Consider the following 111,679-nt stretch of genomic DNA (forward strand, 5'->3'; position numbering starts at 1 on the left):
CGCGCGCCGCCATCCTCTGGCTCTGCGCGTCACTGGCCGCGGGGCTGCTGCTCGGCCTGTCGCAGCAATTGCGCGGCGCGCACTACATGAGCCACACGCTCTGGACCGGCTGGATCTGCTGGGTGGTGGGCTTTGCCATCGACCTGGCCGCCGCACCCCGCGCCTCCCGGCTGCCCGCAGCCGAAACCACCGTGTTGCATGCAGGCCCTTGATACCGCCCTGTTCGCGCTGATCAACGCCAGTGCCGCGGCACCGGCGTGGAGCATCTATTTCGCGCGCTTTGCCTCCGACGTGCTGCCCGCCTTGCTGGCCACCGCGATCATCGGCGCGGCGGCGCTGGACCGCCGCCTGCGCTATGCCTGCTTCACCGCGCTGGTCAGCGTGCTGACGGTCTGGGTCTTCGTGAACGTGTTCCGCTCGGCCATGCCGTTCCAGCGGCCGGCCTTCTACGGCCTTGGCATCCAGTGGGCGCCACAGGGGCTTCGTCCGGGTTTTCCGAGCCTGCATGCCGCCTGCACCTTCGCGGCCGCGTTTTCGCTGTGGTGCCTGCCGTGGCGCACGCCCATGCTTGCCGCGCTGGCGGTGGCCGCGGTGGTCGGATGGAGCCGCGTGTTCCTCGGACTGCACTTTCCGCTCGACGTGGTCGTGGGGGCGATGCTCGCCGCCCTGGTGTCGATCGTGGTGGAGCGCGGCGTGAGCCGGCCGCTGAACCTGGCGCTCAGGGCCTTCATGCGGCCCCGGCTGAGGGCGAGAAGGGCGCGAATCTGAACACCGGCTGAACGCGCAATTCAGGCTGCCTTCAGTTGCGCTTCCTACAGTCGGTGCATGTCATTTTCAAGAATCGAGCCCGCACCCGTGCGGGGCATCGGGCTGCCGGCAGCCGGCGCGCCGCAGCTGGCGTCCGCGCGAGCGCTCTGGGCGCGCATCGACCTGTGGCTCGCGCGGCCTCGCTCGGCGCAGCGCGTGGTCGTGTGGCTCGCCATCTACCTTGCCGTGGCCGCCAACTGGCCGCTCTGGAACGAGCTCGCGCGCATCGGAGGCGCACCCAGCACCTACTTGCCCACGAGTGCTGCCATGGCGGTGCTCATGGTGTGCGCCACGGTGGCGCTGCTGTCCTTCACGGCCTGGTCGCGCTGGATGAAGCCCTTGTGGTTCGCGGTGGTGCTGCTTGCAGCCTTCGTGCAGCACTACATGCTCGAGTACCGCGTGGTGATGGACCCGACCATGATCGCCAACGTGCTGCAGACCGACCCGAACGAGGCGCGCGACCTCATGAGCTGGCGCATGGCGTTCCACGTGCTGCTGGTGGTGCTGCTGCCGGCGCTGGCGCTCTGGCGCGCGCGCATCGTGCCGATGCGCTTCGTCTCCAAGCTCTGGCGCAACGCGGCGCTGCTGCTGCTGGCGGTGGCTGTGGCCCTGGTGGCTGCGGTGTCGATGAACCGGCAGCTTGCGCCGCTGATGCGCAACAACGTTCACCTGCGCTACATGATGAACCCGGTCGCGAGCCTCTATTCGGCCGGCTCGGTGGTCCTCAGGCCGATGTTCAAGCGCAGCCGCAAGCTGATACCGATCACCGCCGGAACGGCGCTGGGCGCGAGCTATGCGGGCCAGGCGCGGCCGCCGATGTTCGTGCTGGTGGTGGGCGAGACGGCGCGGGCCGACCACTTCGGCCTCAACGGCTATGCGCGCAACACCACGCCCGAGCTGGCGGCGCGCGGCGTGCTGAGCTGGCACGACGTGCATTCGTGCGGCACCAACACGCTCGCTTCGGTGCCGTGCATGTTCTCGCCGCTGGGCAAGCAGGGCTACGAGTCGCGCAGCGACGACTACGAGAACCTGGTCGACGTGCTGCAGGCCGCCGGCCTGGCGGTGCTGTGGCTCGACAATCAGGCCGGCTGCAAGGACGTGTGCACGCGCATTCCCAACGCCTCCGCCTTCGACAGCCTCACGCCCGCGCAGAAGAGCGCGCTGTGCGACGGCGAGGAATGCCTGGACGACGTCATGCTCAAGGGGCTGGACGCGCGCATTGCCGCGCTGCCCGCCGAGCGCCGAGCGAAGGGCGTGGTGCTGGTCATGCACCAGATGGGGAGCCACGGGCCGGCCTACTACAAGCGCTCGGCGCCGGAGATGAAGCGCTTCCTGCCCGAGTGCAGGACCAACTCGCTGGCCGAATGCGGCCATGCGGAGCTGCAGAACGTCTACGACAACTCGATTGCGCAGACCGATCATTTCCTGGGCCAGACCATCGACTGGCTCAACGCGCAGTCCAGCCGGTACGACCCGGCCCTGCTCTACATGAGCGACCATGGCGAATCGCTCGGCGAATACGGCCTGTTCCTGCATGGCGTACCCTACAGCTTCGCACCCGAGGCGCAGAAGCACGTGCCGATGGTCACTTGGTTCAGCCCCGGCATGAGCGAGCGCCGCGGGCTGTCGCGCCCGTGCATGGAAGCGGAGCTCGATGCGCCGCTCACGCACGACAACCTCTATCACACGGTGCTGGGGCTGATGGACGTGAGCAACCCCACCTACAAGCCTGCGCTGGACGCGCTCGCGTCCTGCAGAAGCAGGGCCTGAGCGGGCGCGCTACTTCTTCTCGCGCGGCAGCCGCCCCATTAGGAAGAACTCGGTGTTCGGCTGCATGCCGCTGAAGCTGGCGAGGCGGTTGCTCAGGCCGAAGAAGGCGGTGATGGAGGCGATGTCCCAGATGTCCTCGTCGTCGAAGCCGTGGGCATGCAGCGCGGTGAAATCCGCGTCCTCGACTTCGTGCGAGCGTTCGCAGACCTTCATCGCGAAGTCGAGCATGGCGCGCTGGCGCGGCGTGATGTCGGCCTTGCGGTAGTTCACCGCCACCTGATCGGCCACCAGCGGCTTCTTCTCGTAGATGCGCAGCAGCGCGCCGTGCGCCACCACGCAGTAGAGGCACCGGTTGGCCGCGCTGGTGGTGGTGACGATCATCTCGCGGTCACCCTTGGTGAGCGAGCCTTCCTCCTTCAGCATCAGCGCGTCGTGGTAGGCGAAGAAGGCGCGCCACTCGGCCGGACGGCGCGCCAGCGCGAGGAACACGTTGGGCACGAAGCCGGCCTTTTCCTGGACCGCGAGGATGGCGGTGCGGATGTCTTCCGGCAGGTCCTTGAGCTCGGCGAGGGGGTAGCGGTCGGCCATGTTCTGTCTCCTGGGTGGCAATGCCAGGATCATAGGCAACTGCCCGCCGCCGGGCCTGCTGACTACTTGAGTGCCTTGCCCTGGGTTGCGCCTAGAGGCGTGTGCAGCTGCGAAGCCACCCACTGGCCGCTGTTGTCGTCGCGGCCCTGCAGCAGGTAGCGCGTGTCGGGCTTGCCGTGGTTCTGCACCGCCATGGCCGAGAACTTGCCGATGTCGGTCTTCGGGTCGCGCAGGCGGTTCACGATCAGCACCTTCTTCGTGTCGGCGAAGTCGGCCATCATGTTCTGGTCGCCCTCGCTGTCGCCGGCAATGAAGCAGGGCCCGTAGCCATACTTGCTGACCAGGAAGCGCTGGATGTTCTTCGTCTTGCCGGGACCCTGCGTCTGGTCGTAGCCGCGGCGGAACTCGGGCTGGATCACACCGTTGGCGTCGCGCTCCAGCTCCATCGCCAGCACCCGTTCGGGCGGGTTGTTGTAGCCGAAGGCGGGGTTCGAGGAAATCTCCTTGATCACGTCGACGAAGGACGCCGAGCACACCCACACATCGAAGCCCGCGTTGCGGAACCGGGCGTAGAGCGCCTGCATCTCGGGCTGCAGCCGCAGGCCGTTCTTCCAGCTGACCGAGACCACGCCGGCCTGTCCCGGCAGCGCGGCCGGCGAGGTCCATTTCACCTTGGCCACGGGCTCCTTCAGCTGCCAGGCCACGGTGGCGGCCGTGAGTTTGCGCACCTGGGCTTCGGTCATGCCGGCGAAGAGGTAGGTCACCCAGGGGTAGGCGGTGTCGTGGTCGAAGGTGTCGCCGATGGCTTCGTAAAGGTAGCGCACCTTGGTGGTGAACGCGATGTAGTGCGGGCTCAGCTTGACCGCGGCGAGCGGCTGGCTGCCCTTGAGGCCGCTGTAGTTCTGGTAGAGCCAGGTGTAGCTGGCCACGATGTCGGGCACCACGCGGTCGATGTTGACCGGCTGGCCGGCCGCATTGTTGTGCGCCGGCAGGAAGTCCTTCTTCGGGATGTTCCTGCGCAGCGCCACTTCGAGCTGCGCCGGCGTGGCGCCGAACACCAGGTTCTCGAGCTGGTAGATCAGCGCGGCTTCCTCGATGTCCAGAAAGATGCTGGTGTTGTCCCAGTCGAACACCACGTACGGCGGCTTGGCCGCGTTGTAGCCCGCGCTGCCCTTGCCCGTGCTGGCGATCAGGCCGTCGACCTGCGCCCGGTTGAACGCCTCCCAGTTGCCGGCGGCAATGCCTTGCGGCGAGAGGTTGGCGCAACCGGCAGCGACCAGCGCGGCGGCCATCGGGGTCAGGAGGACGAGGCGGCGTTTCATGGATTTCCTTGGATTGAAGGGACAACGGAGGTTGGGGACTCGAGCACGGCCAGGTCGCTCTCGTCCTTGAGCGCGATGCCGGTAGCGCCGCGCCGCAGCGCCTCGCGCATGAGCCAGGCCAGCTTGAAGGCGGCCGTGTCGTAGGAGAGGCCTTCGGGCCGCACGTTCGAGATGCAGTTGCGCTCGGCGTCGTGCCGGCCACGCTTCGGCGAATGGGTGAGATAGATGCCGAGGCTGTCGGGCGAGCTGAGCCCGGGCCGCTCGCCGATCAGCATCACCGCCAGCGTGGCGCCGAAGGCCTCGGCCACCTCGTCGGCCAGCGCGACGCGCGCCTGCGACGCGATGACCACCGGCGCGAAGCGGGTGCCCGGCGGCAGGTGCGGGCGCAGGGCGGCGAGCAGCGGCGCGGCGTGGCGCTCGACCGCCAGCGACGAGAGCCCGTCGCCGATGACGATGCAGACATCGCAGTGCGCACCGCCCGGCGCGGCGGCCGCGGCGGCGCGCAGCCGTGCATCGTCGCCGGCATCGAGCTGGCGTCCGAGGTCGGGGCGGCGCAGGTAGGTGGTGCGGTCCGCGGCGCGGCTGTGCACGCACTCGACGGTCCAGCCTTGCGTGCGCAGTGCGTCCTCGAGCTTCGCGACGTCGAGCGCCGCATGGATCGCGTCGCGCGCCATCGCATGGGCCCAGCCGAAGCGCAGTGTTTCGTCGGTCGGCATGCCGGCGCCGGCGCGGCCCAGCGCCACGCGTGCCGGCGTGGCGGCACGCCAATCGCGCCAGGGGTTCTCCGTGACCGGCGACGGGGAAGGTTCCGAAGGGGGCTTGCCCATGGCTTTCAGCGCCCCAGCGCAGTCAGTTCGCCCATGCCCGCCAGCAGCCGATTGGCAGCGGGCGGCGCGAGCCGGCCGGCGGCGTCGGTGATCTGCATGCGCTGCAGCCAGGCCTCGAACTCGGGCGCGCGCTTCAGGCCCAGTGTTTCGCGCAGGAACAGCGCGTCGTGGAACGAGGTGCTCTGGTAGTTGAGCATCACGTCGTCGGCGCCCGGAATGCCCATGATGAAGTTGATGCCGGCCGTGCCGAGCAGCACCAGCAGCGTGTCCATGTCGTCCTGGTCGGCCTCGGCATGGTTGGTGTAGCAGATGTCGCAGCCGATCGGCAGGCCCAGCAGCTTGCCGCAGAAGTGGTCTTCGAGCCCGGCGCGGATGATCTGCTTGCCGTCGTACAGGTACTCCGGCCCGATGAAGCCGACCACCGTGTTGACGAGGAAAGGCTGGTAACGCCGTGCCAGCGCATAGGCGCGCACCTCGCAGGTCTGCTGGTCGACGCCGAAGCTGGCGTTGGCCGAGAGCGCGCTGCCCTGGCCGGTTTCGAAGTACATCACGTTGTCGCCGATGGTGCCGCGCTTCAATGACAGCGCCGCGTCATGGGCCTCGGCCAGCAGCTCGGGCGTGACGCCGAACGACAGGTTCGCCTTCTCGGTGCCGGCGATCGACTGGAACACCAGGTCGACCGGCGCACCGGCTTCGGCGAGCTTGAGCGTGTTGGTCACATGCGTGAGCACACAGCTCTGCGTCGGAATCTCGAAGCGCTGGATCACCTCGTCGAGCATGTGCAGCAGCTTGCCCAGCACCGGCATGCTGTCGGAGGCGGGGTTCAGGCCGATCACCGCATCACCGGCGCCATAGAGCAGGCCGTCGAGCGTCGAGGCGGCCACGCCGCGCAGGTCGTCGGTCGGGTGGTTGGGCTGCAGCCGCACCGCCAGGTGGCCGGGCAGGCCGATGGTGTCGCGGAAGCGCGTGACCACGCTGCACTTCTTCGCGACCGCCACCAGATCCTGGTTGCGCATGAGCTTGGACACAGCCGCGACCATTTCCGGCGTGAGGCCGGGCGCCAGCGCGCTGAGCGTGGCGGTGGTGGCGTTGTCGGACAGCAGCCAGTTGCGGAAGTCGCCGACCGTGAGGTGCGCGACCGGCGCGAAGGCGGCCGCGTCATGGCCATCGATGATGAGGCGTGTGATGTTGTCGCTCTCGTACGGAATCAGCGCTTCCGTCAGGAACTGCTTGAGCGGCGTCTCGGCCAGCACATGGCGCGCGGCCATGCGCTGCTGCGCGGTGGCTGCGCCGACGCCCGCGAGGTAGTCGCCCGAACGCGCCGGGCTGGCAACGGCCATGACCTGTTTCAGGTCGTCGAAGGCGAAGACCTGGCCGGCAATGGTGGTGCGGTAGCGCATCGTGTGTTCAGGCGGTGGTGGTCGCAGACAGCATGTCATCCGGCGCGGCCGCCTTGCGCTGGGCCGAGGTCAGCAGGAAATAGCCATAGGCCGCTGCCATCAGCACCCCGAACAGCACGGTCAGCATGCCGTTGAACCAGATCATCGCACCGAGGCAAACCACGCCCAGCACCAGGGCGATCGCGGGGAACACCGGGTAGAACGGCGCGCGGTACGTGCGCTCCAGCCCCGGCTCGCTGCGGCGCAGCTTGAAGAGGGCCGCCATCGAGATCAGGTACATCACGATCGCGCCCAGCACCGCCATGGTCACGATGTTGGCGGTGAGCGTCTGGCCGCCGAAGCTGACCCATTCATCGCTGAAGATCGCCACCACGCCGATCACGCCGCCGGCCAGCAGTGCGCGGTGCGGTGTGCCGAAGCGCGGGCTCAGGCCGGCGAACCAGGCCGGCAGGTAGCCGGCGCGCGCCAGCGCGAAGATTTGGCGCGAGTAGCCCATGATGATCCCGTGGAACGAGGCGATCAGGCCGAACAACCCGATCCACACCAGCATGTGCAGCCAGCCGCTGTTGTCGCCGACCACGGCCTTCATGGCTTGGGGCAGCGGGTCGTTGATGTTGGCAATCTTGCGCCAGTCGCCCACGCCGCCTGCCATGATCATCACGCCGAAAGCGAGCACCACCAGCGTGACGATGCCGGTCGTGTAGGCGACCGGAATGGTCTTGTGCGGATCGCGTGCCTCTTCGGCTGCCATGGCCGCGCCCTCGATGGCGAGGAAGAACCAGATGGCGAACGGGATCGACGCGAAGATGCCGGACAGCGCCGCGCCGTTCAGCACCGTGCCGCCGGCCCAGCCGTTGGCCGTGAAGTTGGCCCACGACCAGCCCGGCGCGACCACCCCCATGAACATCAGCAACTCGAAGATGGCAAGCAGGGTGACGAACAGCTCGAAGGCCGCCGCGATGCCGACGCCCACCCAGTTGAGCGCGATAAAGATCACGTAGGCGCCCAGCGCCAGCCACTTCGGGTTGATCGCGGGAAACTGCACGTTGAGGTAGGCGCCGATGGCCAGCGCAATGGCCGGCGGTGCAAAGACGAACTCGACCAGCGTGGCGAAGCCGGCAACGAAGCCGCCGGTCGGCCCGAAGGCGCGCCGCGCGTAGGCGAAGGGGCCGCCCGCGTGCGGGATCGCGGTCGACAGCTCGGTGAAGCTGAAGATGAAGGTGGTGTACATCGTCGCGACCAGTACCGTGGCCACCAGGAAGCCCAGCGTGCCCGCAGTGTTCCAGCCGTAGCTCCATCCGAAGTACTCGCCCGAGATCACCAGGCCCACCGCGATGCCCCACAACTGGAACGGGCCGAGCACCTTCTTGAGATGGCCTGACGACGGCGACGGGGGGACAGCTGAACTCATGGGCGTTGCTCCAGATGGGTCAAAGTGTGACAACCGGATTCGACCAAAGGCAGGGCTTTCCCTCTATCCGGATTCGGAAAAAGAAGCAGGCTGGGGGCTGCACACATGGCGCCTGCCATGGCATTCGTCTTGCATGCGCCCAGGCTTTCACATCCCTGCGTTCGACGTGACCACCAGCCTCCACTACGCCGCCCGCGCCAGTTGCGACGTGGACGAGCATGCCACCCACATCTCGGCCTGGCACCAGGAATACGACCAGCTTTCGCGCGGCTGCTTCACCGGCATGGTGCGCGAGTTGTGGATCGATGCGCCGCGGCTGCAGGTGTTCCACGAGCACACCGGCCAGCGGACCAGCCAGCATTGCCTGCCCTGGCGTGGTGCGGTGTGGTTCGGTATACCCGACGGACAGAACGGCGAGCCGCTGCATTTCTCCGGGCGGCTGCAGCCCGTCGACCGCGAGCGCATCGTCATGGCCGCGCGCGCCGACGATGGCTTTGCGCTGTGCACGCCTCAGAACTTCGGCATCTACGGGGTGGTGGTCGACGAGGCCTGGTTGTGCACCGAACTGGATCGGCTGGGGCTGCGGCCGTTTCTGCCGCCGGCCGGCGGGTCGGGCGCTTCGTTGCGCGCGGCATCGCTGTCGCCGCACCTGCACGTGGCGCTATGCCAGACCATCGAGTCGATGCTGTCGCTCGGCGCCAGCGGCGAGGCCATGCAGGGCTGGGGCCGCCGCACGCTGGGCTACCTGACCGACCAGCTGCTCAGGCTGCTGGCCGGAACCGCGCCGGACGCCGGTTTCAGCGCGCAGCGGCAGAGCAGTCAGCGCCGCCTTGCATCGGTACTGACGGCGCGCTCGCTGGTGGCGCATCCGCTCAATCACACGCTGTCGGTCGAAGACCTGTGCATGCAGTTGCACCTGACGCCGCGCACCCTGCAGAACCACTTCCGCAGTGTCGTCGGCGAGTCGCCGGCGGAGTTCTTGCGCGCGGTGCGGCTCAACGCCTGCCGCCGCCGGCTGCGCGCCTCCGCGCGCGGAACCACTGTGCAGGACGTGGCTGCGCAATGGGGCTTCTTCCACATGGGCCGCTTCTCGCACGAATACAAGGCGATGTTCGACGAGCTGCCGTCGCAGACGCTGCGTCTGGCGCGCGCCGCGCATTGAGCGCGTCACGACGGCCCGCCATAATGGGCGGCTGTCCCATCCCGAAAGACACCGCCTCATGCGTTCCCTTGTTTGCATCACCGCGGCCCTGGCCGCCTCGCTGTCCACGCTGGCATCGGCGCAGGCGCAGAGCGCGCCCGTCACCACGCCAAGCGGCCTGGTCTACCAGTCGCTGAAGGAAGGCACCGGCGCATCGCCCGCCGCAACCGACGTGGTCAAGGTGCACTACCGCGGCACCTTTCCGGACAGCGGCAAGGAATTCGACAGCTCCTACAGCCGCGGCGAGCCGACCGAGTTTCCGCTCAACGGCGTGATCCCCTGCTGGACCGAGGGCGTGCAGAAGATGAAGCCCGGCGGCAAGGCCAAGCTGACCTGCCCGCCGGCCATTGCCTACGGCTCGCGCGGCGCGGGCGGCGTGATTCCGCCGAACGCCACGCTCAACTTCGAAGTCGAGCTGGTCTCCGTCAAGAAGCGCTGACCGCCGGCCTTTGAAAAGAACTCAACCTGGCTGGAACTGGAACAGCCAGGTTTCGGTCAGCGTCTTGTCGCCGGTCTTCAGGTAGAGCCGCATGTCGATCGGCTCGTTGCCTTCGGGCGTGAAGTCGAACTGCGCGCGCCAGTGGCCCGGCACGCCGTTGGGAACGGCCTCGGCAAAGACGTAGGAGAACTTGCCGCGCGGCGCCGTCAGCACCAGCTCGGGCTTCACGCCGAAGGGCACGGTGGTGAGCGGCTGCCCTACAAATTCCACCATGAACTTGCGCACGCCCGGCGGGCGCGGCTGGCCGGGCTGTCCACCGCGCCCGATGCGCGTGGCCACGCAGCGTGCGAGCGGCGAGGGAAAGGGCTCCTGGTCGGTCCAGTGCAGCCGGTACTGCAGGCTGTAGCTCGCGCCCGCCTTGGCATCGGCCTTGGGCACCCAGAAGGCGACGATGTTGTCGTGGATCTCGTCGTCGGTCGGGATCTCGATCAGCTGCACCGAGCCTTCGCCCCAGTCGCCCAGCGGCTCGATCCAGAGGCTCGGGCGCTTCTCGTAGTTGACGCCGTCCTGGTAGTTGTCGAACGCGCGGTCGCGCTGCAGCAGCCCGAAGCCGCGCGGGCGGGTGTCGGCAAAGGCCGAGGCGCGCGTCTGCGTCGGGTTGTTGAGCGGGCGCCAGATGCGTTCGCCCGCGCCGTTCCAGATGGCCAGGCCGTCGGAGTCGTGCACCTCGGGGCGCCAGTCGATGGCGGTGGGCTTGATGGTTTCCGAGTACCAGTACATCGAGGTGAGCGGCACCAGGCCCAGGCGCGACACATCGCGGCGCAGGAACAGGCGCGAGTCGATGTCCATGATCACGGCCTTGCCGCGCTGCATCACGAACTTGAACACGCCCGTAACGCTCGGCCCTTCGAGCAGCGCGTAGACGGTCATCGAGGTGGTGTTGTTCGCGGCCGGCGTCTCGAAATAGAAGCGCGTGAAGGTGGGGAATTCTTCGGGCTTGTCGGGTACCGCCACGTCGAGTGCGAGGCCGCGGGCCGACAGGCCGTACTGGTAGAGCTCGCCGATCGCGCGGAAGTAGGAGGCGCCCAGGAAAGCCACCCAGTCGTTCTTCTGCCAGTCGAGCTTGCTCTGGTCGCCCAGGCGGCTTTCCTGCAGCCGAAAGCCCGCGAAGCCCGCGCCGGCCGGCAGCGCGCGCGCCGGGCTGTCGGGCGGCATCGAGAAGTACGAAGGGCTGTAGAGCACCTCGCGCGCGAAGGCATCGCCATCGGAATTCTCGAGCACGTGCATGCGCACCGGTGTCTGGAAGAAGCGGCCGAGGTGGAAGAAGGTGACGGGAAAGGCGCCGGGGCCGTCGCGGAAGAGGGCATTGGCCGGGTCGAACTTGATCTTGCCGTGCGCGTCGTAGTCGATTTTCTCGAGCACCTCGGGCGCGAGCGGCGCGGCGGCGGCATAGGGCTGCCCGGCCAGGCGCCTGGCCTGCGCCACGAGGCGGTCGAACGAGAAGGGCGAAGGCTGGCTCAGCTTCAGGCCGTTGGCGGCCAGTGCCTCTTCGGGCAGTCCAAGGGCGGCGAGTGCGGCGGCGGCACCACCAGCGGCAAGGAAGGATCGGCGATCAAGCATGTGTTTCTTGAGGGTTGCGGTCTTGGGAGTACGTCGTGGAGTACGAAAAAGGATGAGCGGAAGGCGAGGCGGCCGGGGAAACCATCCTAATGCAGCCGGCGCCGGGAATTTTCCGCGCACAAGAGCGGCGAGCATGCCGCGGCCGCGGGGTTTGCCGCGTCGGCCAAGCTGCGCAGCGTGAGCCGGACAAGGCCGGGATTTGAGAAATTTGTGCGTTTATGTATCGGCGCTGTCATCGGCACCGTCGGCCACGCCCATGGCGTAGACGGCATAGAGCGGCACGCCGAGCAGCATCAGCGCCAGCGGCGCGAACAGGGTGTAGGCGAGGCCGATGCCTTCGAGCACCCGGAAGGTGGCCTCGAGGCGCAGGCGCGGATGGGGCTGGGTCAGCTCGGCGGTCTTGCGCAGCCCCCAATGAAACTCCGCCCCGGTGGCGCGCAGCGATGGATGCTGCGCGGCGCGGCCCACGGCGAGCCAGCAGACGGCATCGAAGGCCAGCACCGAGCCCGCGGGCGCGCGCTCGCCGAAGGTCGCGAGCACGGCCTGCGCCTGCTGCGGCTGCAGGTACATCAGGACGCCCTCGGTGAAGAGGAAGACCGGCTGCGCCTGGCGCCTGCGCGGCAGCTCGAGCTCGTTCCACCAGCGCGGCGATGTGAGGTCGAGGTCGCGCGCGTCGTGGCGCGGGTGGGCCTCGGGAATCAGCTCGCGGCGCAGCGCCATCACTTCGGGCAGGTCGGCATCCGTCATGCGCGACCTTCCGTCGTCCAGCCACTGGAAGTAGTGGCTCAGGCCGCAGCCCATGTTCACCACGCGGCCGCCCGGATGCTGCTTGAGGAACTCCTGCGCGAGGCTGCGGAAGCGCCGGGTGCGGCTCAGGATGCTGTAGATGGTGGTCCGGTCCTCGGGCAGCGGATGGCCTTCGTCGCGGATCTTCTCGAGAATCGACGCGGCGTAGGCGTCGCGCACGGCCATCTGCGGAAACATCGCGTCGCCGGAAGCGCGCGCGGCGAGCGGAATCCGCAGGGTCGACGGCACGGCCGACAGGCTTCGCGCGGCTCTTTTGCTTGTTGTCATGGGCGCAGGCACCGGGTCATGCGCAAGTCTGGCTGCTCCCATGCGGCGGAGCAAGTCAGCCTTTCGTTAGCCCCGGGGGTAGTCCGGCATGCCCCCCGGGCCGGCCGCCGCTGCCTCTTTTACTTGGCGGTGGGCATCACGAACTCGGCGCCCTTGCCAATGCTCTCGGGCCAGCGCTGCATGATCGACTTCTGCTTGGTGTAGAAGCGCACGCCTTCCTCGCCATAGGCATGCATGTCGCCGAACAGGCTGCGCTTCCAGCCGCCGAAGCCGTGCCATGCCATCGGCACCGGAATCGGCACGTTGATGCCGACCATGCCCACCTGGATGCGGCGGCTGAATTCGCGCGCCACGTTGCCGTCGCGCGTGAAGCAGCTCACGCCATTGCCGAATTCATGGTCGTTGACCAGGTCGACCGCATCCTTGAAATTGGCCACGCGCACGCACGAGAGCACCGGGCCGAAGATCTCTTCCTTGTAGATGCGCATCTCGGGCGTCACGTGGTCGAACAGCGTGCCGCCCATCCAGAAGCCGTCGCCGCAATCAGCGCCTGCCTGGCTGCCGTCGAACTGGCGGCCGTCGACCAGCAGCTTCGCGCCTTCCTTCTCGCCCTGGGCGATGTAGCCGGTGATGCGTTCGTGCGCCGCGCGCGTGACGATCGGGCCCATCTCGGCCGCGAGGTTCTCGCCGTCGAGCACCTTGAGCGTCTTCGTGCGCTCCACGAGCTTGGGAATGATCTTGTCGGCCACGTCGCCCACCAGCACCGCCACGCTGATCGCCATGCAGCGCTCGCCGGCCGAGCCGTAGCCCGCGCCGATCAGCGCATCCACCGTCTGGTCGATGTCGGCGTCGGGCATCACCACCATGTGGTTCTTCGCGCCGCCCAGGGCCTGCACGCGCTTGCCGTTGCGGGCGCCGGTTTCATAGATGTAGTTGGCAATGGGCGTGGAGCCCACGAAGCTCACGGCCTTGACGTCGGGGTGCTCGAGCAGCGCGTCGACCGCCACCTTGTCGCCCTGCACCACGTTGAACACGCCGTCGGGCAGGCCCGCTTCCTTCAGCAGCTCGGCCATGCGCAGCGACGGGGTCGGGTCGGTCGGGCTGGGCTTGAGAATGAAGGTGTTGCCCGCGGCAATCGCCACCGGGAACATCCACATCGGCACCATCACGGGAAAGTTGAAGGGCGTGATGCCGGCCACCACGCCGAGCGGCTGGCGCAGCGTCCAGTTGTCGATGCCGGTGGAGACCTGGTCGGTGAAGTCGCCCTTGAGCAGCTGCGGAATGCCGCAGGCGAACTCGACGATGTCGATGCCGCGCGAGACCTCGCCCTGCGCGTCGGTGAACACCTTGCCGTGCTCGGCGGTGATCATGTGCGCGAGCTCGTCCTTGTGCAGGTTGAGCAGCTCCAGGAACTTGAACATCACGCGGGCGCGGCGGATCGGCGGCGTGTCGGCCCACTTGGGGAACGCGGCCTGCGCGGCGGCCACCGCGGCATCGACGTCGGCCTGGACGGCCAGCGCCACCTTGCCCGTGACCTTGCCGGTCGCCGGGTTGGTGACGTCCTGCGTGCGGGTGGAGCTGCCGGCGGCGTGCTGGCCGCCGATGAAATGCGCGATCTGTGTGGTCATGGAGAGTCCCAGGTCAAGTGATTGCGCCAGTCTAGGAAAGGCAAGGGTCTCTGCCTAGGCGCCAGGGTTGAACTGTTTGTTCGCTATAGTGAACAATCCCATCATGGATCTGCAAAAAGCCGAATCGCTCTGGATGCACCTTCACTGGCTGATCGTGCTCGGCCAGCAGGGCAGCTATACCGCCGCCGCCGCGCGCCTGGGCGTGAGCAAGGCCGCCATGAGCCAGCGCATCGCCGAGCTGGAGCGGGCCGTGGGCGTGACCCTCGTGCGCCGCACCACCCGCAGCATGCGGCTGACCGAGGCCGGGCAGCAGCTGGTCGACCAGATGCGCGAGCCCTTCGAGCGGATCGCCCACAGCTTCCTGCAGGCGCGGGACCATGCGGGCGAACCGCGCGGCCTGGTGCGGATCACCGCGCCGGTGGCGCTGGGGCGCCAGCAGCTGCTGCCCAGGCTCGCCGACTTTCTTCTGGCGCATCCGTCGATCCGTGTCGAAATGGAACTCTCCGACCGGCTGAGCTCGCTGGCCACCGAAGGCTTCGACCTGGCGGTGCGGCACGCGGCCTCACCGCCCGACACGCACGTGGCCTGGCGGCTGTGCGACACGCGCTCGGTGCTGGTGGCGAGCCGCGCCTACCTGCGCCGCAAGGGAACGCCGCTGGCGCCGCCCATGCTGACCGAGCACGACTGCCTGCACTATCCCCGCGGGCAGGAAACCAACGTGTGGTCGTTCGAGCGGCGAGGCGGCCGCGCGCGCCAGGCCGAGCGCGTGACCGTGCCCATCGCCGGTCCGCTGGCGGCCAACAACAGTGAGGCGCTGCGCGACGCGGCCCAGGCGGGGCTCGGCATTGCGCTCTTGCCCGACTTCAGCGCGCAATCCGGCTTGCAGGCGGGCAAGCTGGTCGAGGTGCTCCCCGACTGGCAGCCCACGGGCGCCTTCGCCGACCAGATCTACGCCATACGGCCTTATTCGCTGCACATTCCGCGTGCGGTCAACCTGTTCGTGAGCCATCTGCGCGAGACGCTGAAGGCGGGGTTTCAGCTGCCCGAGGCCTGATGGCCAGCGGGCTTCCGGCCTCGCTTTGAGAATTCAGTTGGACGACACCATCAGCTGCCGAACCAGCAACTGCGCCGCCGGTGACAAGGTCTCGCCGGTCTTGGTGGCCATCAGCAGGCGGCGCACGGCCCAGGCATCCTTGAGCCGCACCACCTTGAGGCCGAGCGCGCTCACCTGCGCCTTGCAGGCCGCGAGCGGCACCACGCCGATGCCGAGGTTGGCCGCGATCATGTGGCACATCGCATCGAAGCTGCGCACCTGCACGCGCAGGCGCATCGGAATGCCGGCCTGCTCGGCCGCGCGCGAGGTGAGCTCGAGCAGCGAGCTGCTGCGGTTCAGGCCCACGAACTCGTGCGCGAGGCAGGTCTTGAAATCGGTCCGGCGCGTGCGCGCGAGCGGATGCTGCCGGGCGCACAGCACCACCAGCTCGTCGGTCTGGAACGGCGCGACGTCGAGCCCGTAGGCCGGCGTGTTCTCGGCAAACACGCCCACATCGGCCAGGCCGTCGACCAGCGCGCGCACGATGTCGCCGCTCAGCTGCTCCTCCACTTCGACGCGGATGTCGGGATGCTGGCCGAGGAAGGCGGCCAGCGTGGCCGGCAGGAACTCCGTGAGCGCCGACATGTTGGCCCACAGCCGGACATGGCCGCGCACCCCGCTCGAATAGTCGCCGAGTTCGTTGCTGAACTGCTCGAAGCCCTGGAACAACCGCATTGCATGCTGCATGGCCACGTGGCCGGCGGGGGTCAGCGCAATGCCCTGCGAGCTGCGCTCCAGCAGCTTCGACCCGGTGGCGGCCTCGAAGTCCGAAAGCCGCCGGCTGGCCGCCGAGAGCGCCAGGTGGCAGGCCTCGGCGCCCTTGGTGATGCTGCCCGACTGCGCCACGGCGCAGAACAGGCGCAGCGTGACGAAGTCGACGCGGGCGGGGTTGATGGGGCTGGCCATCGCCGGATTCTAGAGAGCACGCCAGTGCCGCAAGCCATGGGGCATAGGCCAAAAGATTCTTTGACATGTTATGTCGAGCCGCCTATAGTGGTCCCATCAAAGCACCGTTCGCTTCCGTCGGCACCCAACCACAAGGAGAGGTATGCAATCACTGCTCGATCAACTGAAGGGACTCGACGTCCTGGCCGGCGCCGCGATGGGCGGCCTGACGGTGCAGTTGCAGCCCATTCCGGGCCATACGCCCGTGATCCAGGTGAGCATCGAGGGGCGCGACGAGCTGCCCATTTTCATCACCAGTTCGGACGTGCAGGTCATTTGCATCTGCTATCTCTGGACAGAGGAAGAAGTGAAGGCCGAACGCCGCACCGAGCTGCTCGAATCGCTGCTCGACCTCAACCCTTCGGTGCCGCTGTCGTCCTTCGGGCGTGTCGACGGCCGCTACGTGCTCACCGGCGCGCTCGGACGCCATGCGAACGTGGAAGACATCGCGCGCGAAGTGGCGGTGCTCAGCGACAACGCGATCGATGCGCTGGATGCCCTGTCCGAATTCCTGAACTAAGCGGAGATCATCATGACAGTCATCAAGAAGCTGGTCACCTTGCTGCGCGGCAGTGCCCGCGAAATCGGCGAAAGCGTGGTCGACAGCAACGCCACCCGCATCTACGAGCAGGAAATCGTCGACGCCAAGCACAGCATCGAGAAGGCCAAGGGCGATCTCACCGGCGTCATGGCCAAGGAGATGCAATCGGCCCGCGAGATCGAGCGCCTGAAGAACGAGGTCGCGCGCTACGAGGGCCTGGCTCTCGAGGCGCTCAACAAGACGCAGGAAGGCCTGGCGCTCGACGTCGCGGCCAAGGTCGGCACGCTCGAGAAGGAGCTCGAGGAGCAGGCCAAGGCGCATGCCTCCTATGCGCTGCAGGTGTCCAAGCTCAAGGACCTGATCAAGACGGCCGAAGTGCGCATTCGCGAGCACGAGCGCGAGATCGGCATCGCCAAGACCACCGAGAGCGTCTACCGCGCCACGCAGTCGATTTCCGAGAACATCGGCGCGGGCGGTTCCCGCCTGTCTAATGCGCGTGAATCGCTCGAGCGGATCCGCCAGCGCCACGAAGATCTGGCCGACCGGATGGCTGCGAGCCAGGCGCTCGAGAACGAACTTGGCCACACGGCGCTCGAGAAGAAGCTGGCGGCCGCGGGCATCGGCAGCGATGTCGACCGCACCGGCAAGGTGATGGAGCGCATCCGCGCCCGCCAGGCCAAGCCAGCGGAGCCCGGCGCGCAATGACCGTGCGGGTCAAGCCGGTTCGCTGGCAAGGCTCGGACGAGGCGATACGCGCCGTTCAGGTGGCGTTCGACGTGGAAGAGGCCGTGCTGGAGGCGGTGCGCACGGCCGCCTTCGAGCAGCACGTGTCCACTTCCGACCAGATCCGGCAGGTGCTGGGGCTTGCGACGACGTCCAAGCCCAAACGGCCCCGGCTGACCGTGTCGTTGAATGCGGCAGACTACGAGTTTCTTGCGGCGAAATATGGGCTCGCCCCGGACGACCGCCTGGCTATCAAGGAGAGGGCCACGCGGGATCTGATTGCTTTTGCAAGTGGTGGAAAGAAAGGCACCGGCACAGGGAAGCCGGGCCGCAAATAAAAACACAACCCGTACGCGGGAGGGTCAATGGGAAATTTCATGGATGCGGTGACGGGGTACCCCACCGCGATCTACACGGTGCTGCTGGGCGTCGTGGTGATCTACTGGGTGCTGGCGGTGGCCGGCATGGTCGACATCGAGCACAGCGGCATCGATGTCGATGTGCAGACCCATGCCGACGGCGACACCAGCGACGTGGGGCAGCTCGCGAGCTACGTCGTGGCGTTCGGCCTGAACGGCGTGCCGTTCTCGGTGGCGGTGAGCCTGCTGGTGCTGGTGTCGTGGACGCTGTCCTGCCTTGGCGGGGAGTGGCTGATGCCGCTGGTGCCCACGCTGCCGCTCAAGCTGCTGGCCGGCACGGTGCTGCTGGTGGCGAGCGCCGCCATCGCCATACCCGTGACGGCCGTGGCCATCCGCCCCCTGCGCGGCTTGTTCGTGAGCCACACCGCCGTGAGCAATGCGGCACTGGTCGGCCAGGCCTGCCGCGTCGTCACCGGCGTGGTGAACGAGAAAGACGGCCGCGCCGAAGTGGCCCGCCGCGGCGCCAGCCTGAACATCCGGGTCTGGGCGCCCACGCCCAACACGCTCAAGCGCGGATCGCAGGCGCTGATCCTCGAATACGACGAAGTGGCCGGCCGCTACCTCATCGCGACGCACGACGACGCCGCCTGAGCGCGGCCCACCCGATCAAGATCAACTGTTTCGCTCTCAAAGCATCTCTGGAGAAAAAATGGAGCCCATCCTCTTTGCCGTGGTCATACTGGCCGTGGTCATCCTCGGCTTGTTCGCGATGTTCGCCAAGTTCTATCGCAAGATCGAACAGGGGCACGCGCTCATCGTGAACACGCTGCGCGCCGAACCCGACGTCACCTTCACGGGGCGGATGGTCTATCCGATCATCCACAAGGCCGAGCTGATGGATATCTCGGTCAAGACCATCGAGATCGACCGCTCCGGCAACGAGGGCCTCATCTGCCGCGACAACATCCGCGCGGACATCAAGGTGAAGTTCTTCGTGCGCGTCAACAAGACCGCGGACGACGTGCTCAAGGTGGCGCAAGGCATCGGCTGCGCGCGGGCTTCGAACCACGAAACGCTCGAAGAGCTGTTCTCGGCCAAGTTTTCCGAGGCGCTCAAGACCGTCGGCAAGTCGATGGATTTCGTCGACCTGTACCAGGCGCGCGACGGCTTCCGCGACCAGATCATCAGCCAGATCGGCAACGACCTTTCGGGCTACGTGCTCGAAGACGCCGCCATCGACTACCTCGAGCAGACGCCGCTGTCGGAACTCGACACCAACAACATCCTCGATGCGCAGGGCATCAAGAAGATCACCGAGCTGACGGCGGTCGAGCACGTGCGCACCAACGAGCTGCGCCGCAACGAGGAAATGCAGATCAAGAAGAAGAACGTCGAGACGCAGGAAGCCCTGCTCGAACTCGAGCGCCAGCAGGCGGACGCCACGGCGCGCCAGCAGCGCGAAATCGCCAGCGTGCGCGCCCGCGAGGAGGCCGAGACCGCCAAGATCCAGGCCGAAGAGCGCACCAAGTCGGAAACCGCGCGCCTCGTCGCCGAGCAATCCATCTCGGTGCAGCACGAGAACGTGCAGCGCGAGAAGGAAGTGGCCGAGAACAACCGCAAGCGCGCGGTGGCCATCGAGGAAGAAAAAGTCACGCGCGCCCGCGATCTCGAGATTGTCGACCGCGAGAAGGAAGTGACGCTGCAGCGCATCGAGAAGGACAAGGCCGTCGAAGTGCAGAAGAAGGCCATTGCCGACGTGATCCGCGAGCGCATCGTGGTCGAGCGCACCGTGGCCGAGCAGGAAGAAGCCATCAAGGAACTGCGCGTGGTGGCCGAGGCGGAGCGCACCAAGAAGTCCGTCGTGATCATGGCCGAAGGCCAGGCCGACGAAAAGATGGTGATCGACCTGAAGGCGGCCGAAACGCAGGAAAAGCGCGCGCGCCACAAGGCGGCCGAAGAACTCACGCTGGCCGATGCCAAGCTGAAGGTGGCCGAGCGCGATGCCGAATCGAAGAAGCGCGAGGCCGAGGGCATGGAGGCCCTCTCCGCCGCACCGGGCCTGGCCGCCGCCAAGGTCGAGATCGCCACCGCGCAAGCCCGGCTCGCCACCTTCGAGGCCGAAGCCTCGGGCAAGGAGAAGCTGGGCCTCGCGGACGTGCATGTGCGCCAGGCCGATGCGGACGCCATCCTCAAGGCCGGGCAGGCCGATGCGCAAGTGATCGAGGCGCGCTCGCAGGCCGAAGCCGCCGGCATGCGCGCCAAGTTCGACGCCGAGGCCTCGGGCAAGGAAAAGCTCGGCCTCGCCGAAGTGAACGTGCGCACGGCCGATGCTGAAGCCACCCTGAAGTCCGGCCAGGCCGATGCGCAGGTGATCGAAGCTCGCTTCAGCGCCGAGGCCAAGGGCCTGCATGAAAAGTTCGAAGCCATGAAGGCGATGAGCCCCGACACCCGCGACCACGAGGAATTCCGCATGCGCCTCGAGAAGTCGCACGTCGAAACCATGAAGGGCATCGACGCGCAGACCGCCATCGCCAAGGAACAGGCCGAGGTGCTGGGCACCGCGCTGGCCAATGCCAAGATCGACATCGTGGGCGGGCAGGGCGACTACTTCGACAGCTTCGTGCGCTCGCTCTCCGTGGGCAAGGGCATCGATGGCGTCATCTCCAAGAGCAACACCCTGAAGGTGGCTTTCAAGGACCAGCTGTCCGGCGACCGCGACGTGGTGAAGGACTTGCGCGACCTTGTCGGCGCGCTCGGCACATCGTCCGGCGAGATGCAGAACCTCAGCGTGGCCGCGTTGATGAGTCGCATCAGCAGCGACGGCAGCGAAAGCCAGAAGACCGCGCTCCACAACCTGCTCTCCACCTTCCGCAACTGAGTGGGCGCGCGATGAATTCGAACCTGAAATGCAGCTGCTCCGCGCACGCGTCGATGCAGCCCGTCGCGTTGGCCGAGGCGCTGCTGGCGGTGCATTGCACCGACTGCGGCGGCATGGTGATGGCCATGGACGACTGGCGTGCCTGGAAGGCCGTCGACCCTGCGCGGGAACCCCACGCCATCGACGACGACGTCATCGAGGTGTTCGATGCCACGTCGGTGCGGCACTGCCCCGAGTGCGACCGGCTCATGCAGCGCCTGCGCGTGAGCGCCGGGCCCGACTTCCGCATCGACCGTTGCATTGCTTGCCAGAACCTGTGGTTCGACCAGGGCGAGTGGCGTGCCCTGGTGAGCCGCGGCCTGGCCGGCCGGCTCGACGAGCTGCTGTCGGACGGATGGCAGCGCCGGCTGCAGACCGAGGAGGTGCGCGAGGTGCGGCTTGCCGCGCTGCGCCGCCGCTACGGCAACGACTGCATCGACGAGCTGGACCGCATTCGCGCCTGGCTCGACACCCAGCCCCACCGCGACGAACTGCTCGCATTGCTGCGCGCGGACTGACCGCGCCGATCTATGCAACGAACGGAAGAAACGGGGGCGCCGCCCGGCGCCCAGGCCCAGACTGACCAGACCGAGGCGCTGGTGTCCGGCAGCGGCAGCTACGACCTGCTGAAAAAACGGCTGGAAACCCAGGGCGAGGGCTTGCTGAAGAAGACGCAGGCACTCAACGAACAGCGCCTGGCCGAGTTCGGCCGCTCCGAGCAGGCCCTGGTGCTGCGCACCCGCGCGCGCACCGAGAACAATGCCGTGGCGCGCGACATCGTGCGCATCGGCGACCTGCTGCTGTTCGGCTACAACGTCTTCATCGGCCTGCGCAAGGAAACCGCGGTGGGCGACGTGTTCGGCCTGTACCGGCTGGCAGTGCCAGGCGAAGCCGCCACCGAGAACGACGAGCTGCAGGCGGTGCCCCTGGCCGGCACCTTTCTCGAAGACACGCGCTTCGTCTCCGACTTTCGCGAGCTCTACGCCTACTACAAGCAGGCCACGCTGCTGCAGCTGCGCGTCATGCAAGACAAGCTGCTGGCGTCCTTCAAGATCGGCCAGCAGCTGCACGACGTGCGCGTGTTCCGCTGGGCCATCGAGCGCGACGGCGGCATCCACTACATCGACAACCGCGGCGAGCGCGACATCGCGCTGCCCGCGAGCCACGACTTCGAGTGGACCGTTGCCACGCGCGAAGACCATGTGGGAGGCAAGCATCCCCACGTGAACGTGCTCGACACGGTGTTCGTCGAAACCCTCGGCGGCGACCTCACGGTCAAGATCGAGAACAACACCGAAACCGGGCTCGGCATCTACAGCGAGCCGGTGGAGGACAAGAGCCAGTCGCTCACCGACGCCGAGATCGCGTGGGCCAAGCTCGGCATGCTGATACTGCTGCGCGTGAAGCCCTACCGCGAGCAGGCCACGCGCTACTTGGTCTTCAACATCCGCACGCAGCAGGTCGAGCGCATCGACGCCATCGGCGGCTCCTGCGTGCAGCTGCCCGAAGACCACGGCATCATCTTTCCCGGCGGCTACTACCTGCAGTCGGGCGAATACAAGCGCTTCGACCTGCCGGGCGAGGTGGTGGAAAGCCTGCGCTTCAAGCGCATGCTGCGCTCGCCCAACGGCGAGGACGTGGCCTATGTCTTCTACGACCCGAAGCCGGGGCGCTACGCGCTCTTCAACTACAACCTGATCGACAAGAAGCTCGCCACGCCGATCATCGCCAACGGCTACGCCCGCTTTGCCGACGGCCGCATCCTGGTGTTCAACGGCGACGACGGCGAGCCGACGCGCGTGCACCCGATGCAGCTGTGGCGGACGCCGTTCGCCAGCGAGGAGCACATGAGCGCGCAGCCGCCCGCCACCGGCTTCTTCGGCAAGATCGGCAACGCCGAGCTGGTGCGGGGCGTGAGCGACCTGATGGGCATCGCCCGCGCGGTGCGCGAGCAGGCGCCCACGCGCGCCGCCTACGAAGACCTCATCCGCCAGTGCACCCGCGTGAGCGACGCCTACTTCTGGCTCGAAGCGGCCGAGGCCGCCGGCCTGATGGGCGAGCTGCGCAGCATTGCCGACGTGGCGCGCAGCACGCTGGCCGAGTTCGAGAAGGTCGACACCATCCGGCGCGAAACCGCACGCGCGCTGGCCCGCGCGGAAGACGAACAGCACGCGCTGATGGTCGACATCGCCAGCACCCTCTGGCGCGCGCCCGACGACTTCGTGAAGGCCCTGGGCCGCCTGCGCGAACGGCGCGGCGCGCTGCAGATGCTCAAGGAACTGCGCTACGCCGATCTGCCGCGCATCGCCGCCATGGACGCGGCGCTGGAGGCCGAGCAGCAGCGCATCGGCGAGCGCGCGATGCAGTTCCTGGCGGCCGACACGGCCTTCAACGGCCAGCGCCAGGCGCTCGACAAGCTGGCGCTCGACCTGCCCAACCTTTCCACCTCGCCCGCGCTCGGCCAGATGCTGGCGACGCTCGACGAGCAGGCCGCCGGCCTCGATCTGCTCACCGAACAGCTCGGCAGCCTGCCGGGCGGCGACGCGGTGATCCGCACCTCCATCCTCGACCGCATCTCGCTGATCTACGCCGACATCAACCGCATGCGCGCTGATGCGCGCGCGCGGCGAAAGTCGCTGGGCGCCACCGAGGCGCGCGCGGAGTTCGGGGCGCAGTTCAAGCTCTTCAGCCAGGCGGTGGAAAACGCGCTGGAGTTCGCCGACACGCCCGAGAAGTGCGACGACGCGCTCACGCGCCTCCTGGCCCAGCTGGAAGAAATCGAAGGCCGATTCGCCGAGCAGGAAGACTTCCTGGCCGACATCGCCGAGAAGCGAGAGACCGTGTACGAGGCGCTGTCGGCGCGCCGCCAGAGCCTGGTGGAAGCCCGCCAGCGCCGCGCGCAGGGCGTGGTCGATGCGGCGGGCCGCATCCTCGACGGCATTCCGCGCCGCATTGCGCAGTTCGGCGAGCTGCAGCAGGTTCACAGCTATTTCGCGGCCGACCCGATGATCGGCAAGCTGCACACGCTGATTGCCGACCTGCGCACGCTGGGCGCCGCCGTGCCGGCCGACGAGCTCGACACGCGGCTGAAGACCGCCCGCGACCAGGCCCTGCGTTCGATTCGCGACAAGCGCGAGCTGGTAAGCGAAGGCGGCGACACCTTGCGCCTGGGCCGCCACGCCTTCACCGTGCACCGCCAGCCGGTCGACCTCACGCTGGTCGCCCGCGACGAAGGCATGGCCTACCAGGTGACCGGCACGGACTATCAAAGCCCGGTGGACGAACCCCGGCTGCTGCCGTTGCAGCGCTACTGGAGCCAGTCGCTGGTGTCGGAAACGCCCGAACTGTCGCGTGCCGAGTACCTTGCGGGCCGCCTGCTGGAAGCGCTGCTCGACGGCAAGTCCGAGCGCAGCTGGCTCGACGTGCTCACGCTGCTGGCCGAAGACCCGCTGCACCCGCAGCTGCTCGACATGGTCCGCCGCTTTGCCGCCGCGCGCTACCAGGAGGGCTACCAGAAGGGCATCCATGACGACGACGCGATGCGCCTGCTGGGCGCGCTCGTCGCCATGCAGGACCAGGCCGGCCTGCTGGCCTGGGGGCCGACCGAGCGCGCGCTGGCCTTGCTCTACTGGCAGCACGGCCACCTGATCGCGCACCGCGAATCGCTGCTGCGGCGCGCGCGGGCCGCCATGCAGATGCAGGCCCTGTTCGGCCGGCGCGATGCGCTGGAACAGCTCGAAGCCGACACCGCCCGTGCGCTGAACCATTTTGCGCGCGAGGTGGCGCCCGACCTGCTGCCGCTGGTGGAGACCGCCAGCCAGGAAGAGCGCGACGCCCACCAGGGCCGCGTGTCCACGCTGTGCGACCAAGCGGCCGCGTACCTCGCGCGCGAACTCGCGGGCGAGCACGGCGGCGAAACCTGGGCTGTGTCGGGCGCGGGCGAAGACCTTGCGGCGGCGCTGCTGCGCGAGCTGGAGCGCAGCGGCCGGCGCGACGCCTGGCAGCACGACCTCGACGCCGCGCCGCCGGCCGAGCGCTGGCGCCTCGCGCGCGACTGGGTGCGTGCCTACACGACGCACCAGGCGCCGCAGTCGGCCGACTGGATCGACGACGCCGCCAGCGTGCTGGCCATGCCGCTGCAGCGCACCCGCGTCAACGCGGCGCTCGACCGCACGGTCGAAGGCCTGCGCGGCGAACACCCGCGCGTGGCCGAAGGCCGCATGACGCTGAACCTCAACGACTTCTGGCGCCGCTTCCTGTTCCACACCACGTACGCGGTGCCGGGCTACGAGGCGCTGCACAGCCTGCGCCACGAACTGCTCGAACGCGAGAAGGCCCGCCTCAAGCTGGGCCAGTTCCAGGCCAAGCCGCTCTCGACCTTCGTGCGCAACCAGCTGATCGACGAGCTCTACCTGCCCATCATCGGCGACAACCTGGCCAAGCAGATAGGCTCCGCGGGCGAGGGCAGCCGCACCGACCGCATGGGCCTCTTGCTGCTGATCTCGCCGCCCGGCTACGGCAAGACCACGCTGATGGAGTACGTGGCAGACCGGCTCGGCCTGATCTTCGTGCGCATCAACTGCCCGGCGCTGGGCCACGGCGTCACCGCCATCGACCCGGCCAACGCGCCCAACAGCGCGGCGCGGCAGGAGCTCGAAAAGCTCAACCTCGGCCTTGCGATGGGCAGCAACGTGATGCTGTACCTGGACGACATCCAGCACACCAGCCCCGAGTTCCTGCAGAAGTTCATCGCGCTGGCCGACGGCACGCGCCGCATCGAGGGCGTGTGGAACGGCGAGCCGCGCAGCTACGACATGCGAGGCAAGCGCTTCGCGATCGTGATGGCGGGCAACCCCTACACCGAGTCGGGCGACGTGTTCAAGATCCCGGACATGCTGGCCAACCGGGCCGACATCTACAACCTGGGCGACGTGCTCTCGGGCCGCGAGGCGGCGTTCGCGCTCTCGTACATCGAGAACAGCCTGACCTCCAACCCCACGCTGATGCCGCTGGCTTCGCGCGACCCCAAGGACGTGCAGCTGCTGGTGAAGATGGCGCAGGGACACGAGGCGCCGAGCAGCGCGCTGTCGCATGCCTACAGCGCGGTCGAGCTGGAGGAAATCAAGGCGCTGCTGCAGCGCCTGTTCCGCGCGCGCGACCTGCTGCTGAAGGTCAACCTCGCGTACATCGAATCGGCCGCGCAGCAGGAGGCGTACCGCACCGCGCCGCCCTTCAAGCTGCAGGGCAGCTACCGCAACATGACCAAGCTCGCGGGCAAGATCACCGCGCTGATGCGCGACGACGAACTCGATGCGCTGCTGCGCGACCACTACCGCGGCGAGGCCCAGACGCTGACCACCGGCGCCGAGGAAAACCTCTTGCGGCTCGCACAGCTGCTGGGCAGTCCGACGCCCGAGGAAAGCGCGCGCTGGACGGCCATCTGCGAAGAGTTCGTGCGCAAGCGCAAGCTCGGCGGCGACGACGTCGATGGCAGCCAGCGCATCGCGAGCAGCATGCTCGACGTGGCGCGCGCGGTCGATGCGCTCAAGCCGCCCGCCGAAGGGCCGAACGAAGGCCAGCGGCTGGCCGATGCCATGCTGCAGATTGCCGTGACCTACCGCGAGCTGATCCTGCCGCTGGTGACCGCCACCGAACGGCGGCTCGAACTCGACCGTTCGATCCGGCAGGACATGGAGCGGCTCGCCGCCGAAGTGCAGGCCTCGCGGACCGTCCCCAGGCGCGCGACCAAACCCGACCAGGACCACTGACACATGCAGGCACCTTCCTCTCCAGTTATCGAGCCGCAGGCAGCGCTGCCCGAGCTGCTCGCCCAGCTCGATGCCACCATGGCCGACCAGCGCCTGAGCGACGACGAGCGCCGCGTGCTGGTGCACACCCTGCGCGAGGCCTCTCCGCCCGAGGACGGCCTGCGCCAGCTGCGCAACCGTGCGTTCGACCTGGTGCGCTCGCGCACCGCCGATCCGGAACAGCTGGCCCTGCTCAAATGGCTCGAAGGCGTGGTCCGCGCCATCGACACCGGCCGTTCGCCCGATGCCGTCGCGGTGCGCTCGCAGGCCTTCTTCAGCCCGGGAACGGGTTGCCTGCAGGCGATCAACCAGCAGCTGAAGGCCGCGAAGCGTTCGGTCGACCTGTGCGTCTTCACGCTATCGGACGACCGCATCACCGCCGAAGTGCTGGCCGTACACCGGCGCGGCGTGGCGGTGCGCTTCATTACCGACAACGACAAGGAATTCGACCGCGGCAGCGACGTCGGGCAGCTGCGCGCGGCCGGCATCCCGGTCGCGGTGGACCGCACCGAAGCCCACATGCACCACAAGTTCGCCATCTTCGACGGCGCGCGGCTGCTCAACGGTAGCTACAACTGGACCCGCAGCGCCTGCGAGCACAACGAGGAGAACGTGGTGCTGAGCAACGACCCATCGCTCGTTCGCCGCTTCGCGGACGAATTCGACACCTTGTGGAAAGAACTGCAGGCCGCCTGATGCCGAGACGAATCGACTACGACTGGGAGCTGCCGCCCGAGATACAGCAACGGCTGGGCGGTGCCAGCTATGGTGCGCAGCGCATCATTCACGAGCAGGGCCACCTGATGGTCATCCTGCACGAGGCGCCCACCGGCGCCGGTGCGGAGCGCAAGCCCGCCGTGTTCCTGCGCAAGCCCGACGGTGCGTGGCTCCACAAGGGCAACAACCCCGGCGAGCGCGCCTTCGCCAAGCTGCTCGAAAGCTATCGCGCGGCGCTGGGCACCTTCGAGATCCGGCACCAATCGGCCGAGACGGCGGAGGAGCTGTTCCAGATCCTCGGCCCGCTGATTCCGCTGACCCGCGCCGCCATGAACATGCAGGCCACCCTGCAGGCGGCCCGCGAGGCCGTCAAGGACGATCTGATGCTGATCGACCTGCGCGATCTCGCGGTCGAGATCACGCGCGGCATGGAGCTGCTGCTGGCCGACACCCGCATGTCACTCGACTACCGCCTCGCGCACGCGGCCGAGGCGCAGGCGCGCTCGACCCGGGAGGTCAGCCGTGCGCAGCACAAGCTCAACACCATCGCGGCGCTGACCTTTCCGCTCATGGCCGTGGGCGCCGCCTTCGGCATGAACCTGCACAGCGGCATGGAGAACATGCCGGTCTGGATGTACTGGGCGATTTTCGCGAGCGGTCTCTTCCTGGGCATCTTGCTGCGCGGCTGGGTCAAGGCGCCGGAGGCGCCGCTGCCCGCTGCCAAGCCTGCGCCGGCCAGGAAGAAGTAAAGCGGCAAGACGCCGGCCTTCGCGTTTTGCGAAGGAGTGCTGCTGCCAGAGCAATTCCGGCGGACGCGATCTGTTCTTAGAGTGGGGGCATTCCCACAGGAGACAGACGCAGATGAACGCACTCGAAGGCCTCAAGGTGCTGGAGCTCGGCCAGCTCATCGCCGGCCCGTTCGCCGGCAAGACGCTGGCGGAGTTCGGCGCCGACGTGATCAAGGTCGAGCCTGCCGGCGTCGGCGACCCGCTGCGCAAGTGGCGGCTGCTGCGCGAGGGCACTTCGGTGTGGTGGGAGGTGCAGTCGCGCAACAAGCGATCGGTGTGCCTGGACCTGCGCAGCGCCGAAGGCCAGCAGGCCGTGCGCGCGCTGGCGCTGGAGGCCGACGTGCTGATCGAGAACTTCAAGCCCGGCACGCTCGAAGGCTGGGGCCTGGGCTGGGAGCAACTGCACGCGCTCAACCCGCGGCTCATCATGCTGCGCATCTCGGGCTACGGGCAGACCGGCCCCTACCGCGACAAGCCGGGCTTCGGCGTGCTCGGCGAATCGATGGGCGGGCTGCGCTACCTGAGCGGCGAGCCGGGCCGGGTGCCGGTGCGCGTGGGCGTGTCGCTGGGCGACACGCTGGCGGCGCTGCATGGCGTGATCGGCGTGCTCACCGCGCTGCACCACCGCACGGCCCATGGCGGCGAGGGGCAGTTCATCGACGTGGCGCTCTACGAGTCGGTTTTCAACGTGATGGAAAGCCTGCTGCCCGAATACGACGCGTTCGGCGCGGTGCGCGAGCGCGCCGGCAGCGCCTTGCCGGGTATTGCGCCGACCAATGCCTACAAGTGCAGCGACGGCCACTACGTGCTGGTGGCGGGCAACGGCGACAGCATCTTCCGCCGGCTGATGCGCGCCATCGGCCGCGCGGACCTGGAGAGCGATCCGCAACTCGTGCACAACGATGGCCGCGTGCAGCGGGTGGAGGAGATCGACGCCGCCATCGAGGCCTGGACGCTGCAGCGCAACCGCGACGAGGTGCTGGCGGTGCTCGATGCGGCCGGCGTGCCGGTCGGGCGCATCTACACGGTGGCCGACATCGCCACCGACCCGCAGTACCTGGCGCGCCAGATGATCGTCGAGGCGACCACCGCCGACGGCGAGATGCTCAAGGTGCCGGGCGTCGTGCCCAAGCTCAGCGCCACACCGGGGCGCATTGCGCACCCCGCGCCGCGGCTCGGTGAACACACCGATCAGCTGCAAGGCGCAGGCTGGCCGGCGCGCCGCACCGAAGAAAGCGAGGCCGTATGAAAGAAGGCAATGGCAAGCGGCTCTTCATCAATGAAGTGGCCACGCGCGACGGCTTCCAGATGGAGGACCGCTTCATTCCCACCGACGACAAGATCGCGCTCATCGACCGCCTGGGCACGCTGGGCTACGCCAAGATCGAGGTGACCTCGTTCACTTCCGCCAAGGCGATTCCGGCGCTGCGCGACGGCGAGGAAGTGATGCAGCGCATCGTGCGCCAGCCGGGCGTGGTCTATACCGCGCTGGTGCCGAACCTGCGCGGGGCCGAGCGCGCGCTGGAGAGCCGCATCGGCGAATTCAACATCGTCATGTCGGTGAGCGAGACCCACAACCTCGGCAACCTGCGCATGACGCGCGAGCAGTCCTTCGCGCAGCTGGCCGAGGTCATCGCGCTGGCCAGGCAGGCCGGCGTGCCCGTGAACGTGTCGCTTTCCTGCGTGTTCGGCTGCCCGATGGAAGGCGAGGTGCCGCAAGCCGCGGTGCTGGAATGGATCGGCCGCTTCGCGGCGCTGCGGGTGCAGGGCGTGACGCTGTGCGACACCACGGGCATGGCTTTTCCCACACAGGTGCAGGCCCTCTGCGAAGCCGTGATGGCAAGGCACCCCGGCCTGCAATGGACGGCGCACTTCCACAACACGCGCGGCATGGGGCTCGCGAACACGTTGGCGGCGGTCGAGGCGGGCGTCGAGCGTCTCGACATGTCGCTGGGCGGCATCGGCGGCTGCCCGTATGCCCCCGGCGCCACCGGCAACGTGGCCACCGAGGACGTGGTGCACATGCTGCAATGCATGGGCTACGACACCGGCATGGATCTGAACGGACTGATCGATGCCGCCTCGGAACTCGAAGCGCTGGTGCAGCACGACTTGCCGAGCCAGGTGTCGCGCGCCGGCCACCGGCTCACGCGGCATGCGCCGCCGGCGGATTTCAACGACATCGCGGCGCGTGCGCATGCGCGCCGCGCCAAGGAGCTGCACCCATGATCGACCATCTGGACCACCTGGTGCTCACCACTGCCCATGAGCAGGCCTGCATCCGTTTCTACGTCGACGCGATGGGCATGGCGCTGGAGACCTTCGGCGCCAACCGCAAGGCCTTTCGTTTCGGCAACCAGAAGATCAACCTGCATGTGAAAGGCCACGAGTTCGAGCCCAAGGCGCAGGTGCCGACGCCGGGCTCGCTGGACCTGTGCTTCATCGCGAGCGTGCCGCTGGAGGACGTGATCGCGCGGCTGAAAGACAAGGGCGTGCCGATCCTCGAAGGCCCGGTGATGCGAACCGGCGCCACCGCGCGCATCCGATCGGTCTATGTGCGCGACCCCGACCTGAATCTCATCGAGATATCCGAGCTGGCGCCCTGACACGCCGGCTTCGAATGCAAGCTTAAAAACACCGGAGACAAAACCATGAAACCCATTCACCGCCTTCTGATGGCCACAGGCCTCGCGCTGGCGGCCGCTGCGGCCAGCGCCGATACCTGGCCCTCGAAACCGATCACCTTCATCGTGCCCACCGCGCCTGCCGGGTCCACCGACATCATGGCGCGCATGGTGGCCGACCCGCTGCAGCGCGCGCTGGGCCAGCCCATCGTGGTCGACAACAGGCCCGGCGCCAGCGGCAACATCGGCACCGAGGCCGTGGCGCGCGCCGCGCCCGACGGCTACACGCTGCTGATGCAGTACTCGGGCTACCACGTCGGCAACCCCGCGCTCTTTCCGCAGATCAAGTGGAGCCCGACCAAGGACTTCGTGCCGGTGGCGCTGGTGATGCGCGCGCCGCACGTGGTCGCGGTGAGCGGCAAGCTGCCCGTGAACTCGATGAAGGAGCTGATCGAGTACGGCAAGAAGAAGAAAGAGGGCGGCCTGTTCTACGCCTCGTCGGGCAACGGCTCGATCCAGCACATCGCGGGCGAGCTGCTGTCGCGGCAGGCCAAGCAGCCGATGACGCACGTGCCCTACAAGGGCTCGGGCCCGGCCATCAACGACCTGATCGCGGGCAACGTCGACATGTTCATCACCACACCGCCCTCGGTCATCGGCCATTTCGCGGGCGGGCGCATCAAGCCGCTCGCCTACACGGGCAGCAAGCGCCATCCGTCGATGCCCGACGTGCCGACCTCGGCCGAGGCGGGGCTGCCGGGCTACGAGGTGGAGTCGTGGTTCGCGGTGTTCGCACCGGCCAAGACGCCGCCCGAGATCGTCAACAAGCTCAGCGCCGAGATCAGGAAGATCGTCGAGAGCGAGTCGTTCCGCAAGAAGGTGGACGAGCAGGGCGCCTTTGCCACCTACATGGACCCGGCGGCCCTGGGCAAGTTCGTCGACCAGGAACTCGCGGCCTGGGCGAAGGTGATCAAGGCGGCGGACATCAAGCCGGACTGAGCCCGGCCGATGCCTCCCTCGGTGCTCAGGGCTTGACGCCGAGCATCGACAGGATGATTGCCGCGAGGGTCAGCGTCACCGGCAGCCGGTGCGTGGCGATGGCGTGGGCCTGCGCCACCGACAGCCTGGTTTGCTGAAGGAGGTTCTTTTCGGAATGAAGGGCTGTGGACATGGCATTTGCTCCTGGATGAACGCGAACGATCTGTTCGCATGGCCTCCAAGATAGACCTCTGCAGGGGCAGCGGCACGGGGCTTCCGAAGACACCGCGTTTCCGTTTTTGCAACGATCAGCCCGCGATGAGCTTCTGCACCAGCTCCGCCGTGGTCGCCGCCGCATACTTGCGCATCAGCCGTGCCCGGTGCAGCTCCACCGTGCGATGGCTGATGCCGAGCGCCTTGCCGATCTCCTTGGACGTGAGCCCGCGCATCACCTGCGCCGCCACCTCGCGCTCGCGCGGCGTGAGCTCGGCCTTCACGGCGCGGCGCGATCCCAGGTCCTCGAAGGTCCAGATGCCGGCCTCGTGCGGCGCGGCGCGGTTCATGGCATGGCCTGTGACGTGGCACCAGAAGGTCTCGCCGGCGATGGCGCCGTGCAGACCGCCCAGGCGCTTCATCATGCGGTTGTCGGCATAGTGGCCACTGGCGTTCAGGAAGGGCTCCATGCGCTTGCCGATGCGCTCGAATTCGGCCACGCTCGGGTACAGGATGCTGAACGAATGCCCGACCAGGGCGGAGGGCGTTGCACCGAAGATCTCGCACACCCGCTCGTTGCAGGCCACGATGGTGCGGTTGCTCGACACCACCATGCCGACGGGCGCATGTTCAAAAGCCAGCCGGTAATCGATCTCGGGCATCGGGGGTCACCATTACGAAATACTACGTATGCGACTACGTAGTATCGTTCAAGCCTTCCAAAGGCTTTCGCCAACTCTCCACCATCCATCAAGGAGCCCGAGTGAACAAGATTTATCCCTCCGCAGACGCGGCACTCAAGGGGGTCGTGGCCGACGGGCAGATGCTCGCGGTCGGCGGCTTCGGCCTGTGCGGCATTCCCGAGGCGCTGATCGACGCGCTGCACGACTCCGGCGTCAAGGATCTCACCTGCATCTCCAACAACGCGGGCGTCGACGGCTTCGGCCTCGGCAAGCTGCTCGAGACGCGCCAGATCAAGAAGATGATCGCGTCCTACGTGGGCGAGAACAAGGAATTCGAGCGCCAGTACCTCGCGGGCGAACTGCAGCTCGAATTCACGCCCCAGGGCACGCTGGCCGAGAAGCTGCGCGCGGGCGGCGCGGGCATTCCGGCCTTCTTCACCAAGACCGGCGTCGGAACGCAGGTGGCCGAAGGCAAGGAACTGCGCGAGTTCGACGGCGAGACCTACGTGATGGAACGCTCGCTGGTGCCCGACGTGGCGCTGGTCAAGGCCGACGTGGCCGACAAGTCGGGCAATCTGCGCTTCCGTCTCACGGCGCGCAACTTCAACCCGGCCGCCGCCATGGCCGGCAAGATCTGCATCGTCGAGGTCGAGAAGATCGTCGAGGTGGGCGAGCTGGCGCCCGACGACATCCACCTGCCGGGCATCTACGTGCACCGCATCGTGCTCAATGCCAATCCGGAGAAGCGCATCGAGAAGCGCACCGTGAGCGCAGCCGCGCCGGCCGATGCGGCCGCCGCCAAGGTCGAAGCCCAGGCTGCCATTGCACAGGCCGCCGCCGGCAGCGAAGTGCCCGCCCCCGTCAAGAACAACAAAGGAGCCTGAGATGCCCTGGACCCAAGACCAAATGGCCGCGCGTGCGGCGCAAGAACTCGAAGACGGCTTCTACGTGAACCTGGGCATCGGCATTCCCACGCTGGTGGCCAACTTCGTCGGCGACAAGGAAGTGTGGCTGCAAAGCGAGAACGGCATGCTCGGCATCGGCCCGTTCCCGACCGAGGACCAGGTCGACGCCGACCTGATCAACGCCGGCAAGCAGACCGTGACCACCATTCCCGGTTCGGCCATCTTCGGCAGCCACGAGAGCTTCGCGATGATCCGCGGCGGCAAGATCAACCTGTCGATCCTCGGCGCCATGCAGGTCAGCGTGGAGGGCGACCTCGCCAACTGGATGATCCCCGGCAAGATGGTCAAGGGCATGGGCGGCGCGATGGACCTGGTGGCCGGCGTGAAGCGCGTCATCGTGCTGATGGAGCACGTCGCGAAGAAGAAGGACGGCACCGAGGACCTCAAGATCCTCGAGAAGTGCACGCTGCCGCTGACCGGCGTGGGCGTGGTCGACCGCATCATCACCGACCTGGCCGTGATGGACGTGGTGCCCGAAGGCCTCAAGGTGGTCGAGCTCGCGCCGGGCGTGAGCTTCGATGCGCTGCAGGCCAAGACCGGCGCCAAGCTGATCCAGTAAGGCGGCGGCGCAACGGCGACGAAGGGCAGGGCCGCGAGAGCGGACCCTGCCTTTTTGCTTTGGACGTGCTGGAGAGATGAAATGAATGCGAGCGAAGCCCTGGGCAGCATCTGGCTGCGGGCGGGCCTGCCGCCCGAGGCCTTGCAACATGCGCGGCTCACGGGCGAAGACCCGGTGCTGCCGTCGTCCTTCGCGGTGGGCGCGGCCGCGCAGAGCACCATCGCGGCGGCGGCGCTCGCGGCCTGCGAACTGGGGCATCGGCGCGGCGCCGGGCGCCAGCAGGTGGCGGTCGACATGCGGCACGCGGCGCTCGACTGCACCGGCTGGTTCAGCCTCGACGGCCGCGTGCCCGACCTGTGGGACAGCTTTTCGGGGCTGTACCGCTGCGCCGACGGCTGGGTGCGCATCCACGCGAACTTCGCGCATCACAGGGAGGGCGCGCTGCGGCTGATGAAGCTGGACCCGGCCGCCGCCACGCGTGCCGATGCCGAGGCGGCCATGGCGACATGGCGCGCGCTCGACTTCGAAGACGCAGCCGCCGCGCAAGGCCTGGTGGCGACCGCGCTGCGCCGCTTCGACGAATGGGACGCCTCGCCGCAAGGCCGGGCCATCGCGACACAGCCGCTCTTCACCATCGAGCGCATCGGCGACGCGCCGCCGCTCGCGCTGCCAACGCTGCGAGAAGACCAGCGGCCGCTCGAGGGCGTGCGCGTGCTCGACCTGACGCGCATCCTCGCGGGCCCCGTGGGAGGCCGCGCGCTGGCGGCCTATGGCGCCGACGTGATGCTCGTCAATTCACCGCACCTGCCGAACATCGAATCCATCGCCGAAACCAGCCGCGGCAAGCTGTCGGCGCATGTGGACCTGCGCACCGAGGCGGGCCGCGCCACGCTGCGGCAGCTCGCCGCCGAGGCCCATGTCTTCGTGCAGGGCTACCGGCCCGGCGGCATCGCGGCGCTGGGCTTCGGGCCGGCGGAACTCGCGCGGCTCGCGCCCGGCATCGTTTGCGCGTCGCTCACGGCCTATGGCACGCAGGGCCCCTGGGCGCAGCGCCGCGGCTTCGATTCGCTGGTGCAGACCGCCATGGGTTTCAACCATGCCGAAGGCGAAGGGGCCGGCGACGGCAAGCCCAGGCCGCTGCCGATGCAGATCCTCGACGAGGCCACGGGCTACCTGATCGCCTTCGGCGCCGCCGCGGCGCTCTGGCGGCAGCAGCAGGAGGGCGGCAGCTGGCATGTGCAGGTGTCGCTGGCGCAGACCGGCCAATGGCTGCGCGGGCTCGGCCGCGTGCCCGGCGGGCTGTCGATCGCCAGGCCCGACCTGAAGCCCTATCTGGAGACTTCGGCCTCGGGCTTCGGCGAACTGGCCGCGCTGCGCCACGGCGCGCAGCTGTCGCGCACGCCGGCCGCATGGCCGCGCCCGTCGATGCCGCCGGGCAGCCACGCGCCGGCCTGGCCCGGCGGCCCCGGGCAGTGAGAAACTTGGCACATGCAGACGACGAACAGATACGAAGGAAGGCCGTTGCTGCGGCTGGTGGATTGCCTGGTGCTGGATGCCATCGACCAGCTCGACGACGCCAAGCGCGCCAAGCTCGAGGCGCTGGAACCCACGCTCGCCCAGACCTTCAATGCGAGCGGCACCTGGCAGGAGATGGTCGGTACCCAGATGGGCTTTGCCGATGACGTGCAGGACCAGATCCGGCAGTTCTGGCGCAGCTACCTCGACCGTGCAGAGGAGCAGCAGCAGCGCGCGGATCCGCAGGAGTTCGTGATCGAGTTCGTGGCGCTGAACTTTCCGGACCTGGCTCCGCCGCAGCGCTGATCCTTGGGCGTCACTCGCGCACCGGCAGCAGCAGTTGTCGCTGTGCCTGCACCGTCTCGCGCAGGAACTCCCACACCGCCTGCATGCGCACCAGGTGCTTCGTCTCCGCGGGCATCGACATCCAGAACGTGCGCGTGAAATTCGCCTGCCCCGGCAGCACGGGCTTGAGCGCGCCGTCGTTCTCCGCGATGAAGGCCGGCAGCACGGCAATGCCCGCGCCCGCCGCCACCGCGCGGTGCTGCGCGAGCACGCTGGTGCTGCGCAGCGCAAAGGCATCGGGGCGGTGCAGTTCGTCGAGGTACTGCAGCTCCTTGCTGAAGAGCAGGTCGTCCACATAGCTGATGAAGGTGTGGCCGCGCAGGTCTTCGCGCGTCTTGATCGGCTTGTGCGCGGCCAGGTACTTCTTCGACGCGTAGAGCCTGAGCGTGTAGTCGGTGAGCTTGGTCACGACCACCGGCCCGCGCGCCGGGCGTTCGAGCGAGATCACGATGTCGGCCTCGCGCCGCGACAGGTGCACCAGCCGCGGCATCGCGAGCAGGTCGATGGTGAGCTTGGGATGCTGCTGCGCGAACAGGGCAAGCTGCGGCGCCAGCACCACGGTGCCGAAACCCTCGGTCGCGCCGATGCGGATCAGCCCCGACAGGCCTTCCTGCGAGGCCGGCGCGGTGCTTTCCACCGCCTGGAACGCGCTTTCCATGGCCTCGACCTGCGGCTGCAGCTTGCGGCCCGCCTCGGTGAGCCGGTGGCCGCCCGACTCGCGCGAGAAAAGCGGCGCGCCCACTTCCTTTTCGAGCGCCTGGATGCGCCGCGCCACCGTGGTGTGGTCCACCTCGAGCCGGCGCGCGGCGCTCATCAGCGTGCCCGAGCGGGCCAGCTCCAGAAAGTAGCGAAGGTTGTCCCAGTCCATGTGCTCGCGTTCCCTTGGGTTGGCTCTGCATTTTTGCAAAGCGATAGCGCATATTTGTCTATTGTCATGGCAAATCTGCAAAGCTAGGATGCGTGCTGAACCTGCCATCCAGGCCCCTATTCACAGGAGACAAAACCCCATGGACGCCACCACCACCCCCAAGACCCAGGTCGCCACCGTCAAGCTCTTGATCGGCGGCAAGTTCGTCGAATCCAAGACCACCGAATGGCGCGACATCGTCAACCCGGCCACGCAGGAAGTGCTGGCCCGCGTGCCGTTTGCGACGCAGGCCGAACTCGACGCCGCCGTCGCCTCCGCCAAGGACGCCTTCAAGACCTGGCGCAAGACGCCCATCGGCGCCCGCGCCCGCATCTTCCTGAAGTACCAGCAGCTCATCCGCGAGAACATGGGCGAGCTGGCCGCCATCCTCACGGCCGAGCAGGGCAAGACGCTGCCCGACGCCGAAGGCGACGTGTTCCGCGGCCTCGAGGTGGTCGAGCACGCCTCGAACATCGGCAACCTGCAGCTCGGCGAACTGGCCAACAACGTGGCCAACGGCGTCGACACCTACACGCTGCTGCAGCCGCTGGGCGTGTGCGCCGGCATCACGCCGTTCAACTTCCCGGCCATGATCCCGCTGTGGATGTTCCCGATGGCCATCGTTACCGGCAACACCTTCGTGCTCAAGCCCTCGGAGCAAGACCCGATGGTCACGATGCGTCTCGCCGAACTCGCGCTCGAAGCCGGCATTCCGCCCGGCGTGCTGAACGTGGTGCATGGCGGCGAAGCCGTGGTCAACGGCATCTGCGACCACAAGGACATCAAGGCCATCAGCTTCGTCGGTTCGACCAAGGTCGGCACGCACGTCTACAACCGCGCCACGCTGGCCGGCAAGCGCGTGCAATGCATGATGGGCGCGAAGAACCACGCCATCGTGATGCCCGACGCCAACAAGGAGCAGACGCTCAATGCGCTCGCCGGCGCCAGCTTCGGCGCGGCCGGCCAGCGCTGCATGGCGGTGTCGGTGGCGGTGCTGGTGGGCGAGGCGCGCAACTGGGTGCCCGAACTGATCGAGAAGGCCAGGACGCTCAAGATCGGCGCCGGCACCGAGAAGGGCGTGGACGTGGGTCCGCTGGTCTCGTGCGCCGCCTACGAGCGCGTCAACGGCCTCATCGAGCGCGGCGTGGCCGACGGTGCCAAGCTCGAACTCGACGGCCGCAAGCCCACGGTGCCGGGCTACGAGAAGGGCAACTTCGTGGGCCCGACGATCTTCTCGGGCGTGAAGCCCGGCATGACGATCTATGACCAGGAAGTGTTCGGCCCGGTGCTGTGCGTGGCCGATGCCGAGAACATCGACGAGGCCATCGAGCTGATCAACAGCAACCCGAACGGCAACGGCACGGCCATCTTCACGCAGTCGGGCGCCGCGGCGCGCCGCTTCCAGGAAGACATCGACGTGGGCCAGGTCGGCATCAACGTGCCGATCCCCGTGCCGGTGCCGATGTTCTCGTTCACCGGTTCGCGCGCGTCCAAGCTCGGCGACCTGGGGCCGTACGGCAAGCAGGTCATCATGTTCTACACGCAGACCAAGACCGTGACGGCGCGCTGGTTCGACGACAGCACCGTCTCGCACGGCGTCAACACCACGATCAGCCTCAAGTGAGCCGGGCGTTCCGCGCTGTCGCGGCATCGGCCGCGATTCTCCTGCTCGCCGCCGGCGCGCACGCGGCCGATGATGCCAACCCGCTGGACTGCAGGCCCGACGGCAACCAGCAGCAGATGAACGCCTGCGCGGTGCGCGACTTTCGCGCCGCCGATGCCGCGCTCAACATCCGCTATGGCGAGGTGATGAAGACGCTCTCGCCGCAGATGCGCGTCGCGCTGCGCACCGAGCAGCGCGCCTGGCTCAAGGGCCGCGACCCCTCTTGCAAGAGGGCCTCGAAAGCGAACGAAGGCGGCTCCATCTGGCCGCTGGTGTTCAATTCATGTCTGGAGAAATCGACCCGGCAACGGACGGCCGAACTGGATCGCTGGAAGGGTCGCGAACAATGAACTTCGAATTGTCCGAAGAGCAGAACGCTTTTGCGCAGACCGCACGCGATTTTGCGCAGGCCGAGTTCGCGCCGCATGCGGCGCGGTGGGATGCCGAGGCCATCTTCCCGAAGGAGGCCATCGCCAAGGCCGGCGAGCTGGGCTTCTGCGGGCTCTATGCGCCCGAGCGCATCGGCGGCCTCGGCCTGCCGCGGCTCGACTCGGCGCTGGTGTTCGAGGAGATGGCAGCGGTCGACCCCTCGACCACGGCCTTCATCACGATCCACAACATGGCAACCTGGATGCTCGGCACCTGGGCGACCGATGCGGTGGCGCAGCAATGGGGCGAAGATCTCACGAGCGGGCGCAAGCTGGCTTCCTACTGCCTCACCGAGCCGGGCGCCGGGTCGGACGCGGGCTCGCTCAAGACGCGCGCCGAACTGCAGGGTGCCGAGTACGTGATCAACGGCGGCAAGGCCTTCATCTCGGGCGCCGGGTCGACCGACGTGCTGGTGCTCATGGCGCGCACGGGCGGCGGCGGCGCGGGCGGCATCTCGGCCTTTGCGGTGCCGGCCGACGCGCCGGGCGTGAGCTACGGCAAGAAGGAGCACAAGATGGGCTGGAACAGCCAGCCCACGCGCACCATCAACTTCGACAACGTGCGCGTGCCGGCCGAGAACCTGCTGGGCAAGGAAGGCGAGGGCTTCCGCATCGCGATGAAGGGGCTCGATGGCGGGCGCATCAACATCGCGACCTGCTCGGTGGGCGCGGCGCAGGGCGCGCTCGATGCGGCGCGCCGCTACCTGCACGAGCGCCAGCAGTTCGGCAAGCCGATCGCGAGCTTCCAGGCGCTGCAGTTCAAGCTGGCCGACATGGCAACGGAACTGGTCGCGGCGCGGCAGATGGTGCGGCTCGCGGCAAGCAAGCTCGACGCGGGCCATGCCGATGCCAGCACCTATTGCGCGATGGCCAAGCGCTTTGCGACCGATGCGGGCTTCAATGTCTGCAACGACGCGCTGCAGCTGCACGGCGGCTACGGCTACCTGAGCGAATTCCCGCTCGAGCGGCTGGTGCGCGATACCCGCGTGCACCAGATCCTCGAGGGCACCAACGAGATCATGCGCGTGATCGTTGCGCGAAAATTGCTGGAAGGGGACAGCGACATCCGCTGAAGCCCCGCACCCAGAACCTCTCAAGACAATGACCGACTCCGTAGTTCTCTTCGACGAAATCAAGACCGCCGGCGGCAAGCGCTTTGCCACCGCCACGCTCAATGCACCCGCTTCGCTCAACGCGCTGTCGGTGGACATGGTGCGCCTGCTCACGCCCAAGCTGCGCGAATGGGCGGCCGACGACGGCATCGTCGGCGTGCTGCTGCAGGCCGCCGGCGAAAAGGCCTTCTGCGCCGGCGGCGACCTGCGCCAGCTGTACCAGACGCTGCTCGAATGCGGCCCCGCGCGCAACACCTACGCCGAAGACTTCTTCCGCGAGGAGTACGAGCTCGACTACCTGATCCACACCTTTCCCAAGCCCTTCCTCTGCTGGGGCCACGGCATCGTGATGGGCGGCGGCGTGGGGCTCATGTCGGGCTGCTCGCACCGCGTGGTCACGGCGCAGAGCCGTGTTGCCATGCCCGAGATCAGCATCGGGCTCTATCCCGACGTGGGCGGCAGCTGGTTCCTGCGCCGCACGCCGGGCCGCACGGGCCTGTTCCTGGCGCTCACGGCCGCCAACCTCAATGCGGCCGACGCCATCTTCTGCGGCCTGGCCGACGTGCTGGTGCCGCACGAACGCAAGGGCCAGGTGCTCGAAGCGATTGCCGCGGCGCCATGGCGCGGCGAGCAGAAGGCCGACCGCGCCGAGCTCTCGCGCATCCTCGCGCGCGCCGGCGAGGGCGCCGAGATGCCGCCCTCCAAGGTGCGCGAACACTACGACACCATCAACGCGCTGATGGCCGGCGACGACCTGCTCGACATCGCCAGGCGACTGCGCAGCCTGCAGAGCGACGATGCCTGGCTGCAGTCCGCGTCCAAGACTTTCATCAAGGGCGCCCCGAGCTCGGCCGCGCTGAGCTTCGAGCTCTGGCAGCGCGTGCACCGCATGTCGCTGGCCGAGGTGTTCCGGCTCGAATACTGGGCCTCGCTCGGCTTCTGCGCGCACAAGGACTTTGCCGAAGGCATCCGCGCGGTGCTGATCGACAAGGACCGCAATCCGCGCTGGAACCCTGCCACCATCGAAGAGATCACGCCCGCCTTCGTCGAGGACCACCTGCGCCCGCGCGGCCAGATGCCCGCGGAGCTGGCTGCGCTGGCCTGAGCCTCTTCCACGAATACAACGGAGACAAGCAAATGAAAATCGCATTCATCGGCCTCGGCCACATGGGCGGCCCCATGGCCCTGAACCTGCGCAAGGCAGGCTTTGCGGTCAAGGCCTTCGACCTGTCGGACGAGGCCTGCAAGAAATACGCGGCCGAAGGCCTGGCCATTGCCGCATCGGCCGCCGAATCGGTGGCCGATGCCGACGTGGTCATCAGCATGCTGCCGGCCAGTGCGCACGTGGAGGGCCTGTTCCTCGGCAGCGGCGGCAGCAAGCCCGGCCTGCTCGACAGCATCCGCGCCGGCACGCTCGTGATCGACAGCAGCACCATCGCCGCCGCCACCTCGCGCAAGGTGGCCGAGGCGGCCGCTGCCAAGGGCATCGCGATGATCGACGCGCCGGTTTCCGGCGGCACGGGCGGCGCGATTGCCGGCACGCTGACCTTCATGGTCGGCGGCGAGGCCGACGATCTCGAACGCGCGCGCCCCGTGCTCGAGAAGATGGGCGCCAACATCTTCCACGCGGGCGGCATCGGCGCGGGCCAGACCGCCAAGATCTGCAACAACATGCTGCTCGGCATCCTGATGATCGGCACCTCGGAGGCGCTGGCGCTGGGCGTGGCCAACGGGCTCGATCCCAAGGTGCTGTCCGAAATCATGCGGCGCAGCTCGGGCGGCAACTGGGCGCTCGAAAAGTACAACCCGATGCCCGGCGTGATGGAAACGGCGCCCGCGTCGAAGAACTACGCGGGTGGCTTCGGCACCGACCTGATGCTCAAGGACCTGGGCCTCGCGCAGGAAAATGCCACGGCCGTGCGCGCCGCCACGCCGCTGGGCGGGCTGGCGCGCAGCCTCTATGCCGCGCACAGCCTGGCGGGCCATGGCGCGCTCGATTTCTCGAGCGTGCTGAAGCTGGTGCAGAAGGCTTCGTCCTAGCCTTCAGATTGCTAGCCGAACAGGGCGTCGCTGGCCCACAGAAGGCCCAGCACACCCACGAACAGCAGCAGGAACACGGCCCATGCGCGGGTGAATGCCTGCGTCTCCGTGATCTCGACGGGAGCTGTTTCGGGCGGCTTAGGAGCGCTGGGCGTGTGTGGGTTCATTCCCGACTGTACCCCGCGGGCCAGGCCGCGCCCCTGGGCGTGCCTTCGACATGGCAACCAGGACCCCGGCCGCAACAAGATTGGCACCGATGCTGGCCAGGATCGGCAACATGTAGCTGCGGCTGATGTCGAACGCGAAACCGGCCGCGCTCGGGCCGACCAGGGTGCCGAAGGCCACGCTGGTGTACAGCACGCCGAGGATCGCGCCGATGCTGCGGCCGCCGAAGTAATCCATGACCAGCGCGGGCAGCAGCGCGACGAAGCCGCCGTAGAACACGCCGTAGGCAAACGCGAAGACGGCCAGCCCCCAGAACCCGCTGGACACCGCCCACACCACCAGCGACAGCGCCATGCCGGCCGACATCAGCGGCAGCGCCAGTTGCCGGCCCAGCCGATCGGCCAGTCCGCCAAGAAAAAATCGCCCCGCTGTGCTGCCGATGCCGATCGCTCCGAGCAGCAGCACGGCCGAGCCGGCCGGCAGGCCGTGGTCGAGCGCGTAGGGCACCAGGTGGACAAAGGGAACGAACAGCCCGAACGAACTGATCAGGCACGCCGCATAGAGCCCGGCGAAGCGGCGCGAGCTGATCGCGTCCCGCACCGTGAAGCCCGCGGGCACGGCCGACGGTGCCTGCGGCTGCGGTGGATCGCCGTCCGGCCCGAGCCCGCGATGGCGCGGATCGTCCTCGATCAGCAGCGCCATGCCGGCACCCACCACCACGGCCAGCACGCCCAGCGCCCCGTAGGCATGGCGCCATCCCAGCGCCTCGATGAGGAGCGACGCCAGCGGCGGCATCGCCAGCGTGCCCACGCCGATGCCGCTCACCGCCAGACCCGAGGCGAATCCGCGGCGCCTGACGAACCAGCGCTGCACCGCGCCCAGCACCGGCACATAGGAGGCGCCGACGCCGAGCCCGACGCCCAGGCCGTAGGCCAGGCAGGCCTCGGCCAGGCTGCGCGCCTGTCCCGCGGCGGCCAGGCCCAGGCCGACCAGCACCATGCCCGCGACCGCCAGCCGCCGCGCACCCCACCGGTCTGCGAGCGGGCCGCTGACCATACCCAGTCCGAAGTAGAGAAAGCCCGCGAGCGAGAACACCAGCGACACCGAGCCGCGCGATGCGCCGAAGTCGCGCTGCAGCGATTCGAGGAAGGTGCTGAAGGTGTAGGCGCTGCCGAAGCCCACGAGCGTGACGGCGAAGGCGCCGGCCACCACGAACCAGCCGCGGAAGAGGCGCGTGCGGGGCGTTGAATGGGAGAAGGAGGTCAATGGCGGGTCTCCGGGTTTGCTGAGAATATCTATTGGTTGGAGAATGGGCTCCGGCGCAGAAGAGTGGTCTTTCCTTGCATGCCAGTGTGTGGATGATCCTTCTTCCCGCACAGCCTCTCAAACCAGATTTTCTGAGGCGATCGGATCAGATTACCTAAACCATGGAACACCAGCTTCCACCGCTCAATGCGCTGCGCGCCTTCGAGGCGACCGCGCGCCACCTCTCGGTGAAGAACGCGGCCGACGAGCTCTGCGTCACGGCCGGCGCCGTGAGCCAGCTGATCAAGTCGCTGGAGCTGCACCTGGGCATTGCGCTGTTCCGGCGCGCAAACCGGGGCATCTTTCTGACCGATGCGGGCCAGGCCTACCTGCCGCCGGTGCGCAATGCCTTCCGGCAAATCAGCGACGCCACGCGCCGCATCGCCGTGCCCGCGGAAACCGGCATCCTCACGGTGAGCGCCACGCCATTCTTCGCGTCAGCGTGGCTGGTGCCGCGGCTGAAAAGCTTTCACGACGCGCATCCGGACATCGACCTGCAGGTGGTGAGCAGTACCGCGCTCGCCGATTTTTCGCGCGACGGCGTGGATGTCGCGATTCGCCATGGCCTCGGCCGCTACCCAGGCTTGAGCAGCCAGCGCGTGCTGACGGTGGAGATCATTCCCGTTGCAGCGCCGGCCCTGGTCAGGCAGCTCGGAATGCCTGCATCGCCGTCCGATCTCATGCGCTGGCCGCGCGTGAACGATGCCGAGCGCAAGGCCTGGCAGCTGTGGTTCCAGGCGCAGGGCATCGACGATGCGAAGCCGGCGCGTGGCCCGTCGTTCGACGATTCGGGCCTGCTGTTGAAAGCGGTGCTCGCAGGGCAGGGCGCCGCCCTGCTGCCCGCCGCGGTGGTGGCCGACGACCTGGCAGAGGGCCGGCTCGTCCAGCTCTCGGACCTGGGATGGCTCGAAGACTTTGCCTACTACCTCGTCTGTCCGGAAGGCAGCCGCGACCGGCCCAAGATCGCGGCCTTCCGCGAATGGATCGCTGCCGAGTCCGGCAGAAAAGCCGCCAGGCCGCGCAGGAAGACCCCGGTCAAAGCAACTCGATCCCGGGCAGGCTCTTGAAGCAGCTCTCGCGCGTGATGCGCACGAAGTCCGCCAGCCACGGCTGGCCGGACGTGCCCTGCGTGCAGGCCATGTACAGCCGCCCCGTGAGGCCCCGGGCGCCCACGCGCCGCGCCGTGACATAGCCGCGGTCCAGGTAGTTCTGCACCGCCCACAGCGGCAGAGTGGCCACGCCGCGGCCGCTGGCCACCAGCTGCAGCATCGCCACCGTGAGCTCCGTCGTGCGACGGTGCGCGGGTTCCACGCCGGCCGGCGCCAGCACCTGGCGCACGATGTCGAGCATCTCGTCGGGCACGGGGTAGGTGATCAGCGTCTGGTCGGCAAAGTGGCGCGCCGTGAGGTGCGGCTTGGCGACGAGCGCATGGTCGTTGGCGAGCAGCGCCACGATCTCGAAGCGGAACAGCGCGTGGTAGTCCACGGTCTCGTCGGGATCCTGTTCGGAGACGATCGCCACCTCGGCGCGGTTCTGCATCACCAGCGCGATCGGGTCGGGATGAAAGCCCGAGACGATGTCCAGCTCGATCTCGGGCCAGCGCTGGCGGAAGGCATCCATGGCCGGCATCAGCCAGTCGAAGCAGGTGTGGCACTCGACCACGATGCGCAGCTGCCCGCTGCGGCCCAGCGCCAGCCGCGCCACGTCGCGCTCGGCTTCCTCCACCAGCGGCAGCGCGGCATCGGCCAGCTGCAACAGCCGCAGCCCGGTGGTGCTGAACTGCGGCGGCACCGACTTGCGCTCGAAGAGCTGCGCGCCATAGCGGTCTTCGAGCAGCTTGATCTGGTGCGACAGCGCCGACTGCGTGAGGTTCAGCAACTGCGCCGCGCGCACCAGGCTGCCGGTGTCGCGCAGCGCAACGAGCGTGCGAAGGTGGCGTATCTCGAGGATCGACTGCAACATGAATGAATTTCAAGTGAATGGGCAAAATGTTTCGTTTGAATCATATGAGCCAAAGCCCGACCATTGCGGATTCTCAAGATTCAGCGACCGGAATTCCTGCAATGACCACCCGTACCCACATCCTCGGCTTTCCGCGCATGGGCGCCCACCGGGAACTCAAGTTCGCCCTCGAAAAGCACTGGCGCGGCGAGATCGACCGCGCTGCGCTGGAAGAAGTTGGCGGCCAGCTGCGTGCGCGCCACTGGCAGGCCCAGCGCGACGCGGGACTCGACTACGTGACGGTGGGCGACTTCGCCTGCTACGACCACGTGGCCAACCACATCCAGCTTTTCGGCTGCGAGCCGGCGCGCTTCGGCTTCAAGGGCGACGAGCCCGAGCTGGCGCGCTATTTCAAGATGGCGCGCGGCGTGGAAGACGAAGCCGGCCATGCGCACGATGCCGGCTGCAAGCACGGCGCAGAAGGTACCTTCGCGCTGGAGATGACCAAGTGGTTCGACACCAACTACCACTACCTCGTGCCCGAATTCACCGCGGCCACGCAGTTCAAGCTGGCCTCGACGCGGCTCTTCGACGAGGTGGCACAGGCGCAGCAGGCCGGCCATGCGGTCAAGGCCGTGCTGCTGGGGCCGCTGAGCTTCCTGTACCTCGGCAAGGAGAAGCAGGAGGGCTTCGACCGCTTCTCATTGCTCGATGCGCTGCTGCCCGCCTATGAACAGGTGCTGAACCGCCTCAAGCAGCAGGGCGTGGAATGGGTGCAGATCGACGAACCCATCCTCGGGCTCGACCTGCCCGATGCCTGGCGCAACGCCTTCGAGCGCGCCTACTGGCAGCTGGCGCGCAGCGCGCCAAAGCTGCTGCTGGCCACGTACTTCTCGCCGCTGTCCGACAACCTGCGGCTGGCCTGCCAGCTGCCGGTCGCAGGCCTGCACGTGGACGCCGTGCGCGCGCCGCAGGACCTGACCGGCGTGGCCGACTGGCTCGCGGCGCACAAGGTGCTGTCCGTCGGCATCGTCGATGGCCGCAACATCTGGCGCACAGACCTGGACGCCGCGCTCGCCACACTGCGCCCGGTGGTCGACAAGAAGCGCGGCGAGCTCTGGATCGCGCCATCGTGCTCGCTGCTGCACGTACCGTTCAGCCTGGCCGCGGAAGACAGGCTCGATGCGGAACTCAAGTCGTGGCTCGCCTTTGCCGTCGAAAAGCTCGGCGAGCTGGGCGTACTGCGCGCCGTGCTCGACGGCCGCGAGGGCTCGGTTGCCCAGGAGCTCGCGGCCGCCCGTGCCGCGGTGGCCGCACGGCGCAGCAGCCCGCGCGTGCACCGTGCCGATGTGGCGCTGCGGCTCGCGCGCAGCGTGGCCGGCGACGACCGGCGCGCATCGTCGTTCGGCCAGCGGCAGCAGGTGCAGCGCGCGCGCTTTGCATTTCCCGCGCTGCCCACCACCACCATCGGCTCGTTCCCGCAGACCACGGAAATCCGCGCCGCGCGTGCCGCCTTCAAGCGCGGCGAGCTCGATGCGGCAGGCTACCGCGAGAAGATGCGCGCCGAAATCGCACTGGCCGTGCGCAAGCAGGAAGAACTGGGCATCGACGTGCTGGTGCACGGCGAGGCCGAGCGCAACGACATGGTCGAGTACTTCGGCGAACAGCTCGACGGCTTTGCCTTCACCGCCAACGGCTGGGTGCAGTCGTACGGCTCGCGCTGCGTCAAGCCGCCGGTCATCTTCGGTGACGTGGCGCGCCCCGCGCCGATGACGGTCGAGTGGACCGCCTATGCGCAGAGCCTCACGACGCTGCCGATGAAGGGCATGCTGACCGGCCCGGTCACCATCCTGCAATGGTCCTTCGTGCGCGACGACCAGCCGCGCAGCGTCACCTGCGAGCAGATCGCCTGGGCGATCCGCGACGAGGTGGCGGACCTCGAGGGCGCCGGCATCGGCATCATCCAGATCGACGAGCCCGCGATCCGCGAAGGCCTGCCGCTGCGCCGCGCCGGCTGGCCGGCCTACCTGAAGTCGGCCACGCGCGCCTTCCGCATCAGCGCCTCGGGCGTGCGCGACCAGACGCAGATCCACACCCACATGTGCTACTCGGAGTTCAACGACATCCTGCCCGAGATCGCGGCCATGGATGCCGACGTCATCACCATCGAGACCAGCCGCTCCGACATGGAGCTCCTGCGAGGCTTCGGCGGCGAGAACAGCGCGGGCGGCTTCCGCTACCCGAACGAGATCGGCCCCGGCGTGTACGACATCCATTCGCCGCGCGTGCCCTCGGTGGACGAGATCGTGCGCCTGATGCGCAAGGCCGCCGGCGTGGTGCCGCCCGAGAACCTGTGGATCAACCCCGACTGCGGCCTGAAGACCCGCGGCTGGCCGGAGACCGAGGCGGCGCTGTCGAACATGGTGGCGGCCGCGAAGCTGCTGCGCAGGGAACTCGCGGCGGCCTGAAGTAGAGGGGCGATCGGGGAGGGCGCCAATAATGGCGCCATGCCTGCCTCTTCAGTTGCTTCGCGGCGCTTCTTTCGCGCGCTCTTTCTTCTCCTGCTGCCGCTGCTGATCGCACCGGCCGTCGCCTCTGCGCAAGACCGCGCCCAGGCGCTGCTGGAGTTAGAGGGCGTGCAGGCGCGCTACCACGCGGCCTATGCGCCGGGGGCGGTCTCGCGCGATGCGCACCAGCTGCTCGAGCCTGCCGACGAGGCCGTTGCCGGCAAGGCGCTCCAGGCGCTGGACGCGGCCGCTGCGCGGTCCTTCGACGTGGCCGCATCCGTGGCTGCCATCCAGCAGGAAGTGGCCGCGGCCGGCAAGGGTGGCGCGGCGCCGGGTGCGCAGGTGCAGGCCGCAGTGGCCCGGTTCTCGAAGCTGCGTGCCGACTACGCCGCCATGGACGATGCAGGCAAGCAGGCGTTCTTCAACCGCGAACGCGCGAAGCCGGCCGATCCCGCGCGCACCGAACTGCTCGAACGCATGGCCGTGGCCGACCTGCGCGAGGTCGATTTCTCGAGCCAGCTGCTGCTGAGCTCGGTCGTCAAGCAACTGGCGCGCGGCAACGCCGGGCAGTTCACCTCGCTGCCGGACCGCACGCTCGACATGGCCGTCGACACGCTGTGGTCGCGCGGCATCACCTCGCCGCGCCCGCGCAACCTGCTGACGGTGGCGCGCGAGTTCGAGAGGCAGGTCACGCAGGCGCTGCTTGCGGCGCTGCCCGATGCGGACGTGGCCGCCTTGCTCGCCTGGCGCAACGACCCGCAGGCCGCGGCCGAGCGCGAAGCGCTGGTGGGCAGCTACCGCGCCGAGGTCAAGGGAAGCGGCGCCGTGGCGATCCGGACGCTGGTGCGCAGCTGGCCGCGTTTCTGAGCCCGCAGTGGCTGGCATGCAACATGCGAGGGCTATCTTGCGCGATACTCGCCGCCCGACGGAGCTAGAGAAAAAATACGCCGATGGGGCCGAATTTCTCAAGCAAAGTGTGCACTTTGGCGCTCACGTCAAAAAGTTCCCCGTCATTGTTTCAGTTTCATGAACACTGCGATTCGATTGGCTAGGGTTTTCCCTTGTCATCGTGGTGCAAACTTCAGGGCATCCAAAGCCCAATCAAGAAGGAAATTGAAATGAAGACCTCGAACATCCTCGCCGCCGCCGCTCTGTCCCTGCTCGCCGCTGCCGGCGCCCATGCAGAAACCTATGAAGGCGTGCAGCCCCTGACCTCCGGCTACAGCCGCGCCGACGTGGCTCCCCAGGCTGCTGCCGCTGCCCGCGAAGGCAACGTCTACAGCGACGCCGCTTCGGCCACCGTCGCTCCCGTGCTGGCTGCCTCGGCCGACCGCGCCGCGGTTCGCAGCGAAGCTGTTGCCGCCGCTCACGCGCCCGGCCAGAACCTGCGCCGCGAAGCTTTCGCCGGCAGCGTGGTTCCTTCGCAAGCACGCAGCTTCACGCGCCAAGCCGGCCTGTAAGAAGGCGGGCAAAAGAGAAGAGACCGCGGCATCGGGCCGCGCATCTTTGCTCTGCAGGAAAAAAGCCGGACGGCGCCCCAGGTGCCGTCCGGCTTTTTGCGCTTTCAGCGCTTGCGCGGCGCGGCGTGGTGGCAGAAGCACTCGGGCGCATGGTCGTCGACGATGCCGGTGGCCTGCATCCATGCATAGACGATCACCGGCCCCACGAACTTGAAGCCGCGCTTCTTCAGGGCCGCCGACATCTGTTCCGAAAGCGGCGTCTTCGTCGGCACCGCGCCGGTCCTGTTGATGATGGGCTTGCCGCCGGCCATGCCCCAGACGAATTCCGAAAAATCCTCGCCCGCGGCTTGCATCGCCAAGTAGGCGCGGGCGTTGCCGATGGTGGCCTCGATCTTGGCGCGCGAGCGCACGATGCCCGCGTCCAGCATCAGTCGGTCGACGTCCGCCGCGGTGAACCGTGCCACCTTTTCGGGCACGAAGCCCTCGAATGAAGCACGGAACGCATCGCGCTTGCGCAGGATCGTGAGCCACGACAGGCCCGCCTGGAAGCCGTCGAGCATGAGCTTTTCCCACAGCGCGCGGCTGTCGCGCTCGGGCACGCCCCATTCGGCGTCGTGGTAGGAGGCCAGCAGCGTATCGCTCTGGGCCCAGGTGCAGCGGGGCTTGGTTTCGGGGGGCATCGGGTGGTGGGTTGGGTTCATCTGCTACGAGGGGTGGTTCGGACTTTAACCACCGATACTCGAGCCCTCATGATCTCAGTCCATCTCCACGGCCAGCGCTTTCAGGTGCGGGCCGCCGCGGTCATCCTTCATGCGGGCTGCGCGCTGCTTCACCGGGCGCCGGGCGACGGCTACTGGGCCTTGCCGGGCGGCAGGGTCGAAGTGGGCGAAGAGGCCTCGGCCACCATCGTGCGGGAGATGCGGGAGGAGCTTGGCGAAGAAGTCGAATGCGGCCGGCTTCTTCATGTGGCGGAGAACTTCTTCGACCTCGCAGGCCGGCGCAACCACGAGATCGGGTTCTATTTTCTCGTCTCGCTGCCCGAGGATTCGCCCCATCTCGACAAGGCGCGGAGCTACCGGGGCATCGAGAGTCACCTGGATCTGGAATTTCGCTGGTTTCCCATCACGGAACTGGCGGCCGTCAACCTGCGCCCGACCTTTCTTCCGGCCTCGCTCGCGGCCGATCCGCTGGTCTTCTCGCACGCGATCCAGCGTGAATACCCATGAGCGGCGAGCGCTACCTGTTCAATGTGTTCGGCCGGATCGTGGCCATCGAAAGGGTGGAAGACTGCTGGATCAGCTACTTGAAGGGGGCGGATGGGAAGCGCTGCAGGATCCAGCTGGCAATTCCGTCCGACCTCAGCCGCGCCGAGCTTTCGCAGTATCTCTACGACATCTATCACGAGCAGGCGACGCCGACCAACGGCGATGTCTTCGAGATCTTCCAATGACAAACCACCATCGATTGCACAAGTCCCGCCGCGAGGCACTGCCCTCGGGCGCGCGCGTGGCTGGCCTCTATCGCGGCGCCTTCCTGGCCGACGCCTTTGCCATCGACCTGCCGCCGGGCGCCACCCGCGACGTGATGGCGCTTGTGCGCTTTGCGTTCGAGCGTCCCGCCCCCTGGGTCAACGCGCTGTTGGCGCTGCGCGACCGCCTGGTCGGCGGCTTCGGCCTCAAGACGGCCAGCGCGCTGCGTGCCGGCACGCCGGGCGATGCGCCGCGCGTCGGCTTTTTTCGCATCTATGAAACGCATGCCAACGAGGTGGTGCTGGGCGAGGACGACCGGCACCTGGATTTCCGCGTTTCGGTGATGCGCTCCGTGGCGGGGGATTCGCTCACTGCCGTCACGGTGGTGCACTGCCACAACCTCTTCGGCCGCAACTACATCCGGCTGATCGCGCCGTTCCATCGGCGGGTGGTGCGTTCTGCGCTCGAGCGCGCGGCGCGCTCGGGGTGGCCCGCGGAGGTGGGGGCCTGAACTCGGCGGAACGCCTGGTTACCGCCTGGAACGTTTGCTTGAACTTTCCGTTCTGGCAAGCGCAGCGGAGCGGGGAGGCCGAGGGGAGATGCCGGTGTAGACTGCCAGGTTTTTCGTTCTGGCGGGTATGGCGCAAGTTTCACAGCGCACAGTTTTCAACGGCTCGGCGCTTGTTCGCTTGCTTTCTCGGCTGACCGACGCCGACGTCCGCGAACCCCGGCAGGCCACCGCGGATCGATTGAGCCAATGGTTCGGCTGGACCGACGCCATCTCGCTGTCGGCGGCGCTCGATGGCGCCGTGGCGGCGGCGGCGCCTTCGCGCGCGCGGGCTTCCGCGAGCGCCGAGGAGCGCGAATGCGTCCGTGCGCGAGCCGCTTTGGCAAAAGCCGTGGCCGAAGACGGCGCTGTCGCGGCAGCCGTCGACTTCACGCCGTTTCGCCGCCGCCATCTCACGCTGCAACAGGCCATGGAAGCGGGCATCGGCCCGTTGCGCGGCCGTTTGCGGGCGCTGCTGGCGGCCAGGTCGCCAGCCATGGCCCGGCTCGCGGCCGTGGACGTGGTGATGGAGCAGGTGCTGGCGGCGCGCGAGCACAGCCTGCTCGCGTCCGTACCCGCGCTGCTCGAAAAGCATTTCACGCGCCTGCGCCAGGCCAGCCCGGAGACGATGGGCGAACCCGACGGCGAGGCGGGGGCCGGCGAGTGGCTGCATGTGTTCCGCAAGGACATGAAGAACGTGCTGCTCGCCGAACTCGATTTCCGATTTCAACCGGTCGAAGGGCTGCTCGAAGCCCTTCGCATGAGGCAACCAGAGTGCCATGAATAGATTTCTTCACTACGCTGTTTTTGTCGCGGGCCTGGCCGCCGTCTGCTGGGTCGGGGCTGGATACATCGGCTCGCACACGCTGGCGCTCGCCGTCACGATGCTGGTCGGCGCGTTCTACCTGATGGGAGCGCTGGAGCTGCATCGCTTCCAGCAGGCCACCGCCACCTTGTCGCGTGCCGTGGCGGATCTTTCCGATCCGCCCGCGAGCCTGGGCGCCTGGCTCGACCGGCTGCATCCCACGCTGCGCAACGCGGTGCGCCTTCGCATCGAGGGCGAGCGCGTCGGCCTGCCGGGCCCGGCGCTCACGCCGTACCTGGCCGGACTGCTGGTGCTGCTGGGCATGCTGGGCACCTTCCTCGGCATGGTGGTCACGCTGAATGGCACCGGCATGGCGCTGGAAAGCGCGACGGACCTGTCGGCCATCCGCGCCTCGCTGTCGGCGCCCGTGAAGGGACTGGGGCTGGCGTTCGGCACCTCGGTGGCTGGCGTGGCCGCTTCCGCGATGCTGGGGCTGGCCTCGGCGCTGTGCCGGCGCGAGCGGCTGCAGGCCGGTCAGATGCTCGACAGCAGGATCGCCACCACGCTGCGCGCCTACTCGCTGGCGCACCGGCGCGAGGCCTCGTTCCAGCTGCTCGAGCAGCAGGCCCACCAGATGCCGCGGCTGGTCGACCAGCTGCAGGCCATGATGGCGGCGATGGAGCGGCAGAGCCAGGCCCTGAACGAGCGCCTTGTCGCCGGCCAGGATCAGTTCCACACCAAGGCCGAGGCCGTGTATGCCGGGCTGGCTTCCTCGGTCGACCAGTCGCTCAAGCAGAGCCTGAGCGAAAGCGCGCGCCTCGCCGGCGCGACGATCCAGCCGGTGGTCGAGGCCACCATGGCGGGCATCGCGCGCGAGACGGCCTCGCTGCACGACACCGTGGCGCGCACCGTGCAGCAGCAGCTCGACGGCCTTTCGAGCCGCTTCGAGGCCACCACCGCCAGCGTGGCGGGCACCTGGCAGGCGGCGCTCGCCGAGCACCAGCGCAGCTCCGAGGCGCTGTCGAGCGACCTGCGCGCTTCGCATGACCGCTTTGCCGAAACCTTCGAGCAGCGTTCGGCCTCGCTGGTGGAGGGCGTCTCGGCCCGGCTGGAAAGAACGGCGGCCGGCGTGTCGGACACCTGGGGCAGCGCGCTCGCGCAGCACCAGCGCGTCAGCGAAAAGCTGTCGCAGGAGGCGCAGCAGTCGCTCGTCGCGGCGGCGGCCGGCTTCGAGCAGCACTCGGCATCGCTGCTGCGCACCGTGGAAGAGGCGCATGCCACGCTGCAGGCCGACATCGCAGCGCGCGACGAGCAGCGTCTGTCGGCCTGGACGCAGGCGCTGGCCACGGTGTCGGCATCGCTGCAGCAGGAGTGGCAGCAGGCCGGCGCACACACGGCGGACCAGCAGCAGCAGCTCTTCGACGCGCTCGCGCAGACCGCGCGCGACATGTCCACCCAGGCCGAGGCACACGCGAAGAACACGGTCGGCGAGATCGCCCGGCTGCTGCAGGCCGCATCGGAAGCGCCGCGGGTGGCGGCCGAAGTGGTGGCCGAGCTGCGCCAGAAGCTGTCCGACAGCATGGCGCGCGACAACGCGATGCTGGAAGAACGCAGCCGCATCATGGAAACGCTCGGAACCCTGCTCGATGCCGTGAACCACGCCTCCACCGAGCAGCGCTCGGCGGTCGATGCGCTGGTCGGTGCATCGGCGGACGTGCTGGACCGCGTGGGCAGCCGCTTCACCGACAAGGTCGACGAGGAAACCGGAAAGATGGCCGCGGTCGCCGCGCAGATCACCGGCAGTGCCGTCGAAGTGGCAAGCCTTGGCGAGGCCTTCGGCTTTGCCGTGCAGCTGTTCAGCGAATCGAACGACAAGCTGGTGGCCCACCTGCAGCGCGTCGAGGGCGCGCTGGGCAAGTCCATCGCGCGCAGCGACGAGCAGCTGGCCTACTACGTCGCGCAGGCGAGGGAAGTCATCGACCTGAGCATCATGTCGCAGAAGCAGATCGTCGAAGACCTGCAGCAGATCGCGAGCCGGCAGGCCGCCGTGGGCAGCGAAGCGTGATGCGCGACGATCTCGACGCCGGCCTGGAGCCGAGCGTGCCGGTGTGGGCGGTCTTCGGCGACCTGATGTCGGGGCTGGTCGGTGCCTTCGTGCTGATCCTCGTGGGCGCGCTCGGCATGCAGCTGGACCTGGCGGCCAGGCTGCAGGCCGAAGTGCAGCAGCGCCAGGCGGAGACGCAGCGCCGCGAGGCGCTCGAGCAGGCGCTGGCCGGGCCGCTCGCGGCGGGCCGCGTCACGCTGAACAACGGGCGCATCGGCATCAGCGGCAGCGTGCTGTTCGCCTTCAACTCGGCCGACCTGCAGCCCGAAGGCCGGCAAGTGCTCAAGAGCCTGGCCGCGCCCGTGGGCGCCTACCTGCGGGCGCGCGACGAGGTCCTGATGGTGAGCGGCTTCACCGACGACCGGCAGATGCGGCAGTCGAAGGACGGCAACCGGCCGTTCGCCGACAACTGGGAGCTCTCGGCCCAGCGCGCATTGACCGTGACGCGGGCCTTGATCGAGGAGGGCGTTCCCTCGTCATCGGTGTTTGCCGCGGCCTTCGGCTCCGAGCAGGCGGTGGCGTCCAATGCCGATGCCGAAGGGCGCGCGAAGAACCGGCGCGTAGAGATGGCGCCCACGCCCAGGCAGGCTGGCGCCGGCACCAAGTCCCGTGAGTAGCGGCAGTCGCATGGACCCGGCGGCGGTGCTCGATGCATGGCGCGCGCAAGGCGGGCATCGCCGTGATCCCGTGCGCTTTCGCTTCATCGAGGCGCTTGCGAGGCGCGCGGCTGTCCATGAAGGCGATGCGCGGCGCATGCTCGACGAGCGGCTGGCCGCGCTGCTGGCGGCGTATCGCGAGAAGCTTGAAAAGGCCCAGTGCGTTGACAGTGCTTCGGCCGTTCCAGATGGCAGCGCGAAACAGGCGGCCCGTCTTGCCCGCGGGCCGCTCGCGGAACTCGTGGAGCACATGGCGCGGCAGGCGCCGCTGCAAGGCGATGGCGCGGCGGCCGACGACGCTGCACCCGCCACCCCCGAGCTCAAGACGCTGCGCTACTTCAGGAGCACGTGGTCGCGGCTCAGTGCCGACCGGCGGTTGACGCAGTCGCTGGCCAAGGTGCCGGAGAACGCGGGCCCGCTCAACTCGCACCACCTGGTGCACCGGTCCCTCATGCTGATGCACGAGCTGTCGCCCGAATACCTCAACCGGTTCATGTCGTACGTCGACACCTTGATGTGGGTCGATCAGCTGAACGCCAGCAACGGCCCGGCGGCGGCCGCGAATGCGCCGCGCGCCGAAGGCCAGAAGAAAACAACGCGCGGCAAGCCGGGCTGATCTGCGCCTGCTTTCGCTCCTGCTTTGCAGCGGCTAGCGAAGCCCGTGCGCCCGGATCACGGCCTTGAGCCGCCGCACCTCGTGCTGCAGGTCGAGGATCAGCGCAGCGGCATCGAGGCCCACGCCAAAGTCGCGCTCCAGGCGGCGCGCCTCGAGCGCGCATTGCAGGTCGGTGCTCGAGAACCGCCAGTGCTCGGGCGGCGCCTCGGCCGTGGATATCTGCACGATGCCCACCTCGACGAGCTGCACCACCCACTCGGTATCGGCGCCGCAGGCATGGGCCAGCTCGCTGGCGGCGAGCGGCTGCGAAGCACTGATGGCTGTTGTCACGGAAACGGTCGCCATGCTCACACTCCCAGATGCTGGCGTGGGTTGAACGAAGCGGACGCCTGCGCCAGCTGCTCGTAAGCCTTGCGCGCGGCTTCGCTGTCGGCCGGCGGCAGCGCGATCTCGAGCAGCAGGTACAGGTCGCCGGTCTGCTTGCCGGCCAGGCCGCGGCCCTTGAGCCGCAGCTTGAGGCCGCTGCGCGCGTTGCGCGGCACGGTCACCTCGACGACGCCGCCGGTGGGCACGGGCACCTTGACCTGCGCACCGAGCGCGGCTTCGGTCGGCGTGACGGGCAAGGTCATGTAGAGGTCGCGTTCCTCGATGCGATAGAGCCTGTGCGGTGCGATGCGCACCTCCAGGTACAGATCGCCCGCGGGTTCGCCGCCATGGCCGGGCATGCCCTGGCCAGCGAGCCGGATGAACTGCCCCGGATGCACGCCCGGCGGAATCTTGACGCTGAGCGTGCGCGTCTTGAAGGTGGGCCGGCCCTGCGCGTCGAGCTCCTGCGCGCGCAGCGTGATCTCGCGCTCGGCGCCGTTGAGCGCATCCTCGAGCGCGATCTCGATGGCCGCATGATGGTCTTCGCCGCGTGCACGGTAGTTGCGCCTTGCCGCGCCGCGCCGCTCGGCCTCGCCGAAGAGCGACGAAAAGAATTCGCTGAATTCGGCGTGGTCGGCCGGGCCCTGGTTCGGCCCGCGGTGGAATTCGAAGCCGGCGTCCCAGCCCGGCGGCGGCTGGAAGTCGCCCTCGGGACGGCCGCCGCGCGCCACGCGGTCGGCCAGCGCGTCGTAGGCGGCACGCTTTTCCTTGTCGCGCAGCACGTCGTTGGCTTCGTTGATGTCGCGCATGCGCTTCTCGGCGTCGGGCTCCTTGCTGACGTCGGGGTGGTACTTGCGCGCGAGCTTGCGGTAGGCCTTGCGCACCTCGTCGTCGGACGCGGTGCGGTCGATGCCCAGGGCGCTGTAGTAGTCCTTGAATTCCATGTTTTTCGGTGGTGTGGATGCCGAACGGTACGCCTGCCGGCCGCTTCAGGCCAGGCTCGAATCGCCGTCGGCATGCCGCAGCAGCGGCGTCACGGCCCATGTGGGGCCGCTGCGCGAAAAACGCAATGGCTGCGCATTGCCGAGCAGGGCCAGGTCGATGGGCAGGCCGATCAGCGCCGCCAGTGCGTAGAGCGTGCCCCCGTGGGCCACCACCAGCACCGGCGCGGGCTGCGCCAGCGCAGCGTCCAGCGCGAGCCGCTTGCGGGCCACGAACTGGGCCAGGGTTTCGCCGCCTTCGGGCTCGCAGGCCCAGTCGATCTCGGCCGACGAGGTGCCGATGAGCGCGCCGAAGTTGCGCTCGCGCAGGGCCGCCTGCGGCGTGGGCACGAGGCGAAGCACGGTGGCCACGGCATGCGCCGTGTCGTGCGCGCGGCGGGCGTCGCTGCAGACGATGGTGCGGATCGGCTCGCCCGCCAGCAGCTGGGCGGCGCGCGCGGCCTGCTGCAGGCCGAGCTCGCTCAGCGGCTCGTCCACGGCCTGGAAGATGCGCTGCGCATTGCGGCCGGTCTGGCCGTGGCGCAGGAAGTAGAAGTGGTCGCAGGCCGGTGCCAGCGGCTGCTCGGCGGCAATGCGGACCAGCTGGTCGAGGCCGGTGGCCGCGCCGTGGGGGAAAGGTGCCTTTGACATGGGTGGAGTGTGGCTCAGCCGAACTTCATGCCCTTGGGGCGCGCCTGCAGGCGATTGATGTAGGCATCGATCTTGGGCCGGTTCGAGCGCCCGCCGAAGGCGCGGTGCCAGATGAACATCGAACCGATCATCACGTCGACCGCGGTGAACTGCGCACCGAAGAGATACGGGCCATCGCCCAGTTCGCGCTCCACCGCATCCTTGGCCTCCTCGAAATTGGTCCAGCCGCGCGCGCTGTTGTCGCTGTGCAGCCCGAGCAGGCTGTCGCCCATCGAGGGTTCGAGCTGCGCCGTCGAATAGACCATCAGCGACAGGTAGCGGCCCCGGTCGGGCGAGCCCACCGGCGGGGCCAGTCCGGCCTCGGGAAACTTCTCGGCCACGTACATGCAGATGGCCGCGTTCTCGAACACGCGGGTGCCGCCGTCGACCAGTGCCGGCAGCTTGCCCGAGGGGTTGATCTTCAGGTACTCGGGCTTCTTGTGCGCCTTCTCCTTGATGAGGGTCGGCACGATCTCGTAGTCCACGCCGGCTTCGTCGAGCATCCATTTCGCAACCTGCGAGCGGCTTTGCGGATCGAAATACAGCTTCATCATTGGAAGGGGCTCCTTGGAATGGATGGACAGACGGTCAGAACTTGGGAATTCGCAGCGTCTTGCTGATCATCAGCGTGCCCGACAGCGCGAAGAGCAGCGTGAGCGGATGCAGCTGCCAGGGCCCGAGCATCCAGGCGCCGCCCCACACCGCATCGCCGATGCGGCCCTGCCAGGCGGCCCAGGCCAGCACGCCGACCAGCACCACGCTGGTGGGAATGGGCGTGCCTTCGAAATACTTGACCTTGTCGGCGCCCGCGGAAAGCGCCTCGGCCGTGACGTTGTAGCGCGCGAGCCGGCTCACGCCGCAACACACGAAATAAATCAGCAGCACGCAGTCCCAGCCGCCGTCCAGGCCCGCGGCAAAGGCCAGAGCGGCCGGCGCCACGCCAAAGGAGATCACGTCGGCCAGCGAATCGAGTTCGCGTCCCAGCGCGGAATGCGTTTGCCGCCAGCGCGCGATGCGCCCGTCGAACACGTCGAACACGAAGGCCGCGGGCGCGAGCGCCGCGGCCCAGAGGAATTGCGCGAGCGACTGGCTCGCCATGAAGGCCATCGAAAGGAACACCGCGCCCACCCCGCACGCCGCGTTGCCGAGCGTGAATGCGTCGGCCAGGTGAAAGCCGCGGATCATCGAGAAATGCTTGCGGACCGGGACGGGGGAAGGGGTGGTGGCCATGGGGGTGCTTCGGAGTCGGCGAATGCTCCGCACCTTAACGCAAGCGCGGGCGCTTGCCTGTAGTCGCCATCCGACTCCGGAGGGGGCCGGCCGCGCCGGATGGGGCGGCGCGGCCTTTCGCCCGCTCAGGCCGCAAGCCGTTCGTCGTAGGCCTTTTCGAGTGCCGCATGGTTGGTCCAGAACCCCCGCGGCTTGCGGCCGTGCAGCAGGTCGTCGAGCACGTCGAGGTGGGCGTGCCAGCCGCTGGAGACGCTGAGGGTTTCCTTGCGATCGGGCAGGCGCCGGTGCGTGAGCACGAGGTGGGTGGCGTCGCCCTCTTGCGTGAATTCGAAGCTGACCTGCGAGGCGGTGGCGCTTTCGCTGCCCCAGCTGATGGTCAGGCGCTTCAGCGGCTCGAATTCGACGACCCGCGATTTCTGGAGGATGGGGCTGCGGCAGGCGCTGAAGCGCTCGGGGGCCACTTCGCCGGAGAGCCGGGTGTGGTCGAAGCGCAGCTCGAACACGCTGCCGGGCTCCTCGGCCATGGTGCCGCCGGCCAGCCAGGCGGCGCGCTTGTCGGGGTCGACGAAATAGGCCCACACGCGCTCGACGGAGGCGGGCAGGGTGCGCTCCATGCGCAGGGTACCGGGTTCGAGCAGGGTTCCGAGTTGGCTCTTGGTCATGGCTTGCTCCTTGAAAAAGAATGGGGACTTCACTTGCCGCGGGATGCTTTGCGCCGCAGTTCCTTCTCCAGCGCGTCCAGATGGTTGTTCCAGAAGCCTTCGTAGTAGCGCAGCCATGCGTTGGCCGATGCGAGCGCCGCCGGCTCCAGCCGGCAGACGTGCGCGCGGCCCTGCACCGTGCGGGAAACCAGGCCCGCGCGCTCCAGCGCCTTGACGTGCTTGGATGCGCCCGCGAACGACATGCGAAACGGCGCGCCGAGCTCGCCCACGCTGCATTCGCCCTGGGCCAGCAGCTGCAGCATGGTGCGGCGCGTGCTGTCGGCCAGGGCATGGAACACGGCGTCGAGCCGTTCGTCATCTAGTTCAACCATGAGGTTGAATATAGTCATGCCTCAAAAATAATTCAACCGATAAGTTGAATGATTTTTGCGGTTACACCCGATACAGGCGAGACGCGGCTGCGCCGCCCGGCGCTGGAGCCTGCGCGATGGCGCTCCTACGATGGCCGTCGTTCCATCCACTCGCAGAAAAAATCAATGACATCCTTCGCCAATCGCCGCACCTTCCTGCTCGCCGCCTCCGCCTTGCCGTTGGCCAGCGCCTGTACCGCATGGTCCGCCAAGGGGCCGCAGGCCGCCACGTTTTCGAAGGCCGAGGCGCAGCTCGCGGCCCTCGAACGCTCCGTGGGCGGGCGGCTCGGCCTGGTGGCCTTCGACACCGCCACCGGCGCGCGCGTGCAGCACCGTGCCACCGAGCGCTTTCCGATGTGCAGCACCTTCAAGATGATGGCGTCCGCCGCCATCCTCGCGCGCAGCAGCCGCGAGCCCGGCCTGCTGGAGCGGCGCGTGAGCTACGCGAGGAGCGACATTCTTCCCAACTCGCCCATCACCGAGAAGCACCTGGGGCAGGGCATGACGGTTTCCGCGCTGTGCGCCGCCACCATCCAGTACAGCGACAACGCCGCGGCCAACCTGCTGATGAAGATCCTCGGCGGCCCGTCCGCCGTGACCGAATTCGCGCGCTCCATCGGCGACCCGGTCTTCAGGCTCGACCGCTGGGAGACCGAGCTCAACAGCGCCATTCCGGGCGATCCGCGCGACACCACGTCGCCCGAGGCCATGGCCGCGAGCCTGCAGCGGCTGGTGCTGGGCGACGGGCTCGGTGCGGCGCAGCGCAGCCAGCTCGAGGCCTGGCTCCTGGGCAACACCACCGGCGCCACGCGCATCCGCGCGGGCGTGCCGGCCGACTGGAAGGTGGGCGACAAGACCGGCGCCGGCTCCTACGGCACGGTGAACGACATCGCCGTGCTGTGGCCGCCGGCCGGCGCCCCGCTGGTGATGGCGGTCTACCTGACCTTTCCCACGCCCGATGCGCAGGGCCGCAACGACGTCATCGCGTCGGCGGCGCGCATCGCGGCGGATGCGCTGCGGGGCTGAACCGGCCCGCGTTCGCCTGGCTCACTCCTCGCTCGTCCACTCCACCTGCGCGCCCAGGCTGCGCAGGTTCTCGGCGAAGCGCGGGTGGGCCCGGCGGATCGGCGCGGCGTTGCGGATTTCGGAGCGGCCTTCGATGCTTGCCGCCACCATGAAGAGCGCAATCGCCACGCGGATGATGTAGGGGCTCTCGACCACGGCCGGCGTCAGCGGGCTGCCGCCGAAGCTGATGAGCCGGTGCGGGTCCGACGAGAAGACGTGGGCGCCGAACTTCGACAGTTCGCCGGTCCATCCCAGCGCGCCGTCGTAGACCTTGTTCCAGAACATCGCATTGCCCTGGGCACGCACGCCCAGCGCAATGAAGATCGGAAGCAGGTCGACCGGAAAGTACGGCCACGGCGCCGCTTCCACCTTGGTGAGCACGTTGCTGGTGAAAGGCGTCTGCACCTTGAGCGGGCCGTTGCTGATGGCGCGCGACCAGCCGTCTGCGTGCGTGACCGTCACGCCGAACTTTGCGAAGGTGCGGTCGATCAGCGGAAAGTTCTCGGGCGCGCTGTTGCGCACGACCACGTCGCCGCCCGTGATGGCGCCCAGCGCAAGGAAGGTGGTGATCTCGTGGAAGTCCTCGTCGAAGCGGAATTCCCCGCCGCCCAGTGCGCCGCCGCCGTGCACCGTGAGCCGCGAGGTGCCGATGCCCTCGATGCGCACGCCAAGCATCGCCATGAAGCGGCAGAACTCCTGCACGTGCGGCTCGGAGGCGGCATTGGTGAGCGTGGAGCTGCCGTTGGCCGCCGCCGCGCACAGCACGAAGTTTTCGGTGGTGGTGACGGAGGCGTAGTCGAGCCAATGCTGCGCGGGCACGAGCGGCCCGGCGCAGCGCACCAGCAGCGAGCCGCTGGCGCGTTCGACCTCGCCGCCGAAACGCCGGAACACATCGACGTGCGGATCGATCTCGCGCACGCCCAGCGTGCAGCCCTTGACGTTGTCTTCGAGCCGCGCAATGCCGAAGCGCGCGAGCAGCGGCGGCACCAGCATGATCGAGGAGCGCATTTCCTCGGGCAGCCGGTCGCGTGCGGCATCGAACGCCGTGTCGCGGTGGTGCAGCTCCAGCGTGCCGGTGGCGTGGTCCATGCGCGCCTCGCTGCCCAGGCTGCGGAAGATGTCGAGGATCTTGCGCACGTCGGTGATGTCGGGCACGCCGTGCAGGCGCAGCGGCTCGCGCGTGAGCAGCGTGGCGCACAGCACGGGCAGCACGGCATTCTTGTTGGCGGAAGGCGCGATGCGGCCACGAAGCGGCGTGCCGCCGTGCACGATGAGGCTGGACATGGAAGAGCGCGGCCGCTTTATCCGTTCAGCTGCTCGGCCACTTCGCGCCGGCCGAGGCCCCGCACGGCGGCCAGTCCTTCGAGCTGGGCCTTGCGCGGCCTGGCCTTGCCTTGCTCCCACTTGTAGATGGTCTGGCCGGTCACGCCCACCAGCTTGCCGTAGGCGGCCGCCGAGAGGCCGAGCTTGCCGCGGTGCGCGGCCAGCCGGCTCGCGCTGAATCGCCGGTGCGGGCCCGACTCGGCGGCTTCGTCGGCATCGCCCGCGGGAGCAGCGCGCGCCACGGTCTTGGTGGCGCGGCGCAATTCCTTCTCCAGCTTTTCGACCTGCCGGCGCAATGCGGCGATCGAGGCACGGTGGAGCGTGGAGGCTTTTCTGAGCGTTTCGATCTCCGCGCGAACTTCCTTGCGGGCGACACGGGAAATCTCGGATTTCAGGATGGAGGCGATATTTGGCATGGGGCGCATTGTGCACATCTCACGACGCGAAACCCCGCGAGAGGTGGTAACAGGCGCTTACGGCAGGGGCTGCTCGCCCGCGGCTGCGCATCAGAGCACGAACCAGCCGACGGCCACGAAGTGGCTCGCGGTGCCCGCGAGCACGAACAGGTGCCAGGTGCCGTGCGCATGCCGGAAGCCCCGCCGGTTGCGATAGAACACCGTGCCCACGGTGTAGAGCACGCCGCCGGCCAGCAGCCACGCAAGTCCGCCGCTGTCGAGCCGCGCGGCCAGCGGCACCGCCGCCAGCACGCCGAGCCAGCCCATGGCGATGTAGAGCGCCAGCGGCGGCTTCGAGGCCTCGCTGCTGGCCTGCAGCAGCTCGCGCCCGATGCCGAAGAAGGCCGAGCCCCACACGGCGGCCATCAGCAGCCAGCCCCAGAGCCCGTGCAGCGTGACCAGCGCGAACGGCGTGTAGGTGCCCGCGATCAGCAAGTAGATGGCGCAGTGGTCCACGCGCTCCCAGAAGCGCTTGCGCCGTCCGCGCGTGCTGTGGAACAGGGTGGAGGCCGCATACAGCAACACCGCCGAGAGCGAGAACACCAGCGCACCGGCAATCCGCGCGGCGTCGCCGGTGGGCAAGGTCTTGGCAAGCAGCAGCGCTGTGGCCGCGAGTGCGAGCACCAGGCCCAGCAGATGGCTGTATCCGTTGAGCCGTTCGCCGGGGTACATCGCGTGGGGTGGGGTGCAGTCTGGGTGGATGGCGGCAAGGGCCTGCGGATGCTAGGTGCGCCCCGTGACTGCGCGGTGACCACCTCGTCGGTGCCTATGCGGCCGCACTGCCGAAGCGCTCCGCATAGAGCTGCGCGATCCAGTCGATGAACACCCGCACGCGCGGCGAGAGCTGGCGGTGGTGCGGGTACAGCACCGAATAGACCATCGGCGGGCAGGGCGTGTGCGGGAGGATCTCGACCAGCGAGCCCTCGCGCAACTGGTTTTCCACGTTGAAGCGCGGCACCTGGATGATGCCGCAGCCCTGTTCGGCGCAGCTCTTGTAGATATCGGCGTTGTTGACGCTGATCCAGTCCTTCAGCATGAAGGTCTCGAGCTTGCCGTCCACCATGAACTCGTACGGGAACACCTCGGGCCGCGAGGCCGAGAAGAAATTGACCGCCAGGTGCCGGGTGAGGTCGGACGGCCGCGTGGGCGTGCCGTACGCGGCCAGGTAGCCCGGGCTCGCGCAGGTCACTTGCGGCAGCAGTGCCAGGCGGCGCGTGACCAGCGACGAATCCTTGGGCTCGCCCGCGCGCACCACGCAATCGACGCCTTCGCGCACCAGGTCCACCAGCCGGTCGCCGCTGCCCATGGCCAGTTCGATGTGCGGATAGCGCTCATGGAACTCCTGGATGCGCGGCAGCACGATCGCCTGCGCGGGCGCGCCGTGGATGTCGATGCGCAGGCGCCCGCGCGGGTTGATCGCGAGCTCCGCCAGCGAAGACTCGGCCTCCTCGAGCTCGCGCAGCAGATGGCGGCAGCGCTCGTAGAAGGCCTGGCCGTCGACGGTTGTGCGCACCTGGCGCGTCGTGCGCTCCAGCAGCCGCACATGCAGCCTGGCCTCCAGCTCCTTGATGGCATGCGTGGCCGTGGCACGCGGAATGTCGAGTGCGGCCGCGGCCTGGGTGAAGCTGCCCAGGTCGACGATGCGGGTGAACAGCTGCATGGCGTCGAAGCGGTCCATGGTTCTTCTTGATTGTTGAGTCTCATTGAATTGTATTGGCGAGATTCGTGTATTTATTCGTACAGGAAGAACAGAGAGACTTTCTCCCGCGCCATCTTCGAGGCGCTTCCCCGCAACCCCTTCGACCCAGGAGCGCTCTCCATGCAACTGATCTTTCCACGGCTGCGCAGCCTCTATGACCGGCTGGAGCCGTTGAGCTATGCGCTGCTGCGCATCGCGTTCGGCCTGATGCTCATGACCCACGGCATCCCCAAGCTGCTGGGCCGCAGCCACGGCAGCATGGCCGATCCGATGGCCGGCTCGGTCAACCTGATCGCCAACGTGCTGCACCTGCCCTTCGCACCGCTGATCGGCTGGTTCATCGCGCTGCTCGAAGGCGTCGGCGGGCTGATGCTGGCACTGGGTTTCCTGACACGCATCGTCGCGCCGATGGTGGTGGTGCAGATGCTGGTCATCAGCTACCTGCTGGCACCCACCTTCCCCTGGATCGACCGCGGCTACGAATACCCGCTGATGCTGGTCTTCGTCGCGCTCGGCATCGCGGCGCGCGGCAGCGGCCCTGTGTCGGTCGATGCACGCCTCGGCCGCGAATTCTGAAGAGGCAGGAAAAAGGAAAGCCCCATGAGCCATCCCTCCCTGCAGAACGCAACAGGCCCGTTGCCTGCCGTCAACCGCCGCATGTTCATGATGACCACGGCAGCCGGCGCGGGCGCCGCGGCTTCGGCCGGCGCCAGTGCGGCCGCGGAAGCCGGCAGCGCGGCACCCGGCCCCGGCACGGGCGCCCGGGAGACCCGCGTCACCATCAACGGCAGGCCCCATGAACTGAAGCTGGAGCCGCGCGCCTCGCTGCTCGACGTGCTGCGCGAACAGATAGGCCTGACCGGCGCCAAGAAGGGCTGCGACCACGGCCAGTGCGGTGCCTGCACGGTGCACGTGGACGGCCGCCGCGTGGCCTCGTGCCTCACGCTGGCCGTGAAGACCGACGGCTGCGCCGTGACCACCATCGAGGGCATCGAGTCGCCCGAAGGCCTGCTGCATCCGATGCAGCAGGCCTTTGTCGACCATGACGCGCTGCAGTGCGGCTATTGCACGCCCGGCCAGATCATGGCGGCCATTGCCTGCGTGCGCGAAGGCCATGCCACCAGCGACGCGCAGATCCGCGAATACATGAGCGGCAACATCTGCCGATGCGGCGCGTACGCTGGCATCCTCGAAGCGATCCGCGAGGCCGCGCCGCATGTGCGCCGCATGGACAGCCGCATGGAGGGCAGCCGCCATGCATGACTTCGCCTACCTGCGTCCGCGCAGCACCGGCGAAGCCGTGCAGCTGCTCGCACGGAACCAGCCCGGCGCGCGCTACTTCGCGGGCGGCACCACGCTGTTCGACCTGATGAAGCTCGGCGTGGAAGCGCCGGCTACGGTGATCGACATCACCCGCATCGAAGGCCTGCGCGACGTCGACACCGCGAGCCGCGGCGAGCTGCGCATCGGCGCGCTCGCGGCCATGAGCGACGTGGCGGACAACGCCGTGGTGCAGCGCGAATTTCCGGCCCTGTCGGAGTCGCTCTGGAAGGCCGCCTCGCAGCAGCTGCGCAACATGGCAACGGTGGGCGGCAACCTGCTGCAGCGCACGCGCTGCGCCTACTTTCGCGGCGGACCCGAATTCGCCTGCAACAAGCGCGTACCTGGCAGTGGCTGCTCGGCGGTGGGCGGCCAGAACCGCGGCCATGCGGTGCTTGGCGGCAGCGACGCCTGCGTGGCCGTCTATCCCGGCGACTGGGCCGTTGCGCTGGTGGCCTTCGATGCGCTGGTCGATACCGTCAGCCCGCGCGGCGAACGCACGCTGCCGGTGCGCGAACTGCACCGCGCGCCGGGCGCCACGCCGCACCTGGAAACGGTGCTCGCGGCCGACGAGCTGATCGTGCGCATCCGCGTGCCGCGCCGGTCGATCGGGCGGGGCTCCACGTACCACAAGATCCGCGACCGCGAGTCCTACGCCTTTGCGCTCGCCTCGGCGGCTGTGGCCCTGGAGCTCAGGAGCAACCGCGTGGCCGATGCGCGCATCGCGCTCGGCGGCGTGGCAACGCATCCGTGGCGCGCGGCAGAGGCCGAGCGCAGCCTGGTCGGCCAGCCGTTCACGCGCGCGGCCGCGCGGCGCGCCGCCGAGCTTGCCTTCGAGGGCGCGAAGCCGCTCGAGCACAACGCGTTCAAGGTGGCGCTCGGCATCGAAACGGTGACCGATGCGCTGATGCTGGCCAGGGAAAGGAGCTGAAGATGGCAACGAGCCTCAAGACAGTGATGGCGAAGCGCACGCCTCGCGCGGGTGCCGAGCGCGTCGACGCGCGCGACAAGGTGCGCGGTGCCACGCGCTATGCGGCGGACGATGCGCGCGCGGGGCTGCTGCATGCCGCGCTGGTGCCGTCGCGCATTGCGCGCGGCAGCGTCACCGCCATCGACACCGCGGCGGCGCAGCGCGTGCGCGGCGTTCGCACGGTGTTCACGCACCAGAACATCGGCAGCTTCGACACCGGCGGCTTCCTGATGGGCGGCGGCTTCGGCTTCCAGAGCTTTCATCCGCTGCGCTCGCCGCAGATTGCCTACCGCGGACAGACCGTGGCCATGGTGGTCGCCGACACGCCCGAGGCAGCGCGCGAGGCCGCGGCGCTGGTGGCTGTGACCTGCGCCGCCATTCCTTTCGTGGCGACCATCGATGCGCCCGAAGCCCAGCCGCAGGCGCAATCGGCATTGCTGCCGCAGCCCATGTTCGCCGACCGGCGCGCGGGCGATGCCGAGGCCGCGCTCCAGGGCGCGGCCTTCACGGTGGATGCGGCGTACGAGCTGCCGGTGCAGCACCAGAACCCGATGGAGATCATCGCGACCGTGGCCGAGTGGAGCGCCGACGGCGTGCTCACCATCCATGAGCCGACCCAGAATGCCGAAAGCGTGCGCCATGGCCTGGCGAAGCAGCTCGGCATCGAACCCGCCAGGGTCCGCGTGCTGTCGCCCACGGTGGGTGGCGGTTTCGGCCAGAAGAATTCGCTGCAGTCGCACACCGCGCTGGTGGCGATTGCGGCGCGCGCGCTGGGCCGGCCGGTCAAGCTCGTGCTGTCGCGCAGCCAGCTGTTCCACAACGCGAGCTTCAGACCGGCGAGCCGCCACCGTGTGCGGCTGGGCGCCGACCGCGGCGGCAAGCTGGTCGCCGCCATCCACGAGATCGACCAGCAGACCTCGCGCCACGACCTGTTTCCTTCGAACGGCACCGAGATCACTGCGCGGCTCTACGGCATCGGCAATTTCCTCGGCCGAGAGCGGCTCGTGCGCACCGACGTGCAGACGCCCGGCTACATGCGCGCGCCGTTCGAGCATCCGGCCGCCTTCGCATTCGAAAGCGCGGTGGACGAGATGGCCTACGCGCTCGGCCGCGATCCGGTCGCGTTCCGCCTGGCGAACGACACGGCCGTCGACCCGATCAGCGGCAAGCCCTTTTCGTCGCGCCACCTGGCCGAGTGCCTTGCCAAGGGAAGCAGTGCCTTCGGCTGGGCGCGCCGCACGATGGTGCCGCGCTCGATGCGCGCGCCCGACGGCAGCCTCATCGGATGGGGCGTGGCGGCCGGTGCCTACAAGGCGGCCATTGCCCCGGCCATTGCCAAGGTGCGGCTCGACGCGAACGGCACGGTGCGGGTGGCGGTCGGCGGCCACGAGATGGGGCAGGGCATCCGCACCGCCATTGCCTTGACGGTGGCGCGCGTGCTCGGCGCGCCTGTGGCCGCGGTGGAGATCCTGGTCGGCGACACCACCGCCGCGCCGCAGCACCTGACCGCCGGCTCCTGGGGCACGGCCACCGCGTTGCCGCCGGTGAAGGAAGCCGCGCAGCGGCTCATGGACGACCTGCGGCAGAACGCCGGTGCGCAAGCTGGGGCGAACGGGGCCACGGCCGTCGCGCTGCTGCGGGCTTCCGGCCGTCCCTTTGCCGAGGCCGAGAGCCGGATGCGCGCGCCGGGCCAGCCCGAGCAGGTCTTCGGCCGGCTCACCGGCGGCCTGCCCGCCGCGGCGGGGCCGGTGTATCCCGACTTCGTCGCCTTCAGCTTCATTGCGCACTTCGTCGAGGTGCGCATCGAACCCACCACGCGGCGCATCCGCGTGCCGCGCGTGCTCAGCGTGGCCGACTGCGGCACGGTGGCCAGCCTGCGCACCGCGCGCAGCCAGGTCGAAGGCGGCGTGGTGTGGGGCATTGGCGCCGCCTTGCGCGAGGCGAGCGAGGTGGATGCGCGCTACGGCGGCTTTCTCAACGCGGACCTTGCGGAATACGTGCTGCCCGTGGCGGCGGACATCGGCCGCATCGATGTCGACTTTGTCGGCAAGCCCGATACGCGGCTCAACGCCATGGGCGTGAAAGGCCTGGGCGAAGTGGCCATGGTCGGCGTGGCGCCCGCCATCGTGAATGCGGTGTTCCATGCCACCGGCAAGCGCCTGCGCCGGCTGCCGCTGCGGCTGGAGGACCTGCTCGAAAGCTAGGGCCGGAGGCTACCTGCCGGTGCCGAACGAGTTGACGTGCACCTCGACGATGTCCACGAATTCCGGCAGCTCGAGCAGGAACTCGGCATCGCGCGGCAGCGGCGCCACGCGCAGCGGATCGCCGCGCTGCGCATGCATCGCATGCATGTGCTCGATCGATTGCCAGTAGGAGACGGTCCTGAACTCGGCGGTGCCGCCGTTCAGCTTGCGAAAGTACTGCACGCCCAGGCATTCGGGCTTCTTCGCGATCTCCTGGATGCCATGCTCGAAGCTGTAGCGCAGGTATTCGTCGGCCCGCGCGATTGGCGTGCGGCCTTGCCACACGCGTCCGATCAAGGGGGTGGCGAGCAGTTTGCATTCGACGGCCATGGGTGCTCCTTTTTCGATGAGGACAAAAAGACGAACGGCACCCTGCGTGCCGTCGATGTCTTCAGAAAAAGAGTGGGGCGGGCGCCAGGGCCGGCGCGTAGGAATCCATCGCCTCCGCCTGCAAGCGAAGGCTGGAGCGGCGCTCAGGATTCGAAGGCGCTCTGCAGCGTGCGCGCGAGATCGGCCGCGAGCGCATCGCGCTGCGGCGCGGGGCGCCAGAAGCTGCGCGTGGCCACGCCCGTCGATTCCCATTCGGGATGGCTGCGCGCGGGCCGCACCGCGCGCACGGCGGCGGCCGTGGCGCGCGTCGGCGCGTCCTGCGTCGCGCTCGTTTCGGCCGCGATGCGCCCGGTGGCCGCATGCCCGCGCTGCTCCAGTGCGCGCGTGAGCTTCAGCTGCCATGCCACCACTGCAAACAGCACGCCGTCTTCGACCGTGAGTTCGTGCATGTTGCGCAGCCGGTTCGCCAGCTTGCGCCCGAACGGGCCCCAGCCCTGCGACACCGCGCCGCCGATGGCGCCGCCCACTGCCGCGCCCGTGCCCAGCGAAATGCCGGCCACGGCCAGGTCCGCGACCACGCCCACGGCCGCGCCGATGGCTGCGCCCTTGCCGAGCCGCAGGCCTGCGTCCTTCATGGCTTCGGGGCTGAAGAAGTCCAGCGTCCAGCGGCCCTCGATGAGCGGCAGCGGCGCCTCGCCCGCATCGTCCTGGCGAAAGCCATGGAGCGCGAGCAGGTCGTCGGTGCAGCGCTGCGCCTTGTCGAACACGTCCTTCCGCAAGGCCGCGACGAAGGCCTTGCGGCGCGCCGTGTCGGCGAATTCCTCGGCCGGCACCGTGCGGCGCAGCGCCGCGGCATCGACCAGCAGTTCGGCGATGCGTGCGCAGGCCGCGCGACGTCGCTCCGCGGCTTCGGCGGCGAGCGAATCCACCACGGCGCGCAGCTGTTCGCGCCGGTCGCGCAGCAATGTCGAGAGGTCGCTGTAGAGCTCGCGCTCGGCCCCCACGAAGGGCGCGGCGGCATCGAAGCGCACCTGCACGTGCAGGCCGTAGGCCGAGAGCAGTTCCTTCCAGTCGGGCTCGCGGCTGGCCGCATCGCGCACGAAGTTGAGCACCGGCAGCACGGGCCGGGCGCAGGAGTTGAGCAGTTCGATCTCGTCGCGGAACTTGGGCAGCACCGGCTCGCGCACATCGATCACGAGAAAGGCCGCATCGATGCCCTGCATGATGCGCAGCACCTTGGCCTCCTGCTCGAACACGCCGTGCGCCTCGGGGCCTTGCAGGAACAGGCGGATGCGCTCGGGCGGCGTGGCCTGCGCATCGAGCCCGGACAGGTGCTCGCGCAGCGCCACCGCATCCTCCAGGCCCGGCGTGTCGAAGAAGCGCACCGCGGCCTCGCCGTTCACGTCCAGATCGACCGATTCGACATGGCGCGTGGTGCCGGGCCGCTGCGACACCTCGCCGAAGTTGGCGCGCCGTGTCAGCGTGCGCAGCAGCGAGGTCTTGCCCGCGTTGGTGTGGCCGACCACGGCGATGCGGATGGCTGGATGCTGCTGCGTCATGGGTTGGCTCCGAGGCCTTGCAATGCGTCTTCGAGCCGGGGCGTGGCAGCGACGCGCGCAAGGCCGGTGCCCTGCAGCCAGTCGATCCAGCGCTGCGGTGCGTCCGCGCCGGCTGCGTCCCTGGCGGCCGGTGCCAGCCAGAGCCGGCATTCGCCGCAATGGGCCAGCACTTCGCGCAGGAAGCGTTCGGTGCCGCGGTCGGGGCTCGATGCGGCGTGGCACACCAGCAGCACGGCACGCGGACGGGCCTGTGCCAGCCGGTCGAGCAGCGCGCGGCGCGCGGGGGCGCTTCCGTCGATGCGCTGCACCTGGGCCGGAGTGATGGCGGCGGGCAGGCCCTCTGGCGGCCACGGCGTATCCGGGGGCAGCTCGAAGCCGATGACGAACAGTTCGTCCCGCAACTGCGAAGGCGCCAGGCCCGCCGGCGCCGCGCCCGGCGCGCGCCCCGGATCGGCATCGACGATGGCGGGCGGCGCGAGCGCGGCGAAGCGAGCCGCGAGCTTGCGGTAGTAGGGCTCGCTCCAGTCGGGCTGCAGCGCGGTGCGGCGCCGCCGCCACACCGCCGCGCTCAGCAGCACCAGCGCCAGGCGCGGCAGCAGCCCGTACACCACGATGCAGCCCGTCAGCCACAGCGCCCAGCTGCGCTGGCCCGCGGCGCCGGGCGAAGCAGAGAGCACGGTCGCGGCATCGGGAACCGGAAAGCCGATCTGCGACGGCGCCCAGCCCAGCATCTGCACCGCGCGCACGAAAAAGGTTGGGTCCAGGATCGTCGTCTCCCAGCTCAGCGTGTAGCTGCGGAACGCCAGCGCGAACAGCAGCGCGGCCAGCACCACCGCGAACGAGAGCGACCAGATGCCGTGGCTCACCAGCCCCAGCGCCCAGGGCAGCAGCCTGGCGCGCGCGAGCATGCCGGTGGCCGCCCGCACCAGCACTGGCGCCTGGCCGCGCTTGCCGCCGGCCACGCGCGCGGTGAGCGAGAGCCAGATCCAGCCGAGCGAACTGGTGGAGAACGCGCCGAGCGGCAGCCACAGGCCGGCCAGCCAGAGCAGCAGCGTGAGCGCGTGCAGGCCGAGCAGGCTCGCGAGCGCGACGATCACGTTGATATGCCGCTCGCCGCCGCCGACCACGTTGCCCGCGAGACCCAGGCCGGCCATGACGATGAGCGCCACCAGCCCGAGCAGCACCCATGGCGCCCAGTGGCGGGCGCGTGCCAGTTCGGATTGCAGCCCGATGCGTTCACCGAGCAGGAGCGCGCGTGCGGTGATCCGTGCCGGTGCATCGGAAGCGCGATGGAGGGCGGCGCGCAGGACCTCTGCATCATCGAGCGGACCGTTCTCCTCGGTCCATCGGATCGCTTCGGTGACGACCGCGTCCGGAAAGGCAGGTTCGCGCAACGCGGTGTTGGTCAACAGGGTCCCTTCGCAGCAAGTGGTGCCCCGCAACTTGCCGGGGCGCGCGAATTATGCCCGGCGCATTCCAGCGGACCCATGAGAAACGGGGCCGCGGACGGCCCCGTTCTTGTTCAGCAGGCGAGTCGAAAACGCGTGCCCGGTTTCAGCGCAGGCCGAAGAACGAAAGCACGGCCACGACCACGACGACCAGACCGACGATGTAGATGATGGAATTCACGCGAGGACTCCTCGTTGTTGACGACAGCTTCAGCATTGCGCCCGGGGTGTCTGGTTGCTGTCGGCGAGTGGCGGCCCGTGCTGTAGGACTTGCCAAGGCCCGATCGACCGCATGCGCCGTGCCGGCGCGCCTCAGGCGGCCGGCTTGCGGCGGGGCTCGGGGCCCAGCGCCTGCTCGAGCAGCCAGAGCATCGCCGCGCGGACGTCGTCCGCGTTGGCGCCGGCATCGATCTCGAGCGCGGCCCGGTCGAACGCGGCCGAGAGCAGCCGGGCGAGCGCATCGAGCGGCACCTCTTCCTTGCCCGCCCTGGCCCTTTCCAGCCCCTGGCGCAGCGAGTTCGCCGAGGTGGCCTCGTCGATGGCCATGATTTCCGCCAGGCCCAGCACGGCCGGGCCCTCGATCAGCAGCAGCCGCGTGCGGCCCGGCACGGTCATGGCGTCCAGGTAGGCCTTGCTGCCCTCGGCCAGCGCCTCGCGCGGCGTCAGCTGCCCGGGTGTGGCCGCCTCGATGCCGGCCGCCACGGACTCGGCCTCGCGCACCAGCACCTGCCGGAACAGGTCGCGCTTGTCCACGAAGTGGTGGTACAGCGCGCCGCGCGTGATTCCGGCGGCCACGGCAATCTCGGGGGTCGACGTGTCGCCGTAGCCCTTGCTGACAAAGAGGCCTCGCGCCGCCTCGACCAAGGCGAGCCGGGTGGTTTCCGTGCGTTCACGGTTGGTTCTGGACGGGGGCGTGGCGCTTGTTTTGGGCATTTGCATACAGGCTGTCTGTAGGTTAATATGGAAACTTACATGCAGTCTGTATGCTAATTGAAAGGACCGATGCCATGAAGGTGACAAGCTACTACCCGGTGATCATGACCAACGACGTGGCCGCTACGGCCCGCTTCTACCAGTCGCACTTCGGCTTTGTGCCGCTGTTCGCGAGCGACTGGTATGTGCATCTGCAGCTCGAAGGCGAGCCCTCGGTCAACCTGGCGGTGCTGGATGGCCGGCACGAGACGATTCCCGCCGCTGCGCGCGGACAGGTGGCGGGCGGCCTGCTGCTCAATTTCGAGGTGGACGACCCCGACGCGGTGCACGACCGTCTCGCGGCCGCGGGCCTGCCGATCCTGCTGCCGCTGCGCGACGAAGATTTCGGCCAGCGCCACTTCATCACCAGCGATCCGAACGGCGTGCTGATCGACATCGTCAAGCCGATCCCGCCGAGCGCGGAGTTCGCCAGGCTCTACGAGGCCGGCGCGCTTCCGGCCTGAGGCGGCCCTGCGCTGATCAGGCGCGCAGGGCTTGGTCGTCCTCTTCTTCGAGCGAGTCGCCCAGGAAGCCGCCGCTCTGGTGCGCCCACAGCCGCGCATAGAGCCCGCCTCGGGCCATCAGCGTGCGGTGGTCGCCTTCTTCCACCACGCGGCCTTCGTCGAGCACGATGAGCCGGTCCATGGCCGCGATGGTCGACAGCCGGTGCGCGATCGCGATCACGGTCTTGCCTTCCATCAGCCGGTAGAGGCTCTGCTGGATGGCGGCCTCCACCTCGGAGTCGAGCGCGCTGGTGGCCTCGTCGAGCAGCAGGATCGGCGCGTCCTTGAGCATCACGCGCGCAATGGCCACGCGCTGGCGCTGGCCGCCCGACAGCTTCACGCCGCGCTCGCCCACATGCGCCTCGTAGCCGCGCCGGCCGCTGGCATCGCCCAGGGTCTGGATGAAGTCGTGCGCCTCGGCGCGCCGCGCGGCGGCTTCGATCTGGGCCGGCGTGGCATCGGGCCGGCCGTAGGCGATGTTGTCGGCCACCGAGCGGTGCATCAGCGAAGTGTCCTGCGTGACCATGCCGATGTGGCTGCGCAGCGAATCCTGCGTCACCTGCGCGATGTCGCGCCCGTCGATCAGGATGCGGCCGCTCTCCAGGTCATGGAAGCGCAGCAGCAGGTTGACCAGCGTCGACTTGCCCGCGCCCGATCGGCCGACCAGGCCGATCTTCTCGCCCGGGCGCACCACCAGGTTCAGGTCGTCGATGACGCGGCGGCCCGCATCCGCATAGCGGAAGCTCGCGTGCTCGAAGCGCACCTCGCCGCGCGGCACCTCGAGCACGCCGGCATCGGGCGCGTCGAGCACGGTGCGCGGGCGCGACAGCGTCTTCATGCCGTCCTGCACGGTGCCGATGTTCTCGAACAGGCTGGTCATCTCCCACATGATCCAGTGCGACATGCCTTGCAGGCGCAGCGCCATCGCGGTGGCCGCCGCCACCGCGCCCACGCCCACCGTGCCGTTCGACCAGAGCCACAGCGCGGTGCCGGCCATGCCCGCGGTCAGGCCCATGCTGAGCGTGTGGTTGACGATCTCGAAGGCGCTCACCAGCCGCATCTGGCCGTAGCCCGTGTACATGAATTCGCGCATCGCCTCGCGCGCGAAGCCGGCCTCGCGCTGGGTGTGCGAGAACAGCTTGACGGTGGCGATATTGGTGTAGGCATCGGTCACGCGCCCCGTCATCAGCGCCCGCGCATCGGCCTGCGCCTTGCCCACCTTGCCCAGGCGCGGCACGAAGTACATCAGCGCACCCGCATAGAGCACCAGCCAGACGATGAAGGGCAGCACCAGCTGCACGTCGAGCACGGTCACGAGCACGATGATGGTCACCACGTACACGCCCATCGCCACCACCACGTCGGCCAGCACGAACAGGGTGTCGCGCACCGCCAGCGCGGTCTGCATGACCTTGGCCGTGATGCGGCCCGCGAACTCGTCCTGGTAGAAGGCCATGCTCTGGCCCAGCATCACCCGGTGGAAGTTCCAGCGCAGGCGCATCGGCAGGTTCACCGCCAGCGTCTGGTGCTTGACGATGGTCTGCAGCGCGACCACGCCGATGCTGATCACCAGCAGCGCGGCCAGCCACGCCAGCGTGTCGCCGCGCTCGGCCCACAGCCGCGACGGCACCTGGCCGCCGAGCCAGTCGACGATGCGCCCGAGGATCGCGAACAGCAGCGCCTCGAAGCCCGAGATGACCGCGGTGAGCGCCGCCATGACGGCCATCTTGAGGCGCAGGCCCTGGGTGCAGGCCCACAGGAAGGCGAAGAAGCCCGTCGGCGGAGGCGCCGGTTCGGCCGCGGGATAGGGATGGAGGAGTTTTTCGAAGAAACGGAACAAGGCGTGCGGTCTCCAGGGGAAGCCGCGACTTTAGCCCGGGGTGGCATGTCCTTGCCCCGAAAGGGTGCGTTCCGGCGTCATTCGCCCAGAATGCAGAACCAGTGCCAGCGCACCACGCGGTGCCCGCAGTAGCGGTCGATGACGCGTGCAGCCAGTTCCTGGTTGCCGTACATGTCCGAACGCCTGTCGACCCAGACCATGGCCTCGTAGAGGTCATCCGAGTCGCCAGTCAGGTCGAACTTGTCCAGCAAGGCATTGGAGAGTGCCCAGTTTGAAAATTCGTCGCCGCTCGCCGCCTGGTTGCGCAGCAGATCGAGCCTGGACTGCGCCACGGCAATGAACGGCTCTGCCGCGGCTGCCCGTGCAGGCTTGCCCGGTGGCGTGACGCTGACGGCCGGACTGTTCATCGCGAAGGTCAAGAGAACGCCGGAGACAACCGCCCCTGTAGCGAAGGACGCGATGAGCTGCGTCCGCTTGGAGAGGCGACGCATGATGGCGGCTCCTGCTGCGGACAGGCATCGAACGGTACGATCGAACATGGCAAACCCTCTTCTTTTCAATATTGGTGCGCGAGCGTAGGCGGTCACCGCAGCCGCCGCGTCATCGGAAGCGATGACGGGGGCATGCGACCGCTCAATCCGCCAGGCGCGTCTGGTGCCGCGTCGGAGGTGTCGAGTGGTGCAGCAGGCGCAGCAGATCCCCCTGCCTGGAGGTGCCGGTCTTGGAGTAGATCCTCTGCAGGTGGGTGCGAATGGTCGGCTCGCCCACGCCCAGCATGCCGGCGGCCTCGATGCCGCCGAGGCCTTGCGACAGCGCCATCAGCACGCGCAGTTCACCGCCGGTGAGCCCATGCAGCCGTCCAAATGCCTCCCCAGGCATCAGCGGCGGCTGAACAGGGTCCTGGATGAACACGGCAACACTCGCCGCGAATGGTGCGAGGATTCCGGCGCGCCGGCCATCGGCAATCGGCAGCACGGTGGCGACGTAGCCTCCGCCGGTTCCATCGGGGATTCCGATCGCATGATCCTTGGCGCGCATGTCGGCACCCTCACGGCCTGAATCCTGGATCGCCTGCGCCAACGCGGCACGAGCGGCCGGATAGGCCGGGAACAACCGGTTGTTGACCAGGCGCATCGCCGTGCCCGACTTGACCTGCCGCTCGGCCGCAGTGTTCATATACACGACGTGGCCGTCGCGCGCCGCCAGGAACACGCCGGCCGCCAGTCCATCGAGGGTCCTCTTCAGCACCTCGGAATTCAGCACCTGGATGTCGAGCGCATCGGAAATCGCCAGGGCGCGGCAGACATGCGGCGCAAGGAGCTTGAACAGGCCAAGGTCGCTTTGCTGGTAGTGCGGCGACTTGCCGCTGCGCGACGCGTGCAGGGACGCCATGCGCCCGCCGGTGCGCAAGGCCGGAAACCAGATGATGTCGAGCACGCCGTATGGCTGCAGGACTTCGCGGTAGAAAAGGCTGTCATGCAGATGGAAACGCTCCATCGACAGCGCGCTCACGTCTCCGATGTTCGAGAGGACATCGGCCGCGGCCATCGGGCTCTCGGCGTACCGGGCGCCGAGTTTCTGCAGAAACTCCGGCTCATAGCCGAAGACGTACAGCTGGTCGTTCCGGATCTGCTTCAGGTCGTGCACGCAGATGCCGCCCGCGGCGCTGTCGCAACGCTGCGCAATCTTTGCGCATGTTGCGGCCCACCGCTGCGGGTCGAGGGAGCAGTCGTAGATCGCACCGATCAGCTCCGACAGCTCGGCGGCGGGAATCTGTTCCGGGGCCGTCATCGCACACGGTCCCGAAGCGATGCCCGGACCGGGGGCACAAGGTCCGCCGAATGCCATACGATGCGGGGCTGATTCATCGACGGATCGTAGGCAGGCGGGCTGCGTCGCGTAATAACCTAAACAGGTGACCCATTGAATGCAGGAGTTGCGTCCCCCGCCCAGCCTTCAATGAACGATGGCACCGAGCAAATCTACGCCCTGTGGGACAAGCTCGCGAACTACCCCATCGGCGATGGCGATGAAGCGCTCGAGCATCTGCTGTGCAGCCTCTGTTCGATCTTCGGCGCGCACAACGCACTCTGGTCGGTGGTCGTGCGGCTGCCAAGCCCCGCGTTGGGCGACGCATTGAACGGCTGGCGTCCTCTCTTCGTCCGGCTCCTGCGGCCTTTGCCGCCGATTGCCGCTTCGGTCCAGGAGCAGTTCGACACCTTGTGGTCGCCGTCCGTCGACCTCTCGCAGATCCTTGCCGTAGCCGGCGAGGAACCGTTCCGCATCCAGCGCCTGTTCGAAGCGCTGCCTCCCGAGTGGTTCAGCGGTCCGCACTACCAGCGCCACTACCTTGCCATCGGACACGCGGACAGCATGTCGATGCGTTGCGCCATCAACGACGATGTGCGGGTGCACCTTTTCATTTTCCGAAGCACGGAAGCTCCCCGGTTCTCATCAGCGGACAAGAATCCTTTCGGCCTGGCGCTTCGCGGGCTGCGCTGGTTCTATCGCCAGCAATTGCTCAGCCACGGACTCCTCATCGCGAATGCGCCGCTCACCGCAATGGAGCGAAGGGTCTTGCTGGGATTGCTCGAGGGAAAGGCGGAGAAAGTGATTGCAGGCATCCTGGGCCAAAGCCCGAATACGACGCACATCCACGTGAAGTCGATCTATGCCAAGTTCGGCGTCCACAACCGGGCGGCGCTGACCTCGCTCTGGCTCGGGCGCCTGCCCGAAGCCCGCTGATCGAACATCGATCGATAGTGCGGCGATCTCCCGCGTCATTGTTTCCGATGACTCCTTGAGCGTGCGATCTCCCTAGGCTCGGGACCTCGCCGTTCCGCGTGGGAAGACGTCACACGCGATTCCAACCCAGGAGTTGACCATGAACATGAGCCGAATCTTCCCGCTCCCGCTGTCGACCGACCCAGCCAAGGTGCCCAGCCCGTCCATGCGCGGCACTTTCACGCGTGCTGCCTGCGCTCTTGTGCGGCGCTGCGGTGCCGAAACAGCCGACCCGCGAGAACGCTACCTCGCGCAATCGGTCAATCCTGAAGACCTCGAGAACCGCATGCGTGAATGGGAAGCGTACGAAGCCCGCCTGCGATGCCTTCCCCCCGCACTGTGAGGGTTTCCTGTCTTTCGATTCCCTGAGGGGAAATGTCTGCAGCTACAGTCGATGCAACGCCTTCAAGGAGCATCGGCTTGACCCACGACACCACCCCCTCGCGCATGCCCACGTACTTCATCTCGCACGGCGGCGGCCCCTGGCCCTGGATGAAGAAGGAAATGGGTCCCACCTACGACCAGCTGGCCGCGGCGCTGGCCGACATGCCGCGCCAGATCGGCCGCACGCCGGACGCCATCCTCATGGTGTCGGCCCATTGGGAGGCGCCGGTCTTCACGGTGCAGGGCAACCCTCGGCCGCCGATGATCTACGACTACGGCGGCTTTCCCGCCCACACCTACGAAGTGCGCTACGACGCACCGGGCTCGCCCGAACTGGCGCGGCGCGTGCAATCGCTGCTCGAGGCGGCGGGGCTGCCCGCGGCCATCGACCCCGAGCGCGGCTTCGACCACGGCATGTTCTCGCCCATGAAGGCGATGTACCCCGATGCCGGCGTGCCGGTGGTGCAGCTGTCGCTGCGCCGCGGACTCGATCCGGCGGAGCACCTGGCGCTCGGCCGCGCGCTCGCGCCGCTGCGCGACGAGAACGTGCTCATCGTGGGCAGCGGCCTGAGCTATCACAACCTGCGCAACTTCGGCCCGCAGGCGCACGGCGCGTCCAAGGCCTTCGGCGACTGGCTCGACCACGCCGTGCAGTCTGCGCCGCAGGAGCGCGTGCAGCGGCTGCAGGATTGGGCGGCGGCCCCATCGGCCCGCATGGCGCATCCGCGCGAGGAGCACCTGATCCCGCTGATGGTGGCGGTCGGCGCGGCCGAGCAGGAGCCGGGCGAATGCGTCTATCACGAAGAGGCCTTCATGGGCGGACTGGTGGTGTCGAGCTACCGCTTCGGCGCTGGCGCCAGCTGAAAAGGCCGCGCCTTGGCAGAATCGGGCGATGCCTTCCATTCCCGATCCAGATCTCAATACAGAAGCCCGCCTCCTGATCGAACGCATCGCCGCGAGCGGCACGCGCCATGACGTGGTGCACGGCGGCGTCCGCGTCTCTTGGCGCCGCTTCGGCGGTGCAAGCGCCCATGCGCCGCTGGTGCTGCTGCATGGCGGCCACGGCAGCTGGATGCACTGGCTGCGCAACGTCGAGGCGCTCTCGGCCGGGCGCACGCTGTGGCTGCCCGACATGCCCGGCTTCAACGATTCCGATGCGCCGCCGCGCGCAGCGCCCGGCGAAGATCCGCTCGGCCCGCTGCTCGATGCGCTGGGCGGATCGCTGGACCAGCTGATCGGCGCGGGCACGCCCATCGACCTGGGCGGCTTCTCCTTCGGCGGGCTCACTGCCGCGCGCTTCGCGGTGCGGCGCGGCGCCATCCGGCGCCTTGCGCTCGTGGGCAGCGGCGGCCACGGCACGATGCGGCGCATGGCGGTGGAGATGATCAACTGGCGCGCCGCGCCCGACCGCGGGCAGGAACGCGCCGCGCTGCTGCACAACCTGGCCGCGCTCATGCTGCACGACAAGGCCGCGATCGACCCGGTGGCCTTCGAGATCCACGACATCTCCTGCCACGGCACGCGCTTTCGCAGCAAGGAGGTGTCGCAGGCGGGCGGCCTGCAGGCCGCGCTCGACACGCTGGGCGGGCCGCAATTGCTGCTCTGGGGCGAGTACGACGTCACCGCCGATCCGCGGCCGCTGGTGGCGCAGCTCACGGCCGGCCATCCGCAGCGCGAAGGCGTGGTGATCGCAGGGGCAGGGCATTGGGCGCAGTACGAGCGCGCCGATGAATTCAACCGGCTGCTGCTGCGCTTCCTGGGCTGAGCTCCGGGGCCATTCATCGAATCTTAAAAAGCCTAAAGAGTTATTAAAGCCTCAGGGTCAGCATCCGGCGGCGAGGCGGCGATGCCGCTTCGAACCTTCGACCTTTCACCCTGAGGATCCTGATGAAGAAGCAAACCCGCCTTGCCGCCCGAGGCCCCCGTTTCCATGGCCGCTCGGCCTTCGCGGCAATCGCCGTAGGCGCCATCTCCGCCACCTGCATGCCCCTCGCCTGGGCACAGTCGGGCGACGAGAAATTCCAGGCCGGGGGCTCGCAATGGGGCCTCGGTATCGCGGCGGGCATGGACCGCAAGCCCTACCGTGAATTCGACGACAAGGCGGTCGTCATCCCCATGGTCACCTACGAGAACCGCTGGGTCAGCGTTGCGGGCCCGAGCCTCGACCTGAAGCTCCCTTCCGCCGGCCCGGTGTCGTTCCGGCTGCGTGCGCGCTACGCGTCCGACGGCTACGAGGCCGAAGACTCCCCCTACCTGGCCGGCATGGACGAGCGCAAGGCCAGCATCTGGCTTGGGGGCGCTGCGATCTGGCGCAACGAGTTCGCCAACTTGTCGGCCGAGCTGCTGGCCGATGCCTCCGGGCACAGCAAGGGCACCCGGTTCAAGCTGCAGGTCGACCGCCGCTTCACCTCGGGTGCCTTCAGCTTCACGCCGCGGCTCGCGGTGCATTGGGCCGATCGCAAGTACGTCGACTACTACTATGGCGTGCGCGCAGCGGAGTCCCGCCCGGACCGCGCCCGCTACGAAGGCGACGCCGCCGCGAACGTCGAACTGGGACTGCGCGTGGACTACGCCGTGGCGCCGAAGCAGACCCTCTTCCTGGATCTCAGCGGCACCAGCCTCGGCAGCGGCATCAAGAACAGCCCGCTGGTCGGCCGATCGAGCCAGACCGGCGTGCGCGTCGGCTACCTCTACAGGTTCTGAAGCGGAAGAGCCCCGGCGGAGCCCAGCGCCGGAAACACCACGCGAATGCCGAGGCCGCGGCCGTCGAGCCCGGCGCCGGTCTCGATCGCTGCGCGATGCACCTCGGCGATGCCCGCCACCAGCGACAGCCCGATGCCGCTGCCGCGCGACGGCGTGCCCGCCACGCGGTGAAAGCGCTTGAAGATCGCGGCGCGCTCCGCGGCCGGCACGCCCGGGCCGTCGTCGGCCACCTCGAGGTAGACGCGCCGGGCCTCGTCGGCTTCGGTGCCCGCCGCGTGGCCGCAGCTCACGCGCACGCGGCCGCCCTTGGGCGTGTAGCGCAGCGCGTTGTCCACCAGGTTGCGCAACAGGATGCCGATCTCGTCGATGTCGCAGCGGATGGTGCAGGGCCGCGCGTCGAGCAGGATGGTGCGCGCGTGCTGGAGCGCATGCACGTCGAACTCGTTCGCCACGTGCATCACGAGCGCACCCAGGTCGGCCGGCGCATGCTGCGGCGCGTTGGCGCCCGCATTGAGGCGCGCCAGGTCGAGCAGCTGCTCCGACAGGCGCGTGCTGCGCTCGGCCACGGCGAGCAGCTTGGCGAGCGCCACGTCCTTCTCGGCCGCGGTGGGGGCGCGCAGTGCGATCTGGGCCTGCGCCTGCAGCGCCGAGAGCGGCGTGCGCAGCTCGTGGGCCGCGTCGCCGATGAAGCGGCGCTCGCCCTCGACCGCCTCGTCGAGCTGCCGCAACGCATGGTTGAACGACGCGACCAGCGGATGCAGTTCGCGCGGCAGCGGCGCCGGAGAGAGCGGCGTGAGGTCGAAGCTGCGCCGCTGGCGCATCTGCTCGCCCAGCGCCAGCACCGGCTTGAGCGAACGCCGCACCACGAACCACATCAGCGCGCCCACGAGCAGCAGCAACAGCGTGTTGATGACCAGTGCGGTCATCGCGTCCCCGCGCAGTTCGGCGTCCACCACGCTGTGCAGGTTGCCCACCTGCACGTGCACGCGGCCGGTCTTGTCCGAGACGGAGTAGACGCGCCATCGCGCGCCGGCGATCACGCTGGTGGCCGCGCCGCCCGCGAAGCCGGGCCGCAGTGGGGTATCGGGCGCGCCGGGCGAGCGCACGAGCAGGCGGTCGTCATCGAGCCAGATCTGGAACGCGAGCGCGTCGCTCTCGGGCAGCGCCTCATCGCGCAGCTGAAGGCCGTTGGGGCGCGGCCGCAGCCCCTTGAGCTTGTCTTCGCCGGGAATGGTCAGCAGGATGCGCGTGGCGATGGTCTGGAGCTTGTCGTCCCAGATGCTGTTCCTGTTGTGCGTGAGATAGACGAACAGCACCGCGAGCGCCACCGCCCAGCACAGCGCGATGGTCGCGGCGATCACCATGATCATCCGCGCCTGCAGCGAGTTCAGCCTCATGGACGCGGCTGGCCCACCACGTAGCCGTGCCCGTGCACGGTCCGGATCAGGTCGTCGCCGAGCTTGCGGCGCAGCTGGTGAATAAACACCGCGATGGTGTTGCTCTCGACCGCGCTCGCGCTGCCGTAGACGGCGTCCTGCAGATGGTCGCGCGTGACCACGTGGCCGGGCCGCTCGAGCAGTGCCAGCAGCGTGCGGTATTCGTGCGCGCTCAGCGTCACCTCGACGCCGGCCTTCGACACCACGCGGCGGCTGCGGTCGACCTCGATGTCGCCGTGCGAGAACACCGGGATCACGCGGCCCTGGCTGCGCCGGATCACCGAGCGCACGCGCGCCCAGAGCTCGTCGAACTGGAAGGGCTTGACGATGTAGTCGTCGGCGCCCGCGTCGAGCCCGTGGATGCGCTCGCTGAGCTGGCCGCGCGCGGTCAGCATCAGCACGGGCGTCGGGTCGTAGCGGCCGCGCATCGCGCGCAATACCGAAAGCCCCGACTCGCCGGGCAGCCCGATGTCGAGCAGCACAGCGGCATAGGCATGGTCGATCAGCGCGAGCCGGGCCGCGGGCGCATCGCAGACATGGTCAATGGTCCAGCCACCCTGGCGCGCGCCGTCGCACACCGCCTCTCCCAGCATGGCATCGTCTTCGACCAGGAGCAGGTGCATGGGGTGATGTGGGTGTGGCGGCGGGAAGCAGTGCGGATGATGCCCCAGAGTTTTTAATATCTTTTTAAGTTCGAGCTTCGCTATTGCTTCGCCAGCCCCAGCTTGCGGATGATGTCGCCCCACTGCTCGTAGGTCGCGCGCGTGAGCTCGGCCAGTTGCGCGGGGCTCGACGACTCGGCCTCGTAGGCGCCCTGGCGGAAGAAGTCGCGCGTGGCGGGCATCGCGAGCACCTGCGCGAGCGCGGCGTTGAGCCGGGCGACCACGGGCGCCGGCATGCGCGCGGGGCCGTAGAAGCCGAGCCAGCTCGGCATGTCGACCCCGCTCACGCCCTGCTCGGTCATCGTGGGCACGTCGGGCAGCATCGCGCTGCGCCTGGGCGCTGCCACCGCGAGCATGCGGACCTTGCCGGTGGCGGTGTTCTGGATCGCGTTGGGCGCCGCGTCGAAGTAGTACTGCACGCGGCCCGCGAGAAAGTCCTTCGCGGCATCGGCGCCGCCCTTGTAGGGCACGTGCACCACGTCCAGCCCCGCCTGCTTCGCAAAGGCCTCGCCGTAGATGTGCGACGAGGTGCCGGTGCCGAAGGAGGCATAGCTCATCTTGCCCGGGTTGGCCTTGATATGGGCCACCAGCTCCTGCACCGTGCGCGCGGGCACGCTGGCGTGCACCGTGAGCACCAGCGGACCGCGCGCGCCGAGCGAGATGGGCGTCAGATCCTTGAACGGATCGTAGCGCACCTGCGCGAGGGTCTGCGGGTTCTGCGCCACCACCGAAGAGGGCGCGTACATCATCGTGTAGCCGTCGGGCGCGGCGCGAATCACTTCCTCGGTGGCCAGGATGAAGCTCGCGCCCGGCCGGTTCTCCACGATGACCGGCGTCTGCAGCACCTCGCCGAGCTTGTTGGCGACGAAGCGCGCCTGCGCATCCGAGGCGCCGCCTGCCGCAAGGCCGAGCACGATGCGGATGCTGCGGCCCTTCTCGGGGAAGGCCGCGGGCCCGGCAGCGAGCGCGGCGCACGGCAGCGCGGCCGCGCCGAGTGCGAACCCGAGCCACGCGGCAACGCGCCGGCGGCCGATGGAGGAATGCGGCGAGGCGTTCATTGCTTCGCCAGCCCGACCTGCTGCACCATCGCGCCCCAGCGCTCGTAGGTCGAGCGCGTGACGCCGGCGAACTCCTCGGGCGTGCTTGCCCCGGCTTCGTAGCCGCCGCTGCGGTAGAACTCGCGCACCTGCGGCATCGCCAGCACCTGCGTGAGCGCGGCGTTGAGCTTCGCGACCACCGGCGCGGGCATGTGGGCCGGCCCGTAGAAGCCGAGCCAGCTCGGCAGGTCGAGGCCCGCCAGGCCTTGCTCCGCGAAGGTCGGCACCTCGGGCAGCGCGGCGATGCGCGCGTTCGCGGCAATCGCCAGGATCTTCACCTTGCCGGTGCCCGAGGTGATGATGGCCGAGGAGGCCGAATCGAACATGTACTGCACGCGGCCGCCGATCAGGTCCTTGGCCGCGTCCGAGCCGCCCTTGTAGGGAATGTGCACCGCGTCGATGCCGGCCTTCTTCACGAAGGCCTCGCCGTAGATGTGCGACGAGGTGCCCGCGCCGAACGAGGCATAGCTCACCTTGCCGGGGTTGGCCTTCACGTAGGCGATGAGCTCCTTCACGTTGTGGGCCGGCACGGTGGTGCTCACCGACAGCACCAGCGGACCGCGGCCGCCCATCGAGATGGCGGTGAAGTCCTTGAACGGGTCGTAGGGCACCTGCGAGAAGGTGTGCGGGTTCTGCGCCATGGTCGAGGAGGGCGCATAGAGCAGGGTGTAGCCGTCCGGCAGCGCGCGCGCCACCTCGCTCGCTGCCAGCATGGTGCTGGCGCCGGGCTTGTTGTCGACGATCACGCCGGTGCCCAGCACCTCGCCGAGCTTCTGCGCCACGATGCGCGCCTGCGCATCGGTGCCGCCGCCGGCCGTGAAGCCCACCACGATGCGGATCGGCTTGCCGCCGCGCACGGGAAAGTCTTGCGCCAGCGCCAGGGGCGCCACGCCCAGGAGGGCCGCCACGCCGAGCGCAGCGCCGAATGCGCGGCGGGTGCCGCAGGGTTTCTTCATTGGTGTCTCCGTTGGAATGTTCTTCTTATATTGATTTAGAAAACCATAAAAATCCACATTGACTAGGGAATACCCCGAAGAAATGCCTTTTTCAGACTTTTATGTTTGACAAAATGAACATTGAAATCAAAATACGACGAAACAGCCCATCCAAGACACTCATCCATGAAAACTGTCGTCCGCACCGACGAGCGCATCCTGTCCTCCGACATCTTCGACCGCGACAGCCGCGTCAAGCGTCCTGACCACGGCACCTGGGCCGAGCCCGGCAAGGACATTCCGGTCTACCACCGCTGCGGCGTGCTGGTGGTGGGCGGCGGGCCGTCGGGCACCGCGGCCGCCGCAGCCGCCGCGCGCGCTGGGGCCGACGTGGCGCTGCTCGAGCGCTACAACCACCTGGGCGGCCTTTCCACCGGCGGCCTCGTGATCTGGATCGACCGCATGACCGACTGGGAAGGCCAGCTCGTGATCCGCGGCTTTGCCGAAGAGCTGTTCGACCGCCTGCCGGCCGATGCCATCGCCGGACCCGCGCGCGAGGACTGGGGCTCGCAGGACGCGGCCAAGGCCGCGCACTGGTCGCAGCGCACGGCCGCCTACCACGGCGTGGTCACATGGTCGCCCACCATCGACCCGGAGCGCCTCAAGCTGCTGTCGCAGGAGATCGTGCTGGAGCGCAAGGTCAAGCTCATCTACCACTCGTGGGCCGCGATTCCGATCGTGCAGGACGGCGCGGTAAAGGGCGTGGTGTTCGAGAGCAAGGAAGGCCGCATGGCGATCATGGCCGACGTGGTGGTCGACGCCACCGGCGACGGCGACCTGTTCGCGCGCGCCGGCGCGGCTTTCGTGAACGACATTGAGGAGGCCGACGTGCACCACTGCATGAACACCTCGTGGCTGTTCGGCGGCGTGGACATGAACCGCTGGATCGAGTTCAAGGCCGGCCAGCCCGAGGCGTTCAGCGCCTTCATGGCGCGCGGGCGCGAAGCGTGCGGCCTGTTCGAGCGGCCCTTCGTCTCGTGGCGCAACGACGTGGCGCTGTTCATGGGGCCGCGGCAGTCGGGCTACTCTGCGCTCGACGTGGACGACCTCACGGCCGTCGAAGTGCGCTCGCACCGCGCCATGGCCGCGCACCTGGACTACTTCAAGGCGCATGCGCCGGGCTTCGAGGATGCGTACCTCATGCTGAGCGCGCCGCAGATCGGCGTGCGCCATGCGCGGCGCCTCTGCGGCGTGGGCGCGGTGCTGCGCAGCCAGTGGCCCGACGGCGTGGCGCTGGCCGACGAGGTGGGCGTGACGCCCGCGGTGTCGCCGAAGTTTCCGAACATCTCCATTCCCTACGGCGCGCTGGTGCCGCAGCAGCTCGATGGCCTGCTGGCCTGCGGGCGCCACATTTCGTGCGACCGCAACTCGCACGGCTTCATGCGCGAGATTCCGCAATGCTGGATCACCGGCCAGGCCGCGGGCGTGGCGGCGGCGCTGGCCTCGCGGGGCGGCATCGAACCGCGCTTCGTCGACGTGGGCGCGCTGCAGTCGGCGCTGCTCGCGCAGGGCGTGTACCTGCGCGCCGGCGCCGGGCAGGGCGCGCAGGCGTGGGCCGCGGCCGAAGCCGGTACCTGAAACGCATGAACCCGGCCGACGCGCTTTCGCCAGCCTCTACATTGCAGAGTCTTGCAAAGGGTTCCTCCATGTCCACTGACAAAAACGACACCTCTTTTTCCGCGGCCGATGCCGCCGACGCGCGCGGCGACCGCGCCGACACCGTGAGCGCGCTGGAACGCGGCATCTCGGTGCTGCGCTGCTTCAGCGAGGCGCGTCCCGTGCTGGGCCATGCCGACATCGCGCGCATGACCGGCATCCCGCGGCCGACCGTCAACCGGCTCGTCGCCACGCTGCTCTCGCTGGGCATGCTCAAGGCCGCGCAGGTGGCCGACCGCTTCATGCTCGGGCCGGGCGTGGTGTCGCTGTCGCGCGTGTTCCTCGGCAGCCTCGACGTGCGCGCCGCCGCGCGGCCCAGCATGCAGGCGATGGCCGAAGAGGTGGGCGCCTCGGTCTACCTCGCGATACGCGACGGCATGGAGATGGTGCTGATCGAGGCCTGCCGGCCGCGTTCGTCGATGCTCTCGGCGCGGCTCGATGTGGGCTCGCGCGCGCCGCTGGCCAACTCGGCCCTGGGCCGCGCCTACCTTTCGGCGCTGCCCGAGGCGCAGCGCAACCAGCTGGTCGATTCGATGCGCCTCCTGCGCGGCCCCGAGTGGGACAGCATTGCGCCCGGCATGACGCGCGCCATCGGCGAAGCCAGGCGGCTGGGCTACTGCCTTTCGCTTGGCGAGTTCCACCGCGAGATCAACTCGGTGTCGGTGCCGCTCATCGGGCCCGACGGCGAGGTGATGGCGCTCAACGGCGGCGGCGCGGCCTTCGTGTTCACCGAGGAGCGCCTGCGCAACGAGCTCGCACCGCGCCTGCACGACATCGCGCTCACCATCGCGCGCGACATCGGCGGCCACGTGCCCACGCCCTTGCCGGGTTAGCCCGGCCAATCCTCACGACCCCACGACACATAAAAACGGAGACACAGGGCCATGCACCTGAGCGATGAAGAAAAAGCCATGATGGACGGCCGGGACGGACCGGCCGTGCAGAAGGCGATGGACCTGCTGATGCGCTACGGTGAAGCGCTGGGCGCCGAGCGGCTGGTGGAAACGCGCAACGTCTGCGCCACCATCACCTCGACCACGCCGTTCCAGCGCGATTTTGCCCTGGCCAAGGGCGGCGGCATGGATGCGGTGTTCTCCGAGTTCAGCCTCGACAGCCAGGAGACCGTGGAGATTCCGAAGTTCAAGGTCTTCACCAGCCACCTGCAGTTGGGCTTCGACCCCGGCCAGCCCGAGCGCATGGGCGTGAGCGAGGAGATCGTGCAGTTCTACAACAAGAGCGAGCGCCATGCGGCGGGCCTGGGCGCGCAGATCATGAACACCTGCACGCCCTACCAGGTCGGCAACATTCCGACGCGCGGCGAGCACTGCGCGTGGATGGAGTCGTCGGCCGTGGTGTATTGCAACTCGGTGCTCGGCGCGCGCACGAACACCGAAGGGCGCGAGAGCACGGGCGCCGCCATGCTCACGGGCCGCATTCCCTACTGGGGCTACCACCTCGACGAGAACCGCCATGCCACGCACGTGGTCGAGCTCGACGTCGAAGTCGAGTCGGTGCAGGACTGGGGCCTGCTGGGCTACTACATCGGCGAGCATGTGCAGGAGCGCGTGCCGGTGGTGCACAGCCGGCGCGGCATCGGCCGCGTGCCCAACCTGCCGCGGCTCAAGCATTTCGGTGCGGCGGCTTCGTCTTCGGGCGGCGTGGAGATGTACCACATCGCCGGCATCACGCCCGAGGCGCTGACGCTCGAGCAGGCGCTGGGCGGCCGCGCGCCGGTGGAGGTGCTGCGCTTTGGCGAAACCGAGCGCCGCGCCACCTACGAGAAGATCAACGCGACCGGCAAGGACGCCGAGGTGCAGTACGTGATGCTCGGCTGCCCGCACTACACCATCGAGCAGATCTGGGAGGCCGCGCAGCTCATCGAGGGCCGCCGCGTGCACCCCGATTGCGAGCTGTGGATCTTCACGCCGCGCGCCATCAAGTCGCTGGCCGACCGCAACGGCTACACGAAGATCATCGAGGACGCGGGCGGCATCCTCATGACCGACAGCTGCTCCGCCATGAGCCGCGCCGTGCCCAAGGGCACGAAGACCGTGGCGCTCGATTCGGCCAAGCAGGCGCACTACCTGCCCGCGATCCTCGGCGTGCAGGCGTGGTTCGGCAGCACGGCGGAGTGCATCGATGCGGCGTGTACGGGGCGGTGGAATGGAGGTATGCAATGAGGCTCGCTTTCCGGACTTTCTCCCTCCCCTTCCGGGGGAGGGCAGGGGTGGGGGCATGCGGCGCATCCGTCGAGCGCTCTGCCAGCCCCCATCCCAACCTTCCCCCAGAGGGGGAAGGAGCAAAACCATGAGCGTGATCGCAGACAACACATCCACGCTCGTGATCCGCGGCCGCAAGGTGGTCGGCGGCGTGGCCGAAGGCGAGGCACTCGTCACGCGCGACCGCATCTCGGGCTGGGGCGGCATCGATCCGCGCACCGGCACCGTCATCGAGACGCGGCACGAACTGCGCGGCCAGAGCTTCGCGGGCAAGGTGCTGGTGTTTCCAGGGGCGAAGGGCTCGTCGGGCTGGTCCGCGATGTTCCACATGACGCGGCTCATGAACTCGGCGCCCGCGGCGTTCCTGTTCAACGAGATGACCACCAAGATGGCGCTGGGCGCCGTGGTCACGCATTCGCCCTCGATGACCGATTTCGAGCGCGACCCGCTCGAGTGCATCGCGACCGGCGACTGGGTGCGCGTCGACGCCGACCGCGGCGTGATCGAGATCACCAAAAAGAACAAACCTGGAGACCGTCCATGACCACCCGTCCCCTGCGCAGCAATTTCCCGCGCGGTTCGTACCTCTGGTCGGTGCGCAACGCCCACTGGCGCGCGCTCGGAATTCCGGAAGAGGATTGCGAGAAGCCGAAGATCGCCATCGTCAACAGCTCGTCGGAACTGGCGGCGTGCTTCAGCCACCTCGACAAGGTGGCGGCGGAAATCAAGACCGCGATCCGCGCCGCCGGCGGCGTGCCCTTCGAGATCCGCACGGCCGCGCCCAGCGACTTCATCACCGGCGCGGGCGCGCGCGGCGCCTACATGCTCGGCGCGCGCGACCTCGTGACCAACGACATCGAGGTGGCCGTCGAGGGTGCGCAGCTCGACGGCATGGTCTGCCTCACCTCGTGCGACAAGACCGTGCCGGGCCAGCTCATGGCGGCCGCGCGGCTCAACATTCCGACCCTGCTCGTGCCCTGCGGCTACCAGCCCAGCGGTGAATATCGTGGCAAGCACATGGACATCGAGGAAGTGTTCATCGGCGCGATGCATGCGGTCACGGGCCACTTGCCGGTGGAAGAACTCGTGGGCATGAGCCGCGAGGCGATCCGCGGTCCGGGCGTGTGCTCGGGCCTGGGCACGGCCAACTCGATGCACATCGTGTGCGAGGCGCTCGGCATGGCCTTGCCGGGCAGTGCGCCGGTGGCCGCGCTGAGCCAAAAGATGATGGCCGACGTGCGCGCCGCCGGCACGCGCATCGTGCAGATGGTGTGGGACGACCTCAAGCCGCGCGACATCCTCACGCCCGGCGCCTTTGCCAACGCGGTGCGCGCGGTGCTGGCCATCGGCGCTTCGCTCAACACGGCCAAGCACCTGCAGGCCGTGTCGACCGAAGGGGAGTGCGGCGTCGACGTGTACGGCCTGTTCGAAAGCCTCGGCCCGAAGACGCCGGTGCTGGCCGGCGTGCGGCCGATCGGCGAGCACAGCATCGAGGCCTTCGAGGCAGCGGGCGGTTGCCGCGCGCTGATGAAGCAACTCGCGCCCTTGCTCGACACCGGCGCGCTGACCGTCACGGGCGGCACGGTCGCCGACAACCTGCGCGGTGCCGAAGTCGCCAGCGCCGAGGTGATCCGCCCCATCGACCGCCCGGTCGCGCCGCATCCCGCGATCGTGCTGCTGCGCGGCAACCTCGCGCCCGAGTCGGGCCTGATCAAGACCGGCATCGTGGAGCGCAAGGTGCGCAGCTTCACCGGGCCGGCCGTGTGCTTCTGGACATCCGATGCCGCCATCGCGGCGCTCAAGAAGGGCGAGATCGCACCGGGCCAGGTGGTGGTGATGCGCGGCGCCGGCGCCTGCGGCGGCCCGGCGATGGGCGGCGGCGCCTCGCGCGTGGTCTTCGCGATCGATGGCGCGGGCCTGGGCGACCAGGTCGCGATCCTGACCGACGGGCATCTCTCGGGCCTGGTCTGCAAGGGGCTGGTGGTGGCCGAGGTGTCGCCCGAAGCCGCGCTCGGCGGGCCGCTCGGGCTGGTGCGCGATGGCGACGTGATCACCATCGATCTCGATGCGCGCCGCCTCGACATCGCATTGACCGATGCGGAACTCGCCGCACGCCGCGCCGACTGGCAGGCGCCCCCGCCGGCCTTCGACACCGGCTGGCTGCAGCAGTACCGGCGCAACGTGAGCCCGCTCTCGAAGGGCGCCGTGCTCGTGCGCACCGAACGCCCCGAGCCCTAGGCCTTTTTCACCCGGCTTCGCCAACCGGCGCGCACCCCCGCGCGCACCCGGTGGCGCAGCCCTGCGCGCGTTCCCGAGTTTTTCAACCAAGAGAAGAAGCAGGAGACAAAAAACCATGAAGAGATTTCTGATGGGATCGGCACTGGCGCTGGCCGGCAGCGGCGCGGCGCACGCGCAATCCAGCGTCACCGTGTTCGGCGTGATGGACCTCGGCGTGCAGTACACGAAAGGCGAGGGCGGCGGCTCGGTCAAGGCGCTGTCGAACGGCGGCCTTTCGACCAGCCGGCTCGGATTCCGCGGCACCGAAGACCTGGGCGGCGGGCTGCGCGCGGGCTTCTGGCTCGAAGGCAGCCTGAACCCCGACACCGGCACCGGCCGGCCGAGCAACAGCAACAACCAGGCGAGCGGCGCGGGCACGGCGGGGCCGATCGCCTTCGACCGCATGTCCTTCGTGAGCCTGTCGCACCAGAAGTTCGGCGAACTGCGCCTGGGCCGCGACTTCATTCCCACGCACTACAACAGCATCTACTTCGATCCCTTCAACGCCAACGGCGTGGCGCGCGCAGGCAACCTCACGTTCGCGGGCGCGGGCACCGGGCCGCTGCCCACCGGCATCACGGGCAGCAACACCGTGAGCTACTGGCTGCCGGCCGGGCTCGGCGGCTTCTACGGCATGGCGATGATCGGCACCGGCGAGAACGACTCCACCGCACCCAACCGCGACGACGGCAACTTTGCCGGTGCGCGCTTCGGCTTTGCCGCGGGCGCGTTCGACATTGCGGCGGCCGTCACGCGCTCGCACTTCAACGCCACCGCCGCCATCGGCAACTACACGCATGCCAACATCGGCGGCACCTGGGACGCGGGCTTTGCGAAATTCTTCGCGCTCTACAACAAGGTGACGGTGAGACTCGCGGCCGGCACGGTGCGCAAGAACACGGCCGAGATCGGCGCGCACATTCCGGCCTTCGAGGTCGGCCGCATCCGCCTGAGCTACGCCTACCTGGACGACCGCAGCGACGAGAGCCTGCGCAACGTCAACGGCATGCCGCGCAACCGCGACGACGCGCGCCAGTTCGGCATCGGCTACGTGCACAACCTCTCCAAGCGCACCGCGCTTTACGGCACCTATGCGCGGCTCATGAACGGCGGCCAGGCGCGCTACGTGGTGAGCGGCGGCGTGGCGCCGGCGGGCGGGCGCCGCTCGTCGGGCTGGGAGTTCGGCGTGCGGCATCTCTTTTGACTGAAGAAGGAGCAACGACATGCGACGCAGAAACCTGACGCTGGCGGCCCTTGCGGCCGGCGGCACGCTGGCCATGCTGCCGGGCGCGGCGGCATGGAGTGCCGAGGGCAGCTATCCGGACAAGCCGCTGCGCCTGATCGTCGGCTTTGCGCCCGGCGGCGGCGCCGACGCGCTCACGCGCATCATTGCGGAGGGGCTGTCGAAACAGCTCGGCCAGCAGGTGATCGTGGAGAACCGGCCGGGCGCCGACGGCGTGCTCGCGGCGCAGGCCACCTCGTCGGCCAAGCCCGACGGCTACACCTTGCTGATGGGCACCAACACCGCGATGGTGGCGGCGCCCACGCTGCGGCCCACGCCACCCTACGACCCGTTCAAGGCCTTCACGCCGATCAGCTCGGCCGGCCAGTTCTCGATGTTCCTGGTGGTGCCATCGAGCCTGCCGGTGAAGAGCGTGAACGAGCTGCTCGCCATGGTGGCGGCCAGGCCCGGCGCCTACAACTCGGCATCGAGCAACAGCGCGTCGGAACTGGCCATGCTGCAGCTCCTGGGCGAGCGCAAGGTGGTCAACGCGCGCTACAAGGGCGACATGCAGGCCATGACCGACCTGCTGGGCGGGCAGATCCACATGATGTTCACCACCGGCACGCTGGCGCCGGGATTCGTGAAGGAAGGGCGCATCCGCGCGCTGGCCACGCTGCTGCCGCAGCGCAGCGCCTTGCTGCCCGACGTGCCCACGGGCGGCGAGCTCGGGCTGGGCAAGCTCACCATCACGCCCTGGGCGGGCTTCTTCGGGCCGCCGGGGCTGCCGCAGGCGATCACCGACAAGCTGTCGCAGGAACTGCAGAACACGCTGAAGCGGCCCGACGTGCATGCGCAGCTGGTGCAGCAGGGCTTCGAGGGCTACGGCATGAGCCCCGCGAAGTTCGCCGAATTCTTCCGCGCGCAGTACGAGGCCTTCGGCGCCACCGTGCGGCAGCACAACGTGAAGTTCGAATAGCCGCGGTGGCGGCTCAGAGCCCGATCGATTCCGCGTTGCGGCGCCAGAACGCCGCATCGGGGAACGCGCCGGCGCCGGCCGCGGCGTTGTCGGCCATGTGCTCGGCGCGGCTGGTGCCGGGAATGGTGCAGGTCACGGCCGGGTGGCTCAGCACGAACTTCAGCAGCACCTGCGCCCAGCTCGTGCAGCCGATCTCGCCGGCCCAGGCGGGCAGCGGCTTGCCGCGCAGCCGGCGCAGCAGGCCGCCGCCGCCGAAGGGCATGTTGACGATCACCGCCACGCCGCGCTCGGCCGCGAGCGGCAGCAGGCGCTCCTCGGCCTCGCGCGCGTCGAGCGAATAGTTGATCTGCAGGAAGTCGAGCTTCTCGGCGCGCAGCACGGCCTCGACTTCGCGGTAGGCCGAGGCCGTGTAGTGCGTGATGCCGATGTAGCGCACGCGGCCTTTCTCTTTCCAATTGCGCAGGGTGGAGAGATGGGTCTTCCAGTCCATCAGGTTGTGCACCTGCATCAGGTCCATGCGCTGGGTGCGCAGCCGCGCGAACGACTGCTCCATCTGCGCGATGCCGGCCTCGCGACCCGAGGTCCAGACCTTGGTGGCGAGAAAGGCCTTGTTCTCGCGTGGCCTCGATGCGGCGGCCAGCAGCTCGCCGGTGGTTTCCTCGGAGCGGCCGTACATCGGCGAGCTGTCGATCACCGTGCCGCCGGCCGCGAACAGCGCGTCGAGCACGCCGGGCAGGCGCTGGTATTCGTCGGTGCCGGGGCGCTGGTCGAAGCCGATCCAGGTGCCGCAGCCGACCACCGGCAGGGCTTCTTGCGTGGAGGGGATGGGGCGGGTGTTCATCTTCAGACTGCCTTGCTGCGCGGATGCGGGGGGAAGCGCCGCGCCGGCGCACAGCGCCATGCCCAGCCGCAGCAGCCGGGCGCGCGTGAGAAAAAGACCGTTTGCCGGCAGGGTCACGGGAGAAAAAGTCCTTCGGGGGTGCTTGCCGTTCCGGATTCCAGTATCGGCCGGGACGGCGCACAGGGCCACCGCGCAAGGAAAGCCCCTCCAGCCGGCTTTCCGGTTGCGATGCATGGAATACTGTATAAAAATACAGTTAACAGTTGAATCATGGGCCTCCCTTTCCTCGACTCCTTTTCCGCTGCCGCGGGCCGCGGCGTCTGGCATGCCGATGAACTCGGCCTGGCCGACGCGCAGGTCGTCGCCACCGGCCACGCCGCGCTCGACGCGGAGTTGCCGGGTGGCGGCTGGCCGGTCGGCGCCATGACGGAACTGCTGCAGACCGCGCCCGAGGCGCATGTCTGGCGCCTGCTGCTGCCCGCGCTGGCCCAGGCGGTGCAAGCGCACGGCGGGCCGGTGGTGCTGATTGGCGCGCCCTACGAGCCCTGCGCAGCGGCGCTCGCGGCGCAGGGGCTGCCGGTGGAGGCGCTGATGTGGGTCCGCAGCGATGCGCCGGCCGCGCGGCTGTGGGCCTGCGAACAGGCGCTGCGCTGCGCCGATGTGGCCGCCGTGCTGGCCTGGCTGCCGCAGGCCCGGGTGGGCGAGCTGCGCCGGCTGCAGCTGGCGGCCGCCCAGCACGACGTGCTGCTCTTCGTGTGCCGGCCCGCATCGGCCGCGCAGGGCGCATCGCCGGCGCGGCTGCGTCTTCGGGTGGAAAGCTGCGAGGCCGATGCGTCGCAGATCGAGCTGCGCATCCTCAAGCGGCGCGGCCCGCCGCTGGCCGCGCCCGTGATGCTGCCGGCGCGCAACGAGCGCATGAGCGCGCTGCTGGCCGCCGCCCGGCTGCGCCGCAAGCTGCGGCTGCGGCAGCAGGGCACGGTGCCGGCCGCCGAGGCAGCCGGGTCGGCCACCGTGGTGCGCATCGACGCGTGGAAAGGAAACGGAAATGCACTGGATCGCGTTGCGGTGGTCGCTTGATGCCGACGCGCCCGATGCACCGGTGCTTCCCACGCCCGAGGCGCTGGGCTGGTGGGCTCTGCGCTACACGCCGCACGCCGCCTGGCAGGACGAGGCGCTGATGCTCGAAGTCTCGGCCTGCGAGCGCCTGTGGGGCGGGCGCACGTCGCTGATGCGCCAGCTGGCCCACGAGAACCCCGCGCCCGGCGCCGTGCTGCGCGGCGCGCAGGGCGCCACGAGCCTGATCGCGCTGGCGCGGCTGCGCCTGTTCGAGCGCAACGAGAACCGGCCCAAGGACATTCCGGCCGGCCTGCCGCTGGACACGCTGACGGCCGCGCACCCCCACCTCGACCTGCTCGCGCGCCTGGGCTGCCGCACCTGGGGCGAGGTGGCGGCCCTGCCGCGCGGAGGCCTCACGCGGCGCTTCGGCGCGCAATTGCGCAAAGCGCTCGACATCGCCTGGGGCCTGTGCCCTGAAAGCCACGACTGGCTCACGCTGCCCGACGTGTTCGAGCAGAAGCTGGAGCTGCCCGCGCTCGCCGAGACCGCGCCTGAATTGATGTGGTCGGCCAACCGCCTGCTCGCGGCGCTGCAGATCTGGCTGCGCGCGCGCCAGCGCGGCGCGCGTGCGCTCGAGTTGCAGTGGACGCTCGACCTCAAGCGCTTCAACGGCGTGAACCTGCCACCGCACCAGCAGGTCACCGTGCGCACGGCCGAGCCCACGCAGGACATGGCGCACCTGCGCCGCCTGCTGTCCGAAAAGCTGGCTCTCACCACGCTCGCGGCGCCCGCGAGCTGGCTCGCGCTGCGCACGCTCGAAACCGATCCGTGGGCCGGCGCCAGCACCAGCTTCCTGCCCGAGGACAACCGCAAGGGCGACAAGCTGCACGAGATGGTCGAGCGGCTCAGCGTGCGGCTCGGGCCGCACCAGGTGGTGGTGCCCGCGGCGCAGGCCGACCACCGGCCCGAGCGCAAGCAGGCCTGGAGTCCCGCGCTGCAGCAGGACAAGGCGCCGACGGACAAGGCCGGCAAGCAAGCGAAGGCCGCGGCTTTGCAGGCCGATGCCATCTACCCGCCCTGGCTGCTGCCCGAGCCGCTGCTGCTCGAGATGGACGGCGAAAGCCCGTGCTACCGCGGCCCGCTGCGCAAGCTGGTCGGGCCGCAGCGCATCGAGGCGGGCTGGTGGGGCGGCAAGGAAGACGGCGGCCAGCCCGCGATGCGCGACTACTACGTGGCGGAAAGCCCCGAGGCCGGCCTGGTGTGGATCTTTCGCGAGCGGCCCTCGGCGCGCTTTTCTCCGGGTGAGGTGCGCTGGTACCTGCAGGGGTTCTATGCCTGACCTGAGCGAAAAGCAGCTGCGCGGGCGCAACTCGGCCAAGGTGCATGCGCTGCCATTGCCTTTGCGCAAGAAGCCTGCACCCACGCTGCCCGACTACGCCGAGCTGCACTGCCTCAGCAACTTCAGCTTCCAGCGCGGCGCCTCGACGCCCGAGGAACTGGTCGAGCGCGCCTACCAGCTCGGCTACACGGCGCTGGCCATCACCGACGAATGCTCGGTGGCGGGCATCGTGCGCGCGCATGTCTGCCTGCGCGACCTGCCGGCCAAGCTCAAGGAATACGAGCGCGAGCATCCAGACGAGGCTCCGCTCCCGCGCAACCCCGGCTTCCGGCTGCTGTTCGGCAGCGAGTTCCGCTTCGAGCGCTTCAGGCTGGTGGTGATCGCGAACGGCACCGAAGGCTGGGGCAACCTCTGCGAGTTCATCACCGCCGCGCGCAACACCGAGCTGCCCAAGGGCGAGTACCGCGTGAGCTGGGAGTACAGCGACGTGGCCTCTCTGCAGGACTGCCAGGTTCTCTTCGTGCCGCACCGCGAGCCGGGCGCCGCCGTGGATGCGGCCACGCTGCATGAAGACCTGATGGCCGCCAAGGCGCTCTACGCAGGCAACCTGTGGCTGGCGGTGGAAATGCTCAACGAGCTCGACGACGACCTCTGGTTCGCCGCGCTGATGCAGGCGGGCGAACAGGCCGGCGTGCCGCTGGTGGCGGCCGGCGACGTGCACATGCATGCGCGTTCGAGCAAGCCGCTGCACGACGTGCTGACGGCCGTGCGCGAAGGCAGGACGGTGGCCGAGTGCGGCTTTGCGCTGCAGTCGAACGCCGAGCGGCATCTGCGGCAGCGGGTGCGGCTGGCCGAGCTCTATCTGCCCGGGATGCTCTCGAACACGCTGGTGGTGGCCGAGCGCTGCCGGTTCGATCCGGAGGTGATCCGCGAGAACTACAAGTACCCGCTCGAAACCGTGGGCAGCAGCGAGACGCCGGCCGAGACGCTGGTGCGCAAGACGTGGGAAGGCGCACAGGTGCGTTTTCCGGATGGCATTCCGGACAAGGTGCGCGCGCAGCTCGAGAAGGAACTCGCGCTGATCGTCGAGATGAAGTACGAGATGTTCTTTCTCACGGTGGAAGACATCGTGCGCTTTGCGCGCTCGCAGAACATCCTCTGCCAGGGCCGCGGCTCCTCGGCCAATTCGGCGGTCTGCTATTGCCTGGGCATCACCGCGATCAATCCTGAAAAAGGCCACCTGCTGTTCGAGCGCTTCCTGAGCCGCCACCGCCACGAGCCGCCCGACATCGACGTCGACTTCGAGCACCAGCAGCGCGAGAAAGTCATCCAGTACATCTACCAGAAGTACGGCCGCGATCGCGCGGCCATCGCGGCCGTCGTCATCTGCTACCGCGCGCGCAGCGCCCTGCGCGACGTGGGCAAGGCCATGGGCATCGACGAGCGGCTGATCGACGAATTCGCCAAGGACCACTACTGGTTCGACGACACCGTGCTGGGCGAGCAGTTGTTCAAGGCGGCCGCACGCGTCGGCGTGGAGGAAGACGAACTCAAGCTGGTGCAGTGGATCGAGATGACGCGGCGGCTCAAGGGCTTTCCGCGCCATCTGAGCCAGCACGTGGGCGGCTTCGTGCTCACGCACACCCGGCTCACGCGGCTGGTGCCGGTCGAGAAGGCGTCCATGAAGGACCGCTCCGTCATCCAGTGGGAGAAGGACGACCTCGAAGCCATGGGCATGCTCAAGGTCGACGTGCTCGCGCTCGGCATGCTCAGCGCGATACGGCGCGGGCTCGACCACATGAACCGCTGGCGCGGCTCGATGGTGCAGATGCACCACATCCCCAACGACGACCAGAAGGTGTTCGACATGATCTGCGACGCCGACACCATCGGCGTGTTCCAGATCGAGAGCCGGGCGCAGATGTCGATGCTGCCGCGGCTGAAGCCGCGCACCTACGAAGACCTGGTGATCGAGGTCGCGATCGTGCGGCCCGGGCCCATCCAGGGCGGCATGGTGCATCCTTACCTCAAGCAGCGCGAGCGGGTGGCCAAGGGCCTGGCGATCCAATACGAGAAGGAAGAACTGAAGCCCGCGCTGGAGCGCACGCTGGGCATTCCGATCTTCCAGGAGCAGGTGATGCAGATCGCGATGATCGCGGCCAGGTTCACTGCCGACGAGGCCGACCAGCTGCGCCGCGCCATGGCGGCCTGGAAGCGCAAGGGCGGCCTCGAGAAGTTCCACCACAAGCTCGTGAAGGGCATGGTCGACAACAAATACAAGGCCGAGTTCGCCGAGGCCATCTTCAAGCAGATCCTCGGCTTCGGCGACTACGGCTTTCCCGAAAGCCACGCCGCGAGCTTTGCGCTGCTGGTCACCGTGAGCAGCTGGCTCAAGAACTACGAGCCTGCCTGCTTTCTTGCGGCGCTGCTCGACTCGCAGCCCATGGGCTTCTACAGCCCCTCGCAGCTGGTGCAGGATGCGCGGCGGCATGGCGTCGAGGTGCGGCCGGCCGACGTGACCTGCAGCGACATCGACACCACGCTCGAAGCCCGCGCGCCCGATGCGCCGCGCATGCCGCCAGGCACCGATGCGCGCTACGCCGATCGCCTCGGCCGCGAGAACCAGCCTGCGGTGCGGCTCGGCCTGAACCGCATTTCCAGTCTCTCCAAGGAAGGCGCCGAACGCCTGTTGAAAGCCCGTGCCCAGGCCCCCTTCACCAGCACAGAAGACCTCGCGCTGCGCGCCGAGCTCGACGGCAAGGACATGGCGGCGCTGGCCGCGGCCGATGCGCTGATGTCGCTCTCGGGCCATCGGCGCCAGCAGGTGTGGGATGCCACCGCGCAGCACCGCTCGCCGGCCATGCTCAAGGGCGTTCCGATCAACGAGCCGGTGCTGCAGCTGCCCGCGGCGCCCGAGGGCGAGGAGATCGTCGGCGACTACGCCGCGCTCGGCCTCACGCTGCGCCGCCATCCGCTCGCGCTGCTGCGCCCGCGCCTTGCGCGCATGAAGCTCATGAGCGCGGAGCAGCTGCGCGCGCAGCCCAGCGGCCAGACCGTGCGCGCCTGCGGCATCGTCAAGGGCCGCCAGCGCCCGGGCACCGCCAACGGCACCATCTTCGTCACGCTCGAGGACGAGACCGGCAACGTCAACGTGATCGTCTGGAGCCATGTCATCGAGGCCTGGCGCGAGCCGCTGCTGAAGTCGCACCTGCTCGCGGTGCAGGGCACCTGGCAGCGCGACGACGACAGCGGCGGCAAGGTGCAGCACCTGATCGCCACCGGCTTCAAGGACCTGACGCCGCTCATGGGCCGGCTGGCGCTGAGCAACACCAGCCGCGACTTCCATTGATGGCATCGAATGCAACCGATCGTTCCATGTCTCGCGCACACCACGACTTTTCGCTAACCTGTTTCCTCCATGTCCGCACTCGCCCTTGTTCCCGTCGTTGTCGCGCATATCGGGCCGCCGCCGCCCGCACCGGACGTGCCGATTCCCATGCCGCCGCCACCGCCGCCCGGGCCTCCGCCCGAGGGCGATCCACCACCCGTGGAGCCACCGTTCACCGATCCGGGTTTTCCGCCGCCCGTGGTGGAGCCACCCATGCAGAGGGCCGGCGAAGTGCCGTTCGGCAAGCTGCATGCGCGGCGGCTGCGCGAGATCTACCGTTCGGCGGGCTGGCCCTGCTGCGACGCCATCGAGGTCGAGTTGCTCGCGGGCGGGTTCCTCGAGCGCGTGCGCACGCCGCATGGCCACGAGACCCTGCGCGTGACCGATGCCGGCATTGCGCGCATTGCCACCACGCTCACCCTCAACCGCGCGGCGCTCTCGCCGCACGAGGCATTGGTCGAGCGCGTGGCGCGCGAGATGACGCGCGGCGGCCGCATTGCCTGGCGCGGCCTCGGCCTGCGGGCGCGCCTGCCGCCGCTCGAGGAGGGCGGCAAGCCGCGCTGGTGCATCGCCAGGCCCGACGTGTTCTCGATCCGCAATACCAGCGTCGAGGCCTATGCGCATCCCGTCGTGCACGAGGTGAAGGTGAGCCGCGCCGATCTGCTGGGCGACCTGCGCAAGCCCGACAAGCGCGCGGCCTACCTCGATCTGGGCGGCGAATGCTGGTACGTGCTGGGCAACGATGCGCGCGGCCGCTGCATCGCATCGCCCGACGAAATTCCGCCGGAGTGTGGCGTGCTCGTGCTCGAAGGCGAACGGCTGGTGGTGGCGCGCGCCGCCGTGCACCGCGCCTTCGATCGCATTCCGTTCGGCGTGTGGCTCGCGCTTGCCAAGGCCCAGCCCATCGCGGGCTTCGACGACGACGCGCAGGACCTGCTCGGCGAACCCGGCGCGCACGAGGGCGCGTAGGCTCCCATCCGCCACTCGCGCTCAGCCGGCCGGCGGCCACCAGTGCTCGGCCGTGGTGCGCAGCACGCGCGCCGCATGCAGGCGCACGTCATTGCCGTCGCAAGGGAGGTTGCCGCCGTCGCGGTCTTTTTCCGTGGCCACGCGAAAGGGCCAGGTCGAGATCCGGCCCACGGGCTGGCGCGGCTGCGAGCGCCGCAGCGGCGAGAAAAACAGGATTCGCGCAGAGGACGCCGGCGGGCTGGCGGTGGTCATGGTGTCGCCTTGAATGTTTGCTCTTGGAGACGAGTAATTCTAGAGGAAACACTGTATGAAAGAACAGTATTTTCGCGAGGCTGCGGCGCACCGGGCTCAGGTGTCGAAGAGTGGCTGCGCGGCCCTCGGCATGTCCGGCCCGCTGCGCAGGTTGTGCTCGATGAATTCGCGCGCAATGGCATCCACGTCGGCCGGTGCCGGCGTGTCGAAGGACATGCGGTACTTCAGCAGCCGGCCGTTGCGCGCCGTGAGAAAGGTGAACGACTCGTAGGCCTTGCGCGTGACGGCATGCACGATGCGAAGGCTCACGCGGCGAAAGTCCTGCCCCTCGATCCGCACGTCGCTGATGGGGCCGACCTCCACTTCGGCGTAGAGGCCCCTTGCACCCGCGAGCCGGATCTCTTCCACGGAGGACTGGAATTGCGCCTCGAAGCGTGGATCGTCGACTCCGGCCTGCCAGTGGCCCTGCTTCATGTCGTACAGGTAGACGTCGATCCAGCCCACGCGGCTCTGGTAGCGGTGGCTGATGCCCAGGCCCGGCTGCCGTGCCTCGTGCCAGGTCGAGCGCACGTACTGCCATGCCACCGTACCGGCCGCGGGCGCCGCCGCCACGGGAGTGGCTGGCGGCGTGGCGGTGGGCGCCGCGCAGCCCGAGAGCAGGGCGGCGGCCAGCAGCGCAGGCCAGAGCTTCGTCATGGCGGATGCTGCGCAAGGGTTGCGGCAGCTACGGGGCAGGGGCCAACTGCGGCGCGGCCACCGCCACGGCCGCGGCGGCATCCGGCAGCGGCAGCGCCTGCACATCGCCGCCGCGCGCCTTGATCGAAGGGCAGCGGCCGTAGGTGTCGTCGAAGCGCACGATGTCGTCCTCGCCCAGGTAGCCGCCGGTCTGCACCTCGATCACTTCCAGCATCGTCTTGCCCGGGTTCTCCAGCCGGTGGATGGCGCCCAGCGGCAGGTAGATGGATTCGTTCTCGCGCACCAGCGTGACCTGCCCGTCGCAGGTGGCCCTGGCCGTGCCCTGGACCACGATCCAGTGCTCGGCGCGGTGGTGGTGCATCTGCAGCGAGAGCTTGGCGCCGGGCTTGACGGTGAGCCGCTTCACCTGGAAGCGCTCGCCGAAGTCGAGCTTGTCGTAGGCGCCCCAGGGCCGCACCACGCGCCGGTGTTCCGTGGCCTCGGCCTGGCCTTCGGCCGTGAGCATCCGCACCACCTCGCCGACCTGCTCGGCGCAGTCCGCGCCCGCCACCAGCACGGCGTCGGGCGTGTCCACGATGATCAGGCCGCGGGTGCCCAGCGCCACCACGCGGCGGTGCGGCGCGTGGATGAAGGTGTCGCTCGAACGCAGGGCGCTGGCGTTGCCGCTCAGGCGGTTGCCGCTGCCGTCCTGCGGATGCAGCGTGGCCACCGCGTTCCAGCTGCCGACGTCGCTCCAGTTGCCGTTGAACTTGACGACCGAGATGGCCTGGTGCTTTTCGAGCACCGCATAGTCGATGCTGTCGCTGCGGCAGGCCTCGAAGGCCTCGCGGTCCAGCCGGTCGAAGCTGCCGTCGGCCGTGATGGCGGCAGCGGCGCGTTCGCAGGCCTCGAGGATGTCGGGCGCATGCGTGCTCAGCGCCGCAACGAGGATGTCGGCGCGCGCCAGGAAGATGCCGGCGTTCCAGCAGTAGCCGCCATGCAGGATGAGCGACTCGGCCACGGCGGCCGTGGGCTTTTCCACGAAGCGCACCACGGCGTGGCTGTGGCCGTCGGCCGAGGCCGCGCCGGCTTCGATGTAGCCATAGGCCGTGCTCGCGAAGCTGGGCGCCACGCCGAAGGTCACGATCCGCCCGGCCAGCGCCGCGTCGACGCCGCTGCGCACCGTCTGCGCGAAAAGCGCGGTGTCGGGAATGTGATGGTCGGCCGGCGCGAACAGCAGCAGGTCGTCCGGCCCCGCGCGCAGCGCCGCCGCGGCCATGGCGGCCGCCGTGTTGCGCGCCACCGGCTCCAGGATCTGGCGGCCGGTGGCGCCGGCCTTGTCGACCGCCTCGCGCACCAGGAAGCGATGCTCTTCCGATGCCACGCAGGTGATGTTGCGGTTCAGGCTGCACAAGCGCTCCAGCGTCAGCTGCAGCAGGCTCTTGTCGCCGATCAGCGGCGCGAACTGCTTGGGAAGGGTCTTGCGCGAAAGAGGCCACAGGCGCGTGCCGCTGCCGCCGCACAGCACGACGGGGTGGATGGTGGGGGTGGTCATGGCGTCATCCTCGTGAAAGGTGGTGGGCGCTTCCTCGGTCAGAGCTGGCCGGTGTGGGTGGCCAGGCTCACCGCCTGCGCGCGCGAATGCACATGCAGCTTCTTGTAGATGTTCTTGATGTGGGCGTTGACGGTCTGCCCCGAGATGCCGAGCCGGATGCTGATCTCCTTGGAGACGCAGCCGCGCGCCACGAAGCGCAGCACCTCGCGTTCGCGCGCCGTCAAGGTCGCTTCGCGCAGCGGCGTTTCCGTGGCCGGCCGCTCGCCGCTGCCCTGCAGGTTCATGCGCGTGAGCAGCCGGCGCGTCAGCTTGGGCGTGATGGCCGCGCCGCCGTTGACCACCTGCAGCACGGCCTCGGCAAAGCTCTGCAGCCAGGCGTGCTTGAGCAGGTAGCCGGTGGCGCCGAGCTCGAAGGCGTGCATCACGTGGGCGTCGTCCTCCAGCGCGGAGATCACGATGATTTCGCAGTAGCGGTGCAGCTTGCGCGCCTCGCGGATCAGGTCGAAGCCCGAGCCGTCGCCAAGCCGCAGGTCGACCATCAGCACGTCGAACTCATGGGTCGCCAGCAGGCGGCGGCCGTCGCGCACGCTGCCGCCTTGCCCCTCGAGCTGGATGCGCATGTCCGACAGCAGTTCCTGGGCGATCACGCGCCGCATGAATTCGTCGTCGTCGATCAGCAGCACGCGCACCGGCGCATCTTCCTGCCCGGTGAGGAAGTGCGGCCACAGCGGTTCGGGCGGTGGACACAGGCCCGGCGGGCTGGTTTTCCGGCGCTCCGGCAGGCGGCCGGGATCCGGCGTGTCGGAAGGAGGAGTGGTGTCGGACATGTGGATCCCCAGGTTGGAGTTGGAGGAAGTGGATGTCGTGGGTGGTGTGTGGCGGTGTCAGTCGGCCAGGCAGCGCAGCAGCTCGCGCTCCAGGCGTTGCAGGATGGCGTTCTGGTCCAGTTCCGTTTCGGCGAAGGAGCGGCCGGCCGCCCCCATGGCTTCGCGCTGCGGGCGCGAGGTGGCGAGCTGCGCGATGGCCTCGGCCAGCGCATCGGCGTCGCCGGGCGCAACCACCAGGCCGCGGCCCGACACCACGTTGCTCAGCTCGGTGCCCGCATGCGCCGTGACGATCACGGCCTTGCCGCTCGCGAGCATGCCGCCCAGCTTCGAGGGCATCACCAGGTCGGCGGCGTCGGCGCGCTGCGGCAGCACGTGGATGTCGGCCATGCCCAGCAGTTCGTTGAGCCGCTCGGCCGGTTGCAGGTCGAGAAAGTGCACGTGGTCCAGGCCTGCGCATGCGGCCTTCAGCGGCTCGCGGCTCGGCCCGTTGCCGCAGAGCACGAAGTGGATGTGCCTGGCGGCCGCCAGCCGGCCCGCCGCCTCGGCCAGCACCTCGATGCCCTGCTTGTTGCCCAGGCTGCCCGCGTAGAGCACCACGACCGCATCGTCCGGAATGCCGAGCATGTCCCGGTAGCCCTTGGCGCCGTCGCCCGTGCCCGGGGCGGCGGCCGCGTGCGGGTAGATCGAGCGCACGTCCACCCAGTTGGGAAGAAGCACCAGTCGCGCCGCGTCGATGCCCTTGTTCCTGGCCTTGTCGAGCATTGCGGCGGAGATGGTCGACACCCGGCTGAAGCGACTCAGGAGCCAGCGCTCTGCCGAGAGCGCGAAGCGCCGCACCCGCGCGCCGCGCACCAGGCCCAGGTCGAAGGCTGCGTCCACCTCGTAGTCCTGGATGTGCAGCCACGACTTGATGCCGAGCATCCGCGAGAAGAAGAGCACGGCCGGCGCGCAGAAAAGGGGCGGCTCCACGACGAAGACCAGGTCCGGCTTCCAGCGGACCTGCCCGAAGAGCAGCGGCATGCTCGACAGCATGAAGGAGAACAGGTGCACCATGCGCGCCAGCGCGCGCGGCCGGGCGGGCACCCAGGTGGGGGCCCGCCAGACCGTGATGCCGTTCCAGTCCGTCTTGCGGTAGGCCCACGCCGAGTGCCCTTCGAACGGCGCCCAGTGCGGAAAGAACGGCGGCGACGCAATCACCCGGACCGCGTGGCCCTTGGCATGCAGCCACTGGGCCATCTCGCCCGAGTACTTGCCGATGCCGACGAGCTCCGGCGTGAAGTTCATCGAATAGAGCAGGATTTTCATGAAGGTCTCTGGAAGGAACCGCGAACCAGCCGTGCGAGCGGAAAGAAGCCGAGCAGCGCACGCATCCGCACCTCGTAGAGGAGCAGGTCGGACACGGCGGCAATGAAGAACACGTAGTGCGGCTTGCCCGGAAAGACCGCGACCACGGCGCCGTACGACAAGAGCCGCAGCAGCACCTCGGCCAGCGCCCACCATCCCAGCGAGGCCATCGAGGCCTTGAGCGCGAGCAGCATCTCGTGGTGGACCGTGTAGGTGCGCAGCAGGAAGTAGGGCGCCATGCACAGGAAGATCTCGAGCGCCTCGCGCCCCACCTTCAGCAGCGGCGCGGCGGCCGCGATCACCACCGCGAGCGCGGCGAAGAGCGCGCAGCCCAGCAGGAACGAGTGCTTCGCCAGCCGCAGCTCCGAGCCGTCGGCGTGGGCGGCATCGGTGCCCAGCATGGGCCGTGTCTTGGTGTAGAGAAAGGCCTGCACGAATTGCGACGGGGCCTCCGCCAGCAGGAAGGCGATCTTGAAGGCGCCCACGTAGCCGAGCGGCATGAAGAAGGCCACCACCAGCAGGTCCGACTTGCGAAGCAGGAACATCAGCAGCGAATAGACGGTGGCGCTGCCCTGCGAGGCCAGGCCGAGCGCGGGGCGTCCGGCCGGCGGGCCTGCGGCCCAGCGGCTGTGCATGCAGGCCGCGCCCACCAGGAGGAAGGCCAGCAGGTTGATCAGCAGCAGCTGCGTCGCGCGCAGCTCGGCGCCCCACGCGGCGAAGGCCGCCACGCCGATGACCAGGATGGTCGAGCGGATGCCGCCCTCCAGGTTGAGCAGCCCGGCAAGGCCCAGTCCGCGGCTGTACGACAGGCGCAGGCTCATGAGCGAGAAGACCGTGAGCGCCGCCATCAGCAGCACGAAGGGTGCGCCCAAGATCGGCAGGTGCTGGATGCGCAGGACGGCGGCGCTCAGCAGCGCGGCCAGCGGAAGCCCGATGGCCAGCGTGCGGAGCACGTCGCCGCGCCGCACGCCCGGCGGCACGGTGGCGGCATTGCGCGCGAAGAGCAGCGAACTGCCCAGCGTGGCAACCACCAGCGCCACCTCCAGCACCGACTGGTAGATCGAGTACTCGCCGAAGTCCGACGGCGAGACATACGCGGCCATCAGGAACAGGGCCAGGAAGCCCGAGAGGTACACATAGAGCCGCGAAGCCAGGGCCCCCAGGCCGTGGAGCTGCACCGCGCGCATGCCGGTGAGTTGGGCGGTGCGGTGGAGGATGTTCATGGCGTGCCTGGATGTGTGTTGCCTGCGGGCTCATTTCGGCCCGGCGGCGCCGGCGAAGCGACCACCGTTCACGGCGCGCTGCCCCAGCAGGCGCACGCCGAAGGCCCAGTTCCTGGCCCGGCGCGCCAGCAGCAGCGCATAGGTGAGAGCGGCGACCGTGTGCACCCGGCCATGCAGCACGTGCGGCATCGCGATCTTTGCGCTGCCCTGGAAGTGCAACGCCATCACGTTCACCATTTCGCCCGCGGGCGTGACCACGCAGGGCTGGCCGTCGACGAACACGAGGCGCTTGGCGCCTCCCCGGCCCTGGAATTCGTTCGCAAGCAGATTGCGCCCGCCGTTGATGTTGTGGTCGATCACGCGCCCCCCGAACACCCGGTTGATGGGCGCGGCATTGCCGCTCGCATGGGCCCAGAGGTGCAGCAGGGTCATGTCGGACACGCCGCCGCGCACGCCCCTGGCGGCAAACCGGGCCGCGATCGCGCGCAGCTTCCTGCGGCCGCTGGACGTTGCGTAGGTGCTGAGCAGGAAGGCGGTGAACTGCTGCAGGCCCGCCGCGGTCCAGTAGCTGACGTGCGGCGATATCTGGCAGGGATCCCAGCCATCGTCGGGACGCATGTAGGAGCCCGAGAACTCCGCCTTGCCGGCCACGCGCCGGATGTGCGCGCCGACGCCGCGGAACAGCAGCACGTCGCTGTCGATCAGCACGAACTCTCGGTGCTCGGGATGGGCACGCAGGTATTCCGACAGCAGGAAGTAGCGCCGGAAGCAGATCTTCTCGAACTCCGGCGGATTGCTCGACAGGTGCACATAGGTGCGGCACAGGCGCTCGTAGCCGGGCCCGGCGTCGGTGCCCGACAGCACGATCAGCGGCTCCCCGGCACGCGCCGCGGATTCGCGGCACAGCAGCAGGGACTTGTTCTGGCGGTCTTCCACCACGATGAAGGGAAGGGAATGGGTCATGGTCATGTGTCAGGGCCGGGGCGCTGTCGCATTGCGGACCAGCGCCACGTGCGCGGGAAGAAACCGGAAATCGTCGTCCAGCGGCAGGTCGAGCGTGAAGAGGCCGCCGCGCGCGTTCGCCTGATCGATCCAGCCGCGCACCTGGGCGGCCGTGAAGCGCGGCGGCGTCGGCTGGCCCCAGGAGGCGCCCAGCGGCGTCAGCAGATGGAACTTCAGCTCCGAGCGCGGCGCGCTCAACTGCGCGGGAGGCTGCATGAATTCGCCGGCCATCAGGTTCTGGCAGGGCGCTGCCTTGGCGCTGAAGCGCGCCGGGCCTTCGCCGGCATTGAAGGCCAGCCACCGGTCGGGGGCGCCGCTGCGTGCCGCGGCGCAGAGCGCATCCCAGCCGGCCGGCGAGATGCCCCGGGTGTTGTAGACGCCGTCGAACCACCAGCCCCTGGCAAGCGCGCCGTAGTGCTGCGACCAGTCGCGGATCACCGCGGTCCATGCGGCGATGAAATCCGCGGGCGGCGGCTTCTGCTCGGAGATGTCGCCCAGGCAGTGCATCAGCTCGGGGTCTGCCTGCGGCGCGCGAAACGGCAGGTAGAGCACCAGGGCAATGCCGCGGCTGCGCAGCGCGCGGCCGATCTCCAGCGGCAGGTCGCGCGGCGGCCGGTTCGCGGCACTGTGCGGGCACAGCGCCTCGAGCGCCGCATTCGGCGCGATGTACTGGCCGTTGTTCTGCCCGAGCGTCAGGATGAGGTGGGACGCGCGCATCTGCGCGAGCGATGCCGCAAACGCTTCGACGTCGAAGCGGGCGGCATCGGCGATCGACTGCCTGTCGGGCAGGTAGTGCACCATCACGCCGAAGCCGGTGGCTGCCGTTGCCGAAGCCGCGCAGGCCGCACCGAACAGCGCTGCCGCGAGCAGCTGTCGAAGAACGCCTGCAATGCGTGTCATTGCATGGCTCCGGCAAGCGAGACGGCCTCGCGCTTGAGCATGAGATAGCGCCTGGCCACCGCGCCGGGCGCGCAGGCCTCGGCATGCAGCCAGGCCGGCTGCGTGTCCCGGTGCTCGTCCAGGTACCGCGACAGCTGGCCCATGTCGCATGGCTCGCTGCCGATGAGGAAGGCGTAGCCGCCGAACAGCTCGCGGTGCACCGGAATGTCCGAGAGCAGCAGCGGCACGCCCAGCGTGGCGGCTTCGGCGGCCGAGAGGTTGAAGCCTTCGAAGGCGGACAGCGAGATGAAGGCTGTCGCGCCGCAATAAAGCCGCGTCAGTTCCTGGCGCGAGACCAGCCCGCGGTGCCGCACGCAGCTGCCGAGGTCGGGGGCCATGCTGGCGACCATCCGTTTCACGTCGGCCGCGCCGTTGCCCGTGATGTCGAGCCAGTCGACCAGCCCTTCGCGCTTCATGCGCTCGAAAAGCTTCAGCGCGGCACCGAAATTCTTGTGCGGGTAGTAGTGGTAGGACGCGATCAGGTAGCGCTCGCCGGCCGGCGGCTCGCGGGACGGTCCGGCCGCACCGGCCGAGCAGGCTGCGCGCGTGGCCTCCACCGGATTGAAGATGACGCTCGCGTGCTCGCAGCACCCGAAGTGCCGCTCGAAATCCTGCTGGCTGCTCCTGCTGATGAACACCACGTCGGCCGCGCTGCGGGCCAGGCGCCTGAGGCTCCAGTCGAGCCACAGGCGCTTGGTGCGGCTGAAGTACGCGGGGTAGTACCGGTACTGCAGGTCGTGGACGATCACGATCGAATCCCGGTGGCGTCCGAAAAGCGTGAACGGCAGGAAGTAGTTCGGGAACAGCGAGAACACCTGCTCGCCCGATACCAGCGCCCGCAGCCGGTGGTAGTTGTAGAGCAGTATCTCGACCAGGAACCGGCTGATGCGCAGGAACCGCGCCGCGGCGAAGAGGCGCGGATGCAGCTCGCTGACCGGCTGGATGTGGTCGCCCTTGCACAGGCGCATCCTGCGCAGCAGCAGGTCGGACACGTTCAGCACGCCGCCCGCGCCGCGGTTGAGGCGGATCGTGTCGTAGAACAGGTACTTGTACATGCCGGACCTCATGGACCTCAGGCCGCGCGCGGGGCGTACGGTGCCGCGCGGCGGCGTGCCGGGCGGAAGCGCGTGCTCAGCAGGCCGGCGAGCAGCGCCGCAATCAGTCCCGATGCCGCGAACGGTCCCCAGCCGAGGATCGGCCCGCGCATGAAAGGCACGTAGGCGGCCAGCAGCACCAGCGCGCACAGATAGCTGCCGGAAAGCGCGGCGCGCGGATCGACCATCCGGTCCAGCACCCGGAAGCCGGCCGAGATCGCGAGCCCGAACATCACGGGCCCGGCCAGCCCGAAGTCGAAGTACGCGGTGGTGAAGGGCGGCAGCGACAGGTTGGCCTGCGAGAAGTTGCCCAGGATGGCGGGCCACCCCAGCGGATCGAATTCCGGAAACAGCTTCAGGTCGCGCGGCAGGAAGAACGAGAAAGCCGACAGCAGGTAGCGCCCCCATCCGAGCTCCGGCTCGGATGCGCGCTCCAGGATTCCGGCCACCACGTACATCGCGTCGAAGTCCGGGCTGTAGGGAAAGGTGGTGAGCGTCTCGCCCCAGATGCTGCCGCGCGACACCAGGTTGAGCACCGGGCCAAGGCCCGCGATGGCGCCGAAGATCAGCAAGGCCAGCGTCCAGCGCCAGCCCCGGCCGAAGAGATGGATGAAAAGAGGCAGCAGGCCGATCAGCAGGACCTGCCGCGCAGTGTTGACCGGGTTCGCGGCGAAGGCGGCCATTGCCAGCGCAAGGCCCGCGGCGCACCACGACCAGAACGTGCCGCGGCGCATGGCATGGATCGTGAGGGCCACGAAGCAGATCAGCACGATCAGCTTGGGCAGCGTCGAATAGACGATGAAATCGACCGGAACGTTGTCCTCGACCCCCGGAATGCCGCGCGCGATGAAGTTCAGGTCGGGGCGGATGAACAGCGAGGCGAACGCCGAGATCGCGCCGCTCAGGAGCATCAGCGCCGGGTGGGCCACGCCGGCCGACGGAACCTGGGGGCCCGCGTCGGTGCGCACCGGCGCCGGCGCATGGGGCAGGCCGAAGCGGGCCGCCTCGACACCCGCCATGTACAGCAGCAGCAGCGTGAGCGCCTGCATGTGCGCGACCGGGCCGATCACCCCCGTGTCCCAGAACGAAACGTCGGCGGCGATCTGCATCGC

Annotated in this window: 110 protein-coding genes (2 of these 110 cut by a window edge); 61 read left to right on the top strand and 49 right to left on the bottom strand. The window is 68.7% G+C overall.

The features are described from left to right. The 3 genes in view from EJO66_RS05710 to EJO66_RS05720 are tightly spaced (at most 57 nt apart) and all read left to right on the top strand, a layout consistent with a single transcriptional unit that may run on beyond the window. Positions 1-212, top strand: partial view of a phosphatase PAP2 family protein gene (locus EJO66_RS05710; protein ID WP_124958249.1) — the 3' end only. Its footprint begins 514 nt before the window's first position; 212 of the gene's 726 nt are visible here — the last part of the coding sequence; its start codon lies off the left edge, out of view; its stop codon occupies positions 210-212. After that, positions 199-768, top strand: a complete 570-nt coding sequence (locus EJO66_RS05715; RefSeq protein WP_125964745.1) for a phosphatase PAP2 family protein — start codon at positions 199-201, stop codon at positions 766-768. The genes EJO66_RS05710 and EJO66_RS05715 overlap by 14 nt, the downstream gene beginning before the upstream one ends. Positions 769-825: 57 nt before the next feature. Next, positions 826-2,577, top strand: a complete 1,752-nt coding sequence (locus tag EJO66_RS05720; protein WP_125964746.1) for a phosphoethanolamine transferase — start codon at positions 826-828, stop codon at positions 2,575-2,577. 9 nt (positions 2,578-2,586) lie between these two features. Here the strand turns inward: EJO66_RS05720 and EJO66_RS05725 are convergent, their stop codons facing one another. The 5 genes from EJO66_RS05725 to eat all read right to left on the bottom strand — a co-directional run bounded on the left by EJO66_RS05725 (position 2,587) and on the right by eat (position 8,125). Further along, positions 2,587-3,165, bottom strand: a complete 579-nt coding sequence (locus EJO66_RS05725; protein WP_124958246.1) for a peroxidase-related enzyme — start codon at positions 3,163-3,165, stop codon at positions 2,587-2,589. A gap of 62 nt (positions 3,166-3,227) precedes the next feature. Next, a complete protein-coding gene (locus tag EJO66_RS05730; RefSeq protein ID WP_125964747.1) occupies positions 3,228-4,487 on the bottom strand; it encodes an HAD family hydrolase in 1,260 nt (419 codons plus the stop codon). Then, entirely contained in the window at positions 4,484-5,314 is an 831-nt protein-coding gene (gene eutC, locus EJO66_RS05735; protein WP_125964748.1) for an ethanolamine ammonia-lyase subunit EutC, read from the bottom strand. Before eutC ends, EJO66_RS05730 begins: the two co-directional genes overlap by 4 nt. 5 nt (positions 5,315-5,319) lie before the next feature. Further along, positions 5,320-6,714: an ethanolamine ammonia-lyase subunit EutB gene (locus EJO66_RS05740; RefSeq protein ID WP_125964749.1), complete on the bottom strand. Its 1,395-nt coding sequence runs from the start codon at positions 6,712-6,714 to the stop codon at positions 5,320-5,322. Between the two features lie 7 nt (positions 6,715-6,721). Next, positions 6,722-8,125, bottom strand: a complete 1,404-nt coding sequence (gene eat / locus EJO66_RS05745; protein WP_124958242.1) for an ethanolamine permease — start codon at positions 8,123-8,125, stop codon at positions 6,722-6,724. Between the two features lie 166 nt (positions 8,126-8,291). Between eat and EJO66_RS05750 the strand changes: the two genes are divergently transcribed. After that, the gene (locus tag EJO66_RS05750) at positions 8,292-9,287 is read left to right on the top strand and encodes a helix-turn-helix domain-containing protein (protein WP_223262244.1); all 996 of its coding nucleotides are present in this window, start codon (positions 8,292-8,294) and stop codon (positions 9,285-9,287) included. A gap of 58 nt (positions 9,288-9,345) precedes the next feature. Further along, complete coding sequence (locus tag EJO66_RS05755) at positions 9,346-9,765, top strand: FKBP-type peptidyl-prolyl cis-trans isomerase (protein ID WP_125964750.1); 420 nt, start codon at positions 9,346-9,348, stop codon at positions 9,763-9,765. Positions 9,766-9,786: 21 nt separating this feature from the next. Here the strand turns inward: EJO66_RS05755 and EJO66_RS05760 are convergent, their stop codons facing one another. From EJO66_RS05760 to EJO66_RS05770, 3 genes are all read right to left on the bottom strand, one after another. Next, on the bottom strand, positions 9,787-11,385 hold the full coding sequence (locus tag EJO66_RS05760) for an OpgD/OpgG family glucan biosynthesis protein (protein WP_124958239.1): 1,599 nt from the start codon (positions 11,383-11,385) through the stop codon (positions 9,787-9,789). Positions 11,386-11,601: 216 nt separating this feature from the next. Then, complete coding sequence (locus tag EJO66_RS05765) at positions 11,602-12,459, bottom strand: class I SAM-dependent methyltransferase (protein ID WP_185738290.1); 858 nt, start codon at positions 12,457-12,459, stop codon at positions 11,602-11,604. A gap of 119 nt (positions 12,460-12,578) precedes the next feature. Then, on the bottom strand, positions 12,579-14,087 hold the full coding sequence (locus EJO66_RS05770; protein WP_124958238.1) for a CoA-acylating methylmalonate-semialdehyde dehydrogenase: 1,509 nt from the start codon (positions 14,085-14,087) through the stop codon (positions 12,579-12,581). A 103-nt stretch (positions 14,088-14,190) separates the two neighbouring features. On the opposite strand from EJO66_RS05770, the gene EJO66_RS05775 reads away from it, so the two are divergent. After that, on the top strand, positions 14,191-15,141 hold the full coding sequence (locus EJO66_RS05775) for a LysR family transcriptional regulator (protein WP_125964751.1): 951 nt from the start codon (positions 14,191-14,193) through the stop codon (positions 15,139-15,141). A 33-nt stretch (positions 15,142-15,174) separates the two neighbouring features. Here EJO66_RS05775 and EJO66_RS05780 read toward each other — a convergent pair whose 3' ends face one another. Then, positions 15,175-16,086, bottom strand: a complete 912-nt coding sequence (locus EJO66_RS05780; RefSeq protein ID WP_124958236.1) for a LysR family transcriptional regulator — start codon at positions 16,084-16,086, stop codon at positions 15,175-15,177. A gap of 142 nt (positions 16,087-16,228) precedes the next feature. Between EJO66_RS05780 and EJO66_RS05785 the strand changes: the two genes are divergently transcribed. The 13 genes from EJO66_RS05785 to EJO66_RS05845 all read left to right on the top strand — a co-directional run bounded on the left by EJO66_RS05785 (position 16,229) and on the right by EJO66_RS05845 (position 31,600). Beyond that, positions 16,229-16,645, top strand: a complete 417-nt coding sequence (locus EJO66_RS05785; RefSeq protein ID WP_124958235.1) for a YjfI family protein — start codon at positions 16,229-16,231, stop codon at positions 16,643-16,645. Positions 16,646-16,657: 12 nt separating this feature from the next. Further along, on the top strand, positions 16,658-17,371 hold the full coding sequence (locus EJO66_RS05790) for a PspA/IM30 family protein (protein WP_124958234.1): 714 nt from the start codon (positions 16,658-16,660) through the stop codon (positions 17,369-17,371). After that, positions 17,368-17,727, top strand: a complete 360-nt coding sequence (locus EJO66_RS05795; RefSeq protein ID WP_124958233.1) for a hypothetical protein — start codon at positions 17,368-17,370, stop codon at positions 17,725-17,727. The genes EJO66_RS05790 and EJO66_RS05795 overlap by 4 nt, the downstream gene beginning before the upstream one ends. Positions 17,728-17,754: 27 nt before the next feature. Then, entirely contained in the window at positions 17,755-18,399 is a 645-nt protein-coding gene (locus tag EJO66_RS05800) for an OB-fold-containig protein (protein WP_124958232.1), read from the top strand. Between the two features lie 58 nt (positions 18,400-18,457). Next, a complete protein-coding gene (locus EJO66_RS05805) occupies positions 18,458-20,626 on the top strand; it encodes a hypothetical protein (protein ID WP_124958231.1) in 2,169 nt (722 codons plus the stop codon). A gap of 11 nt (positions 20,627-20,637) precedes the next feature. Continuing rightward, entirely contained in the window at positions 20,638-21,183 is a 546-nt protein-coding gene (locus EJO66_RS05810) for a TFIIB-type zinc ribbon-containing protein (RefSeq protein WP_124958230.1), read from the top strand. Between the two features lie 12 nt (positions 21,184-21,195). Next, positions 21,196-26,433: a DNA repair ATPase gene (locus EJO66_RS05815; protein ID WP_124958229.1), complete on the top strand. Its 5,238-nt coding sequence runs from the start codon at positions 21,196-21,198 to the stop codon at positions 26,431-26,433. A gap of 3 nt (positions 26,434-26,436) precedes the next feature. Then, positions 26,437-27,168 (top strand): phospholipase D-like domain-containing protein, encoded by a 732-nt coding sequence (locus EJO66_RS05820; protein ID WP_124958228.1) that lies wholly within the window; start codon positions 26,437-26,439, stop codon positions 27,166-27,168. Further along, on the top strand, positions 27,168-27,938 hold the full coding sequence (locus EJO66_RS05825; protein ID WP_125964752.1) for a magnesium transporter CorA family protein: 771 nt from the start codon (positions 27,168-27,170) through the stop codon (positions 27,936-27,938). The genes EJO66_RS05820 and EJO66_RS05825 overlap by 1 nt, the downstream gene beginning before the upstream one ends. A gap of 112 nt (positions 27,939-28,050) precedes the next feature. Further along, positions 28,051-29,226 (top strand): CaiB/BaiF CoA transferase family protein, encoded by a 1,176-nt coding sequence (locus EJO66_RS05830; RefSeq protein ID WP_124958227.1) that lies wholly within the window; start codon positions 28,051-28,053, stop codon positions 29,224-29,226. Continuing rightward, a complete protein-coding gene (locus tag EJO66_RS05835) occupies positions 29,223-30,206 on the top strand; it encodes a hydroxymethylglutaryl-CoA lyase (protein WP_124958226.1) in 984 nt (327 codons plus the stop codon). The genes EJO66_RS05830 and EJO66_RS05835 overlap by 4 nt, the downstream gene beginning before the upstream one ends. Then, entirely contained in the window at positions 30,203-30,583 is a 381-nt protein-coding gene (locus EJO66_RS05840; protein WP_124958225.1) for a VOC family protein, read from the top strand. The genes EJO66_RS05835 and EJO66_RS05840 overlap by 4 nt, the downstream gene beginning before the upstream one ends. Before the next feature lie 45 nt (positions 30,584-30,628). Continuing rightward, positions 30,629-31,600 carry a Bug family tripartite tricarboxylate transporter substrate binding protein gene (locus tag EJO66_RS05845; protein WP_124958224.1) on the top strand — a complete coding sequence of 324 codons (972 nt, stop codon included), beginning with the start codon at positions 30,629-30,631 and terminating at the stop codon, positions 31,598-31,600. 25 nt (positions 31,601-31,625) lie between these two features. Here the strand turns inward: EJO66_RS05845 and EJO66_RS32510 are convergent, their stop codons facing one another. Together EJO66_RS32510 and EJO66_RS05850 are read right to left on the bottom strand one after the other, a co-directional pair. Next, positions 31,626-31,772 carry a hypothetical protein gene (locus EJO66_RS32510; RefSeq protein WP_012748362.1) on the bottom strand — a complete coding sequence of 49 codons (147 nt, stop codon included), beginning with the start codon at positions 31,770-31,772 and terminating at the stop codon, positions 31,626-31,628. A gap of 115 nt (positions 31,773-31,887) precedes the next feature. Beyond that, on the bottom strand, positions 31,888-32,454 hold the full coding sequence (locus EJO66_RS05850) for a LuxR C-terminal-related transcriptional regulator (RefSeq protein ID WP_124958223.1): 567 nt from the start codon (positions 32,452-32,454) through the stop codon (positions 31,888-31,890). A gap of 101 nt (positions 32,455-32,555) precedes the next feature. On the opposite strand from EJO66_RS05850, the gene EJO66_RS05855 reads away from it, so the two are divergent. From EJO66_RS05855 to EJO66_RS05870, 4 genes are all read left to right on the top strand, one after another. Next, positions 32,556-33,359, top strand: coding sequence for a CoA transferase subunit A (locus EJO66_RS05855; RefSeq protein WP_124958222.1), 804 nt, complete (start codon positions 32,556-32,558; stop codon positions 33,357-33,359). 1 nt (position 33,360) lies between these two features. Then, a complete protein-coding gene (locus EJO66_RS05860; protein WP_124958221.1) occupies positions 33,361-33,999 on the top strand; it encodes a 3-oxoacid CoA-transferase subunit B in 639 nt (212 codons plus the stop codon). Positions 34,000-34,080: 81 nt separating this feature from the next. After that, positions 34,081-35,475, top strand: coding sequence for a CoA transferase (locus EJO66_RS05865; RefSeq protein WP_124958220.1), 1,395 nt, complete (start codon positions 34,081-34,083; stop codon positions 35,473-35,475). Positions 35,476-35,487: 12 nt separating this feature from the next. Further along, positions 35,488-35,820, top strand: a complete 333-nt coding sequence (locus EJO66_RS05870) for a hypothetical protein (RefSeq protein ID WP_124958219.1) — start codon at positions 35,488-35,490, stop codon at positions 35,818-35,820. Between the two features lie 10 nt (positions 35,821-35,830). Here EJO66_RS05870 and EJO66_RS05875 read toward each other — a convergent pair whose 3' ends face one another. Continuing rightward, complete coding sequence (locus EJO66_RS05875) at positions 35,831-36,727, bottom strand: LysR family transcriptional regulator (protein WP_124958218.1); 897 nt, start codon at positions 36,725-36,727, stop codon at positions 35,831-35,833. Between the two features lie 139 nt (positions 36,728-36,866). Between EJO66_RS05875 and EJO66_RS05880 the strand changes: the two genes are divergently transcribed. Genes EJO66_RS05880 through mmsB form a run of 5 tightly spaced genes read left to right on the top strand, consistent with a single transcriptional unit; the run spans position 36,867 to position 42,009 of the window. Further along, complete coding sequence (locus EJO66_RS05880) at positions 36,867-38,390, top strand: CoA-acylating methylmalonate-semialdehyde dehydrogenase (RefSeq protein WP_124958217.1); 1,524 nt, start codon at positions 36,867-36,869, stop codon at positions 38,388-38,390. Further along, on the top strand, positions 38,387-38,779 hold the full coding sequence (locus EJO66_RS05885; protein WP_124958216.1) for a lysozyme inhibitor LprI family protein: 393 nt from the start codon (positions 38,387-38,389) through the stop codon (positions 38,777-38,779). Before EJO66_RS05880 ends, EJO66_RS05885 begins: the two co-directional genes overlap by 4 nt. Next, entirely contained in the window at positions 38,776-39,930 is a 1,155-nt protein-coding gene (locus EJO66_RS05890) for an acyl-CoA dehydrogenase family protein (RefSeq protein WP_012748353.1), read from the top strand. Before EJO66_RS05885 ends, EJO66_RS05890 begins: the two co-directional genes overlap by 4 nt. A 28-nt stretch (positions 39,931-39,958) precedes the next feature. Further along, on the top strand, positions 39,959-41,074 hold the full coding sequence (locus tag EJO66_RS05895) for an enoyl-CoA hydratase/isomerase family protein (protein ID WP_124958215.1): 1,116 nt from the start codon (positions 39,959-39,961) through the stop codon (positions 41,072-41,074). Positions 41,075-41,106: 32 nt separating this feature from the next. Further along, entirely contained in the window at positions 41,107-42,009 is a 903-nt protein-coding gene (gene mmsB, locus EJO66_RS05900; RefSeq protein WP_124958214.1) for a 3-hydroxyisobutyrate dehydrogenase, read from the top strand. 11 nt (positions 42,010-42,020) lie between these two features. On the opposite strand, the gene EJO66_RS32515 is transcribed toward mmsB, so the two are convergent. Beyond that, a complete protein-coding gene (locus tag EJO66_RS32515) occupies positions 42,021-42,176 on the bottom strand; it encodes a hypothetical protein (RefSeq protein ID WP_164547773.1) in 156 nt (51 codons plus the stop codon). Next, a complete protein-coding gene (locus EJO66_RS05905; protein ID WP_124958213.1) occupies positions 42,148-43,440 on the bottom strand; it encodes an MFS transporter in 1,293 nt (430 codons plus the stop codon). Before EJO66_RS05905 ends, EJO66_RS32515 begins: the two co-directional genes overlap by 29 nt. A gap of 161 nt (positions 43,441-43,601) precedes the next feature. On the opposite strand from EJO66_RS05905, the gene gcvA reads away from it, so the two are divergent. After that, complete coding sequence (gcvA, locus tag EJO66_RS05910) at positions 43,602-44,546, top strand: transcriptional regulator GcvA (RefSeq protein WP_124958212.1); 945 nt, start codon at positions 43,602-43,604, stop codon at positions 44,544-44,546. On the opposite strand, the gene EJO66_RS05915 is transcribed toward gcvA, so the two are convergent. Next, complete coding sequence (locus EJO66_RS05915; RefSeq protein ID WP_124958211.1) at positions 44,515-45,441, bottom strand: LysR family transcriptional regulator; 927 nt, start codon at positions 45,439-45,441, stop codon at positions 44,515-44,517. The two genes, gcvA and EJO66_RS05915, sit on opposite strands and share 32 nt — an antisense overlap. A 101-nt stretch (positions 45,442-45,542) precedes the next feature. Here EJO66_RS05915 and metE point away from each other — a divergent pair, with 101 nt between their 5' ends. The 3 genes from metE (at position 45,543) to EJO66_RS05930 (ending at position 49,387) form a co-directional block, all read left to right on the top strand. After that, on the top strand, positions 45,543-47,888 hold the full coding sequence (metE, locus tag EJO66_RS05920; protein ID WP_124958210.1) for a 5-methyltetrahydropteroyltriglutamate--homocysteine S-methyltransferase: 2,346 nt from the start codon (positions 45,543-45,545) through the stop codon (positions 47,886-47,888). A 39-nt stretch (positions 47,889-47,927) separates the two neighbouring features. After that, entirely contained in the window at positions 47,928-48,794 is an 867-nt protein-coding gene (locus EJO66_RS05925; RefSeq protein WP_124958209.1) for a hypothetical protein, read from the top strand. A 251-nt stretch (positions 48,795-49,045) separates the two neighbouring features. After that, the gene (locus EJO66_RS05930) at positions 49,046-49,387 is read left to right on the top strand and encodes an alpha/beta hydrolase (protein WP_124958208.1); all 342 of its coding nucleotides are present in this window, start codon (positions 49,046-49,048) and stop codon (positions 49,385-49,387) included. A 104-nt stretch (positions 49,388-49,491) separates the two neighbouring features. Here EJO66_RS05930 and EJO66_RS05935 read toward each other — a convergent pair whose 3' ends face one another. Next, positions 49,492-50,067 carry a DNA-3-methyladenine glycosylase I gene (locus EJO66_RS05935; protein ID WP_124958320.1) on the bottom strand — a complete coding sequence of 192 codons (576 nt, stop codon included), beginning with the start codon at positions 50,065-50,067 and terminating at the stop codon, positions 49,492-49,494. A 105-nt stretch (positions 50,068-50,172) separates the two neighbouring features. Between EJO66_RS05935 and EJO66_RS05940 the strand changes: the two genes are divergently transcribed. The 7 genes from EJO66_RS05940 (at position 50,173) to EJO66_RS05970 (ending at position 55,584) form a co-directional block, all read left to right on the top strand. Next, on the top strand, positions 50,173-50,613 hold the full coding sequence (locus EJO66_RS05940; RefSeq protein ID WP_240648514.1) for an NUDIX hydrolase: 441 nt from the start codon (positions 50,173-50,175) through the stop codon (positions 50,611-50,613). Beyond that, positions 50,610-50,837, top strand: coding sequence for a DUF7661 family protein (locus EJO66_RS05945; RefSeq protein ID WP_124958206.1), 228 nt, complete (start codon positions 50,610-50,612; stop codon positions 50,835-50,837). Before EJO66_RS05940 ends, EJO66_RS05945 begins: the two co-directional genes overlap by 4 nt. A gap of 14 nt (positions 50,838-50,851) precedes the next feature. Further along, the gene (locus tag EJO66_RS05950) at positions 50,852-51,367 is read left to right on the top strand and encodes a DUF2867 domain-containing protein (RefSeq protein ID WP_240648515.1); all 516 of its coding nucleotides are present in this window, start codon (positions 50,852-50,854) and stop codon (positions 51,365-51,367) included. Between the two features lie 127 nt (positions 51,368-51,494). Then, positions 51,495-52,190 carry a DUF3348 domain-containing protein gene (locus tag EJO66_RS05955; protein ID WP_124958204.1) on the top strand — a complete coding sequence of 232 codons (696 nt, stop codon included), beginning with the start codon at positions 51,495-51,497 and terminating at the stop codon, positions 52,188-52,190. Further along, positions 52,183-54,273 carry a DUF802 domain-containing protein gene (locus EJO66_RS05960; protein ID WP_124958203.1) on the top strand — a complete coding sequence of 697 codons (2,091 nt, stop codon included), beginning with the start codon at positions 52,183-52,185 and terminating at the stop codon, positions 54,271-54,273. Before EJO66_RS05955 ends, EJO66_RS05960 begins: the two co-directional genes overlap by 8 nt. After that, complete coding sequence (locus EJO66_RS05965; protein WP_124958202.1) at positions 54,273-54,929, top strand: OmpA family protein; 657 nt, start codon at positions 54,273-54,275, stop codon at positions 54,927-54,929. Before EJO66_RS05960 ends, EJO66_RS05965 begins: the two co-directional genes overlap by 1 nt. Before the next feature lie 10 nt (positions 54,930-54,939). Beyond that, on the top strand, positions 54,940-55,584 hold the full coding sequence (locus EJO66_RS05970; RefSeq protein WP_124958319.1) for a DUF2894 domain-containing protein: 645 nt from the start codon (positions 54,940-54,942) through the stop codon (positions 55,582-55,584). A gap of 33 nt (positions 55,585-55,617) precedes the next feature. Here the strand turns inward: EJO66_RS05970 and EJO66_RS05975 are convergent, their stop codons facing one another. The 7 genes from EJO66_RS05975 to EJO66_RS06005 all read right to left on the bottom strand — a co-directional run bounded on the left by EJO66_RS05975 (position 55,618) and on the right by EJO66_RS06005 (position 59,883). Further along, the gene (locus EJO66_RS05975; protein ID WP_185738289.1) at positions 55,618-55,929 is read right to left on the bottom strand and encodes a chaperone modulator CbpM; all 312 of its coding nucleotides are present in this window, start codon (positions 55,927-55,929) and stop codon (positions 55,618-55,620) included. A 2-nt stretch (positions 55,930-55,931) separates the two neighbouring features. Next, positions 55,932-56,894: a DnaJ C-terminal domain-containing protein gene (locus EJO66_RS05980; RefSeq protein ID WP_124958200.1), complete on the bottom strand. Its 963-nt coding sequence runs from the start codon at positions 56,892-56,894 to the stop codon at positions 55,932-55,934. A gap of 45 nt (positions 56,895-56,939) precedes the next feature. Beyond that, complete coding sequence (locus tag EJO66_RS05985) at positions 56,940-57,581, bottom strand: histidine phosphatase family protein (RefSeq protein WP_124958199.1); 642 nt, start codon at positions 57,579-57,581, stop codon at positions 56,940-56,942. 14 nt (positions 57,582-57,595) lie between these two features. Beyond that, the gene (locus EJO66_RS05990; RefSeq protein ID WP_206168834.1) at positions 57,596-58,174 is read right to left on the bottom strand and encodes a glutathione S-transferase family protein; all 579 of its coding nucleotides are present in this window, start codon (positions 58,172-58,174) and stop codon (positions 57,596-57,598) included. Positions 58,175-58,208: 34 nt separating this feature from the next. After that, the gene (locus tag EJO66_RS05995) at positions 58,209-58,850 is read right to left on the bottom strand and encodes a CDP-alcohol phosphatidyltransferase family protein (protein WP_125964754.1); all 642 of its coding nucleotides are present in this window, start codon (positions 58,848-58,850) and stop codon (positions 58,209-58,211) included. Between the two features lie 125 nt (positions 58,851-58,975). Next, positions 58,976-59,512, bottom strand: a complete 537-nt coding sequence (locus EJO66_RS06000) for an SRPBCC family protein (protein ID WP_124958197.1) — start codon at positions 59,510-59,512, stop codon at positions 58,976-58,978. A 29-nt stretch (positions 59,513-59,541) separates the two neighbouring features. Further along, positions 59,542-59,883, bottom strand: a complete 342-nt coding sequence (locus tag EJO66_RS06005; RefSeq protein WP_124958196.1) for an ArsR/SmtB family transcription factor — start codon at positions 59,881-59,883, stop codon at positions 59,542-59,544. Positions 59,884-60,048: 165 nt separating this feature from the next. Between EJO66_RS06005 and bla the strand changes: the two genes are divergently transcribed. Then, entirely contained in the window at positions 60,049-60,948 is a 900-nt protein-coding gene (bla, locus tag EJO66_RS06010) for a class A beta-lactamase (RefSeq protein WP_124958195.1), read from the top strand. A 21-nt stretch (positions 60,949-60,969) separates the two neighbouring features. On the opposite strand, the gene EJO66_RS06015 is transcribed toward bla, so the two are convergent. The 4 genes from EJO66_RS06015 to EJO66_RS06030 all read right to left on the bottom strand — a co-directional run bounded on the left by EJO66_RS06015 (position 60,970) and on the right by EJO66_RS06030 (position 64,443). After that, positions 60,970-62,271: a UDP-N-acetylglucosamine 1-carboxyvinyltransferase gene (locus EJO66_RS06015; protein WP_124958194.1), complete on the bottom strand. Its 1,302-nt coding sequence runs from the start codon at positions 62,269-62,271 to the stop codon at positions 60,970-60,972. Between the two features lie 17 nt (positions 62,272-62,288). After that, positions 62,289-62,726 carry a helix-turn-helix domain-containing protein gene (locus EJO66_RS06020; protein ID WP_185738288.1) on the bottom strand — a complete coding sequence of 146 codons (438 nt, stop codon included), beginning with the start codon at positions 62,724-62,726 and terminating at the stop codon, positions 62,289-62,291. A 90-nt stretch (positions 62,727-62,816) separates the two neighbouring features. Beyond that, positions 62,817-63,437 carry a PAQR family membrane homeostasis protein TrhA gene (gene trhA, locus EJO66_RS06025; RefSeq protein ID WP_125964755.1) on the bottom strand — a complete coding sequence of 207 codons (621 nt, stop codon included), beginning with the start codon at positions 63,435-63,437 and terminating at the stop codon, positions 62,817-62,819. A 94-nt stretch (positions 63,438-63,531) separates the two neighbouring features. Next, positions 63,532-64,443 carry a LysR family transcriptional regulator gene (locus EJO66_RS06030; RefSeq protein WP_125964756.1) on the bottom strand — a complete coding sequence of 304 codons (912 nt, stop codon included), beginning with the start codon at positions 64,441-64,443 and terminating at the stop codon, positions 63,532-63,534. 141 nt (positions 64,444-64,584) lie between these two features. Here EJO66_RS06030 and EJO66_RS06035 point away from each other — a divergent pair, with 141 nt between their 5' ends. The 4 genes from EJO66_RS06035 to EJO66_RS06050 are packed head-to-tail and all read left to right on the top strand — an operon-like array spanning position 64,585 to position 68,958. After that, the gene (locus EJO66_RS06035; protein WP_124958190.1) at positions 64,585-65,040 is read left to right on the top strand and encodes a DoxX family protein; all 456 of its coding nucleotides are present in this window, start codon (positions 64,585-64,587) and stop codon (positions 65,038-65,040) included. Between the two features lie 24 nt (positions 65,041-65,064). Continuing rightward, on the top strand, positions 65,065-65,727 hold the full coding sequence (locus tag EJO66_RS06040; protein ID WP_164547774.1) for a (2Fe-2S)-binding protein: 663 nt from the start codon (positions 65,065-65,067) through the stop codon (positions 65,725-65,727). Further along, on the top strand, positions 65,720-66,715 hold the full coding sequence (locus tag EJO66_RS06045; RefSeq protein WP_125964757.1) for an FAD binding domain-containing protein: 996 nt from the start codon (positions 65,720-65,722) through the stop codon (positions 66,713-66,715). The genes EJO66_RS06040 and EJO66_RS06045 overlap by 8 nt, the downstream gene beginning before the upstream one ends. A gap of 2 nt (positions 66,716-66,717) precedes the next feature. Beyond that, the gene (locus EJO66_RS06050; protein WP_240648516.1) at positions 66,718-68,958 is read left to right on the top strand and encodes a xanthine dehydrogenase family protein molybdopterin-binding subunit; all 2,241 of its coding nucleotides are present in this window, start codon (positions 66,718-66,720) and stop codon (positions 68,956-68,958) included. A gap of 9 nt (positions 68,959-68,967) precedes the next feature. Here EJO66_RS06050 and EJO66_RS06055 read toward each other — a convergent pair whose 3' ends face one another. From EJO66_RS06055 to EJO66_RS06070, 4 genes are all read right to left on the bottom strand, one after another. Next, positions 68,968-69,327: a hypothetical protein gene (locus tag EJO66_RS06055; RefSeq protein ID WP_124958188.1), complete on the bottom strand. Its 360-nt coding sequence runs from the start codon at positions 69,325-69,327 to the stop codon at positions 68,968-68,970. Between the two features lie 143 nt (positions 69,328-69,470). Beyond that, the gene (locus EJO66_RS06060; RefSeq protein ID WP_125964758.1) at positions 69,471-70,886 is read right to left on the bottom strand and encodes a GTPase/DUF3482 domain-containing protein; all 1,416 of its coding nucleotides are present in this window, start codon (positions 70,884-70,886) and stop codon (positions 69,471-69,473) included. Then, complete coding sequence (locus EJO66_RS06065) at positions 70,883-72,295, bottom strand: DUF2868 domain-containing protein (protein ID WP_124958186.1); 1,413 nt, start codon at positions 72,293-72,295, stop codon at positions 70,883-70,885. Before EJO66_RS06065 ends, EJO66_RS06060 begins: the two co-directional genes overlap by 4 nt. Before the next feature lie 351 nt (positions 72,296-72,646). After that, a complete protein-coding gene (locus tag EJO66_RS06070) occupies positions 72,647-73,267 on the bottom strand; it encodes a TetR/AcrR family transcriptional regulator (protein ID WP_164547775.1) in 621 nt (206 codons plus the stop codon). Between the two features lie 74 nt (positions 73,268-73,341). Between EJO66_RS06070 and EJO66_RS06075 the strand changes: the two genes are divergently transcribed. Beyond that, on the top strand, positions 73,342-73,770 hold the full coding sequence (locus EJO66_RS06075; protein ID WP_124958185.1) for a VOC family protein: 429 nt from the start codon (positions 73,342-73,344) through the stop codon (positions 73,768-73,770). A gap of 16 nt (positions 73,771-73,786) precedes the next feature. On the opposite strand, the gene EJO66_RS06080 is transcribed toward EJO66_RS06075, so the two are convergent. From EJO66_RS06080 to EJO66_RS06090, 3 genes are all read right to left on the bottom strand, one after another. Further along, on the bottom strand, positions 73,787-75,649 hold the full coding sequence (locus EJO66_RS06080) for an ABC transporter ATP-binding protein (RefSeq protein ID WP_124958184.1): 1,863 nt from the start codon (positions 75,647-75,649) through the stop codon (positions 73,787-73,789). A 77-nt stretch (positions 75,650-75,726) separates the two neighbouring features. Then, a complete protein-coding gene (locus EJO66_RS06085; RefSeq protein ID WP_240648517.1) occupies positions 75,727-76,188 on the bottom strand; it encodes a hypothetical protein in 462 nt (153 codons plus the stop codon). Between the two features lie 94 nt (positions 76,189-76,282). Then, on the bottom strand, positions 76,283-77,440 hold the full coding sequence (locus tag EJO66_RS06090) for a helix-turn-helix transcriptional regulator (RefSeq protein ID WP_124958183.1): 1,158 nt from the start codon (positions 77,438-77,440) through the stop codon (positions 76,283-76,285). Between the two features lie 168 nt (positions 77,441-77,608). On the opposite strand from EJO66_RS06090, the gene EJO66_RS06095 reads away from it, so the two are divergent. From EJO66_RS06095 to EJO66_RS06115, 5 genes are all read left to right on the top strand, one after another. After that, positions 77,609-78,394, top strand: coding sequence for a helix-turn-helix transcriptional regulator (locus EJO66_RS06095; protein WP_124958182.1), 786 nt, complete (start codon positions 77,609-77,611; stop codon positions 78,392-78,394). A 139-nt stretch (positions 78,395-78,533) separates the two neighbouring features. Beyond that, positions 78,534-78,776: a hypothetical protein gene (locus EJO66_RS06100; RefSeq protein ID WP_240648518.1), complete on the top strand. Its 243-nt coding sequence runs from the start codon at positions 78,534-78,536 to the stop codon at positions 78,774-78,776. Positions 78,777-78,853: 77 nt separating this feature from the next. Further along, a complete protein-coding gene (locus tag EJO66_RS06105) occupies positions 78,854-79,681 on the top strand; it encodes a DODA-type extradiol aromatic ring-opening family dioxygenase (RefSeq protein WP_124958181.1) in 828 nt (275 codons plus the stop codon). A gap of 28 nt (positions 79,682-79,709) precedes the next feature. Continuing rightward, on the top strand, positions 79,710-80,582 hold the full coding sequence (locus tag EJO66_RS06110; RefSeq protein WP_125964759.1) for an alpha/beta fold hydrolase: 873 nt from the start codon (positions 79,710-79,712) through the stop codon (positions 80,580-80,582). 122 nt (positions 80,583-80,704) lie between these two features. Continuing rightward, positions 80,705-81,520, top strand: a complete 816-nt coding sequence (locus tag EJO66_RS06115; RefSeq protein WP_125964760.1) for a MipA/OmpV family protein — start codon at positions 80,705-80,707, stop codon at positions 81,518-81,520. Here the strand turns inward: EJO66_RS06115 and EJO66_RS06120 are convergent. From EJO66_RS06120 to EJO66_RS06135, 4 genes are all read right to left on the bottom strand, one after another. Continuing rightward, on the bottom strand, positions 81,508-82,917 hold the full coding sequence (locus tag EJO66_RS06120; protein WP_125964761.1) for an ATP-binding protein: 1,410 nt from the start codon (positions 82,915-82,917) through the stop codon (positions 81,508-81,510). The genes EJO66_RS06115 and EJO66_RS06120 overlap by 13 nt on opposite strands. Beyond that, positions 82,914-83,579 carry a response regulator transcription factor gene (locus EJO66_RS06125; RefSeq protein WP_125964762.1) on the bottom strand — a complete coding sequence of 222 codons (666 nt, stop codon included), beginning with the start codon at positions 83,577-83,579 and terminating at the stop codon, positions 82,914-82,916. Before EJO66_RS06125 ends, EJO66_RS06120 begins: the two co-directional genes overlap by 4 nt. Positions 83,580-83,659: 80 nt before the next feature. Then, positions 83,660-84,676, bottom strand: a complete 1,017-nt coding sequence (locus EJO66_RS06130; RefSeq protein WP_125964763.1) for a Bug family tripartite tricarboxylate transporter substrate binding protein — start codon at positions 84,674-84,676, stop codon at positions 83,660-83,662. After that, a complete protein-coding gene (locus EJO66_RS06135) occupies positions 84,673-85,671 on the bottom strand; it encodes a Bug family tripartite tricarboxylate transporter substrate binding protein (protein WP_124958175.1) in 999 nt (332 codons plus the stop codon). Before EJO66_RS06135 ends, EJO66_RS06130 begins: the two co-directional genes overlap by 4 nt. A gap of 165 nt (positions 85,672-85,836) precedes the next feature. Between EJO66_RS06135 and EJO66_RS06140 the strand changes: the two genes are divergently transcribed. From EJO66_RS06140 to EJO66_RS06170, 7 genes are all read left to right on the top strand, one after another. Next, positions 85,837-87,288, top strand: a complete 1,452-nt coding sequence (locus tag EJO66_RS06140; RefSeq protein ID WP_125964764.1) for an FAD-dependent oxidoreductase — start codon at positions 85,837-85,839, stop codon at positions 87,286-87,288. A gap of 68 nt (positions 87,289-87,356) precedes the next feature. Continuing rightward, positions 87,357-88,199, top strand: coding sequence for an IclR family transcriptional regulator (locus EJO66_RS06145; RefSeq protein WP_124958173.1), 843 nt, complete (start codon positions 87,357-87,359; stop codon positions 88,197-88,199). A gap of 51 nt (positions 88,200-88,250) precedes the next feature. Further along, positions 88,251-89,546, top strand: a complete 1,296-nt coding sequence (locus tag EJO66_RS06150; RefSeq protein WP_125964765.1) for an aconitase X — start codon at positions 88,251-88,253, stop codon at positions 89,544-89,546. Positions 89,547-89,673: 127 nt separating this feature from the next. Next, positions 89,674-90,129, top strand: coding sequence for an aconitase X swivel domain-containing protein (locus tag EJO66_RS06155; protein ID WP_125964766.1), 456 nt, complete (start codon positions 89,674-89,676; stop codon positions 90,127-90,129). After that, positions 90,126-91,823 carry a dihydroxy-acid dehydratase gene (gene ilvD, locus EJO66_RS06160; protein ID WP_124958170.1) on the top strand — a complete coding sequence of 566 codons (1,698 nt, stop codon included), beginning with the start codon at positions 90,126-90,128 and terminating at the stop codon, positions 91,821-91,823. Before EJO66_RS06155 ends, ilvD begins: the two co-directional genes overlap by 4 nt. A gap of 115 nt (positions 91,824-91,938) precedes the next feature. Beyond that, positions 91,939-93,066, top strand: a complete 1,128-nt coding sequence (locus EJO66_RS06165) for a porin (protein ID WP_124958169.1) — start codon at positions 91,939-91,941, stop codon at positions 93,064-93,066. 19 nt (positions 93,067-93,085) lie between these two features. Then, positions 93,086-94,063: a Bug family tripartite tricarboxylate transporter substrate binding protein gene (locus EJO66_RS06170; RefSeq protein WP_124958168.1), complete on the top strand. Its 978-nt coding sequence runs from the start codon at positions 93,086-93,088 to the stop codon at positions 94,061-94,063. Positions 94,064-94,076: 13 nt separating this feature from the next. On the opposite strand, the gene EJO66_RS06175 is transcribed toward EJO66_RS06170, so the two are convergent. Next, positions 94,077-94,964 carry an aldo/keto reductase gene (locus tag EJO66_RS06175; protein ID WP_223262248.1) on the bottom strand — a complete coding sequence of 296 codons (888 nt, stop codon included), beginning with the start codon at positions 94,962-94,964 and terminating at the stop codon, positions 94,077-94,079. 210 nt (positions 94,965-95,174) lie between these two features. Between EJO66_RS06175 and imuA the strand changes: the two genes are divergently transcribed. The 4 genes from imuA to EJO66_RS06195 all read left to right on the top strand — a co-directional run bounded on the left by imuA (position 95,175) and on the right by EJO66_RS06195 (position 101,656). Continuing rightward, on the top strand, positions 95,175-95,981 hold the full coding sequence (gene imuA, locus EJO66_RS06180) for a translesion DNA synthesis-associated protein ImuA (protein WP_124958167.1): 807 nt from the start codon (positions 95,175-95,177) through the stop codon (positions 95,979-95,981). Next, positions 95,950-97,299, top strand: coding sequence for a Y-family DNA polymerase (locus EJO66_RS06185; RefSeq protein WP_124958166.1), 1,350 nt, complete (start codon positions 95,950-95,952; stop codon positions 97,297-97,299). Before imuA ends, EJO66_RS06185 begins: the two co-directional genes overlap by 32 nt. Continuing rightward, positions 97,292-100,648 (top strand): error-prone DNA polymerase, encoded by a 3,357-nt coding sequence (locus tag EJO66_RS06190; protein ID WP_125964767.1) that lies wholly within the window; start codon positions 97,292-97,294, stop codon positions 100,646-100,648. Before EJO66_RS06185 ends, EJO66_RS06190 begins: the two co-directional genes overlap by 8 nt. Before the next feature lie 69 nt (positions 100,649-100,717). After that, positions 100,718-101,656 carry a hypothetical protein gene (locus tag EJO66_RS06195; RefSeq protein ID WP_124958164.1) on the top strand — a complete coding sequence of 313 codons (939 nt, stop codon included), beginning with the start codon at positions 100,718-100,720 and terminating at the stop codon, positions 101,654-101,656. A 21-nt stretch (positions 101,657-101,677) separates the two neighbouring features. Here EJO66_RS06195 and EJO66_RS06200 read toward each other — a convergent pair whose 3' ends face one another. The 10 genes from EJO66_RS06200 to EJO66_RS06245 all read right to left on the bottom strand — a co-directional run. Then, positions 101,678-101,908, bottom strand: a complete 231-nt coding sequence (locus tag EJO66_RS06200; RefSeq protein ID WP_124958163.1) for a hypothetical protein — start codon at positions 101,906-101,908, stop codon at positions 101,678-101,680. Positions 101,909-102,004: 96 nt separating this feature from the next. Further along, entirely contained in the window at positions 102,005-102,604 is a 600-nt protein-coding gene (locus tag EJO66_RS06205) for a hypothetical protein (RefSeq protein ID WP_124958162.1), read from the bottom strand. Positions 102,605-102,632: 28 nt separating this feature from the next. Continuing rightward, positions 102,633-104,138, bottom strand: a complete 1,506-nt coding sequence (locus EJO66_RS06210) for a mannose-1-phosphate guanylyltransferase/mannose-6-phosphate isomerase (RefSeq protein ID WP_125964768.1) — start codon at positions 104,136-104,138, stop codon at positions 102,633-102,635. Positions 104,139-104,176: 38 nt separating this feature from the next. Then, complete coding sequence (locus EJO66_RS06215) at positions 104,177-104,965, bottom strand: LuxR C-terminal-related transcriptional regulator (RefSeq protein WP_124958160.1); 789 nt, start codon at positions 104,963-104,965, stop codon at positions 104,177-104,179. Positions 104,966-105,022: 57 nt separating this feature from the next. Further along, a complete protein-coding gene (locus EJO66_RS06220; RefSeq protein ID WP_124958159.1) occupies positions 105,023-106,270 on the bottom strand; it encodes a glycosyltransferase WbuB in 1,248 nt (415 codons plus the stop codon). Next, complete coding sequence (locus EJO66_RS06225; RefSeq protein WP_124958158.1) at positions 106,267-107,532, bottom strand: polysaccharide biosynthesis protein; 1,266 nt, start codon at positions 107,530-107,532, stop codon at positions 106,267-106,269. Before EJO66_RS06225 ends, EJO66_RS06220 begins: the two co-directional genes overlap by 4 nt. A gap of 30 nt (positions 107,533-107,562) precedes the next feature. Next, complete coding sequence (locus EJO66_RS06230; protein ID WP_223262236.1) at positions 107,563-108,495, bottom strand: hypothetical protein; 933 nt, start codon at positions 108,493-108,495, stop codon at positions 107,563-107,565. A 9-nt stretch (positions 108,496-108,504) separates the two neighbouring features. Continuing rightward, on the bottom strand, positions 108,505-109,434 hold the full coding sequence (locus EJO66_RS06235) for a hypothetical protein (protein WP_124958156.1): 930 nt from the start codon (positions 109,432-109,434) through the stop codon (positions 108,505-108,507). Beyond that, entirely contained in the window at positions 109,431-110,528 is a 1,098-nt protein-coding gene (locus tag EJO66_RS06240; RefSeq protein ID WP_124958155.1) for a glycosyltransferase, read from the bottom strand. The genes EJO66_RS06235 and EJO66_RS06240 overlap by 4 nt, the downstream gene beginning before the upstream one ends. Positions 110,529-110,545: 17 nt before the next feature. Then, positions 110,546-111,679: the 3' portion of a hypothetical protein gene (locus EJO66_RS06245; RefSeq protein ID WP_124958154.1), read on the bottom strand. The gene runs 189 nt beyond the window's last position; 1,134 of the gene's 1,323 nt are visible here — the last part of the coding sequence; its start codon lies beyond the right edge, outside the window; the stop codon is at positions 110,546-110,548.

Origin of the sequence: Variovorax beijingensis, assembly GCF_003951285.1 — a bacterium.
In the GTDB taxonomy this organism is placed as follows: Bacteria; Pseudomonadota; Gammaproteobacteria; order Burkholderiales; family Burkholderiaceae_C; genus Variovorax; species Variovorax beijingensis.

Coding starts and splice junctions, on each gene's coding strand:
- EJO66_RS05770 (WP_124958238.1), bottom strand. CDS start 14,087: ATGACCACACAGATCGCGCATTTCATCGGCGGCCAGCACGCCGCCGGC.
- EJO66_RS06145 (WP_124958173.1), top strand. CDS start 87,357: ATGTCCACTGACAAAAACGACACCTCTTTTTCCGCGGCCGATGCCGCC.
- EJO66_RS06020 (WP_185738288.1), bottom strand. CDS start 62,726: ATGCCAAATATCGCCTCCATCCTGAAATCCGAGATTTCCCGTGTCGCC.
- EJO66_RS05830 (WP_124958227.1), top strand. CDS start 28,051: ATGAACGCACTCGAAGGCCTCAAGGTGCTGGAGCTCGGCCAGCTCATC.
- EJO66_RS05800 (WP_124958232.1), top strand. CDS start 17,755: ATGGGAAATTTCATGGATGCGGTGACGGGGTACCCCACCGCGATCTAC.
- EJO66_RS06055 (WP_124958188.1), bottom strand. CDS start 69,327: ATGGCCGTCGAATGCAAACTGCTCGCCACCCCCTTGATCGGACGCGTG.
- EJO66_RS05850 (WP_124958223.1), bottom strand. CDS start 32,454: ATGCCCGAGATCGATTACCGGCTGGCTTTTGAACATGCGCCCGTCGGC.
- bla (WP_124958195.1), top strand. CDS start 60,049: ATGACATCCTTCGCCAATCGCCGCACCTTCCTGCTCGCCGCCTCCGCC.
- EJO66_RS06100 (WP_240648518.1), top strand. CDS start 78,534: ATGAACATGAGCCGAATCTTCCCGCTCCCGCTGTCGACCGACCCAGCC.
- metE (WP_124958210.1), top strand. CDS start 45,543: ATGACCACCCGTACCCACATCCTCGGCTTTCCGCGCATGGGCGCCCAC.
- trhA (WP_125964755.1), bottom strand. CDS start 63,437: ATGTACCCCGGCGAACGGCTCAACGGATACAGCCATCTGCTGGGCCTG.
- eat (WP_124958242.1), bottom strand. CDS start 8,125: ATGAGTTCAGCTGTCCCCCCGTCGCCGTCGTCAGGCCATCTCAAGAAG.
- EJO66_RS05865 (WP_124958220.1), top strand. CDS start 34,081: ATGAATGCGAGCGAAGCCCTGGGCAGCATCTGGCTGCGGGCGGGCCTG.
- EJO66_RS05755 (WP_125964750.1), top strand. CDS start 9,346: ATGCGTTCCCTTGTTTGCATCACCGCGGCCCTGGCCGCCTCGCTGTCC.
- EJO66_RS05915 (WP_124958211.1), bottom strand. CDS start 45,441: ATGTTGCAGTCGATCCTCGAGATACGCCACCTTCGCACGCTCGTTGCG.
- EJO66_RS06205 (WP_124958162.1), bottom strand. CDS start 102,604: ATGACGAAGCTCTGGCCTGCGCTGCTGGCCGCCGCCCTGCTCTCGGGC.
- EJO66_RS06000 (WP_124958197.1), bottom strand. CDS start 59,512: ATGACCAAGAGCCAACTCGGAACCCTGCTCGAACCCGGTACCCTGCGC.
- EJO66_RS05935 (WP_124958320.1), bottom strand. CDS start 50,067: ATGCCCCCCGAAACCAAGCCCCGCTGCACCTGGGCCCAGAGCGATACG.
- EJO66_RS05720 (WP_125964746.1), top strand. CDS start 826: ATGTCATTTTCAAGAATCGAGCCCGCACCCGTGCGGGGCATCGGGCTG.
- EJO66_RS06220 (WP_124958159.1), bottom strand. CDS start 106,270: ATGAAAATCCTGCTCTATTCGATGAACTTCACGCCGGAGCTCGTCGGC.
- EJO66_RS05805 (WP_124958231.1), top strand. CDS start 18,458: ATGGAGCCCATCCTCTTTGCCGTGGTCATACTGGCCGTGGTCATCCTC.
- EJO66_RS05785 (WP_124958235.1), top strand. CDS start 16,229: ATGCAATCACTGCTCGATCAACTGAAGGGACTCGACGTCCTGGCCGGC.
- EJO66_RS05725 (WP_124958246.1), bottom strand. CDS start 3,165: ATGGCCGACCGCTACCCCCTCGCCGAGCTCAAGGACCTGCCGGAAGAC.
- EJO66_RS06165 (WP_124958169.1), top strand. CDS start 91,939: ATGAAGAGATTTCTGATGGGATCGGCACTGGCGCTGGCCGGCAGCGGC.
- mmsB (WP_124958214.1), top strand. CDS start 41,107: ATGAAAATCGCATTCATCGGCCTCGGCCACATGGGCGGCCCCATGGCC.
- EJO66_RS05895 (WP_124958215.1), top strand. CDS start 39,959: ATGACCGACTCCGTAGTTCTCTTCGACGAAATCAAGACCGCCGGCGGC.
- eutC (WP_125964748.1), bottom strand. CDS start 5,314: ATGGGCAAGCCCCCTTCGGAACCTTCCCCGTCGCCGGTCACGGAGAAC.
- EJO66_RS06115 (WP_125964760.1), top strand. CDS start 80,705: ATGAAGAAGCAAACCCGCCTTGCCGCCCGAGGCCCCCGTTTCCATGGC.
- EJO66_RS06050 (WP_240648516.1), top strand. CDS start 66,718: ATGGCAACGAGCCTCAAGACAGTGATGGCGAAGCGCACGCCTCGCGCG.
- EJO66_RS06175 (WP_223262248.1), bottom strand. CDS start 94,964: ATGGCGCTGTGCGCCGGCGCGGCGCTTCCCCCCGCATCCGCGCAGCAA.
- EJO66_RS06130 (WP_125964763.1), bottom strand. CDS start 84,676: ATGAACGCCTCGCCGCATTCCTCCATCGGCCGCCGGCGCGTTGCCGCG.
- EJO66_RS05975 (WP_185738289.1), bottom strand. CDS start 55,929: ATGGCGACCGTTTCCGTGACAACAGCCATCAGTGCTTCGCAGCCGCTC.
- EJO66_RS05715 (WP_125964745.1), top strand. CDS start 199: ATGCAGGCCCTTGATACCGCCCTGTTCGCGCTGATCAACGCCAGTGCC.
- EJO66_RS05965 (WP_124958202.1), top strand. CDS start 54,273: ATGCGCGACGATCTCGACGCCGGCCTGGAGCCGAGCGTGCCGGTGTGG.
- EJO66_RS06075 (WP_124958185.1), top strand. CDS start 73,342: ATGAAGGTGACAAGCTACTACCCGGTGATCATGACCAACGACGTGGCC.
- EJO66_RS05780 (WP_124958236.1), bottom strand. CDS start 16,086: ATGGCCAGCCCCATCAACCCCGCCCGCGTCGACTTCGTCACGCTGCGC.
- EJO66_RS05880 (WP_124958217.1), top strand. CDS start 36,867: ATGGACGCCACCACCACCCCCAAGACCCAGGTCGCCACCGTCAAGCTC.
- EJO66_RS05980 (WP_124958200.1), bottom strand. CDS start 56,894: ATGGAATTCAAGGACTACTACAGCGCCCTGGGCATCGACCGCACCGCG.
- EJO66_RS05795 (WP_124958233.1), top strand. CDS start 17,368: ATGACCGTGCGGGTCAAGCCGGTTCGCTGGCAAGGCTCGGACGAGGCG.
- EJO66_RS06135 (WP_124958175.1), bottom strand. CDS start 85,671: ATGAAGAAACCCTGCGGCACCCGCCGCGCATTCGGCGCTGCGCTCGGC.
- EJO66_RS05930 (WP_124958208.1), top strand. CDS start 49,046: ATGAAGACCTCGAACATCCTCGCCGCCGCCGCTCTGTCCCTGCTCGCC.
- EJO66_RS06155 (WP_125964766.1), top strand. CDS start 89,674: ATGAGCGTGATCGCAGACAACACATCCACGCTCGTGATCCGCGGCCGC.
- EJO66_RS06120 (WP_125964761.1), bottom strand. CDS start 82,917: ATGAGGCTGAACTCGCTGCAGGCGCGGATGATCATGGTGATCGCCGCG.
- EJO66_RS06170 (WP_124958168.1), top strand. CDS start 93,086: ATGCGACGCAGAAACCTGACGCTGGCGGCCCTTGCGGCCGGCGGCACG.
- EJO66_RS06190 (WP_125964767.1), top strand. CDS start 97,292: ATGCCTGACCTGAGCGAAAAGCAGCTGCGCGGGCGCAACTCGGCCAAG.
- EJO66_RS06235 (WP_124958156.1), bottom strand. CDS start 109,434: ATGACACGCATTGCAGGCGTTCTTCGACAGCTGCTCGCGGCAGCGCTG.
- EJO66_RS06090 (WP_124958183.1), bottom strand. CDS start 77,440: ATGACGGCCCCGGAACAGATTCCCGCCGCCGAGCTGTCGGAGCTGATC.
- EJO66_RS05875 (WP_124958218.1), bottom strand. CDS start 36,727: ATGGACTGGGACAACCTTCGCTACTTTCTGGAGCTGGCCCGCTCGGGC.
- EJO66_RS05870 (WP_124958219.1), top strand. CDS start 35,488: ATGCAGACGACGAACAGATACGAAGGAAGGCCGTTGCTGCGGCTGGTG.
- EJO66_RS05730 (WP_125964747.1), bottom strand. CDS start 4,487: ATGAAACGCCGCCTCGTCCTCCTGACCCCGATGGCCGCCGCGCTGGTC.
- EJO66_RS06070 (WP_164547775.1), bottom strand. CDS start 73,267: ATGCCCAAAACAAGCGCCACGCCCCCGTCCAGAACCAACCGTGAACGC.
- EJO66_RS05835 (WP_124958226.1), top strand. CDS start 29,223: ATGAAAGAAGGCAATGGCAAGCGGCTCTTCATCAATGAAGTGGCCACG.
- EJO66_RS06240 (WP_124958155.1), bottom strand. CDS start 110,528: ATGTACAAGTACCTGTTCTACGACACGATCCGCCTCAACCGCGGCGCG.
- EJO66_RS05760 (WP_124958239.1), bottom strand. CDS start 11,385: ATGCTTGATCGCCGATCCTTCCTTGCCGCTGGTGGTGCCGCCGCCGCA.
- EJO66_RS05970 (WP_124958319.1), top strand. CDS start 54,940: ATGGACCCGGCGGCGGTGCTCGATGCATGGCGCGCGCAAGGCGGGCAT.
- EJO66_RS06060 (WP_125964758.1), bottom strand. CDS start 70,886: ATGACGCAGCAGCATCCAGCCATCCGCATCGCCGTGGTCGGCCACACC.
- EJO66_RS05740 (WP_125964749.1), bottom strand. CDS start 6,714: ATGCGCTACCGCACCACCATTGCCGGCCAGGTCTTCGCCTTCGACGAC.
- EJO66_RS05990 (WP_206168834.1), bottom strand. CDS start 58,174: ATGATGAAGCTGTATTTCGATCCGCAAAGCCGCTCGCAGGTTGCGAAA.
- EJO66_RS06140 (WP_125964764.1), top strand. CDS start 85,837: ATGAAAACTGTCGTCCGCACCGACGAGCGCATCCTGTCCTCCGACATC.
- EJO66_RS06005 (WP_124958196.1), bottom strand. CDS start 59,883: ATGGTTGAACTAGATGACGAACGGCTCGACGCCGTGTTCCATGCCCTG.
- EJO66_RS06195 (WP_124958164.1), top strand. CDS start 100,718: ATGTCCGCACTCGCCCTTGTTCCCGTCGTTGTCGCGCATATCGGGCCG.
- EJO66_RS06085 (WP_240648517.1), bottom strand. CDS start 76,188: ATGTTCGATCGTACCGTTCGATGCCTGTCCGCAGCAGGAGCCGCCATC.
- EJO66_RS06150 (WP_125964765.1), top strand. CDS start 88,251: ATGCACCTGAGCGATGAAGAAAAAGCCATGATGGACGGCCGGGACGGA.
- EJO66_RS05840 (WP_124958225.1), top strand. CDS start 30,203: ATGATCGACCATCTGGACCACCTGGTGCTCACCACTGCCCATGAGCAG.
- EJO66_RS06030 (WP_125964756.1), bottom strand. CDS start 64,443: ATGGACCGCTTCGACGCCATGCAGCTGTTCACCCGCATCGTCGACCTG.
- EJO66_RS05955 (WP_124958204.1), top strand. CDS start 51,495: ATGGCGCAAGTTTCACAGCGCACAGTTTTCAACGGCTCGGCGCTTGTT.
- EJO66_RS05995 (WP_125964754.1), bottom strand. CDS start 58,850: ATGGCCACCACCCCTTCCCCCGTCCCGGTCCGCAAGCATTTCTCGATG.
- EJO66_RS05820 (WP_124958228.1), top strand. CDS start 26,437: ATGCAGGCACCTTCCTCTCCAGTTATCGAGCCGCAGGCAGCGCTGCCC.
- gcvA (WP_124958212.1), top strand. CDS start 43,602: ATGGAACACCAGCTTCCACCGCTCAATGCGCTGCGCGCCTTCGAGGCG.
- EJO66_RS05765 (WP_185738290.1), bottom strand. CDS start 12,459: ATGACAACAAGCAAAAGAGCCGCGCGAAGCCTGTCGGCCGTGCCGTCG.
- EJO66_RS06035 (WP_124958190.1), top strand. CDS start 64,585: ATGCAACTGATCTTTCCACGGCTGCGCAGCCTCTATGACCGGCTGGAG.
- EJO66_RS06230 (WP_223262236.1), bottom strand. CDS start 108,495: ATGACCCATTCCCTTCCCTTCATCGTGGTGGAAGACCGCCAGAACAAG.
- EJO66_RS32510 (WP_012748362.1), bottom strand. CDS start 31,772: ATGTCCACAGCCCTTCATTCCGAAAAGAACCTCCTTCAGCAAACCAGG.
- EJO66_RS32515 (WP_164547773.1), bottom strand. CDS start 42,176: ATGAACCCACACACGCCCAGCGCTCCTAAGCCGCCCGAAACAGCTCCC.
- ilvD (WP_124958170.1), top strand. CDS start 90,126: ATGACCACCCGTCCCCTGCGCAGCAATTTCCCGCGCGGTTCGTACCTC.
- EJO66_RS06110 (WP_125964759.1), top strand. CDS start 79,710: ATGCCTTCCATTCCCGATCCAGATCTCAATACAGAAGCCCGCCTCCTG.
- EJO66_RS05810 (WP_124958230.1), top strand. CDS start 20,638: ATGAATTCGAACCTGAAATGCAGCTGCTCCGCGCACGCGTCGATGCAG.
- EJO66_RS06125 (WP_125964762.1), bottom strand. CDS start 83,579: ATGCACCTGCTCCTGGTCGAAGACGATGCCATGCTGGGAGAGGCGGTG.
- EJO66_RS06200 (WP_124958163.1), bottom strand. CDS start 101,908: ATGACCACCGCCAGCCCGCCGGCGTCCTCTGCGCGAATCCTGTTTTTC.
- EJO66_RS06225 (WP_124958158.1), bottom strand. CDS start 107,532: ATGAACATCCTCCACCGCACCGCCCAACTCACCGGCATGCGCGCGGTG.
- EJO66_RS05825 (WP_125964752.1), top strand. CDS start 27,168: ATGCCGAGACGAATCGACTACGACTGGGAGCTGCCGCCCGAGATACAG.
- EJO66_RS05775 (WP_125964751.1), top strand. CDS start 14,191: ATGGATCTGCAAAAAGCCGAATCGCTCTGGATGCACCTTCACTGGCTG.
- EJO66_RS06095 (WP_124958182.1), top strand. CDS start 77,609: ATGAACGATGGCACCGAGCAAATCTACGCCCTGTGGGACAAGCTCGCG.
- EJO66_RS05790 (WP_124958234.1), top strand. CDS start 16,658: ATGACAGTCATCAAGAAGCTGGTCACCTTGCTGCGCGGCAGTGCCCGC.
- EJO66_RS05890 (WP_012748353.1), top strand. CDS start 38,776: ATGAACTTCGAATTGTCCGAAGAGCAGAACGCTTTTGCGCAGACCGCA.
- EJO66_RS06015 (WP_124958194.1), bottom strand. CDS start 62,271: ATGTCCAGCCTCATCGTGCACGGCGGCACGCCGCTTCGTGGCCGCATC.
- EJO66_RS05845 (WP_124958224.1), top strand. CDS start 30,629: ATGAAACCCATTCACCGCCTTCTGATGGCCACAGGCCTCGCGCTGGCG.
- EJO66_RS05815 (WP_124958229.1), top strand. CDS start 21,196: ATGCAACGAACGGAAGAAACGGGGGCGCCGCCCGGCGCCCAGGCCCAG.
- EJO66_RS05960 (WP_124958203.1), top strand. CDS start 52,183: ATGAATAGATTTCTTCACTACGCTGTTTTTGTCGCGGGCCTGGCCGCC.
- EJO66_RS06185 (WP_124958166.1), top strand. CDS start 95,950: ATGCACTGGATCGCGTTGCGGTGGTCGCTTGATGCCGACGCGCCCGAT.
- EJO66_RS06210 (WP_125964768.1), bottom strand. CDS start 104,138: ATGACCACCCCCACCATCCACCCCGTCGTGCTGTGCGGCGGCAGCGGC.
- EJO66_RS05860 (WP_124958221.1), top strand. CDS start 33,361: ATGCCCTGGACCCAAGACCAAATGGCCGCGCGTGCGGCGCAAGAACTC.
- EJO66_RS06040 (WP_164547774.1), top strand. CDS start 65,065: ATGAGCCATCCCTCCCTGCAGAACGCAACAGGCCCGTTGCCTGCCGTC.
- imuA (WP_124958167.1), top strand. CDS start 95,175: ATGGGCCTCCCTTTCCTCGACTCCTTTTCCGCTGCCGCGGGCCGCGGC.
- EJO66_RS06215 (WP_124958160.1), bottom strand. CDS start 104,965: ATGTCCGACACCACTCCTCCTTCCGACACGCCGGATCCCGGCCGCCTG.
- EJO66_RS05985 (WP_124958199.1), bottom strand. CDS start 57,581: ATGTCAAAGGCACCTTTCCCCCACGGCGCGGCCACCGGCCTCGACCAG.
- EJO66_RS06045 (WP_125964757.1), top strand. CDS start 65,720: ATGCATGACTTCGCCTACCTGCGTCCGCGCAGCACCGGCGAAGCCGTG.
- EJO66_RS05945 (WP_124958206.1), top strand. CDS start 50,610: ATGAGCGGCGAGCGCTACCTGTTCAATGTGTTCGGCCGGATCGTGGCC.
- EJO66_RS05925 (WP_124958209.1), top strand. CDS start 47,928: ATGCCTGCCTCTTCAGTTGCTTCGCGGCGCTTCTTTCGCGCGCTCTTT.